This window comes from Mesorhizobium sp. SP-1A (assembly GCF_032460275.1).
Taxonomy (GTDB): domain Bacteria; phylum Pseudomonadota; class Alphaproteobacteria; order Rhizobiales; family Rhizobiaceae; genus Mesorhizobium.
Genome location: NZ_JAVXZD010000008.1, coordinates 1 through 114511, shown reverse-complemented (window position 1 = coordinate 114511; position 114511 = coordinate 1). Strand labels below are relative to the sequence as shown.

Sequence of the window (114511 nt, the reverse complement as noted above, 5' to 3'; positions counted from 1 at the left end):
TGATCAGTCCCAGCGCCGATCCGTCATTTCCCTCCGACCACGCGACCGCGACTTTCGCCATCGCGGCGGCGTTTTTGCTGCACGGGATGCGGCGCATGGGACGGTGGCTCTTCGCGGCGGCGGTTCTGGTGGCAGTCTCCCGCGTCTATATCGGGACGCACTATGTGAGCGACGTTCTCGGAGGAGCCGCGACAGGTATCGTCGCCGCCATATTGGTCCGCGCGCTCTACCGGGAGGGGACACGCCTCGATCGGTTCGTCACCTCCGTTCTTTAGAGGAGCGCGGGATGGTGGCGTCTTTCTTCTCCGCCGTCACCGCGTTCATCGCGGCGCATCCGCATTTGGCTTATGCGACGGTGCTTCTGTTGGCGCTGTCGGAATCCATACCCGTCATCGGAGTTTTTATTCCAGGCACTGCCGCAATCCTGGCAATCAGCGCACTGGTACCCAGCGGCATTGTAAAACTCTGGCCGCTGCTCGGCGCGGCCTCCGCCGGGGCAATCATCGGCGACGGCCTCTCGTTCTGGATCGGCCATCGCTATCACCGCGAGATCCTTGAACGATGGCCGCTCAACCGACACCCGGACCTCATCACGCGCAGCGAGGCATTTTTCGCAAAGCACGGCGACAAAAGCGTCTTTATCGCCCGCTTCACACCGGGCGTGCGAGCCTTCGTCCCCCTGATCGCCGGCATGTTAGGGCTCTCGGTGCGGCGGTTCTACGTTGCCAACATCCTGTCCGCGCTGGTGTGGGCGCCGTCGCATGTTCTGCCCGCTGTGTTCGTCGGCGCTGCTTTCAGCATGTTCGGCGCGGCCGCCAAATCCCTCGCTATTCTGGTTGTTCTCATCGTTGTCTTCATCTGGGTGCTACTCCGTCTCGCCCGGTTCGCCCTGCGCCACGGTCCGGCGCTTGCATCGGCTCTGTCGGGTTGGCTTCGGCAACGCACGGCCATGAACCACTCCCGTTGGGGTCGCTTCGCGCTCGATCTTCTCGATCCGTCGCGTCCCGACGCCCGAGGGCTTGCGTTTCTGGCTTTGCTGTTGGTCGGCTCCGCCTGGCTGTTCTTCGGCATTCTCGAAGATGTCGTCAGTGGCGACCCTCTCGTACGCGCCGATAACGCGATCTACCAGGCACTCCAGGATCTGCGAACCGTTCCGGGCGATTCCGTAATGCTGATAACCACCGAGCTTGGCGATACGGTGGTCGTGATGACGGTAACGATCGCAGTGTTTCTATGGCTTGCCTGGAGACGGGCATGGCGTCCAGCAGCCTACTGGCTGGCGGCAGTTGGCGGTGCATCCGTGCTCAACACGGTCATAAAAGTCACGCTCCATCGCGCCCGGCCGACCGAGTTGTTCTACACGGGCTGGAGCGCATTTTCCTTTCCCAGCGGCCATAGCACAGTCAATCTCGCCGTCTACGGCTTTCTCGCTTTCCTGATCGGACGTGAACTTCGTCCGATGTGGCGCCTTCCGGTCGCTTTGACCGCTCTATCCTTTGCACTGCTGATAGCGTTCTCGCGCGTCTATCTGGGCGCTCACTGGTTCTCGGACGCGGTCGGGGGGCTTGCCTTCGGTACGGCCTGGCTGGCAGTGCTCGGATTCTTCTACATGCGAAAGCCGGCAAAATCAGTCGGCGCGACGTCATTGATGGTGATCGCCGGCGCGGCACTCGCGCTAGCCGGGGGGTTGAACGTCTATCGACATCACTCTCTCGATGTCGAACGCTATGCCGTAAACCGAGCGACCCCCACGATGATGGCCAACGACTGGTGGACGTCAGGTTGGCAACGGCTGCCGCCCAGGCGGATCGATCTGACCGGCGAGATCGAAGAGCCCTTCACGATCCAGTGGGCGGGAGACCTTTCTGCAATTCGACAGGATTTGCTGAGCAAGGGATGGCGTCTGCCCGCGCCATGGGCGTCATCCAGGATACTGGGTTGGCTCTCCGCGAAGACAACTCCTGTCGAATTGCCGGTTACCCCTCATCTCGCCAGCGGAAGGCTGCCGAGCTTGACGCTCGTCCTGCAAAACGGAGCTGCACCGAACAACACTCGGTTCGTGCTCCGGCTTTGGGATGCAGATCTCAACCTCATGGGAGAAAAACTCGCACCGGTCTGGATCGGTTCGGTCGTGCAGGGACAGATCGAGCGGCCGCTGTCGCTATCCTCTGCTGTCTCAACCCAGGCCGATGCCAACACGCCGCGCGACATTCTGGCACAAATGCTTGGATCAGGGCGTATTGCGGTACGCCCCGACGCTGAAGCGAACACGAATTGGGACGGAGGGGTTCTGCTGCTGCGAACAGGATTTTAACGCCGAGGCGCTTAAGGGAGTGGCGGCCCCAAGCTAAGCCAAGAACCCACCATCGACCGCACATCCATTTCCCCATGACCATGGTCTACACGGGAACTCAGAGGTCAAGGAAAGCGTGTCCTCAGATTGGCCTAAGCTTTCGCTGGCATGCCCAGGTCAGTGCTCCGAAGCCGAGACAGACGTACAAGGACAACCATAGCCACCATTCAAGTACAGGCTGATAATCGGGCAAGGAACCTTCTTGCCATTCGATCAGTGCCAGATTGGGAGCCAAACCGCACACCGCCATAATCGTCGCGGCAATCACCACCCCGACGATTGTTGGTGCGCTCGCCCGCATGACGGCGCCATCGATGCTGCGAGCCTTCAAAGGTGTGCCGATCATTTTTGCAGCCAGGCGATGGCGGGGCGGGTCCATCGACGCCTCGCGCTCGCTCAAGGGAAAGCCAAATCGCGCAAAAACAATCTGGATAATCGGAACGACAACGACGGCGATCATTGAGGACGCCATCACGTCACTGATGTAGTGCGAAGTCGTGATGAAGCGCGTGCATGCCAGAATGGCTGCGCCAGCAAGCGCCAGGCTGCGGTAACGCGGAAAGATCAGGGCCAAAGCGACGCCCGCTGCCATCGCACAGGCGGTGTGTCCCGACGGGAATGAATTATATTCGTGCCCGAATCTGAAAAAAAAGAACTGAAAAATATCCTGATTGAACAACAATTCTGGCCGAGCGCGACCAAATACGACTTTGAGAATATCGACGACAATGCCGGTCGATGCCACGCTCGTTAAAACGAAAAGTGACCTGGAAGCATAAAGTGGATTCTTCCACATGAACCGGAACAGTATGAACAGAGCGGCAGCCGGGACGATGAACCAGTAGGCTTTGCCGAAGTCTGTCAAAAATCGCGCAATATGCACCAGTGTCGCGTCACGCTGACTTGCAAAGAACAACGCAACAGGACGATCAACCAGCTCCTCCAGCGCATGGAGCTGGACTACCGTTGCCAGAAGAGCTGATAAGGCTGCGCCGGCCAATACCCATTTTTCTAGAGTTCGGGAAAGTGCTTGTGCTGCCGCCTGCATTCGGACTGTCCTCGGCGATATTGGTGTTGAAGCTGGCAGACGATCACTCAAGGCCGGGCGGCTCCTCAAAGTCCTTCCTCGGCAATAGCAAGCTTCTCGCCTTTGCCGGGGGCTGCCATCTTTTGATCCTCATCAACGTCAGCGAGTTCCTCGCCCTCGTGCCGAACGCTCATGAAGATGACGATTGCAACAATTGCGGCGAGGAAGATCGCGCTGGTGATGATCGTGCCGAGGCCGAAACCGCCATACTGCGCGGGCTGGGACATCAGGTCGCCGAAGGAGGCGCCGAGAGGCCGGGTCAGGATATAGACCAGCCAGAAGCCGAGGATCGCGTCGAGGCCGAGGAAAAAATAGCCGATGCTGAGCGAGAGGATGATCATCCCGAACAGGACGCCGGTCGCCAGATAGCCCAGCGCGAATTTTTCGGCCACCAGATCGCCGGCGGCCGTCCCAAGCGCGAAGGTGAACAGGATGGCCAGCCAGTAGAAGGCCTCACGCCGCCCGGTGTAGATGGAGTGGATCGAAAGCGTCCCTTCGGCTCTGAACCAGAGCAGGAACGTCAGCGCCAGGGCGACCGAGAACGCAATCGTCGTATCCAGCAGCGGAACATGGAAATTGTCGACCAGATTGTCGGTGATCAACGTGCCAACGATGCTGATCAGCACCACGGACAGCCAGTAGGCGGCGGGAACATATTTCTTCTGCGCAAACTGCCAGACCAGGGCGAGCGCCAGAACTGCGGACATGATCAGTGACGTCGAGGTCAAGCCGAGGCCCATCTGTACGTTGAGATAATCGGCCGCCGTTTCCCCCATGGTGACGGCCATCAGTTTTATGAGCCAGAAGTCGGTTGTGACGCGGGGAACGCGATTGTAAACAGCAGCTTTGGTGGCCGGTGCAGACATTGTGGGTATCCTTGAAAGGGCGTCGAAGTTTCGGGCGGCGGTTTGCAGAGTGACGGTGTTTGTCGCCCGCCTACTGAGCAGGCTGTGCCGGATTGTTGAGAACCGCCATCAGGGCGGCGAGTGTTTTGTTGACCTTGTCCGCCGACGGGCTCGATTGACGAAGGGCCTTCAATGCAGCGTCAGAGGCCGCGTCGATGTTGTTCCAATCGTTCTGGTTCAGTGGACGGATCGCGGTCTCGGCCTGGTCCCATGCCGTTTCATAATCGGTGATGCGCTTGGCAGCGCCGGGGAGATCGCCCTTGGAAGCGAGGGTCTGGACGTCAGCAATGATGGCCTTGAACGACGACAGATCGCCGAGGCTCGCTGTTTTGGCTGGTGCAGTACTGGCGTAGAGCTCAAAGCCGGTGAAAGCCGCTACCGGAGCGGTAATGAGTGCGATGGCAAGAAAAATCTGTTTCATCAGTTAATTTCCCTGAATTGTGGCACTGCAAGGTATGCTTGGCTTCCGCATCGCTCCTCGAAGGTTGAATGGCACTCCTGCAGCGATAGCTCGATACGCCCACCGCTCTACTTGGCGCGCTCGGTCGGCCCACTGTGACTACGCAGGTTCAATTAGCTGAGAATTAGAACGGGTGTCGGCCTGGCGCCGGACATGGTCGACGGCTGCCAATCGCGTGCGAAAGCAGCGGCCGGCAATGACGCCGGCCGCTGCAATTTTCATTTCTGCGGAACCAGATGGGAGACAACCGCCTTACCGCCCTTGTCCGCATAGGTTAGCTGGACCTTTTCGCCGACACGGAGTTTGGTGTCTTCGATCCCTTCGGGCAGGGCGTAAGTCTTGCCGTCCGACAGCGTGATCGTATCGGCATTCTTGCTGATTGCGGTGATCGTGCCGGATGTCTGGGCAGCGAATGCGGCGCTGATCGGCGCCAGCACCAGCATCGCGGCCATGATCATTTGCGGTTTCATTTGCTTTATCCTTTCAAGGTCTCGGCCGCCGATCTCTATCCTTTCCCGCAATGGCGGCCTGGATTGCGAGAAAACAGGTTCTCACTCGCCTCTGAGCTTCTCCGTGACGTGTTTCCGGCTGCGCATTGCTTCACCTGTCGCGGCTACCAGAGCGGCGCCCGCCGCCGTGACGATGAGAGCAACGAGGTAGAGCCACGGCACCGAAAGCACCTCAGGTGGCGGGTCGAACACTCCGGTCAGCAGCTTGACGAGCACATAGGCAATCAGCGTGCCTGCCCCGAGACCCAGGACCATGCCGCTGCCGGTAACCAATGCCGCTTCGCTCCAGACGAAGGCGCCGAGCTGTCGTGGTCGGGCTCCCAGAGCCACGAGAACCGCGAAGGAGCGCTCGCGGTCGGCAAAGCCAAGGCCAAGGACCAGTCCGCCCGACGCAGCAAGCATGACAAGCGCGAAAACGAGTTCCAGCCGCGTTAGACCGGCGAGATCAATTGCGGTGAGGCTCGACCCTATCAGGGCTACGGTATCGCCGATCTGGCTGACCTTGACTCCGGGGAGGCCCGCAGTCGCATTTCGGGCGGACAAAGCGACGCGGGCGGGATCACCGTTCGATCGAATGAGAACAATCTCGTTTGCCGCGGAACCGGTTTGCCGGGCGATGTAAGCCGCGTTGGCGACCAAGAACGAATCCTTGGGGGCGGTCGGGAATTCGCGCACCACACCCACGATGTGAAAGGGCACGACATGATATTGGTGATCGGCCGCGTTTTGCAGGCGAAGGTTGATGCTGTCGCCGCGGCGGAGCTGATAGTCGTTCACGGTTTCCTGAGAGACCAGCACACCATCGGGCGTTTGCGCGAGGTCGGCGAGTGTCGCCCTCGCATCGCCATTGGCAAAATAAGCGTCGGACATGGCCGTGGCTGTCCCGATGCGTGCCGGATCGATGCCGTAGAGATCCTGAAGGTCGGTTCCGACATACGCGTATCGGTGTTGCATCGGCTGGGCCGCCGCGACGCCCGGTAGCCTGGAAAGGGTGTCGAGCGCCTGAGACGCAGGTGCGGCGGATGTGCCCGTGACGGTGACGTCGGCGCCGTTGGTGAGTTCAGCGTCGACCCGCGCCTGGGCCTCATAGGTTGCGTTGAAAATCGCGGTAGACGATGCAAAGGCGAAAGCAAGCGCAGCCAGGCCGATGCCAGCAGTCAATCGGCGGCCTTGGCGCCCAAATGTTGCCGCCACAACATCCGCCAGACGCCCGGCGACAGGTCGCAAGCCCTTGGCAATCAGCGGTCGGCCTTGCCGCAGCCCGGCCCCGACGAGCCGCATGGCCAACAGTGCCAGACCGGTCCATAGCATCATAGGCGCAAGGAAGGCGGTGTAGTCGACGGCCGCGGCCGTCACACCCTCCGGCGCGAGAACGACCTGATATCCGCTCGCTGCCGAACGCCAGTAGAACGCCGCAGCGAGCGCAAGCAGCACAAGGTCCAGATAACCGCGAGCCCACAAGGGTGTCCAATGCTCGCCGATCGGTCGCCGGCCCGCCGCAATGGTAGAGCTGCGAGCGTCTCGCCAAGCGGGAAGCAGGATCGCGACGAGCGACAGCGCGAGCCCAGCCACAGTACTGAGCAAAGGAACCGCCGTGCTGCGCAAGAGTGCCGCCCCGAGAACGAAATGCGCGGCGAGAGCACCGAGGAGAATACCAAGGATCGCACCGCCGACCCCCGCGACGATCGCTTCAGCCGCGGCCAGACGAAGGACGGCATCGACTGTTGCTCCCCGCAAACGCAGCAACGCCTGCTCGCGACGGCGTTTGTCCCGCCCAGCTCCTGCAACGGCAAGCGTCAGCAGAATGGCCAGGATCGTTCCTGGGGCGCCGAGGAACAGAAAAACCAGTCGGGCGTAGAGGGCATCCTCGCGCACCGCTCCCAGTCGAGCCGCCAGATTGTTGGCAAGCAGCGCGGTTCCAGCAACGCGTGCCTCGAAATTGTGACCTTGCTCAGTCGCCCAGATGCTCGCAGCGACCGGATCGGCGGATAGACCGCGGTGATCGAGCTTGACGTGGAACTCAGTCTTGACGGTATCGGGCCGGCTTGCGCCCTGCTGTGCGAATACTTGCTGCCACTGGGACATCGGCAACAACAGGACGTTGTCGGGCGGGGCTTGTGGTGCAACGCCGGGGGCGACGCCGATCGCCTGAAACATCGCGTCAGCGTTGGGCAAATCGACGATGCCGGCAATCGTCACTTTGAAGTCGGGCGCCTGGAAGCGGTGGATGACAACCTGATCCCCAACCGTGACATGCAGGTTGGCGGCAGTCTGCTGTGCTATCAGGACGCCATCGACCGACCCGACCAGCCGTCGAACTTGCCCCGGGAACTGGTCGAAATAGTCCGGTCCAATGCCAAGCACCGTGCCGCCACCCGTGGTCTGCACCGTGCCTCCAATGTTCGCCTCAAAGCCAGGAACATCGGCATAGTTGATTGGTTGCAGGCCGGTCACCGGCGCAGCGGAGCGGATCGCAGCCTCGACCGCACCATGATCTGCCCCCGGCAGCGACTGGACCTGCCAATCGACGGGCACCTGGGCGATCGACCGCGCCGTCATCTCAGCCGCGCTGGATTGCAAGAACGCACCCAGGCACGCAATAAAGGCGACTGTCAGCGCCACACCGCCGATGGTGCCGCCCAGGCGGCCGGGACGGGTTCGGATAAGTCCGATCAACCAGCGCCCGTACATGCGAACCTCTCAATCATGCTCTCGATTCTGCCGTGACGCATCCGCCAGTCTTGGTTCATCTTTGCCGCCACACGCTCATCATGCGTGGCGATGACGATGGCGCTTCCGGTCTGCCGCCCCCAGGCGAGGAGCCGGTCTACCAGCACCGCAGCGCCGGCTTGATCGAGTTGGCCCGTCGGCTCATCGGCAACAATCAATTCCGGATCCGTCACTATGGCTCGAGCTACGGCGATCCGTTCAGCCTGGCCGCCGGAAAGCTGCTCGGGAAGCTTCTGAGCCAGGGAATCGACCCCGAAGGTGGCAAGCGCTGTCAGAGCACGAGCGTTGGCTTCGGAACCGTTACCGAGAAGGATCGGCAGCTCGACGTTTTCGAGCGCGGTGAGTGCAGGAATCAAATTCGCCGATTGGAAGACGACGCCGATCCGCTCGGGGCGCAACGTGTCGGGCGAACCAGACCCGGGCCGTTCCAGCTGCCCCGAGCTTGGCATGTCCAATCCCGCGATCAGATTCAGAAGCGTCGTCTTTCCGCACCCCGAAGGTCCCATGATGGCGATGGTTTCGCCGGCGCTAATCCTGAAAGAGCAGCCTTGAACGGCCGCCACGACGCCTCGCTCGCGCTGGAAGCTGCGCCAAAGGTCGGCGGCTAAAAGCAAGGTTTTAGCCATGCACGATGCCTCCATCACGGATGTCGATAATGCGATCGGCCCGTGCTGCGAGTGCGGGGCTGTGCGTGACGATCAGGAGGGCGGCACCGCCGCGGCAAGTTTCGATGAGACGGTCGATGACGAGTTGCTCCGTCGCTGCATCGACCTCGGCGGTCGGCTCATCGCAGAGCAGGATCGATGGTTTTGCCGCGAGCGCCACGGCCAGGCCGGCACGCGCCGCCTCGCCGCCTGAAAGGTGAGCGGGCAAGACACTTGCCAGGCCATCAAGGCCCAGGTTGTCGAGAAGGAGATCGATCTCATCCGATCGGCCCTGGCCGGAGATCTCCATCTGCAGACGGATGTTGTCTCGTACCGTCAGGTGATCGAAAAGATTTCCGGACTGCATGAGCATTCCGAAATGGCGGGCCCTAAGCCGAGCCCGCACCGGCTCGGGGCGTCGGGTCATGCGCTCTCCCAGAACCGACACCACGCCACCGTCCGGCTCATCAATCCCGGCAAGGCAGGCAAGCAGCGTCGATTTCCCGCTGCCGGAGGGGCCCCTCAATGCGGTGAATTCCTTCGCATTGAGGGTGAGGGCAACGCCACGTAAGGCGACGACTTCGTCGTCGCCGGCATGAAAGAAGCGGTAAAGTTCGGTCGCCTCGAGTGCGGGCATAAACTCACCTCCAATGCAACGAATTGGAGATCAGCTGCCATTGGTCGACGTTGTCCGCGCCGGCCGGAGCGGCAAGATCAAGGGTCAGCGTCCTGCCATCCTTGAACAGTATGAAGCGCTCGTGTTCGAGGCGGATCTGCTTGTTCGTGACCGGATTTGGCGCGGAGTTCGACAGATAGCTGATGCGGACGGCCGGCCCGGCTGCGAGCTTTACATTCTTGACCGCAGTGATTTTGACTGCATGTCCGGCTGCCTTGAGGTCCGGGATTTCGTTGGCCTTGGCTGAGGAAGCCGTTGGAGCAGCGCTCGCAGTGCCAACGGTGGCATCCAGCTCATCATATTTATCGAAGAACCGAACGCCATGGTCGATCGAAGTCCGTGACCATCCCTCTGGCACCTTCAGATCAAATCCGTCGGGGGAGGTGTAGGTGATGAAGACCTGATTATCAGGAATGTCACCCGGCGGGTTCGTCTCAGGCGCAACGAGCTTTTCCTGTGCCAGAGCGGGAGGAAACGCTCCGGGTGACATCAACAACAGCACGGCCAATGCGGCGGATATTCGATAGCGGACAGGCATGATTAATGCTCCTCTGCGGGACGGGAGAGGGCATGTGACGCCAGCAGAATTAGGAGGGTCTTAGATTACCCAATGGAGTGCAGCTGGCCCGCACCAAAATCTGTGCAGGTGGCCGCGTTTCAGATACTTTGAAGCATGCGTGTTCTTGTGATCGAAGATGATGTCATGCTCGGTCGGGCCCTCGTGCAAGCCCTGGACGATGCCGGCATGTCGGTAGACTGGGTACGTGACGGGCAGCTCGGGGACGAGGCCGTCGCCCTTGGCGGTCACGGTTTGGTGTTGCTCGACCTAGGCTTGCCCGGCCGTTCGGGCCTGGAAATCCTGCGCTCGCTTCGGACGGCCGGCGACAAGAGGCCGATCCTGGTGATCACCGCCCGTGACGAGCTCGACGATCGCGTCGTGGGGCTCGACCTCGGGGCCGACGACTATTTGGTGAAGCCGTTCGAGGTCAAAGAACTGCTCGCGCGCATGCGCGCGGTTCTGCGCCGGCACGGCGGCCAGGCGGTTTCGGTCCTTGTCACGAGCGAGATCGAGCTCGATCTATCAAGTCATGAGGTAAAATATCGCGGGTGCAGCGAAATGTTGCCGGCGCGAGAATTCGCGCTGCTCCAGGCGTTGCTGGAGCGCCCCGGCACAATCCTATCCCGCAGCCAGCTTGAGGAAAAACTCTATGGCTGGGGCGAAGAGGTGGAAAGCAACGCAATCGACGTCCTCATCCACTATGTCCGACGCAAGTTCGACAAGGACATCATACGTAACATCCGGGGGGCCGGCTGGATGGTCCCCAAGTGAAAGGCGCGATTTCGATCCGACGTACGGCTTTCATATGGCTTGCCGGGTTAATGGCGGCCATCGGCGTCTGCGCGGCCATAACATCATTCTTCCTCGTCAGGAACGAAGCATCCGACTTCCTCGACAATCAGCTGCGGCAGATCGCGCTTTATGTCGGGGACGCGCCTTCCGTGCCAGCCGGACGGGTTGGCGATGTGCCGCATGACCCCGAGGACGACTTCGTCATCCAGGTCTGGAATGTGGCCGGCAAGCCGTTGCGACTTTCGCACCCAGCCGTTGATATTCCCCGCCAATCAGCGACCGGGTTTGCCGACATTTCGACCGGCAATGACAATTGGCACGTCTACACACTGGCAGTGCCGGACCGAACTGTTCAGATTTCCCAGGATACGAGGGTCCGACAGGAACTGGCGACCAATGCGGCGCTCCAGGCGGCGCTTCCGATCATCGTTCTGATTCCAATGTCATTGCTGACACTGAGCTGGATCATCGATCGGATTATGGCGCGGCTCAATCGCCTGGCCGTCACGGTCGGTTCCCGAGACGCCGGGGCGGACGACCCCGTTCCGATCGACGACGTGCCCGCCGAAGTCGTTCCCTTTGTGAGCTCAATCAACCTGATGCTCGCGCGGCTTCGCGCACTGCTGGAGCGTCAGCGGCGGTTTATCTCAGATGCAGCCCATGAATTGCGCACACCGCTTTCGGCGCTGCAAATTCAAATCGACAACCTTCGGCACCATGACCGGGACGGTCGGTTTTCGCAGCGTTTGACTGAGCTCGAAGCTGGAATCGGCAGGGCCACCAGCCTTGTGAACAAGCTCTTGCGCCTGGCGCGCTACGACGCCCAAGAGCCTGCGCCCGCTACGCAGTCGATCGACCTCGTCCAACTTGCATTTGACATCGTTGCGCGTCTGACCCCACTCGCGGAGAGCCGCCAGATTGACTTGGGCATCACGCGCCAGGACAAGGCGACTGTGGTCGGTTCGCTTAGCGATTTCGAGATCATCCTCGGCAATCTGATGGAAAACGCTGTACGGTACACACCATTGGGCGGAACCGTCGACGTCGCGGTGGCCGTCTGCGGGCAAGAGGCGCGCGTAGACGTCCGCGATACCGGCCCAGGCATTGATGAAGAAGAGATGCCACGAGTCTTTGAGCGGTTCTTCAGGGCGAGCCCTCAAGACAGCGAGGGAAGTGGCCTGGGGCTGGCGATCGCAAAGGCGGCAGCCGAAAGGCAAGGAGTGGGACTCACGCTCGCCATGCGAGAGGACGGGCCTGGCCTTGTCGCAAGTCTCGTTGTACGAGCGGCCTTACTGAGAGCTTAAGCTTTTGTTCCCGCTTAACGACGTCGAGGGGTGAAGCTCGGCCGAAAGGTGTAGCTGCCCGACTGAGCGAGGGCGTTGCACGGGTGAGCCTATCGTGGCTGACCTTGAGCGAGCTGACAATCCTTTCTGCTGGGCGGACTTCGCCTCAACACGCTGCTCAGCGGGCTCTTGCTTAGCGTAGGATTTCGCCCCCTTCCGCAAACGACCCCATCTTTCGGATTCCGGCGCGCCGGACCCCACCGATGCGGGCGACACAAGGCGCTTGCTGAGATTGGCGCTCGTCATGCTGCGAACTGGTTCATCGTGTTGTGGGCGCCGCCGGCCTTGAGTGCCGCTTCACCGGCAAAATACTCCTTGTGATCGTCGCCGAGATCGGAGCCGGCCATGTTCTGGTGCTTCACGCAAGCAATGCCTTGGCGGATTTCCCTGCGCTGGACGTTGGCCACGTAACCCAGCATCCCCTGTTCGCCGAAATATTCCTTGGCGAGATTGTCGGTTGACAATGCTGCGGTGTGATAGGTCGGCAAGGTGATGAGATGATGGAAGATGCCAGCCCGCGCGGCTGCGTCGCGCTGGAACGTACGGATTCTTTCGTCCGCCTCGAGAGCGAGCTCCGAGCTGTCGTACTCGGCGCTCATGAGCTTTGCCCGATTGTAGCTGGTGACATCCTTGTCCTCAGCCAGCCATGCGTCGAAGACCTGCTGGCGGAAGTTCAGTGTCCAGTTGAAGGATGGCGAGTTGTTGTAGACCAGCTTTGCGTTGGGGACGATCTCGCGAATGCGATCGACCATGCCTGCGATCTGCTCGATATGAGGCTTTTCGGTTTCGATCCAAAGCAGATCCGCGCCGTTCTGCAGGGCGTTGATGCAGTCCAGAACACACCTGTCCTCGCCTGTGCCTGGCCGGAACTGGAAAAGGTTTGAACGAAGTCGCTTCGGCCGCAGAACCTTCGAGTCCCGCGTAATGAAGACATCCCCGTTTTCGATTTTCCCGGGCGAAACTTCTTCGCAATCGAGGAAGGAGTTGTAGAGGTCTCCGATATCGCCTGCCTCGGCGCTGAAGGCTATCTGCTTGGTGAGGCCAGCGCCCAGAGAGTCGGTGCGCGCAACAATGATGCCATTGTCGACGCCGAGCTCGAGGAAGGCGTATCGGCATGCCCTGATCTTGGCCACGAAGTCCTCGTGCGGGACCGTGACCTTCCCGTCCTGGTGACCGCATTGCTTCTCGTCTGAGACCTGGTTCTCGATCTGGAGCGCGCATGCACCGGCTTCGATCATCTTCTTGGCAAGGAGATAGGTTGCCTCGGCGTTGCCGAAGCCCGCGTCGATGTCAGCGATGATCGGAACGACGTGAGTCTGATAATTGTCTATCGAAGCCAGAATCTGGCGTTGCAGCGGAGCGTCACCTGCCTCTCTTGCCGTGTCCAGTTCGCGGAAGATCATGCCGAGCTCGCGAGCGTCAGCCTGCCGCAAGAAGGTGTAAAGCTCCTCGATGAGCGCCGGCACGCTGGTCTTTTCGTGCATGGACTGGTCCGGCAACGGACCGAATTCAGAGCGCAGGGCTGCGACCATCCAGCCCGAGAGATAGAGATAGCGGCGCTCGGTCGAGCCGAAATGCTTCTTTATGGAAATGACCTTTTGCTGCCCGATGAACCCATGCCAGCAGCCAAGGGACTGGGTATACTTGCCCGGATCCTGATCGTAGGCGGCCATGTCCTTGCGCATGATGTCGGCCGTATACCTGGCAATGTCGAGGCCCGTGCGGAAGCGGTTCTGCAAGCGCATGCGCGCGACGGCTTCATCCGAAATGCCCTGCCAGTTCTTGTTGCCACTGATTTCGGTGGCTGCTTGCTCGATGGCGCTGACGTAGGTCATTGCTGGAATCCCGGACGGTTTGATTTAGTCGGACAGTTGATCCCTCCTCTACATCGCCATGGCAACCGGACCGATGCCCAAACTTGTCAGCCTGTAATACTTTACAAAGATTTGGTGTAAGGATGTAAACTAATGTAAGGTCGGTGGCATTCGGTTCGGCTGGCGAAGCCACTATGCCCTAGCAATTGCTGGATGCAAAACTTTACAGAGCCAACATGTAATGTTGTAAATGCGCGATGGAGAAAAGCGGCGTTTATCTCGGACCGCGATTGCGGCGCCTTCGCAAGGATCTGGGCCTTACCCAAGCGGGGATGGCTTCGGATATCGGAATCTCGTCGTCCTACATCGCGCTGATGGAGAGAAATCAGCGGCCGGTGACGGCCGAGGTGCTGATCCGCCTGGCCAAGGCCTATGCAATCGACCTGTCGGCGCTCACGGAAGACGCCGGGCCTGGTTTGATGAATAGACTGAAAGCCGCGATGAAGGATTCGATATTCGCTGATATCGAGATCTCGCCGGTTGAGCTGAGCGATGTTCTCAGCAATTTTCCAGGCTTCACCGAGGCGATGCTTCGGCTTTACACCGCCTACAAGAGCGAGCAGTTCGCTTTGGCGGACCAGCAACAGGCGGCTGCTGGCTCAGGCGGAGCCGATGCTGCCGGTGATCCGGTGACTGCGGTTCGGGTTTTCCTGGCGGCGCGTCGGAATTGCTTTCCCCATCTCGATGCCGCAGCCGAAAGCATGGCAGCTGACGTCAATCACGTGGGTGGTTTGCAGGCGTTCTTCAAACAGCGGCACGGATTGAACGTCCGACGTTTGCCGCAAGATGTGATGATGGGCTCGGTTCGCAGACTTGATCGGCACCGGAGGGAGATCTTGATCGACGACGGCTTGGACCTCGCCAGCCAGAACTTCCAGCTCGCCCAACAGCTTGCCTATCTGGAAGTGGACGAGGAAATCCACAAGCTCGTCGGCTCAGGTCACCTCTCGTCTGACAACGCGAACCAGCTCGCGCACCGCGCCCTGGCCGGATATTTCGCCGCAGCACTGCTTATGCCTTACGCACAGTTCGCCAAGGCCGCCGAGGCCAAACGTTATGACGTGGAGGCCATTTCCCGTCAGTTCAATACAAGTTTCGAGCAGACTGCCCACCGGCTGACGACGCTGCAAAAGCCCGGTCAGGAATGCGTGCCCTTCTTCTTCATTCGCGTCGACACTGCAGGAAACGTTTCGAAGAGACTGGACAGCGCGAACTTTCCATTCGCACGGCACGGGGGTGGCTGCCCGTTGTGGAGCCTTCATCAGGTCTTCACTTCGCCACGAACCGTGGTGACCCAATGGTTGGAACTGCCGGACGGGCAGAGATTTTTCTCGATCGCGCGCACGGTGAGCTCGGGAGGCGGCACCTATTCCTCCGCTCGGGTCACCCGGGCGGTAGCCTTGGTCTGCGAGGCGCATCATGCCGAGAGGATGGTCTATTGCGATCACGCCGGTACCCCGGCCTATACCCCGATCGGCATATCTTGCAGGCTCTGTCACAGGCCGACCTGCATGTCGCGTTCGGAGCCGCCGATTGGCCGCAGCATTTTGGCGGATGGCTACAGACGCACCGAAGCCCCGTTCGGCTTCTCGGACTAATGCTTCAAGATGGTATTGATCCGACGGCAGGCCCGCGGATTCATCTTTCTGTCGGCACCGCGTCCGGCCTTGGCGAACGCTCGGCGATGTAGCCTGGTCGGCCTGCTAGCCATCCATTGACGGCCATGGCTGCACCCACGAAGGCAAAGAGCACCGAACACCAGGCAAAGGTTCCGGTGCCGGCGCGTATCCAACCAACAAAAAGCGGCCCGATGGCTGCCAAGAGATATCCCACGAACTGCGCGAGCGCTGACAAGTGCGATGCGACAACCGCATTGGGGGAGCGCAGGACGATGATCGTCAAAGCGAGCGCAATAAGCGCGCCTTGCCCCAAGCCTAACAGAACGGCCCAGACCTCGATTGTCGCGAGAGGCGCAAACAGCATCGCCTCGAGCGAGGCCACCGAGATCACACAGCAAAAGACAGCGATGACCTTTTGATCGCGTAGCCGCACTGCAAAATGCGGTGCGACCAGGCAAGCGAAGCCCTGCGCTATGACAGAAAGCGCCACGACAGACCCGGCGCTCACCGCCTCAACGCCGCGTTCGCGCAATATCGGGACGAGCCATCCGAAAACACAATAGGCGAGCGCCGACTGCAGCCCCATGAAAAGGGTGATCTGCCAGGCACGCGGGTCTCTCCAAACAGTGCCGGTTTGCCCGTCCTCGGCGCTGCCTGCATCCGTCCGCGTGATTGCCTGGGGAAGCCATGCTGCAGCGGCGAAGAGAGCAGGGATTGCCCAGGATGCCAAGGCGGCCTCCACCGAACCCTGCAGCGCGCGCTCGATGGGCAGGGTAAGCCCGGCCGCGCAAGCGGCACCCAGGCAAAGCGACATCGAATAGCCACCGGTCAGCGCCGCGACACGCTGGGGAAAGTGCTGCTTCACCAGGCTCGGCAAAAGCACGTTACCGACGGCAATAGCGGCACCTGCAAAAGCTGTCCCAGCGAAGAGCGTCCATGACGAGGGAAGCCCGCGCAAACCTAGTCCAAGAGCCAGAACTAGGGTGACCACCAAAAGGGACCGCTCCAGGCCAAAAGCTCGCGACATAAGCGGTCCGCAGGGCGAAAACGCTCCAAGACAGATCACCGGCAATGTCGTGAGCGCCCCAACCGCGAACGGGTCGAGCCCGTAGCTTTCAACAATCTCCGGCAGCACCGCGGATGCGCTTGAAAAGACGGTGCGGAGATTAAAGGCGATGATCACAACGCTGAGGCCGAAGATCAACTGCGAGAGACCGGGTCGAGCTGAATTGCCTGCCAAATGTGAACTCCGAATTTCGTGCAAATACTGTCCGACATGTGGAGCGCAAGCACTCATGTCCGGTTGCGATGAGATTCCTCGATCCGCGGAAGGAACCAGGTCAGCAGGCCTACAAGAGGCAGCAACGAACAGAGCTGATAGACGTTCTCGACCCCGATGCTGTCGGCAAGACCACCAAGAATGGCCGCCGCGACGCCACCCAACCCGAAATTCAAGCCATAGAAAAGGCCGCCAATCAGCCCCAGCCGGTTCGGCATCAGTTCAATCGCATAAATCAGGATCGAGGCGAAGGCGCTGGCCATGATCAGGTTGATCAGGACTGTGAGTACCCCGGTCCAGAACAGGTCCGCGTAGGGCAGTATCAGGGTCAGCGGCAGCGGGCCCAGGACAGAAATCCAGATCATGCGGTAGCGCCCGATCTTGTCGCCGACGATTCCCCCGATCAACGCACCGGCTGCGGAGGCCACCAGGAACAGGAATAGCATTAGCTGCGATGCCTGGATGGACAATCCGAACCTGTCGATCAGGTAGAAGGTGTAGAATGACCTGAAGCTTTCGCCGTAGGCGTTTTTGGAGAACATCAATAGGGTCAGGACAATCAGGCCCCTCATGACGGCGGCGGGCGCTATTGCAGGCAGACCGCTGCCGGCGGCTGAGACCGTCGCGTGCAGCGCCGCGACCTTGTTTCTGATCAATGTGTGACTGTTCGCGGTCCATAACATGAGCACGATAGCCAGGACCGCAGCACCCGAAAACCAGGCAAGGCTGGTCTGTCCCTTCGGGACGATTATCAAGGCCGCCAGCAACGGACCGAGCGCGCCACCCGTCTGTCCTCCAACCTGGAAGAGACCCTGTGCCAGCCCTTGTCGGCTTCCCGCCGCGTAGCGGGCCATACGGGTTGCCTCAGGTGAAATATCGAAGAGCCGATCCCAATAGTAGCAGCCGAGACCAGTATGAGGGGGTAGCTCGATGCAAAAGCCAAGCCTACCAAGCCCGCCAGCGTAAACCCCATCCCGACGATCGTGGAGTAAGGCATGGGATGTCTGTCGGTGTAGAACCCGACAACGGGTTGCAAGAGGGATCCGGCAATCTGGAATGTGAGAGTGATCGCTCCGATCTGGACGAAATCGAGTGAATACGCGTCTTTGATGATCGGGTAAATCGCCGGGATCAGGGACTGGATGAGATCATTCAACAGATGTGTGAGGCTGAGGGTGAGAAGCACAAACAAATGTGTTTGAGCCTTCGTCGCAATTGAACTTTCCATCCTCGGCACTTCTCGTTTCTTGGCCTTTAACAGGTACAGTGCCGGTTCTTTCCAGCCAAGCGCCAAGCTATGATCCAAACCTGTCTTGATCGCGACGCGGGCGCTAGCCTTGCCCGCGCCGGCGGTACGGCGGCGAAGAATTGGCGTGTGCGCATCCGGGACCACGCAAGAAGTACTCGTCAGGAACCAGCCTTGAGTCGGAGGACTGATCCGGCGCTACCGAGAGGGCCGGCTTTCCGGGTAGAGCGCCGCTTTGATATGTTGAATTGACGACGCATTGACCGCTGTTGAGCTGGACGCCGTCGGCGTCTTTCGGCTTTGGTTTGTCGTCGGGCTTGGCTTGATCCGCGACTGAGGCAGTTCTGCCAATGCATTTATTGACAGTGACCGTCTTATGGATCGGCGGATAATCGCGCAATACACGCGGGTCTCCCGTCACAGCGAACCTGTACAAAGCGTTCAGCCGGGCAAAGCGTTCGCTATCGGTCACGGTCTCAAACCCGTAGCTCTGGTTCCAAGAATTGCTGCCACCAAGGGTGGCGCCGGCGGCCGAACGCGTGCGCGTCACGGAACCAGACAGCGAACCGCCCTGTGCGGAGCTGAATGCATTAGCCACAGCCGACGCGGGTGAAATCGGGATCGATACGCTAGGGTTCACTGAATAAGGTGTCGTCGATGCCCCGGAATCGATATTGATTTGAGCCGGAACTGCAATCGGATTGGTGATGTAATTGCTGAGGTTATGCACGATCTGCGTTGTCAGCAAATCGTCTGAATTTTTGGCAATATCCATTGTATTGTAATTTAACTGCTGCGAAGCGCACCCTATCACGGACAATACCGCGAGCAGGGCAACAGGGACAAGTCGCCGCATGTAATTCCCCCTCAGGACGTAAATAAGGATCACGCCCAAAACATGGGACTGTCAATGTTGCGGCGGAAGACTCGATGAAAAACCCGGACCGTGTCTTGATCACATGTTGGTGAAGGCATCGCGGCACGCCTCGCCGGGGGCGGTCTGTCCCGCGTCCCGCCTACGGCGGCGCTATGCTGACACTCCTTAGGCCGCCCTGTTGAGCCGGTCTCGGCGTCACGAACCGGCTCGCCGATGAAATGGCAATGCCCGACTAAAGGACATTTCATCGGCTGCGCTTTGTGCGCCCTCTTTTTGTGTGGGCCGCTGTCGCGGCACGGCTGATGCCGGTATGGATTTACCTGCCGGCTAGCTTGTCTCTGGTTGGTTGGCAAATGCGCTGGCCTCTCCCAGGAAGCCAGCGCCTGCCGCCGGTCAAGCGAATGCTCTTTCGGCTGAGAATGAGCAGCTAAGAAATGCCGCGAATTCAGCGAAATTCTCAGTGTCCTCAGCTGTTCATCGCTTGGTTATCGATTACGCCGGCAGCGCGCCGGACTTCTTTGCCGTCCAGGTGGCGATATAGTCCATCAGGCCGGGGCTGAGGCAGTCATAGGGTTCGAGCCCGACCGACTTCAGCTGGCCGCGGATGCCGCCCATGCGGTCGGGGTCGACACCGGATTCGATGATCGAGGAGACGAAGGCGGCAAAGCCCGGCGGCGACCAGCCGTCCTCCTCGAAGCGCTCGGGATGGATGAAGGACAGGCCCTTGAACGGATGGTCGCGCTCGACCGGGCCGTACATGTGCACGCCGCAGCCGGTGCAGGCATGGCGCTGGATGAGTGCTGCCGGATCGACTACCTTCAGCTTGTCGCCGTTCTCCGTCACGCTGACGTCGCCGGTGCCGGCAACGGCCACGACCGAGAACACAGCGCCGTCCGGCTTCCAGCACTTGGTGCAGCCGCAGGCGTGGTTGTGGGCGATCTGGCCCTTGACCTTCACCTTAACCGGCTTCGAGGTGCACAGGCATACCAGCGTGCCGCCGGCGAAGGATGCGCTTTCCTTCGGCAAGCCATTGTCGATCGAGTGATGCAATTTTTCCGCCATTCCTACTTCCCTCCTTTGTTGACCACAGTGGTGCGGGATTTCCGGCCCGCCTGATGGCTTTGCTTCAGTAAACCACGACGCTAGTAGACCACGACGCTGCGGATCGACTTGCCCTCATGCATGAGGTCGAAGCCCTTGTTGATCTCCTCCAACTTCAGCGTATGGGTGATCATCGGGTCGATCTGGATCTTGCCCTCCATGTACCAATCGACGATGCGCGGCACGTCGGTGCGGCCGCGCGCGCCGCCGAAGGCGGTGCCCATCCAGGTGCGGCCGGTGACCAGCTGGAACGGACGCGTCGCAATCTCCTGGCCGGCGCCGGCAACGCCGATGACGACCGATTTGCCCCAGCCGCGATGCGAGGCCTCCAGCGCCTGGCGCATCACCTTGGTGCTGCCGGTGCAGTCGAAGGTGTAGTCGGCACCGCCGATCTGGTCGGCGCCGCGCTTGGTCATGTTGACCAGGTAAGGCACGACGTCGCCGTCGATCTCCTTCGGATTGACGAAATGCGTCATGCCGAACTTCTCGCCCCAGGCCTTCTTGTCGTTGTTCAGGTCGACGCCGATGATCATGTCGGCGCCGGCGAGACGAAGCCCCTGGATGACGTTCAAGCCGATGCCGCCGAGGCCGAAGACGACCGCTGTCGCCCCTTGCTCGACCTTGGCGGTGTTGATGACCGCGCCGATGCCGGTGGTCACGCCGCAGCCGATGTAGCAGATCTTGTCGAAGGGGGCGTCCGGGTTGACCTTGGCCAGAGCGATCTCCGGCAGCACGGTGAAGTTGGAGAAGGTCGAGCAGCCCATATAGTGGAACAGCTTCTCGCCGCCGACCGAGAAGCGCGACGAGCCGTCGGGCATCAACCCTTGCCCCTGCGTGGCGCGGATGGCGGTGCACAGATTGGTCTTGCGCGACAGGCACGACGGGCACTGCCGGCATTCGGGCGTGTAGAGCGGGATGACGTGGTCGCCCTTCCTGACCGAGGTGACGCCCTTGCCGACATCGACGACGATGCCGGCGCCCTCATGGCCCAGGATCGCCGGAAACAGCCCTTCCGGATCGGCGCCAGACAGCGTGAACTCGTCGGTGTGGCAGATGCCGGTGGCCTTGACCTCGACCAGCACCTCGCCCTCGCGCGGCCCTTCGAGGTCCACCTCCATGATCTCCAGCGGCTTTCCGGCGGCAACGGCTACGGCGGCACGCGTTTTCATCGTTCTTGGCCCTCTTAAATAGCAAGTTATTCGAAAGATAACGTCGAAGCCGTGACAGCTACGAAGTGACGATGGCGGAGCACGAGTCACGCAAACATAGCTGGATTGATATTTAATGGCATTAAAAATTTTCGTTGGCAAGCCGCAGAGAGCGGCTCGGTCGGCGAGCCAGAAGACGACTGCAGCGAGGTTGGCCCGCAGACAAACCAAACAAGGGTGGCAACGCAAAGCGCGCGCCCAATTGCCGCATCGAAAGTTTATAAAATTCAAGTATATATCAATTCAATCAAAATCGACATGCCTGAAATGAGCCGGGCCTTGATCTTCGAGCTGAGCTTTAAATGAAAGTGATTTGCGAGGCAAAGGCACATCGCGGCGTCCAAGGCATATACCCGCACCCATCGATCGAATCTGCGTGCGAATGACGTTTGCAGTGTTCACGCCGGATAGTGCGAAGGCTGCCTCAGTCCCGGTACTTTGATTCTTTCGGGTCTGACCTGCACCCATGCAAATGTCATGGACAAAGGTGAATACCGGCGCCTGGCGTTGGAACTCGGGCTAGAGATCAACACGAAACCGAGTAGGTAGCCCTTGGAAAGGTCATTCATTTTTTACATGCTTCCGGCCTTCTCTCTTCAATCATTTTCCTCGGCAGTTGAAGTATTAATGTTGGCGAACGAGGTGACTGGGCGAGAGGAATACGGCTGGAGAGTTGTATCGGCCGACGGGAAACCCGTACCATCGAGCTGCAAACTGCCGGTAGCCGCTGATACCACGCTGTTACATGAGCGCTCGGCGACTACTCTGGTATCCAGTGTAGAAACGACCGTCATAGTGTGCGGGGATCATAGATGTCCCGTCCATAACAAGTCTCTCGAAGCTTGGCTCAGAGAATGTCGCAACCGCCGTACGACTCTGGTTGGGATTGGTGGCGGCTCCATAGTGCTGGCGCGGGCAGGACTGGCGGAAGGTCGTCGCTGCGCGATCCACTGGGAGCTGTTTCCCGCCTTTTCCGAGCTTTTTCCCGGCGTAAGACCTACCCAATGTGCGTTCGAGTGCGACCGAGATTTGTATACCTGCTCAGGAGGTGTTGCAGCCTTTGACATGTTCCTACGCTTGGTTGAACGCGATCAGGGAACGTCCGTCGCTAATCGGATATGCGAGAAGGCTATTGCCTGGCGCGCTCGCTCCGCTGGTGATCGACAGCGCTCGCCGCGACATTCTCAAGTGAAGGTGAACCATGAAGCGGTGATAAAGATCATAGAGCAGATGGAGGCAAACCTTGGCGACCCCTTAGGAGTCGATTCGCTGGCTGTTTCAACGGGTCTTTCTCGCCGCCAAATTGAAAGGCTCTTCGAGCGCGAACTGGGACGTTCGCCTGCGCGCTACTACCTAGCAGGCTGTTGAAGAAGTCAGGCGCGCTCGCAGACGAAACCTGAATCGTCGGCATTGTGGATGTAGAAGTGGCCGACGAGGCGACCCGCAGTGCCGATCATCGCCCATCCGCGACCGCAAGCGGGATCGCTTTCGTCGTGACCCTCCCACGAGAATTCCGCGCAGGGCGAGCCGTCTCGCACGCCGTAGCGGACATCAAGGAAGCCTTTGAGGGCACCGAAGCCGATCTCGCCGTCCGTCGCGCCTTTGAATGTCAGATGCGCCTCTTCGACGAGATCGAGGAAATCGTTGTCCCAGACATCCATTTCGACGATACGCCAGTGACCGGCAAAGGCCTTGGCGATGGCTGGAACCTTGGCCATGTCAGTTGGTCCCAGCGATGAGCTTCGGCAGCCGCACCAGATTGTAGGCGGCGGCAGCGAAGGTGAAGCCCCATCCGACGCGGTCCCGGCCGCGGAACTTGGTTTGGCGCTGACCGGCGACCGTCTTGATCCAGCCGAACGCCTCTTCAATGCGCTTGCGAATACGCTGACTGACAGCATAGCCGCTATGCCGGGTGGTGCGCCCGTCGATGGCCGAACTACGGCCGCTCGTGTTTTGCGCTACATGCGGCGTCACCCCCATCGAGCGCAGCTCATTGACGAAGTCTTCCGCATCGTAGGCCTTGTCGGCGCCGAGCGTGATCGCCTGTGGCCGCTCCGCTCGAGGTTCGATCATGTGCAGTGCGGCCACCCGCTCAGCATGTCCGTCGGCCAGTGTCAGGCAGGCGTCGACCAGCAGGCCGTGGCGGTTCTCCATCAAGCCATGTCCCATAAAGCATAGCTTGGCCTCCTTGCCCTGTCCCTTGCGGTAGAGCTTGGCGTCGGGATCGGTGGTCGAGGCATGTGTGTCGTTCGAGCGCCTGTGGCCATGGAAGTCCGCTTCGGCGTTTCGCCCACCCCCTTCAGCCGGCGGCTCGCCCGAGCCGTCCTTCGGTTTGACGCTCTTCATCGACGCCCACGCCTCGATCAGCGTGCCGTCGACCGAGAAGTGATCCGTCGACAGAAGCTTCTTCACCTTGGGTTGCGCCAGCACCGCCGCCAGGAACTTTGCAGCGATGTCGCCCTCCAGCAACCGGTCGCGGTTCTTGGAGAACACCGAATGATCCCATGCCGCATCGTCAACGCCAATCCCGACGAACCAGCGGAACAGAAGGTCGTATTCCAGCCGCTCCATCAACAGCCGCTCCGAGCGGATCGAATAGAACGCCTGCAACAGCATCGCCCGCAGCAGCTTCTCCGGCGGGATCGACGGCCGTCCGATCGGCGAATACAGCGCCGCGAAGTCCCGCTCCAGCGCCGACAGCGCCTCGCTCACGATCAACCGGATCGCCCGCAACGGATGATTGCGCCGCACCCGCGCCTCAAGGTCAACATAGCTGAACAGTTCGCCAGTTCGATCGTCGCCGCCGCGCACTCGTCACCTCCGAATCCCTTCGGAACCAGTGAATCACCGCTGCGGTCTGGTGGCGAGTGCCTTTTTCAACAGCCTGCTAGAGCTTCGTCTTGAGCACGCGCATCTACTTATTGCCAGCTCCCGCCTGCCTATTGTGGAAATTGCTGTTGCGTGTGGCTTCGCCTCGGCGTCGCACTTTTCCAAGGTCTATCGCGAAGCTTACGGATGTGCTCCGCATCGAACGCGACTGACCGTTCGCATAGATAAACAGGAGCTTCCCGCTGATTGTCTGTTACCAACCGCAGTCGAGACTACAGCGCGCTGTTGACGAAAAGCGCAGGCGGCATTGCGCGCAAACCATCCGGCAACAATGCGCTTGGACCTCGTTACTGGTTTCGCTCGTGGACTGGAATGTTGTCTCGCTCCGCGGAGCCGATATAGAGCTGGCGCTAAGGCCGATGCTCTGTTGGGGATCCTCGCTCGCGGGGAAATCCAGCGCCTTCAGCTTGATGCCGGAATAGACGACTTTCCTCGCAAGGTACGGCGATAATGGTGGCTGTCCTCGGAGGGCTCGATAACCGCAGCGAAGGCACAATTTATGGCTCAGGGGAGTCGACCACGTTGACGTCCGACGAGTTTGATAGTATTAAATGGGTTTTATTTTGGTTGACATGTCGCTGTGTGAGGTTGAGGAAACGCTTGGGGTGATTGTGTTGCCTAGCCAGGAAGACCTAAGGGTCGAAGATATTCACAAGGCATACGGTGGATCGGAGGTTCTCCGCAGCGTTTCGCTTTGCGCACGGAATAGCGAGGCAATTTCGATTATTGGGGCCTAGCGTGAAGGCCGTCCCGACGCTTCCATTGCTTGAACGAATATGCCTGCGCTGGTCGTTATGTGGCAGGAGTATCATCGAAATATCTGCCATCGAAGGAATGTCTGTGGAAGACGTTCAGATTGCCTTGGCCAACGCAACTGCGGCTATGGGAGAATCGTCAAAAAGTAAGGTAGTGGCAAAGGCGAAAAATTTGGGAATTATATAGAACAATTTTTTGTAATTACGACATAAGACCGCCATGTCGGCAATTTTTGATGTAAAAACGGCAGTAAATCATAATGGCTCATAAAGCGATGAACTCGGGTCGGCGTTGCGTGCGGAGCTTCGTATCTCGGAAATCGAGCATTTACGAGATATCTCGTCCATGAACTTGGAACTGCGAAACATCGCCGAGGCGCAGCGTTTTTTCTTAGTCGCATATTTTTCGGGTATAACCTACCTCGAAATCAATGACGCGATGCGTGGCTCGCAGCCCCTACGGCCAGCTCGTCGTGAAACACGTGGGCGGGGATGAGCGTTCGCAATGATTGGGATGCCTCCAAGCTACTGCTGAAGCCCTACCCCGGCTCTGAAATCGGTTGCAGTCGGATTCTTTGATGCCGAGTTGTTGGCGTTGTCGGCACTGAGTACCGCGTCTTCGCCTCCGGCAGCACCCATTCGATGACGATCGGTGCCCCGCAGGCCGTGCCGGCTGCCGCTTGCGAGCGGTCGCCCGCAAGGGAAGCTTCGCCGCGGCTGGGTAGTCCTTCTGCAAATTTCGTCAGTTGCCACCCGCGCCCTTGCTGGCGTCTCTCTTCGCGGCAGATCGGATTGGCTGCGGAATGTGCGGAGAGGAAAGCAAAGGAGGGACCGATTGCCGGTCAAACGGGAAGATTATGCAGCGAAAAATTATCGAAGAACTACGGGAGAAAGTCTCCTGCGCCGCCGCGCTCGAACGCGCGGGCTTTGCCGTCGACGAGAAAGAAAGCACGCGGCGCGCCGTCAAGTTCCGGCGCGGCGGCGAAATCATCATTGTGACCCATGAGGGAAAAGGCTGGTTCGATCCGCTTGGCGACGGCAAGGGTGACATCTTCTCGTTGGTGAAGCGCCTTGACCACCTGGGATTTGCCGAGGGCGTCGAGCGTGTTGCGGCACTCGTTGGATTCCAGACTAGCGCGCCCCTCTGGCGGGACGGTCCCGCAAGGCGATCGCCAGCACTCAGCCCGGCCGATCGCTGGCGAACTCGCCGCAAACCCTGGCTCGGATCGGCGACCTGGCGCTATCTGTGTCACGAGCGTTTCCTTTCTGATGCCGTTCTGCGCATCGCGGTCAGGCAGGATCGGCTGCGCGAAGGTCCCCACAGCAGCATGTGGGCCGCCCATGTCGACGCCGACGGCTTCGTCACCGGTTGGGAGGAGCGCGGCCCCGAATGGCGCGGCTTCTCGACAGGAGGCGCGAAGGTGCTGTTCCGGCTTGGTGCGCCCGATGGGCTTCGCCTCTGCGTCACCGAGGCCGCGATCGACGCCATGAGCCTCGCATCGTTCGAAGGTTTGCGCGAGGGGAGCCTCTATCTCAGCACCGGCGGCGGATGGTCGCCGACGACAGAGGCCGCGTTGCGGCTCCTTGCAATGCGTCCTGGCGCGCAGCTCATTGCGGCGACCGACGCCAATACCCAGGGTGAGGCCTTCGCTGGTCGGATTCGAGCGCTCGCGGAAGAGGCCGACTGCGATTGGCTTCGGCTCGCGCCGCCGGCCGAGGATTGGAACGACGTCCTGAAGATGAAAAGGAGGGAGGAGATGGAAAGAACGGACAGGGGAGGAGGCCTGCCGCATGCCCGCCGGCAGCGTCAAGGGTGAAGCTTCGCCCGGCTACGCCGGCCCTTGACCCGGCCGGACGGAGAGGCGGCCGCGGGAGGGGGCCATGAAGGGCTGAAGAGAGGATGGTGATCTCCGCGACGGGGAGCCGCGCTTAAGCCCGAAGGCGTGACAAGGAGCTCACCCATGAACCTCTCTCCGATCCGCAAGATCTACCAGGGCGTTGCCGACCGGCGCCAGATGTTTCGCATGTTCGACCGCCACGCGCAGCGCCCGAACCGCTGGGAGGGCGACGACAGCGCGCTCTATCGCGGCGAATGGTTCGAGCTCGGCCAGGTCGGGCATGACTATATGTTCGAGGTGCTGCCCCCGCTCTGGATGCGCGGCGACATGTTCGCCATGCGCGAATTCCTTACCGGCTCGATCACTAGCATCTTCTTCAATCTCTCGATCGATGGCCGGGTCCGGTATTTCCACGGCTATTGCGATCTGTCGGACAGGGCCTCGCCGGCTCAAATGCGTGACGCGATCGTCGAGCGGGAATCGCGGCCGGTCCGGTCGATGACGCGGGAAGAGCGCATAGAGCACATCTGGTCCAGCACTCATGACGACTATCGCGGCTATGCGGACTGGCACTTTCCACAAGCAGAGCGCGGCAAGCACATCGTGATGATGTGCGCCCCCTGGCAAGGCCGGGATTTCAAGCTACTCGACCAGCTCTCCGATGCAGAGATCTCGGCTAAGCTGCCGGTTCATCTGCGCTTCCTGCCCGACGTGATTGCGGCTTGAGGGAGCGGCACGATGCTGACATTCTCCATCGCCGCCGTCCGCGATGTCATCGCTCGCGGCGTGGCGGACGCGGAAGCCAATGGTGGCTACCGCGACCCACACCCAGGATTTTCCGGCGCCGACAAGCTCAAGCCAGGCCTCTGGCTCGTCGGAGATCACGGCGTCTATCTGTGCTCCAACGGCTCGCTCGTTGACGGAGCGAGGCCGCTGGTTGCCTATGCCGAGGAATGCGATCCGGCCGGGAATGGCGACTGGTTCGAGGTCAAGCGCCGAACCTTCGGCGGTGACGATGGCGTGGACTTCCTCGACGCCGAAAGTCTCGAGGCCCTGATCGCCGCCAGCCCCGGATGCACGCATGTGCGGATCGCGTTCGCGGAGGACGCGATGCAACTGTACGTGATCGAGAAATCTTAGTCGCTGTCGGCGTTGGTCGGCAGCTTCCTCACCCATCCCCAACACTCGCGCAAGGTTCGGCCGGCTGGAGCCATCCGGTAGGACGATGGCGCGCGCCTTCATCACAGGAGAACCTTCCATGGCGCACGACGATCCCTTCACGATCGACCTTTTTGGCAATACCGCCCCTTCATCGGGGCTTGGCTTAGGCGTGACTGCCTTTGCCGGCGACTTCACGGTCGAGACCGGTGATGGCGACGATCCCGAGTCGCCGGCGCCGGCGCCCGTTGTTGCGGGCTTGGCCGTTGGACGCGCCGCTTCTTCCGTGCGCCGAATGCCGGGTGCAAATTTCCATCTGGTCGGCGATCGTCTCCTGGCAAAGGGCTGGAGGGATCGCGCGCGCGATAACATCGAGGCTATTCGACTGGCGGCCGAGATCGAGGCCGCGGATCGGCCGGCCACTATCGAGGAACAGACGCGCCTCGTCCGCTTCACCGGCTTCGGCGCTTCCGATCTCGCCAACGGTGTCTTTCGCCGGCTCGGCGAGATCGAATTCCGCAGGAGCTGGGAAAAGATCGGCGCTGATCTGCAGGACGCCGTCAGTGAGGACGACTACGCTTCGCTCGCCCGCTGCACGCAATATGCCCATTTCACACCTGAGTTCATCGTCCGCGCGATGTGGGCGGGGCTTCAGCGTCTCGGCTGGCGCGGCGGCCGAGTGCTGGAGCCCGGCATCGGCACGGCCCTGTTTCCGGCGCTGATGCCGGAAGCTTTGCGCGACATCTCCCATGTGTCGGGGGTCGAGCTCGATCCGTCCACGGCGCGCATCGCCCGACTGCTCCAGCCCCGGGCGCGGATCATTGCCGGCGACTTCGCCCGCACCGACCTGCCGGCGAATTTCGATCTCGCCATCGGCAATCCGCCCTTCTCCGATCGCACGGTGCGTTCGGACCGCGCCTATCGTTCGCTCAGCTTGCGCCTGCACGACTATTTCCTGGCGCGGTCTGTCGACCTTTTGAAACCTGGCGCGCTCGCCGCTTTCGTGACGAGCTCGGGCACTCTCGATAAGGCCGATGCCACGGCGCGCGAGCACATCGCGAAGTCGGCCGATTTGATCGCGGCTATTCGCCTGCCCAAGGGCAGTTTCCGGGCTGACGCCGGCACTGATGTCGTCGTCGACATTCTCTTCTTTCGCAAGCGCAAGGTTGCCGAGCCGGAAGGCGATCTCGCCTGGCTCGACCTCGATGAAGCGCCGGTCGCGACTGAGGAGGAGGGCGCCATTCGCATCAATCGATGGTTGGCGCGGCATCCGGATTTCGTGCTCGGAACGCATGCGCTGACCTCCGGACCCTTCGGCGAAACCTATACATGCCTGCCGCGCGCCGGCGTGGATCTCACCGCAGCACTCAATGCCGCCGTCCATTTCCTTCCGGAAGCCCTCTATGACGGCGAGCCCGGTGAAATCGACTTCGATCGTGATGAAGCCAACGATCTGGACGATGCCGATCTTCCCGCGGGGCCGCATGTCCGGGAGGGGAGCTTCTTCGTCCAAAATGCCTGCGGCCTGATGCAAGTCATCGATGGCGCGCCCGTCTCTGTCCACGTGCGCAAGGGACGCGGCGCCGAGGGCATCCCAGAAAAACACGCCCGCATCATCCGCAAGCTAATCCCGATCCGGGACGCGGTGCGCGAGGTGCTGAAATGCCAGGAACTTGATCGACCCTGGAAGAATGCGCAGGTTCGCCTGCGGATCGCCTGGTCGAGCTTCGTGCGCGACTTCGGCCCGATCAATCACACGACAGTCTCGGTCACGGACGACCAGGAGGCCGGCGAGGTCCGCGACACGCATCGCCGCCCGAACATCCAGCCCTTCCTCGACGATCCGGACTGCTGGCTCGTCGCCTCGATAGAGAACTACGATCTCGACACTGACACGGCGAAGCCCGGACCGATTTTTTCCGAGCGCGTGATCGCGCCCCCAGCAACACCCGTCATCACCTCGGCCGCCGATGCGCTTGCCGTAGTGCTCAACGAACGCGGCCGCGTCGATCTCGAACACGTTGCCGAGCTGCTTCATCACGATGTTACAGGCATCATTGCCGAACTAGGTGATGCCATCTTCCTGGACCCGGGCAACGGGTCATGGCAGACGGCGGATGCTTATCTCTCGGGTCCCGTGCGAGACAAGCTGAAGGTGGCGGAAGCTGCCGCTGCGCTTGATGCAACGTTCGTGCGCAATGTCCGCGCGCTCTCTGAGGTACAGCCGACCGATCTCGGTCCCTCCGAAATCACGGCACGGCTCGGCGCGCCGTGGATCCCGGCCGCCGATGTCGTCGCCTTCGTCAACGAGACAATGGGTGCCGAAATCCGCATCCATCATATGCCCGAACTCGCCTCATGGACGGTGGAGGGGCGTCAGCTCGGCTGGACGGCCGCCGGCACGTCGGAGTGGGGCACGGATCGACGCCATGCCGGGGAGTTGCTCGCCGATGCGCTGAACAGTCGTGTGCCCCAGATCTTCGATACCGTGAAGGACGGCCAAGCCGAGCGCCGTGTGCTCAACGTCGTCGACACCGAGGCGGCCAAGGAGAAGCTGCACAAGATCAAGGCCGCGTTTCAAGGCTGGGTCTGGTCGGATCCTGATCGCACCGATCGTCTGGCACGGGTCTACAACGACCGCTTCAACAATATCGCGCCGCGAAAATTCGACGGCTCCCATCTGAAACTTCCGGGCGCCTCAGGCGCCTTCGTTCTTTATGACCACCAGAAGCGGGGCATCTGGCGCATCATCGCGGCCGGCACGACCTATCTCGCGCACGCCGTTGGTGCCGGCAAGACGATGACGGTTGCCGCCGCCATCATGGAGCAGCGCCGGCTCGGTCTGATCGCCAAGGCGATGCTCGTCGTTCCCGGCCACTGCCTGGCGCAGGCGGCGCGCGAGTTCCTGGCGCTCTATCCATCCGCCCGCATCCTCGTTGCCGACGAGACCAACTTTACGAAGGAGAAACGGGCACGCTTCCTGTCGCGCGCCGCGACGGCCACCTGGGATGCCATCATCATCACGCATTCGGCGTTCCGCTTCATTGGCGTGCCGTCCGCCTTCGAACAGCAGATGGTTCATGACGAGCTCGAGCTGTTCGAGACCCTGCTCACCAAGGTCGAAAGCGAGGATCGCGTCTCACGCAAGCGCCTCGAACGCCTGAAGGAAGGTCTCAAGGAGCGGCTGGAGGCGCTCGCGACGCGCAAGGACGATCTGCTCACCATCGCCGAGATCGGCGTCGACCAGATCATCGTCGACGAGGCGCAGGAGTTCAGGAAGCTCTCTTTCGCAACCAACATGTCGACGCTAAAGGGTGTCGATCCGAATGGCTCGCAGCGTGCCTGGGACCTCTATGTGAAGTCGCGCTTTATCGAGACCAAGAACCCGGGCCGTGCGCTCGTGCTGGCTTCCGGCACACCGATCACCAACACACTCGGCGAAATGTTCTCGGTGCAGCGTCTCATGGACCATGAGGCCCTGATGCAACGCGGTCTCCATGAGTTCGACGCTTGGGCATCGACCTTTGGCGACACCACGACCGAGCTCGAACTGCAACCTTCGGGCAGATACAAGCCGGTCAGCCGCTTTGCCAGCTTCGTCAACGTGCCTGAGCTGATTGCGATGTTCAGGTCTTTCGCCGACGTCGTGTTGCCGGAAGACCTGCGCCAACATGTGAAGGTGCCGGCGCTCTCGACCGGCCGGCGCCAGATCGTCACAGCCAAGCCGACCGCCGCCTTCAAACGCTATCAGCTTCAGCTCGACGTCCGCATCAAGGCGATCGAGGAGCGAAATCGTCCAGCGGAGTCCGGTGACGACATCCTGCTGTCCGTCATCACCGATGGCCGCCATGCAGCGATCGATCTGCGCTTGGTTGATGCGGACAACGACAATGAGCCCGACAACAAGCTCAACATGTTGATCGACACCGCCTTCCGCGTCTGGCGCGAGACGGCGGCGCAAAATTATGCCCAGCCGGACGGCAAGCCCTACGAGCTGCCCGGCGCCGCGCAGATGATCTTTTCCGATCTGGGCACAATCAGCGTCGAGAAGACCAGGGGCTTTTCCGCCTATCGCTGGATCAGGGATGAGCTCGTCCGGCGCGGCGTGCCGTCCTGCGAAATCGCCTTCATGCAGGACTACAAAAAGTCGGATGCGAAGCAACGCCTGTTCGGCGATGTTCGCGCTGGCAGGATTCGATTCCTGCTTGGCTCATCCGAGACCATGGGTACCGGCGTCAACGCGCAGCTTCGCCTGAAGGCGCTCCATCATCTCGATGTGCCGTGGCTTCCATCGCAGATCGAGCAGCGCGAGGGCCGGATCGTGCGCCAGGGCAACCAGCATGACGAGGTCGACATCTACGCCTACGCGACCGAGGGTTCGCTCGACGCCACGATGTGGCAGAACAACGAGCGCAAGGCTCGCTTCATCGCGGCCGCGCTTTCCGGGGACACCTCGATCCGGCGACTCGAAGATCTCGGCGAGGGACAAGCGAACCAGTTTGCCATGGCGAAGGCCATTGCATCGGGCGACCAGCGGCTGATGCAGAAGGCGGGCCTCGAAGCTGACATCGCGCGGCTCGAGCGCCTGTGCGCTGCCCATATCGACGATCAGCATGCGGTGCGTCGCCAGATCCGCGATGCGGAGCGCGACATCGACATCTCGACGCGTCGCATCGCGGAAATCGGCCAGGACATCGAACGCCTTGTTCCTACTACCGGCGATGCCTTTGCGATGAGCGTCACTGACATAGCCTATGCCGGGCGCAAGGAGGCAGGCAGGGCTCTGATGAAGGGAATCCTCACCCTCGTTCAGTTGCAGCAGGAAGGAGGGGTGCGTCTCGCATCCATCGGCGGTTTCGATCTCGAGTATTCCGGCGAGCGCTTCGGCGAGGATGGGTATCGCTACCAGACGCTGCTCAAGCGCACCGGCGCCGGTTATGAGATCGACCTTCCTGTAACGGTTACGCCGCTTGGGGCTGTGTCCCGCGTAGAGCATGCCCTGGGCGATTTCGAGGGCGAACGTCTACGCCATCGCCGCCGGCTGGAGGAAGCTCGTCGGCGGCTCGCATCCTACCGCTCGCACGAGGCTGGAACCTTCTCCTTTGCTGACGAACTTGCCGAAAAGCGCCAACAGCTGCGCGAGGTCGGGGAAGCGCTCGCCGCCGAGGCGCTCGAGGTTGCGAAAGCACCTTGACCCAAGCCGCCTTCACCACCGAGATTATCCGAGACGTTCCCACCTATGGGCCGCCCCTTCGCGGCCCATTTTTGTTTCGGGAAAATCATGCAGCCGCAAGATCGTCAATGATCTGCTGGATCACGGCGCGAATCTGCGGCGTGGTCATGCCGTCGTGAAGTCCGGAGTAGGTTCGCGACGAACCATTCCAAATGCTTCCCTTGGTCACGAGCATGATCTGGCCATTCAGCAATCGCAAAACCGGGCGTGCGTCTTCCGGCAGTTCCCGCTCATATCCGCGATCATCGACGAAATAGCCGTCTTCATAGGCGGCACGCCCGACATACTTCCCTCGACCGACTTCGATTGCTTCCTCCTGACGCCGCAGCGTGCTTCTTTCGCGATCTTTCTGGTTCGAGCCCGAGGGCTCCAGATCGTCCAACTCGAGCATCAGGAAGGATTCCGCGGGATCGGATGCAATGCGCTCCAGAACCAGCCGGCGCGGTTTGACTACGACGGTGGTCCCAGTGAAGATGCCGAATTCGATGCAGCCCGGTTCCCTTCCATGCGAGACGGAAAGGAAGTCGAAACCGCCGCCTTTTGGCAGGTGTGCATGATTTTTGTTCGATCCCATGAATGGGTCGAGCCTGCTCACGATATCGTCGACGTGCTGCCATGACAGCGTGGCGTCTCCGCTATGCGTGATCTGGTCGACTTTCGAGATCCACTCCGATCGCGAGCGCTTATGGAAATCTGATTTGGGCATTGGCGATTGCGTCCTTGTGTTGGAGGCAGGCGCCTTCGACCGCTGCGTTGGGCCTTGCGGCGAGAGCGCATGCTTTGCGTGGGTGAAATTCTGGTAGCCGGCAAGGACCGCAGCCTCATTGAGCGCTACCGTGTGCTTGACTGACTTCTCGGACGCAATCTTCTTGGCGAGGCGCTTGATGCCTTCGATTGACGAAGGCCTGACCGACCTGGTCGACATGCCGATTCTCCGGCTCTTCGCGAAGTGTCGCCCGCTCCACTCCCGAGCCCGAACCAGACATGGCCGGGTGGGTTTTGTTGGCCAGTGCTGCTTGCAGCTTTGCGATGTCGGGCGTCAGGCTCCTGGCGAGTGCCAGCAACCAATTTGGACGCTCGAAAATGCTCTGGCAAGGGGACGGCGCAAGGATTTTTGGATCGCCAGCCCGGCGAAGAAGAGGAGAAGAGCGAAAAGCAGGAAAGCAAAAATCGCTCGCAGATCGGGCAGGCCGCTGACGCTAGCGCTCAACCGCGCCGCTCGCGATCCCGGCCCGTCGTCCTGCGCAGGGCTGTTAGCCCCGCTGGGCCGGTCCAGGCAGGGATGCTCGGCCGCAGTTGCTCCGACCCGCCCGCTCCGCGGGCCCGGGGAATGTCTTCGGGACAGAAGACGAAAAAGGACCGGTGAAAGGCCGTGTCCGCAATCCCAAAGGAGCATCTCGATGGAAATCAAGCTGATCGATCCGCGCGCCCTCGTCGACAACCCCGACAAGGCCCGGCGTACCAAATCCAGTCCCCAGTCCGACGCGCTGCTGCTGGCCACTATCCGGGCCGTCGGCATCGTGCAGCCGCCGCTCGTTGCGCCGCAGATCGATGGCGGCAATGGCTTCGTCATCCAGCACGGCCATCGGCGTGTGAAGCAGGCCATCACCGCCGGCCTCGAGCAAATAGCCGTGCTCGTCGGTGAGGCGGAAGCCGACGGTGGCGCCATGCGTTCGATGGTCGAAAACATCGCCCGCGAAAATCTCAACCCGGTCGACCAGTGGCGTGCCATCGAGAGGCTCGTCGCGCTCGGCTGGACCGAGGAGGCGATCGCGGTCGCGCTGACGCTACCCGTGCGCCAGATCAAGAAGCTGCGATTGCTTGCCAATGTATTGCCGGCGATGCTGGATCACATGGCCAAGGGCGACATGCCCGACGAGAGGCAGCTCCGAACCATCGCGGCCGCCTCGCTCGAGGATCAGAAGGAGGTCTGGAAGGCGCACAAGCCAACCAAGGGCGATCCGCAGGTCTCCTGGTGGACCGTCGCCAACGGCCTCGCTAAGACCCGCATGTATGCCCGCGACGCCAGCTTCGGCGACGAGCTCGCCCAGGCGTATGGCATTGCCTGGGTTGAGGACCTGTTCGCCCCGGCCGACCAGGACAGCCGCTACACTACCGATGTGGAGGCTTTCCTCGGCGCTCAGCAGGAATGGATGACCCAGAACTTGCCCAAGAAGGGCGCCGTCGCCGAGGCGAACAGCTGGGGCGAGGTCAAGCTCCCGCCTAAGGCGGAGCGGGTCTACGGCACGCCCAAGAAGTCGGACCACACCGCGATGTATCTCGATCGCGAGGGCAAGGTGAGGACGGTCCACTTCCGCATGCCCGAAGCGAAGAAGGTCAAGGGCACGGATGGCGCTGGTGGCGATGACGAGGCGCTCGTCGTCTCGAAGCCGCGTCCCGACGTGACACGCAAGGGCATCGAGATGATCGGCGACCTGCGCACCGATGCCCTGCATGAGGCCCTGTCTCGCGCGCCCATCGAGGACGACACCCTGCTCGCACTGCTTGTCCTCGCCATGGCAGGCCAGAATGTGCGTGTTGATTCCGGCGCCGGCGGCGATTTCCGCTTCGGTGGACGCTTCGGTCGCCATGCAGCAAGCCTGTTCGACGCCGAAAGCAGGTTCGCCTTCGACATCGACACGCTGCGCATCGCCGCCCGCGGTGTGCTGATCGACGTGCTGTCCTGCCGCGAAAATGTCAGCAAATCAGGCATCGTGGCGCTCGTCGCCGGCTCGGCCGTCGGCGCCGACAGCTTCCTCGCCAATATGGGCACGGAGGATTTCTTGTCCTGCCTGTCGCGTCCGGCGCTCGAAGCCTCGTGTGTCGACACGCCGGTGCTGCCGCGAGCGCGGGTGAAGGATACCCGCGCCTCACTCGTCGAGCACTTCAAGGAAGGTCACTTCGTCCATCCCGCGGCCCACTTCTCGCCGGCGCAACCCGCGCTCGTCGAGTGGCTGGCAAGGAGCGCTGTCACCGAGGCCGACGACGATGCGCCTGACGACGGCGACGTGACCGCCGAGGAACAGGAGGCCGGTGGCAACGCCAGCGATGCGGTCGACGAAGCCTATCGCGAGGCGGCCGAGTAGGGCGCCGCTTTTCGCACGCTTTGCCGCCGCCGGTCATACCGGCGGCGGTTTCGTTTAAGCTTGATCCGACGAGGATATCATGTCAGCGCACACCATCTTCGAACATGCTCCCATCGGAGCCATCGTCGCCTGGTCCAACGGAACGCAGCGTCCGCCGGAACGGCGTTCCAGGAAGCTGGCCGCCTGGAAGAACGACAACAGCCAGGGTCGCCTGATCAGCAAACAGGGCGGTCACGACATCGGTAAGCTGGGCGGCGGCAGCTTCACCATGCACGAGGCGGATTTCGGTGGCGGCGTCGTCGTTGCCATACGCGTCCACCGGACGTTTTCCGTGGGTTCCCGCCTGTGCTTCGCGATCGTAGAGAGGCCGCCAATCGGCTCGGTTCGCGTCTTGGACGGTGCCGGTGACCATGCCGAGCTCGTCCATCTCGCACCGCACCGCGCTGCAGCCGAACAATGGCTGTCGCAGCATGGCCATCCAAAGGCCGTGCTGGACGAAGTCACGGCTGACGAAGCGGCCGCCGACGCTATTGAGGGGAGGACGGCGGCATGATCCGGATGCTCTCCTCCTCGTCTTCGCGACCCGCAATCTCGGGTTCGTCCGGACCTTCGTTCGGCTGCAGCGCCGACGGAATGTCGGTCGCCCTTGTCGGCGAAACCGCCTATGCGATGGCCCCGGGCCGCAACGGTCGGCACTATCTCGTCAGCGGCTGGCGCATCGCCCGCCCGATGGCCGAATGGACCCGTGAGGATTTCTACGGCCACGCCGGAGAGCTTGCGGACCAGGAGGCTTTCCGAGCGCAGGTCCTCGATCAAGCCGAGCACCAACGTCAGAAGCGCGAGCTGTGCCGGCTCGAGATTGGCGGCAGTGTTAATACGCCCTGGGGCGTGTCGCAGGGCGGAACCCTCTATGCCGAGGGCATCACAGCATATTCGACCGCGGGGCATGGCGGCTTCAGGCTCTCGGCCGGGCGGAACCGCAAGGTGCATCCAATGCTGCGTTCCGCAGGCGGATGTTACGAAGAGGATGCCGAATGGGCGATCGTCGCCATCACCTTCCCGCATTTGTTCACTGCGTTCGAGAGCCGCGGCGCCGAGCAGACTGTCAGGTATAGCTGGCCGGACGCGTGGGAGGCGATTTTCGGCACCATTCTCGAGCCCAGCGAATCTCGAGAGAAGGACCGCCGCGCCTTCGAGGCCAAACATGCGAACGACTGGGTCGTGATTTCGGCAATCACGTCCGACCATGAGAAGGGGTACGTGGAATGCATCGCGACCCCGGGTGGCAAGCGCGGCGCCGGCACCGAAGAGCGGCGTTTCCTTGTCCCGGTCGAGGAATACGAAATCGGCCGGTTCGGCTTCGTGATCGATCCCGAGCGCCATAGAATCTATGCCGGACCGTCCAATTTCGTCGGCTGGCAGGGAAGGTGTTCGCCATGATAATCCCGCCAGAGTTCCGCCGGCAACTCACCCGCATGGACGAGGCACGGCGGCAGACGCAGCGGCAGCTGGATATGATCGACCGACAGATCACGCGCCGCATGACGGCGCTGATCCCCGACCTGCTGCCGCGTCGTAGGCACTATCGTGGCGGGAAGGCGTCCGATCCCGGCGCGTTCATCGAGCGCTATCGCTCCCAACTTGCGGCACTGACCGCTGAGCGACAGCCGGAGATCGACGCCCTTTCGCGCAGGCTGGCGCGGGAGGATCGCGCGATCGCCAGCTTCCTCGAAAGGCACAGCAACGATGCCGCTGTCAGCGAGCAAGCCTCATGATGTCGGCGGTCAAGTCGAGAGCGGCCGATGCTGTCGATGTCGCTGCAGACGGCGCGGTATAGAGCGGCCATTGTTCTGACGCTGATCGAGGGGAATTCTAGCGGTCTGGTGCATCGATGGTCAGTTGGTCACGGCCACCCGTCATTCCGGTTCCGTGTCTGAAGTCAGGCCCTTGCCGGTCCTCTCTCGGGCTTCATGCGGTCCTGAACCGGCGGCCGTTCGCTTCAAGGCCGCGTTCCGCGCCGCGGGCGGCCGGATCGCTCCGGTCTCGCAATGGCAGGCCCGCGTCCCGCGCGAGGGCTGAAAAGGCCCTGCTTGGCCGCAAGCCTGCCATGCTCGCCTCGGTCCGCCCGGACCCTGAAGCGCCCGTCATTCCGCCGGTTCTTATTGGTCCGCGCCCAAGGGAGGGCCGGCACGGGGCCGGTCCGAGCTTCGGACCGAAAGAAAGGACAAGCCATGACCAAGAAAGCTGCCAATTCCCGCTCCGGCGCCCGCGTAGTCCCACTCCGCAAGGGGACCAACCTGCAAATGGTCCGGCTCGCCTGCCCGGATGCCGCCCAGTGCTCCCTCATTTCCGAGAGCTTCGGCCTGCCAGTCCTTGACAGCGATGGCATCCGCGACCTGCACGAAAAGCTCATCGTCAACACAGCCGCAGCCCTCGACGAGGGGTTGGGCGAACGTGCCATGCAGATCCACCTGCAGCGCATCGTCGGATCCTTTGTCGGTTCGGCCTACGGGGCCGGCCAATTCTACAGCCGGACAGTCTCGGAGGCCCGCGACGCTACGGCCAAGGCCGCCTGCGATGACCGCAACGAGGACATTGACGGACCCGTAGGCTTCGACAGCGCCGCGCAGCGCAAGCGCGAGTTCGCCGCTGACATGGCGCTCCAGGCGCACGCACTCAGCATGGCCGCCGAGGGAGCCGTCGCCGCCTACGAGCACGTCGTCGGCGAGGCCTGGAAGCCATTCGAGCGCGCAGTCGAGAATCCCGGCCAGAACGTCGACCGTAAAGCGGCCGAGCTGCAGATAGCGGCGCTCGGATAGGGCTCAGAGGGCGGAGCTTCAGCTCCGCCCTCCTTCATCGCCAGCGTGACTGTTCGCGATCGGTCGCGAGGACTGTGCGGGCCTATCCCATCTTCATGGGGCCGAACATGCCGCTTTCCACCATCGCCATGTAGATCTTTTTCATGGCGAGGGCCGCGTGCTGGCTGACGAAGAGGGATGACCTGCTGCCATGCGGCGCTCCCAGCAGATAGGGCCGCATCGTCTCCCAGTTCTCGGCCCGTGACGACCACCTCCAGACGGGGAGTTCCTGCTCCAGCATCAAGGGGACGGCGAGCGACTTCGGCACCATCTTCCCTGGCTCCAGGGGAGTGGACCATTCGCAACGGACCAGCACCGGCTGGGTCCCGGTGTTGTAGAAGGGCACATCGATCAGCTCGGCCGTGATCGACGCGCGCGGATGGTGCGGTAACTGGTCGGCCGAGTTGATAACCTCTTGTCCATTAACATAGGGGCAGGTGAGAAACCCATGCGCGAAACAAACCGTATGGTCGAGACCGCGATAGCCGCAGCGATCGCTGGGATAGGTCTCGGGATTCCGGTCGTCGTGATTCGACACCAGCGGATGCCAGCTTGGATAGCCTTCGACGACCGGTCCGCATTCCTCGATCAATTCGAGCAGCGCCGCCTCGCTTCTGGCGCGTTCGGCGGGGGTGAAGTTCCTTGAGACCAGGTAGCTTCTGGCGCGTTCGTATCCGTTCGCCGCAGCCTCGTCCGCCCTGAATGCCATGTCGTTTGTACTCCCAGTCTCTCACACGATATATAGGTATCGCGCATGAAATGTCAATTTCATGCGGAACGCATCAAGGTCATGCGATGTTTCAGGGTGACCGCAGCTTTTCGTGACAGGGGACCGACGATGCGGCAGCCTGGTTTCGCTTACCTAGCCGATCCGGACATTGGCTCCCGGCGCGGTCCAATCCCGCTCTCTCGTGATGGCTTTCCTGGCGCGGCCGCGGATCTTCCACGATCAACCCGCAAGGGGGTCCGCTAGCAAGCTGCGGCCGCTTGGCTGACGCCTGCGCGGTGATCGCGCCCGCCGCCGCACACTGACGGAGCCATCGAGCGGGAATTGGCCCGCTCCAAGATGGAGCCCCCAGATGTCTCACGATCTCACCCTCGCCCAGAAGGCCGCCTGGAACCTCGCCCTAACCCTCATGGCTCCGGTGATCCTCTTCCAAGTCGACGACGAATTCGGCGTTATCCCCGCCGATGAGCTCGACGACGCCGATGTCGAAATCCTCTTCGAATACGATCCCTACAGCGGCGGTCGGTCGGTTCATTGAACCGGCCTTCTCCCACCGCATCGAGGCGGCGCTTCCGCGCCGCCTTCTCTCTTTCTAGCGTCCGCTCGCGTCCCCGTCCTGCCCGTGGTCCTGGCGGAGCCAGGCAATCAGCGCAACGGCTTCGCCGTCCTCCGCTGCCGCTACGGCCCATGATCACCCCATCGTGTAGGCACGACGGTGGCCCCGATCGGGTGCGCTGCCCGCCTTCCTACTCCGCCATGGCGGACCCCGTGACGGGGCCGCGATCGGCGCGGCCTCCAGCATCGGAGGTTCATAAAATGAGCAGGAAAGAAAATGGATCGCGCACAGACATCTATGCGCGCATCACAGACCGCATCGTGGCCGAGCTGGAAAAGGGCGTCCGCCCCTGGATGCAGCCGTGGCATTCCACCAATGCCATTGGTCGGGTAACCCGGCCGCTAAGACACAACGGCCAGCCCTATAGTGGCATGAACGTGCTGCTCTTGTGGTCGGAAGCGATCGCGCGCGGCTATACCGCTCCGATCTGGATGACATTCAAGCAGGCGCTGGAAGTCGGCGGCGCCGTGCGCAAGGGCGAGACCGGCTCCATGGTCGTTTTCGCCAGCCGCTTCACCAAAACCGAAACCGATGCTCGCGGTGAGGAGTTCGACCGCGAAATCCCGTTCCTGAAAGCCTACACCGCTTTCAACGTCGCGCAGATCGATGGTTTGCCGGATCACTATTACGCCCGGGCCGAGCCGGTCCGCGATCCGGTCGAGCGGATCGCGCGCGCCGACCGGTTCTTCGCCAACACCGGCGCCGTGATCCGGCATGGAGGCGACAAGGCTTTCTTCAGTCCCGGAGGAGATTTCATTCAGATGCCGCCCTTCGCGACTTTTCGCGATGCGGCGTCTTACGTCGCGGTCTTGAGCCATGAAGCGACGCACTGGACAGCTGCTCCCCATCGCGTAAACCGTGATCTTTCGCGATACGGCAAAGATCGAAGCGAGCGAGCACGCGAGGAATTGATCGCTGAGCTCGGAAGCTGCTTCCTCTGTGCGGATCTTTGTATCGTTCCCGAACTTGAGCCCCGGCCAGATCATGCGTCCTACCTCGACTCCTGGCTATCGGTGCTTGCCGGCGACAAGCGGGCGATCTTTCAGGCCGCCGCGCACGCGCAGCGGGCCGTTGCCTATCTGCATGATCTTCAGCCGGCGACCGCCGACGAGCGGGAGGCGGCGTGATGGCCATTCTCTCCTCCCCCTGGACGCTGGGCTTGCTTTTCGCGGTAGGGTAGAGGCCGACCGAGGTCCATCCTGCGACCGCATTGGTCCGAATATACGGCTGGTCATATTGACAGCCACATAGGTGGGCACAGGGTCATGTCGCTCAGATGTACGTGGGCCTTTCGTTTCGGGGGCAGTTCATCCGGCCTGAGCCTGGACGCAGACCGCGAGGTTGGCGTGGCGGGCTCTTTGTTCCCTAGAACCCGCCAGCCAGTCAGCCCGCCGGGCTCGGGAGGCGGTTGGGGTTCCCGACCCGGCGGGTATTGCTTCTGGAATGAGCTGCGTCACGGCGGCAAAGTCGAGCGCCCGGGGGCAAGTGCCGGACCGGACCGACCGTTTGCTGATCATGCCCGCTCGGCGATCAAGCGTGACGGTTCGGCCCCCATGCCGTCGATCGAGCACCTTGACAGTCCTTTGTAGCAATCGCTCAACCGAAGAGCCGAAAGGATGATCGACGAGCCTATCGTCCCTCAGCATGGACCTTCGCGGTACGCGGCGACGAAACGAACCATATCGCGAATTCGAACCGAGGCGCGGCGGTTGCTCGTTGCGCGCCGAGCAGCGGAGCGGACCCTTCCGCTCTCCAAGAAACCATCTCGATTGCCGTTCCATAGGCTGATCGATAACCCTGCGCGAAGCGGCAGGCGCGACGGGAAGCCAGATCGCGCCGTCATCCATCGTCAGGCGGCTGTGAAGGTATCGATGGGCGAGGTGCTCGTTGTGGTACCCTACCTCCTGGCACAGGCCGACCCTTCCGCGGGCTCGATGTGGCATGTCTGACCAGAGTGCGGCTACGCCTCGATCGGTCTTCCACAACGGCAGCCACCGATTTTCTTACCCCTGCCGGCTGCGCCGCCATTCCTCGCCAACTAACAAAAACGGCAGTTGCCGTCCTGCATTGCATTTCGGCCCTTACGGGTGCGGTCCGATCGCCTCCGGTCTTGTCGACAGCCATCGAGGCCGCGAAGGGCGCGGCTCGAAACAGGAAAGGAACTACACAATGGCTACCATCGGCACCTTCACCTCCACCGCCAACGGCTTCACCGGTGCGATCAAGACCCTCACCCTCAACGTCAAGGCTCGCCTCGAGCGCGTCGAAAACCCCTCGGACAAGGGCCCACACTTCCGCATCTTCTCGGGCGCCGTGGAACTGGGCGCCGCCTGGCAGAAGCACTCCGATCAGAGCGGCCGCGACTACCTCTCGGTCAAACTCGATGACCCGAGCTTCCCGGCCCCGATCTACGCCACACTGGTCGAAGTGGAGGGCGAGGAAGGCCTGCAGCTGATCTGGTCCCGGCCGAACCGGGACTGAAGTCCGGCCCAAAACGGCTCCGCCAACCGGCGGGGCCGTTCTCGCGTTTTGGTTTGACAGACATGACGGAGATCACGATGTCGATTTCAATCGAGCAGCAAATCGAGGAACTAAGGGCCGAGCGCATTAACGCGGTGGAGCGCGCCGGGCGTCGGCAGATCGAGGCCGAACTGGCGGCGGCAATTGCGGAACGTGATGCGCGGCTGTCAGGCGAGACCGACGAGCCTCCCCATTGAGGGAGGCTCTCAACCGGTTGAAGCACTGGCCTAACGCGATCGACCGGCACATCAAGCGACAGCCATGTGTCGCCTGCGACCCGAGACCGGGCGCATCAGCTTGCCAATAGATTGGCGGCCTCCATTCGACCGTTGGATGGCGAAAGGGGTTCGCCCCTGACTCCGGCTGGGTTTTTCCTGGAAAACAAACGTGACGCTGATAAAGAATCACGGAATGCTGATAGCTGTGTATGCTAGCCGCATGGCCTCAGAACGCTACGATATTGAAGGTGATAGCGACGGTACCTGGTCGGTGATCGACACCATGACCGGGCTTCCTTATGAGATCGGCGCTCTCGCCTTGGAAAGCATGCCTTTCTGGCTGGCACTCGACCTGGTCGGTTTTCTAAATGAGATGGATCGTCAGAGGAAGCGGCCCCACTAACATCTTAGGGAAGTGCCGGCATGTGCGCGCCTAAAGGTGGTCAGGGCACGTGCTCGCTGATCTCGGCAGTCGACGGCGATGTCTTCGGCCCCATCAACCAGGCGGGGCCGTTTCAGTGTGCCGAGAGTCAGACCTCGGCCGATAGCCGCGCATCTTCTTGGCGCGCAGCAGCTCGAGGAAAAGGTCTACCGCCTCGCCCTCATCGTCGAAGGAGTGTTGCACGATACGACCACGGGTCCCGATCCGACCCCATCTGCGGACGAGACAGGCCTTTCCAAACAGGGTCCCTTCGATCGACATTGCATAAAACCTGGCCATGTTACGGTGTGGATCCCGGCGTTCGACATAGAGCTTATATGGCTGCACGATCATGCCAGGCAGAATCGCGCACGCCCGCCTCAGCGTCCAATGAGAGATTTGAATCGCCGGCCTGGGATCGATTCATTCCGATGATGGGTCGTTCGCGGCCGTCGCCTGTTCCTGGCGATGGAAGCGGTTCTTGCCCATCACCGCCTTCATATCGGCACGACGAAACCAGATTGCACGGCCGCAGCGAAGCGGCGCGTTGCCGGCGGTGAAAACGATCTGGTCGTCGACGCGCATGCGCAGAACCTCGTGCGGCTGGATCAGCGCACGGGCGGCCAGCTGCTTCGAGCGTGTTCGCGACGTTCCCTTGGATTGGAAACTGCGGCTGACCTGGTCGATCTCGACCGTGGTCGTGCCGCAGCGTTTCGAGATGTAATCTGCCGTCTCGGGATCGTTGATGGCAGCGAACGAGATCCAGCTCGCGCTCTCGAACCATTTGCTCGTCGCATCGCGGCCGCCATAGGTTTCGCGCATCTGGCCGATCGACTGATAGATCATGGTGAGCGTGACGCCGTATTTGCGGCCGGCGTCGCGCGCCGTCTCCAGAATCCGCATGTAGCCGAGACGCGCGACCTCATCGAGCAGGAAGAGCGCCCTGCCCTCCACCCTGCCATCGCGATTGTAGATCGCGTTGAGGAAAGAGCCGATGATAACGCGCGCCAGACCAGAATGTGTCTCAAGCGTCTTCAGGTCGATGTTGATGAAGACGTCGACCGCACCAGTGGCCAGATCGTCGGTCGAGAAACTCGACCCCGAGACCAGCGCGGCGTAATTGGGGTAGGACAGCCAGTGCGTCTCCTTCACCGCATTGGCGTACACACCGGAAAATGTTTCCGGCGTCATGTTGACGAAGGCCGCGACGTTCTCCTTGACGAAGTCCGACTGCGAATTCGCATGGATCGTCTGCAGACGCTCGCGCAGTTTCGGTTCGGGCTCGGCGAGGTTTTTTCGGACCTGCCGCAACGTTTGATCTTTTCCTTCCGTGTGACCGGAGAGGCAGACATCGGCGATCAGCGCGGTGAGCAGCTGCAATCCGGATGCCCGGAAGAAGTCGTCGCGCACACCGCTGGCTCGCCCGCTGTCGCTCATGATCCACGACGCCACCGCGGCAATGTCCTCTTCCCTGGTTCCGCCGAAGCGGCCGATCCAGTCGAGGACATTGATGCCGGTCTCTGGGTGCTTCGGATCGAGGATATGCACGTCACGGCCCGCCCTGGCGCGATGCTCGAGCACCATCGGAGCGACCTCGTTCGAGGGATCGAGTACGACGAGCGTGCTCCCCCATTTGAGCGCGGTCGGGATCGTGACCGACGTCGTCTTGAAGCCGCCAGAGCCGGCGAAAACGATGCCGTGGGAGGAGCCGAGCGAGCCGTCGAAGCAGAGCAGCGGAGACTTACCGCCGGCCCCCCAGGTTGCGGTTTCATCGGCCCGAAACGACTGTGCGGCGACGTTGTCCTTGTCCACCCGATAGCGCTCGCCGATGACGATGCCGCCGGCGTCGGGAAACAGCTTTGCTGCATCGGTCAGTGTCATCCACTCCGCTTCGCCATGCAGCGCACGTTTGCCGCGAACACGCCGCGGCTCGGCCGTTGCGAGCGCCGCGTTGCCTTTCAGGGCGACACGCAATCCGAAGGCCGCCGTCATTGCCGCAGCACCTGCCCCCAACATCGTCGCGGGATCGAGATAGGAGAACAGCGGTGTACCATTGTCGATCTGGCCAGAGATCGCCATCAGGCGCTGTGCCTCGCGCGACATGGCGATCGCTATCGTCATGCCGCTCCCCGTCGTGACGCCCGCTCCGGCGAACTGGATGTTCGCCGATCCGGCGCAGGCGAACAGGAAGATGAGGCCGACCGCCGCCGCCGCGATGTAGGGCAGTGCTATGCCTGCGCGTCCGAGCGTTAGGTGTCCCGTCTCCGTCTTGCCGAACGTCGCAAGCCAATGCTCGATCCCCGTCATGCCGAAGACGATGACGCTCATCAGAGCGACGGGCACGACGACAAACGCCAGCCTATTCGCCGTCATGGCCAAAGGCCTCCACACCTTTTGCCGTGAGGCGCGACCGCTCGTCCGCGTCGCCCTTCAATCGCTGGCTGAGTTCGATCAGCGCGCCCAGAAGCAACGCGCGTTTCTCGTAGCGCAGCCCGGCTTTGACGATCAGCCCGCCAAGCTCGATCTTCTCCCGCGTATCCTTCTTGCGGGCATCGGAAGCGTTTGTGCGGTTCATCCGCTCAAGCCTCGCCAGCACCGCCCGCAGCCGCGCCAGACGCGACCGTCGGCGGCAAGCCGCCATCCCTCTTCTTTCCGGTCGTAACTCCCTGCCTGCCGCGAAACCGTTTCAGCAGGTCCTCGAAACCGGCCTGAAGGTCGACCTCGTCGATGTCGATCTCGCCCAACCCCGCCTTGAGCGCGATCCGTCCGATGCGCTCGGCCTCGCGCGTTTCGGCATGTTTTAGCTGCTCCTGGAGTCTGGCGATCTCTTCGCGGATTTTGGAGGAAGGCTTCTTCATTCCGATCGGTCCTCTCATGTCGTTCACGTGGTGGACGATCATGAAACTCCCTGAGATCGGCGTGCCGATCCACTAACAGAAATGCGAGTTGGCCTGGCCAAGGCCGCTGAGCATCATCCCGGCCGCTCGACGAGAGCGGCTTCCAAGGGCGCAATTATACGTCGCTGACGCGACGCCTTGCTTTCGGCCCGCCCTGGCCGCCGCTCCCGACGAACGCATTGGTCTCGTTGCAACCGGGAGTGATCTTCGCAGTGGTTGTTCCTCATTTCTCCGTCAGCATCGTCGCGCGCGGCTCGGGCCGCAGCGCCGTGCTGTCCGCGGCTTACCGCCACTGCGCGAAGATGAACTTCGAGCGCGAGGCCCGCTCGATCGACTATTCGCGCAAGCAAGGGCTTCTCCATGAGGAGTTCGTCATCCCAGCCGATGCGGCTGAATGGCTGCGGGAGATGATCGCCGATCGTTCGGTGGCGGGCGCCTCGGAGACTTTCTGGAACAGGGTCGAGGCGTTCGAGAATCGCGCCGATGCGCAGCTCGCCAAGGACGTGACCATCGCGCTTCCGATCGAGCTAACTGCTGAACAGAACATCGCCCTGATGCGGGACTTCGTGGCGCAGCACATCACCGCGAAGGGGATGGTCGCGGACTGGGTCTATCACGACGCGCCTGGCAATCCGCACGTGCATCTGATGACCACATTGCGGCCGCTCACCGAAAATGGCTTTGGCGCGAAGAAGATCGCGCTGGTCGGTCCGGACGGCAAGCCGATGCGCAACGATGTCGGCAAGATCGTGTATGAGCTGTGGGCCGGAGGCGCCGCCGACTTCAACGCCTTTCGTGACGGATGGTTCGCCTGCCAGAACAGGCATCTCGCGCTCGCCGGGCTCGACGTCCGTATCGATGGACGTTCCTACGAAAAGCAGGGGATCGTCCTCGAGCCGACGATCCATCTTGGCGTCGGCGCCAAGGCGATCGAGCGAAAATCATCTATTGGCGCCAAGCCCATCGCGCTGGAGCGGGTCGACCTGCAGGAAGAGCGCCGAGCAACAAACGAGCGTCGCATCCAGCGCTGCCCTGAAATCGTCCTGGAAATGATCACGCGCGAAAAGAGCGTGTTCGACGAACGCGATGTGGCGAAGATCCTGCATCGCTATGTCGACGATGCGGCACTGTTCCAGCAGCTGTTAGCGCGCATCCTGCAAAACCCGGAAACGCTGCGCCTCGATCGGGAGCGCATCGACTTTGTCACCGGCATCCGTGCGCCAGCGAAATACACGACGCGGGCGATGATCCGGCTCGAGGCCGAGATGGTCAGCCGCGCCGTCTGGCTGTCCGGCCGGGCCTCGCACGGCGTTCGGGAAACGGTGCTGGAGGCGACGTTCGCGCGGCATTCTCGGCTATCGGACGAGCAGAGAACGGCCATCAGCCACATTGCCGGTTGCGAGCGGATCGCCGCGGTCGTCGGCCGCGCCGGCGCGGGCAAGACCACGATGATGAAGGCCGCGCGCGAAATGTGGGAGACCGCGGGTTATCGCGTGGTCGGCGCGGCGCTTGCCGGCAAGGCGGCGGAGGGACTGGAGAAGGAAGCCGGCATCGCGTCGCGCACGCTGTCGTCATGGGAGCTTCGCTGGAGCGAGGACCGCAACCAGCTCGATGACAAGACGATCTTCGTTCTCGACGAGGCCGGCATGGTGTCGTCGCGCCAGCTCGCACTGTTCGTTGAGGCGGTGACGAAGGCTGGCGCCAAACTGGTCCTGGTCGGCGATCCCCAGCAGCTCCAGCCGATCGAGGCGGGTGCTGCTTTCCGGGCGATCGTTGATCGCATCGGCTATGCCGAGCTCGAAACAATCTATCGCCAGAACGAGCAATGGATGCGCGACGCCTCGCTTGGTCTGGCACGTGGCAAGGTTGGCGAGGCGATCGATGCCTATCGCGCCCACGGCCGGATGATGGGCAGCGAGCTGAAGGCGCAAGCGGTCGAAAGCCTCATCGCCGACTGGGATCGGGATTACGATCCGGCCAAGACCAGTCTGATCCTCGCGCACCTGCGCCGCGACGTGCGGATGCTGAACAGCATGGCCCGCGTGAAGCTGGCCGAACGTGGCCTCGTCGCCGAGGGTTTCGCCTTCAAGACCGAGGACGGGCCACGCAACTTCGCCGCCGGCGACAGGATAGTGTTCCTCAAGAACGAAGGTAGCCTCGGCGTCAAGAACGGCATGCTGGCCAAGGTCGTCGAAGCCACGACCGGCCGCATCATCGCCGAGATCGGTGAGGGTGAGCAACGCCGGCAGGTCGTCGTCGAGCAGCGCCTCTACGACAATGTCGACCACGGCTATGCGACGACGATCCACAAAGCCCAGGGCGCCACCGTCGATCGGGTGAAAGTGCTCGCTTCACTGTCTCTCGACCGGCACCTGACCTATGTCGCCATGACCCGCCACCGCGAGGATCTCGCCATCTACTACGGGCGCCGATCCTTCGCCAAGGCGGGCGGCCTCGTGTCCCTGCTGTCGCGCAGGAACGCCAAGGAGACGACGCTCGACTACGAGAGATCGCCTTTCTATCGCCAGGCGCTGCGCTTCGCCGAGGCCCGCGGTCTGCACCTCATGAAGGTCGCGCGCACGATTGCTCGCGACCGGCTGCAATGGACGATCCGGCAGAAGGGGAAGCTGACCGGTTTGGCCGCGCGCCTTGCGGCGATCGGCATCGCACTCGGCCCGGCGCGCAGCGGCAAGCAATCTGTTTCGAACACCATCAAGGGAGCAAAACCCATGGTTGCCGGCATCACGACTTTCGCCAAATCCGTCGAGCAGAGCGTGGAGGATAAGCTCGCCGCCGATCCCGGCCTAAAGAAGCAGTGGCAAGACGTCTCAGCCCGTTTTCAACTCGTCTATGCGCAGCCGGAAGCCGCGTTCGTCGCCGTCAATGTCGATGCGATGCTGAAGGACCGGAAGGTCGCCACTGCGACCATGGCGAAGATCGCGGCCGAGCCGGAAAGCTTCGGTGTGCTGAAGGGCAAGGCTGGCATCTTCGCCAGCAGCGCTGACAGGCAGGAACGTGATACCGCTCTCGTCAATGCGCCGGCGCTCGCCCGCAATCTCGAGCGCTATCTTCGCTCGCGCGCTGAAGCGGAGCGCAAGCACGAGACCGAGGAGCGCGCCGCCCGGCTGAAAATCTCGGTCGACATCCCTGCCCTCTCGCCAAGCGCAAAGCAGACGCTCGAACGGGGGCGTGATGCGATCGACCGCAACGATCTGCCGTCAGGCCTGGAACATGCGCTCGCCGACAAAATGGTGAAGGCCGAGCTCGAAGGATTTGCAAGGGCGGTCAGCGAACGTTTTGGCGAGCGCACCTTCCTTGGGGTTGCGGCGAAGGACGCGAACGGGCAGGCGTTCAGATCGGTCACGGTCGGCATGACTGATGGACAAAAGACCGAAGTCCAGACCGCGTGGAATTCGATGCGGGCTGCTCAGCAACTCTCGGCACATGAGCGCGCCGCCGAGGGGACCAAACAGGCCGAGGCCATGCGCCAGACGCAGGCGAAGGGGCTGTCCCTCAAATGACGGTTGCCGCCTCCAGCTCCGATTCGATTGCCCGCCAACAACGCGGGACCATTATTGCGATTGTCGCCGGACTGTCCCTGTCGCTCGGTATTTTTGCGGCAGGCGCCACGGCCGGCTTTCGCATCAACATGACGGCCAGCGAACCGCTGGGTCTCTGGCGCATTCGCCCGCTCGGTCGCCCGGTCTCGGTAGGCGATCTCGTCTTCATCTGTCCGCCGGTGACGCCGCAATTCGTCGAGGCGCTGGCGCGCGGCTATCTGCGACGTGGCTCGTGCCCGTCAGGCATTGCGCCGCTGATCAAGACCGTCGTCGCCATCGACGGACAGCGCGTCGAGATCGATAAGGATGTGCGCGTCGACGGCCGCCCCATCCCGAAATCCCGCGTCGAGAGAACGGACGGAAATGGGCGTGTGCTGCGCGCGTATTCGGGCGGGATCGTGCCAGCAGGCAATGTGTTTTTGCATTCTCCCTACACAGCGTCATGGGACTCCCGCTACTTCGGTCCGATCCCCGCGTCTGGTATCCTGGGCCAGGCGCAAGAGATGCTGACCTATGCGCCGTGATCTGGTCCGCTCGGTGCCGCTCGCCGCCGCGGCGGTCGCTGCCGGCTGGATCGGCTGGAGCGGCCATGTCCTGCTCCTGCCCGTCGCCCTCGCCTTCCCTTTTCTCTGGTCTCTGGCGCCGAGCCGGCCGACTGCGGCATTTATCGCGGCGGGTTACTTCCTGGCTGCATCGCGGGGACTGCCGCAGGGTGTCGCGGCCTTCTACGCGGCCGATTTCTGGCCCGGCCTGCTCCTTTGGTTTGCTGCATCGGCGAGCTTCGTCGCCGTTCACACCGCATTGTGTTCGCGGGAGAAAACCTGGCGCCCGGCGCGCTATCTCGCTGCCGCCATTCTCATGGCGCTTCCACCCTTCGGCATCACTGGGTGGGCGCATCCGATCACCACGGCGGGCGTGCTGTTCCCGGGATGGGGATGGCTCGGTCTTGCCGCCACGACAGCCGGCCTCATGGGCCTCGTTTCCCGATTGGGACCGGCTGTCATGGTTGTCCTGGCAGGTTTTTGGCTCTGGTCCGCCGCGTCATGGACAGAACCCAAACTACCCAAGACATGGCGTGGCGTCGACCTGGCAATGGGGGTTTCGCTCGGTCGGGAGGCAGGACTGCAGCGCCAGCGTGACCTGATTGCCACGGTGGGCAGCGCCGTGTCCGACGGTATCCCGACAATTGTCCTGCCGGAAAGCGCGCTCGGATTCTGGACGCCGACGGTCGAACGCCTCTGGGTCGGTGGCCTCGGCGACAGCAATGCCACAGTCATCGCGGGGGCCTCGCTGGTCGATGCCGACGGCTATGACAATATCCTTGTCGCGATCGACAAGGATGGCGGCCAGATACTCTATCGCGAGCGCATGCCGGTGCCCGGCGCGATGTGGCAGCCGTGGCGGTCCTGGCGGGGTGGCAGCGGCGGCGCCCGCGCGCATTTTTTCGCCAATCCGGTGGTCCAGATCGGATCAGCCAGGATCGCGCCGCTGATCTGCTACGAGCAGCTCATCGTCTGGCCTGTCCTGCAGTCGATGCTCGGAAAGCCCGACATCGTCGTCGCTGTCGGTAACGGCTGGTGGACGGCAGGCACATCCGTTGTCGCCATCCAGCGCGCGAGCGCGATTGCCTGGGCGAAGCTGTTCGACAAGCCTCTTGTCCTTTCCTTCAACACCTGAATCCGGAGCCGCCATGCTGGATGCCGCCCTGATCGAAAAATGCGCCGATCCCTCGCTCTCCCCGGCCATCGTCGAGCAGTTTGTGGAAGCGGCCGGCTCACCCGATCCTCTCGCCATCACGGTGAAATCAGGCGGGCGGCTGATCCTCGTCCCGAAGCCGAAAACGCCCGACGAGGCCATGGAAATTGTCCGGGAGAACGTTGGCCGCGCCATCGTGCGCGTCGGGCTGACGCAGTTCCCGGCCGGCGTCGGCGTCAAGGATCCCTCGGCACTGAAGCCGGATCTTGTCGATCCATGTGAGAACCTAAAGATGGGCACGAAAATGTTCGCCAAGATCATGCGCATCGTCGCGAAATGGTATGGCAATCCGACTGAAAACGAGGTCCAGCCGCGGATATTCGAGGACGCCGTCCATGCGTGGAAGACTGGGGAATTCGAGGGGAGGGAGGTGTTTCGGGCTGAGGATCCGGGAACGGATTGGCAGGTGCCGGACGTGGCGCGCAAAACTGAAGATGCGGAGCCGGCCGACGGCGTTGCGGGAGCGCGGGACGAACGGCCGGCCGAGACGGACACTGCAAGCGCCGGAATACGCATCGATCTTTCGCGGATCAACGGAAAATAAGGTGCTGATCAAGCCTCCGGCAACGCATAGCGCGTCAACACCGCCGCGCCCTCGCTGACAGTCACTTCGAGGACCTCGTTTACGATCTCACCATCATTGCCAAGTTCGTCCAGGACAACCGCAAACAGTTCCCGCTGCTGTGCGGGAAGCACCTGCGGCACGATGATGATGAGGCCAGCGTGGAGTTCCTCGTTGGCGTAGAGTTTTCGGAAGTCGCGAGCGTTGTTGGTGACGAACGTGAAATTCTCTTCGACAATCCGGGGCATCAGGTCCCAATCGGTTTCGCCGCTCAGGCCCAGCCAATTGACGTGAAAACACTCGTGTCCGCGTTGTTGCGCCACCGCCACGAGGGATGTGTGGAGACATTCGTCGATGAGGAATTTCACGCCGGCTTATCCGGACCCTTTGGTACGCCATCGCGTGAAAGAGGAAAGCGCTTGGCTGATTTGACGCTCAGCCCTTGATCCTCAAGCCGTTTGGGACGTCCTCGAGCGGGGTGGGCAGCAGCCCAAATCTCCGCCAGCTCGACCAGCCGGGTCGTGAGCGATGGATATCCCTCGACGATCTCCTCGGTTGTTGCCCCTTGAACCTTCATAGCGGCAATCATCCGCACAGGGACGCGCGTGCCCTTGAACACCGGCTCGCCGCCGAGCACGCCCTTGGATTTTTGAACGACGCTTTCGGCTTCGCTAAGCGCATCGGCACGGGCCGCGAGTTGTTCCCTGGCGCGCGCGACGTCCACGATCAGGTAGTCGTCGGCTCTGACGGTGTCGGCGCCAGGATTTTCGTCGATGGTCTCGAAGAGGCGTTTTCGGCGCTCGGCCGACAGAATCGAACCGACGCCGTACCAAAGCTTCAGGCGAAGCAGATCGTCATCGGTGATCGCGCGATACCTATGACCAGCCAAGCGGCTTCCGATGATCCGTTTGTCGATAGCGTTGTGGACCGACTTTATGCCGATACCGCTCACCGCGGCCGCCTCGGTGGGCGTGTACTCGCGAAGTGCTGCAGCCATAATCATTCTCCTTGTGGAGAATATATATGCGATATGGGCACAAATCGCAATGCGGCTGGCTAGACATCCGAACTGCGGATTTTGTACGATTTTGAGACTGCATGCGCCTTGGATTGGGGAAAGGCGCCCAAAACGATAGGCCCGCGACACTTGAATTGTTAAACCTATTGGGCTATTTAACGACCGTGACCTGTCAGGCCGTGTGTCGGGCAGGAGCAGTGGTGACCCGGGCCTCACAAAAGGACCGGTTGCTAGCCACACAAGGAGCCGCCTTCGGGCGGCTTTCTTTTTACAAGACCTCGATCTTGTAGGCCTCCCGCAATCCCTTGGCATTGACCTCGCCATTGTTGATCCAGGCGCGAGAGTGCGCGATGACGTCGGCCAGCTGGAGCATTCTTGCAACCGCGGAGTCGATCGCGACAACCCGGGTCACTGACTTGAACAGACCGTCCTGTTCACGAGCTCGCGCAATGTGTTCCGCGAACCTCGGATGGCTGTTTTGCTCATTGATGTCGATCAGCACCTCGACGTTGTTGATCTGCTGGCCAACACGATTGCCACTGCGAAACCGCTTCACGGCGACTTTTACCGTTTCGACAAGCGTCTTTGCGTAAATCTCGGGCCTGTCGCCGACGAACACGCCGCTCGATTTGTTCAGCATCCGGATGCTCGACGGCATTTCGGTCTGTGCGAAACGGCTCAGAATGCTTTGCAGCTGCGGCTTGCTCCAATTGGCAGCATGGACCTCATTCACGGATGCCGGCAGCAGGTCGCTGAACGCCTTGTCCGCCTTCCCGCATTCGTGGGCCCAAAGGATTGCACATCCGAGCGAAAAACCGTCATCACCGGCGGTGCCATATTCATCGACGAAGCATAGGATCTTCTTGTTAAGGCGGGGCACGTGTTATCCCTTGTCGGCCGAACGACGGGCATTCCGTCGCGCATTGGGGATTTCGGTCTTGGTTCGCGCCTTCCGCCTCTCGTCCCGTTCCTCATCGAAATCCGGCACCAGTTCCTTGATCTTCGCCACCAGGCCATCGAGCCGATAGATGTTCGAGCCATAGTCTCCGGCGGCCGTCTTTTGCTGGATACGCGAGATGTAACCCTTGTCCTCAAGAGCCTTGATGTTGATGCGCAGCGTCTGCTGAGTGATCGACATGCGCTGGGCCAGCTCCCGCTTTGGCGGAAAGGGAGGCCGGGTCGGGTCGATCCAATAGCTGAGCAGCTGGACTATGATGTTGAACTGGGTCGTGCTGATGCCGAGGCGTGATTGAGCCCGCACCAGGATGTTCGGCACGCCCGTGAAGCCGTGAGAGATCACCTCGGCGCCGAAAATCCGTTCTGTCGAAGATTTTCCCCGCTTTTCCGCAGCGGCCTGGTTTTCTTGGGTTGTTTCGTTGGTCATGGTGCTTGTCCTTTGCACCGTGACTTACGCATCCACCTTTCTGTCGACAAGGCGGCCAACCGGCTTAGCGCTGGCCGGTTTCTCACCATACCCGCATATCGGTATTCCGCTATTCCGGCTTCACGGTGATTGCGTTGCGATGCTTAGCTGCCTGAATTTCGCCCATAGGTATGTCAGAAAACAAACCATACCGTATGGCGGAAAATAGCGCAACGGCGTCTGGAAAATCATACGGCAACGGAGAGACGTCACCTTAGTATCACATCCGCAGATGATGGGATGAAATTTTGGCAATGCCCGCCGCCTTCATGGAACTTCCGCGATCTGTGCTCGCTTTTCGGTGCAGCGTTTTCGCTGTGGATTGCATCCGCCGAATTCCCGCCTATCCTGTCTGTGCGCAAGTGAGCATAAGGTGGCGCCTGGCGCCTTGATCAGCCACCAAACTAAGAACCACCGTCGGGCTGGCGACCGACAGGCTGATGTCACAACGCCATTCCAAGAAGGAAGATCCTCTCATGGGTTCCAAAGCCATTATTACGTCCCTGCCAGTCGCCGGGGCCGACCGATCTGCGCTGATCGAAGTTGCTAACTCTGCGTTCGAGGCGGTCATTGAACGTATCGAGCCGAACAATGAGGCGCTAACCCGAAGTCTTTGGGATGCCGGGGACTACATCGACAACTGCCTCTTGGATCTGGTCACCCCCGACAAGTTGCCGATGCCTCGCGACGAGATTGCGTACCTCGTCGATGTATTCCTGGTGCATCATGTCATTGATCTGGCGGTTGCGGCGGACAGAGAGGCCGCCGAACCACGGCATTGACCGTCCATAGCAGCAACGAACTCCCCCTTTGCTCGCCGCGGCGGGGTCAACCTGCTGCGGCAGTGGTGGGGCCAGTGCCATCAAGTCTGTGACTTTTGCCGCCACCTCCTCAAGGGTGGCGGTAAGCCGGGTTACCTGCGAGGCCGTTGCCGCCAGTTCCGGGCCGTAGCGAGTAATGAGATATTCCCGGTTCTGACTGAGCGACTGAAGATGCGTTGCTGTTTTCGCGCGAAGGCGCAGCCCAACTTCCGGGGCGTGCTCCATCCGCGCTGAAGGTCGTGCTGCATTTTTCGGACCTGACTAGGATTGTGCCCACAGTGGAGCAAGAATGCGGTCAGATAGAGTTCGATCGCGTGGATGGCTGACAATCGGAACGGCGCTCGAGTATGCGGCTTGCCGGGTCGCCCAAGCTCGAGGAGCTTGATTGCCGCCTTGCGGTACTCTTCCGCCAACTCGTGGATCTGCCTCGGGGAGGCCAGTTCTCCCGGATATTTGTATTCTTGGATCGCCATTTAAGCAGAGTAAGATGCTACAGGGCAGATTTCGTAAAGGGGCGGGCGTAGAAGCGTCAGCATAGCGCCGCCGCCGGACGGACGCTGCGCCGACGACACCCGGCGTGGCGCGCCGCATGGGTACGGGCATCCGCGAAGCCGACCGTGCATATTTAAGTGTTAGTCACCCGATGCAGGCGGAACAGCTTGTCAAAGAAGTCTTGGATCACCACGTCGGCTCCATCGCCGACCATTTCGTTGGCGCCGAATCGGTAAACCTCGTAACCAGCTAGACGTAGCTCGCGGTCGGCCGACACCATCTCGCTGTAAATTTTCAAGGACGGCTTTTCATTTTCCGAGAAGTGATGCTTGCCATCGACCTCGATCACGATTCTCTGGCGACCAGGAAGCAGGAGCAGAAAATCCATGCGTTGGCGTGGTAGGGGAAGACGATGCCGCAGCGTTTTCACAACAGCCGGATCGTAGTGCAGATAAACCTGGGGAAGCAGCGCAGGCAGACCATCACCAAGGGTAGTTCGGTAGGCCTTGAAGTAGGTAGCGAATACCTTCCGCTCTGCTGCAGAGGCAAGAGACTCTTGCAGACGCTTCCCGAGACCGGCGGCGTCGCTGCCAACCGCCTGTTCCGACCACCACGTCACCAGGTCGGACCACAACAGGCCGTTCGCGCCGACAGCTCGGTCGTAGACAAGACAGCTTTCCTCGCCCGAGAGGATGACGATGTCGTTGTTGATGGCATCGGCAAAGCCAAGTTCCGGCTTGGGCCCGCGGGAGGCGAAAATCAAGTTCTTGGGGCGACCCTTTACACCTCGAACCGTGGGCCGGAACGCATAGATCGGGTGTCCCGACACATCGCCATCCACCGCTAGCTCGTAGCCATCACGTTCCAAAATCTCATTAAGCGCGGCTACCGTCTGTTGTTGCATCTCCCCCGAGCGGGCCAGCGGGTGTACGGCTTCCTCAAGCAAGGCGGCGAACCGGGCGCGCGAACACTCGAAGGCGCCGATCTCCCCGAAGAGAAACTCCACCGACCAGTCAGGATTTCGCACCATATGGCGGTCGATCTTGTCACGGAGGCTCTTGCCGGTGCCTCCAAACGCTTCCTCCCACGGGTCGACAATTTTGAAGTAGCGGCCGACCATCTCGATCAAGTCGGCTTCACCAGCCAGGTCATGTTCAAACACACGCGCAACATCACGACGTGTGATACGGGTCAACGGCGGCTCGTCAGCCTCCAGCACTTTGCGACCAGCCTCATCCAGGGCGATGTCACCTCGTTCCTGGGCGAGTTTCAGCGCGACCTGCGCCATCTCCTTTTCGGAGAGCCCGTCTAAGGCCGCATCGATGCGCTGACTTTTCGAAAGCCCGTCCCCGCGTGGAATATCCAGCCCTGCAATGCGAATAGGCTCTATGTCGAGCGCCGTATGGGACATCGGATGGAGAAAGCCGACGATCTTAGCGCGGAGATCTGTTGCCATGCTTAGAAAATGTCCGCCGGTAGCAAGACTCGGGTCGCGGTAAGGGTTTTGACGGCGTGGATCAGGACAAAGACCTGATGGCCGGTGGAGAAGGACTCCGCGACGCAATCATGGAGAACACCATTTGCGTCCATTAGGCCGAGCGACCTTTTGCCGGAGGCACGGCGCTTGCCGACAGGGATCATCGCGCCGATGTCATCATCGGGGGTATAGGTGTCCTTCCAAGGGTAGTTACCAAAAAGTTGGGTGAAGCGCTCAGACTGGATCGGCCGGCGCAGCGTCGCGTGAAAGCCGTCGCCCAGAACAAGCTCAGGCATGTTGAGGACGACGACCGCGCAGACGCGATCGTTCTTGGACACATATTGGCGAATAGCAGCGTAGTTTGAGGCATTGAACCTTGAAGCAAGACGGACCGGCGTCCAGATTTCGAAGGCTTCGCTGCTCGCCATTTCATGAAAAGTATCGAGCTGAAACAGCACCTCTGAGGCGAAGACGTTTGCCTCGCGGTCGAAGAGCTCGGCAGTAGCCCCGTCGAGGGCTTTCTCACAGTCTTCGACGAGCGCATACATTGGGCGCTGCCATGGCAAGAATCCGTGCGCGGCTTCGTGGAAGCCGACGAAGCGCTTCTTCACAGCCAGCATGGTCTGGTTGAGAAAGACCAGACCGTCGGATGCGTGAAAAAGTCCGAGCACCTTGGTCACGGCGCGTTTGACGGCGTGCCCGGCCTTGGCTCGGAGCTTCGCTAGGAAACCCGGGTTCAGGACGTCTTCTTTGACTTCCTCGATCCTGGCAACCGTCATGATGCGATCCGTCGGCGTCGGAAAAACGCCGAGCGCGCCCGCTTCGCGCAGCGCGCGCTCGGCCTCCTTGCGGACTCGAAGTCGCTGGCCGGGCGTCAAACTGCAATCGTCCGGCCGGCGCATGGCTATTTCCGTTTCGAGCGAATGTAGGTGAGATAGTCGAGCAACTCGGTCTCCTCATCGGCGGTGAGATTGTCGATCGAGAACGTGGCGGCGCGACCGTGCTTTTCACCGTCACCGCGGCTCGTTGCGGGCACGATATATCCCGCGCGCTCCATCAGCGTTTCATAGGCGACGCCCAGGGCTGTCGAGAGGGCGTACAAGACATGAGGCGACGGCTTCGTGACCTTGCCGCTCTCCAGTTGGCTAAGATACGCGTTCGAGATCTCCTTTCCCGTAGCGTCTTCGACTTCGCGCAACGACATCTGCATGTCCTGGCGTGCCTTCTTCAGAAATGGTCCGAGTTCAGGTTTGGCTTGCGTCTCCATTGGTTTGTCATCGGGCATCGATGCTCCTCTACGCATGGTTTCCGGACACAGACTCCGGCCAGATACATATGGATCAAAGCGCTTGATCTGTCAAGCGCGCGAAGTAAATGCTTGACATAATTAGCACGCTTGCCTATCTTAGCGATTAATCGGCGCTGGTGCCGAGAACCTAGGAGTTATCCCGATGGATATTGTTTCGGAGGCCGCGGCTGACCGCGGCCAGGACCACCACCACATCGAAATTGCCGACGCGACGCTCACCTTTCGCTCGGTGCCGATCGCGGATTTGACCCCGACCGGCATGCAGCTTGCGGCGGCGGCGGGTTCCAAGCCGGCGCAGCAGGTGAGCGTGCTGCAGCTCCTGTCGAACGGCGACCTGGAAGACATCCGGCCTGACGAGACCGTCGATCTGCGGCATGCCGAGGGCCGGTTCGTCATCGTCGAGAGCGATCGCAGCTACCGGTTCACGATCGACGGCCAGCGTTTCGACTGGCCTTGCCGTGTTGTGTCAGGCGGTCTTTTGAGCAAGCTGGGCCAGGTGCCGGCGGACAAGGGCATCTTTCTCGAGCAGGGTGAAACGGCCGACCGCGCCATCGATGCTCTTGACCTCGTCGATCTCGACGCGATCGGTGTCGAGTCGTTCGTCACGCGGATCAAGTTCTGGAAGCTCAACGTCCAGGGTGTCATCCTCGACGTCGATACGCCGACCATAGGTGTCCGCGATGCCATTGACCGCGCCGGGTTCAATCCCGACCAGGGCTGGCAGATCTTTCTCAAGATCGCGGGTCAGCCGAAGCGGCCCGTCACGCTCAACGATACGATCGATCTGCGCACACCGGGCATTGAGAAGCTCCGGCTGACGCCGAACGAGGTCAACAATGGCGAGGCGCCCTGGGCGCCTCGCCGGGATTTCGATTTGCTCGATGCCGATCACGCCCATCTCGCGCGCCTTGGGCTGCGCTGGGAAACGGTCGAACAGTCGGAGCGGCGCTGGCTCCTGATTCATGACTATCCGCTGCCGCACGGCTATAGCGTCACCCATAATTTGTTGGCCTTGGAAATCCCGCCGACCTATCCCGGCGCGCAGATCTACGGGTTTTATGCATATCCGCCGTTGGCGCTCGCGTCGGGGCGCGCGATCGACAACACGCAAATGCGCGGCACTATCGACGAGCGGGAGTTTCATGGCTGGTCGCGCAATCGCGGCAGCCTTGCCTGGAATCCGGCGACCGATAATGTCAGCACACAGCTCATGCTGGTCGAGGCAGCCCTTGCCAAGGAGGTTGGCGAATGAAACCCGCCACCACGCTCGCGCTTTCCGGCCTGATGCATGCGGCGCTCAGGCGGCACCTTTTTCCGGGTGACGGGCTTGAGGCCGCGGCTCTGCTAGTCTGTACGCGCGGCGTCGGAAAGCGTGATCGTCTCATTGCGCGAGACGTGATCCTCGTAGCGCACGATCGGTGCCGACGGGAAACCAACGCGATAACTTGGCCAGGCGCGTATCTCGAAGAAGCGATTGACTTGGCTGAGCACGAAGGACTCACGATCGTCCTGATGCACGCGCATCCTGGCGGACTGTATGCGTTTTCCGAGGTCGACGACGAGAGCGACCGGAACGTCCTGCCGTCGCTGTTTGCGGCGTGCGGAGACCGGCACGGATCAGCCATCATGACGCCGGACGGTGCCATCCGAGCGCGGCTCTACAACGCCGGCATGCGCATCGTCCCGATCGACCTTATAACCGTGGCTGGAGACGATGTGCAGTATTTCTGGAGCGCCGACGCCATGCTCTTGGGCGCGGCGCGCCGCCCGGTCGCGTTTACGAGTGACATGAGTCGCGAGCTCGGCGGCCTGACCGCCGGCGTGATCGGCGTGTCGGGCACGGGTTCAATCGTCGGCGAGCAGGTCGCGCGACTAGGCTTCGGGAAGATCGTGCCGATCGATTTCGATCATGTCGAGCGCCGCAACCTCAACCGGATCCTGAATTCGACGCTGGCCGATGCAGCCGTCAGACGTAACAAGGTCGAGATGTTCGCGACCGCCGTCGAGGCCTATCGCGGTCCCGGGGTGGTTGACCCGGTGGCTGGCTCGATCACAACACGAGAGGGCGTGATCGCCGCAGCCGGCTGCGATGTCCTGTTTTGCTGTGTCGACACGTTGGAGGCGCGTCAAATCGTTGACCTAATCGGCGCTGCGTTCCTCATCCCGATCTTGGATGTCGGCGTGACGATCCCGGCACGCAAAACCGCGGTCGGCATCGCGATCGGCGATGTCTGCGGTCGCATCGACTATGTGCAGCCCGGTGGCGCAACGCTCGGCGACCGCGGCATCTACACGCCCGAAAGCCTTCGGGCTGAATATCTGCGCCGGGTGGCGCCGGACGCACACCGGCAGGAGCTCGAGGCGGGTTATATCAAGGGCGCGATCGAGGAAGCGCCGGCGGTCATCACACTCAATATGCGCGCGGCCTCGGCCTGCGTGAACGAGTTTGTTGCGCGGGCCTTTCCGTTCCGGCTCGATGCCAATAGGCTCTATGCGCGGACCACGTTCAGCCTCGCGGCATGCGAGGAGGACTATGTCTCCGAAGACGGCTTCACATCGAGCCCGCAGACCGTGCTTGGCCGAGGTGAGCTCGAGCCGCTGCTCGGGCTGCCGATGTTCAGCCCTCGCCGCGCGAAATCACGGCTATGACTTTGCGGCGATGGTGGCGAGGATTGTGGGAGCGGCTTGCTCCCGCGCGGCGTCTCCGCGTCGTTGAGGGCGATAGCCTTCCGCAGGCGTTACCGTGGCGCGATCTTGTCGTGGCACGCGACGGGGACGAGGATTGGTGCGTTGGACTTCGTTGCCCTTGCGGATGTCGATCAACGATCGAACTTCTGGTCATCCCCGAAGCGAAGCCGCGGTGGGATCTTGCCGTTGACGCAAAGGGTCGGCCAAGCCTTTCGCCCTCGGTCTGGCGCAAGACCGGATGTCGCTCGCATTTCTGGTTGCGCTCCGGACGCGTCCATTGGTGTGATTGAGCCGAATAGAGTCAGGGAGCCTCGATCCCGGTGAGCGTAAAGGTTTCCCGGACGACCGCGTCGTTGCGACGGACGCGCTTTACACGTACGCGGGCGCGAGCGTCGACATTGACCCAGTCGCGATTGTAGCGCGAGAGTTCTTCAGCGCTCAGTGCACGATCGATCCGCCCACGGATCGTGCCCTGCGGCGGGTCGATACGGAATTCGAACTGATGCGCATCCGGCAGGACGCCCCCGAGCTGTCCGCTCAATATCTCTTCGCTGTCGTGCACTGTCGTCGAGGTTGCCCGTTCGGCGGCCCGCTCGACGGCCTCGGTGCCGAAGCTTCTGTCGGTTTCACCTGAGACGAGACGAAGCGTCGCCCCATTCGAGCACATGATGTCGAAGAAGTCGCGCGCCGTCGCCAGAAGTCGATCGTCGATGGTCTCGATCGCTGTCCGAAACTCCTCTTCGTCGGGCTCTCCAAAGGCATCGAGTAGCCGTGTCGCTTCGTCGACAGCGGCGCGAAGGGGGGTTTCGACCATCTGCTGTTGCGGTCCGGCTTCCTCAAGCAGGAATCCGAAAGAGCCACGAACGATATTTGTGATGTGGAGCGTGGAAGCCGCCTTGTTGGCGACGACACCGCGCTGGCCCAGACCGTTGGTCTCGTGAGCTAGAACCTTGGCGACGATGTCCTGGAATTTGGTGATGATCGTACCGGCAAATTCGCTCTCGATGCCACGCTGACCGAGCACAGGGCGACCGCCAAAGAAGAGCGCGGCCGATGCCGTAGGCTCGTCGCCCACGGCGTCGAGGCGCGCTATTTCCTCTTGCAAATCCGCAAGTCGCGCCTCGAGGCCGAAGCGCGCCATGATGTCTTCGTCACCGAGCTGCGCAAGGAGACCGGCCACTGCGGCGGCATCGGCATGGGCGAAGTCCCGTTCGAGTTTACGCAGGCTGGTCATGGCGTTCCTCCATTGTCGGGTTCGGCATTGGCTGGATCGAGCAAGGCGAGCGCCGCCCTGTCGTCAGCTTCGTCTTCGAGCCGAACCTGCAGCATGCCCTTCCAAAGGCTGTCCTGGCGGCGATGCGAAAACAAGCCGAGCCAGTAGCGGGTCAGATTGACCAGCGCTTCAGGCGTGCCGTTGAGGTCGACCGGAAAGAAGTCGAGGCTGTAGGTGGCCTTGACTTGCGGGCGGCCAAAAAGGCCGATGTTGCCCTGCATAAGTCGTGCGAGCATATTGCCGTCACGGATTCCGGGTGGCCGATAGAAAAACGCGACGATGTCGAGGTCCTGGGGCTCCTTGTTCTCGACGAAGCTACCGTCGAGCCATTGAAAGCCGCGGTCAAAGCCAATCGCTCTGAGGGATGCCCGATGATCGAGCCAGCCCTGCAGAATTGTGCGGCGCCTTGGGGTCGTCGCAAGCGTCGTCACCACTTCGGCTGCGGTGGTTGGGTAAGGCGAAAGATCTTCGGGCGCCCCGCCCGGTCCATTGGGGCCGACGAAGGGCGGTAAAACGCCGTCGATAGTGAATGATGGTATCGGCATCGATCGGCGCTACCCATTCCCACCCGATGGAGCGATCAGGCGCTGCGGCTCCGTCTCGAGAGCGACCGCGAGGAAATACAGATTGTCCACGCTGACGTTACGCAGGCCACGTTCGATGGCTGACACGTTCGTGCGATGCATGTCGGCGCGGAAAGCGAGCTCGTCCTGGCTGATACCCAGATGCTCGCGCTGCGCGCGGATGTTGCGCGCGAGCGTCTGTCGCAAAGGAGATGGCCGGTCTCGTTTCACGAGCGGCAATCTCGACAAGTTCACTCTTTATGGCGACAGAGTTTATGGCTACATTGAAGCCTGAATCCGGGACTGATCTCGGGGTTTCGTGGAGGATTCGATTGACGGCGTTGCAAGCACGCTTTCGGGGGCCAGGTGGTGGATTGTTCGAACTCGGGTATCGACTTTGAGCGCTGACTGGGAAAGATGGCGCACAAACACAGACGAGTGTGACAGGCGAGCTTGAGGAATCGTGTCGGAAAACAAACTAGTCCTGCGACCGCTCATAGGTCTCATGAACGGCCTGGAGCCGAAGGAGATCGAGCGGTTCGTCGTCGAGGAGATCGAAAAGCATCGTCGTCTGCGTGATGAAGCCATAAGGCTGGAGGCAATGCAGGACTCTAAGGCCGCCGGCGACGCGAAGTCAGAAGCGAGCAGGGCTTATGTTTCGGCGATGATCGCGGTGCATGCGCAACAGACGGTCGTGTCGACCCTTCTGGACATTCTGGGCTACATTCCCGGGGTACCGACGAAAAAGCCGCACTGAAGGTTCAGATCAGGCCAAGCTCCTTGGCAAGCGCAGTGGCCTGCGGAAGCGTCGATACGCCGAGCGCTGCCTTGGCGTTGCGGATGAAGAAGGCGACGTTGGAATAGGTCGTGTTCTCGATGACCGCGATGTCCCGCATGGACTTCCCTTCGGCGGACCATCTGAGACACGTCAGCTCGTCTGGTTTCATCCGTATGTCGGTCTTCCATGTCGGCCGCATCCGCATGGCCTCCATGCGGCAATGCACCTGACCAAACGACGCAGCGGCGATGACAGGGTCGAGGTCACATTCATCGGCAAAACTCGCCTTGCTCGATGCCAGGGTCAGCATCGCCATCCGACCGAACCCAGTCTTGATCGGGATAGAGATGCCTGAGCGAATTCCGAATTCCGCAGCCTCACCGTAAAATGCACGCCGTTCCTTGCTCAGGCGAGGCGTCGCCACGTTGGACCAGGCAAACGCCTCGGCACGCGTTTTCGCGTTAAGTACGACCGGATCGAGGAGAGCGTAGCTCTTTTCGAAGTACCGGCCTTGCCATTCTTCCGGGTAGCTGGAAATGGCGGTTTGAGTCTCTGCCTGCAAATTGAGATAGGCAAAAAAGCAGAATCCCGCCTCGCAAGTCAGCCTTTGAAGTGTCGAGTTGACCGCGGCGTCGTCCCGCGCGAGCGCCATTTGTTCAGTGAGCCGCTCGAACCATTGGTTCAAATTCAAACCTCCAATTCCGAGGAAATGAACGCAACAAGATTCTGCACAATATTCGTAAATCGACAAATCTACGCCGGAATGACAAGTTCCGGTGAGATTGCCCTAGGTCAGGCCAGAATATGACAATTCGATGACAGCAGTATCAAGTCACGAATGACGCGACAAAATCACTTAAAGTGAGATAGATAATTCCACGATTGCTAATATACAACGTAAGAAGATGGGAAGATGATGTCCTGATCGACGAGAACATTGAACTTGTAGCCGGGGCGGATGCGGACCGTGGGCTGCACGTTCAGGTTCTTCGATATCGTCTGCTCGGCCACCCGCCCGAACGACTCGGCAAAGTTGCGTCGCGCCGCATCGGAGGCGGTGGACTGCGTCGCCAGGGTCGAGCTTTGCGGCATCGCCATATCGATACCGGTTCCGATAATCGCGACCAGGGCTGCCGAGCCGAATGTCCGCAAAAGGTGGCGGTCGACCTTGTCCTTGAAGCCGCCATACCCTTCCGCATCTGTACCGGCCATGCCGCCGATCTGAAGGGTCGCGCCGTCCGGGAAGATCAGGTCCGTCCACACGACGAGCACGCGTTCCTGGCCGAATGAAACCTTGGAATCGTAACGGCCGAACAGCTTGGCGCCCTGCGGTATGAGCAGTCGGTAGCCGGTCGCGCTGTCATAGACGTTCTGGCTCACCTGCGCGGTAATGCGGCCCGGCAGGTCTGAGTTAAGCCCGGTGATCAACGTTGCCGGTATCACCGAGCCGCGTTTCAGTTCGTAAGGGGAAAACTGCGGCACGACCTGGTTCGGCAGGTAGCCGAGATCCTTGATGTCCTGGTTGAAGAAATCCTCCTTCCAGGTCTGCCCGTTCGGATCGGCGTTCTGGCCGAGCAGTCCGGACCGCATCGCGGCCGCATAGAGATCGGATGCGCCTCCCGTGCCGGTGGTCGGGTTCCCGCCCTGGTTCTGCCGGCCTGCGTCAGCTGAGTTCGAGGCCGCGCGCTGCAGATCGGAGATGTCCACCTTCAGCGGCGAATCCAGCGCGCCGGCGCGCGCCTGCAGGCGCGCCATTCGCTGCCGCTGGCGTTCGCGAATATACTGCTCGTCCTGTTCCCGCTGCAGTCGGGCCAGCCATTCCCCTTCGGATTCGAGCCGCGGCCGTCGGTCTTCTCGCGCGGTCTGCCTTGGCGCTTCAACCGGCGCCTCTTTTTCTTGTGGCTGTTGCTGGATGACAGGTGTCGGCTGGAAGACCTCGCGCGGGTCCGGCTCGCCGATGATCCCGTCCGACACACCCTGCTTGAGCTTGTCGCCAAAACTCGACGCCGGCGCGTTCGAAGCGCCCCCGATGTCGTTGCCTCGACCGAACGGCAGTCCGCGCCACGAAAGGCCAATCACGACAACGCCAAGGAACAGGACAACAAGCACGATCGCTACGATGATCGGCAGCCGATTGAGGCGCCGCGTGTCCTTTTGATCACCGGATCGAGCGGCCGTACCGAGCTGGACCATGTTTGCCTCCGTCAATTCCGCTGCATGATGGAAAGCGGGCTCGCCGGCGTGGCGCCGCCCGGTGTCGCCGTGTAGGCGCGGCCGAGCGCGATCGACGGCGTGGAGAGTTGGGCAAGGATCTGGCCGCCAACACTGTCGACCGAATAGGAAAGCTCGACGGGTTTGACGCCTTTGCCGACTTTCCCGTCCGTCACTATCGCGTAGCCCCAGCCTTTGAGGGCAGCCTCGAGTGCGACCGCGAACTCCGACGTGCCCTTGTCCATTTTGATCGTCGTGCTGCCCGCTTGTCCGATCTGCTCGGCAAGACGGCTCGCCATGTCGCCGGCAATCGCGCTTGCCGCCGAGCCGGAGATGGCGATGGGCGCCGATCCGGTGGCGAGGGTGTCGTCCGCTGTTTGGCAACCAGCCAGGAGGGTGGCAGCGAGAAGAAAAGTGAGGAGCTGTCGCATCGATCATCTTCCCCGCGAGATGGTGACCTTCTGCTGCCGCCAGCCGACGCCCGACACGAGGATTGCCTTGTCGATGGCGTAGTCGACGATCATCATGTCGTTCTTCATCCGATAGTTGACGATGCGATTTTGCCCGCCGCTGACGACGAATAGTACCGGCGCATCCTGCCCGGCGATTGATCGGGGAAACTGGATGTATGTCTTTACCCCGTCCGAATAGACCCGCTTCGGTTTCCAGTTTGCGCGACCGCTTGTCGAATAGGAGAAGTTCAGCCTGTCTGGCGCCGAACCGGGGATGCCGCCAGTCTCCAGGCGGGCATTGACGTCGGCGAGCTTCGTCGAAACGTCTTCCGGATACTCGAAGCCTATTCGCGCCATGTACTGGGTCGGATGAGATTTGAGCTGGATATGGTAGGTGCGCCGCGAGGTCGTGACGACCATCGAGGTCACAAGACCGGCTTCGGCGGGTTTTACAATCAGGTGGATGGCCTGGCCGCCGGTGGCGCCGGAGGTAGCAGGCTCGACCTTCCAGCGCACCGTGTCGCCGACGAGCACGTCGCGGACGATCTCGCCGCCCTGAAGCTCGATGTCGCATACCTGAAGCGGTGAGCAGACCACGGAGGGCTGGGTTTCGCCGAACAGGAATATCACCTTGCCGTCCGGGCCCCTGGTGACGAGGCCGGGCGAGCCGCGCCATTTGCCCGAGATGTTGGTGCCCTTGACCTCGTTCGTGGTCATGTTCTGCGCGAATGCGCCGGTCGCGAAGATGAGCCCGGCCAGGCAGCCCGCAGCCGCGATCGATCCTGAATTCCGCATCTGCTTTTCCCTCAAGCCTAGAGCTGTGCCGTCCAGTCGAAATCGCGCACATAGAGGCCGATCGGGTTGAGACGGATGGTGGCTTCGTCCTGCGGCGTGGTCAGCGCGACCGTGGCGATCCCTCGGAAGCGCCGCGTTCCGGTTTCCTTGCCCTTCCGGTCCCGCTCGTATTCGGTCCAGTCGACCTGATAGGTCTGGTTGGAAAGCGCGACGATGTTGTTGACCTCGATGGCAACCGTTGAGCTCTTGGCTTTCTCGAAGGGCGAGTTCCCTCGAAACCAGGCATTGATCTTCTGGGTCGAGGGATCGGACGTTCTGAGCAGCGCATAGGTTCGGTCGATATATTGCTTCTGGACAACGGCATCCGGTGAGATCGACCGAAAGCTCGTCACGAAGTTGCCGAGGGTGGCGCGCACCACGCGGGCATCGGCATATTCGATCTGTTCGGGGAAGCCGACCGTGACTGAGGTGCCGAGCTTGTCGACCTCGACGATGTAAGGCACCAGCTTGACCTGGGTGCTGAGATATAGGGCGTAGCTGAAGCCGATCACCGCCATCGCCAAACCCAGAATTCCAACGATACGCCACGCCCGCGCCGACTGGACATAGGAGCCGTAGCGTTCAGACCATTCCTGGCGCGCGGCGAGATAAGGGTTTTCGGGGACCCGGTCTGCGGCCATCGATCAATCTCTTCCTATTATGCTTGGTCGTTGCGTTCGGGGAGCGGTCTGGCGTGGCTCTTGCCGCTGCGCTTTTCGTCGAGCTTGGCGTTGGCCAGGCCGAGGATCGAACCGGCATAGGCACCCGGGGAGCCGATCGCCTTTTCCTTCGCCGCCGAGCCGGCGGCTCTGGCGCCGGCGCTCAAGCCTGAGCCGATCCCGCGCACCGCAGCGCCCGCCGACGATGAGCCGGCCGCGCGCGCTGCCTGGGCGGTAGCGGCCCCCGCGCTCGCGGCGCCCGCGGCAAGGAATGCAGCGCCTGTGGCAAAGGATCCGCCCTGCCCGCCGTGCCGGATGGCCTCCATGCCGCCGGAGACCGAGGCGGCCTGGACGACGCCTTGCATGATGTTCGGGACATACATGGCGATAAGGAAGACGACGACCGCGATGCCAGCGATGGCAAGCGCCGTCTGGAACTCGTCGCCGACGTCCGGCCGGTTCGCCAGACCGATCAGAACCTCCGAGCCGATGCGCGAGATCATGACGAGCGCCATAAGCTTCATGCCGACGCTGAAGGCATAGATCAGGTAACGGATCGCGAAGTCTTTGGTGTAGGACGAGCCACCGAGCCCGAGCATGATCATGCCGGCGAGCAGGCCGATATACATTTCGACCATGACGCTGACGAAGATGGCCGCGACCAGCGAGAAGCAAATCACAGTGACGACCATCGCGAAGGCGGCCGAGATGGCGAGCGCATTATCCTCGAAAAGACCGAACTGGACCTTTTCAGACATCTTGCTGGCGACCGTCAGCCCGGCATTAAAGACGTCGGCCGGCGAGGCCGTTCCGCCTTCGGCGCCGAGCTGGAACAGGCTGTCGACGACCGCCTTCGCGAAGGTCGGCCCCTGGGCGAGGACGAACGCGAAGAAGCCGATGAACATGATCCGACGGACCAGCTCGGCAAACCAGCTGTCGAGCGAGGCAGCCTGCAGCGCGAGCCACACCGCGGCGATGCCGACCTCGATCGTCGCGAGGATCCAGAACAGGGATCGCGCTGCGTCCATGACGGTGGTTTCCCACCCTTTCGCCGCCGTGCTGATCTCGTTCTGGAGCGCGGTCAGGACCGAACCCTCTTGTGCGAGCGCCGGCTGCGCGGCCGCGACGATCGCCGAGACGATCAGCAAGGCAACGCGAAGGCGCTGGCGTGCGAAGATCGGCATCGACGTCACCATTCCGGCTTCATTTTTTGCCCGCCGGTGGTCGGGAACTCCTTGGTCGATCCGAAGAACTCCTGCCTGCGCTCCTGGGCAGCCCGCTTTTCGGACACGAGTAACCAGGCACCGGCGCTGCCGGCGACAAGGATGGTTGCGATGGCGATCACGATTACCTTGGTCCTCACCACTCGACCCTCATCTTCTCGCCGCCGGAGGTGGAGGGCGCGGTTGCACCGAAGAATTTCTCGCGCCTTGCCTGGGCCAAATCCTTGTCCGTCTGTTCGGTCTGAAGCCAAGTGCCCATCATCGTCATCTGCTGCGAGACCAGCCCGCGTAGCTTCTGCATTTGCGCGACCTGCTGCGCGGCGATCTGGTGGCCGACCTGCAAGGCCTTCATCTGGCCGTCGGCGCTCTCCGACATGCCGCGCAGCTTCTCCATCGTGCTCTCTTCGGTGTCGAACTGGTCAGCCGTGAGGCTGGCGGCGCCGAGCGTGCTGGCGATCGTATCGCGGTTGGTGTCGGACCAGCTCTGGTAAGCCGACGAGAAGCTTTCCTTGTTCGGCAGGTTTTCCTTGAGATCGGCGTAGCTCTTGAACCGCTGCTGCAGCACGTCGTCGGCGTTGCCCATCGAAAACGCGATGCCCTGCCCCTGATTGACGACGTCACGGAGCCTTTCGAGATCGCCCTCGACCTGGCCCCAGATGTGGTCGGGAAGCTGCGCGGTGTTTTGCAGCATGTTCTGGTACATGTTGAGCTGGTTCTGGATCTGCTCGGCGAGCTGGCCGATCTGGGTCAGCTGATTGTCGACCTGCACGCCGGAACTCTCGAGCAGCTTGATCAGCTCACCGTTGTTCGCGAGCTGCGTCCACTCGGTGGCGCCGCCGGTCGCCGTTCCGGCATGGGTTTGCAGCGAGACAGCGGTGCTCGCCACCAGTGCAGTGGCGAAGAACCATCTATTCATTGTCGAGCAGCGACGAGGCATTGGATACTCCTCTCGATTGAAGCCAATGGACCGGCCAGGCCCGGCCGTGTTCGGATTTGAGCGCCGCGATGCGCTTCAGATCCTCCTTGCCGGATGCACCGACGAAGCTCAGCGCAACCGGGCCTAGCGACATGTCGAAGAGCCGCCGGCCCTGTGGCGTTGCGATATAGTATTCGCGCTTCGGAATGGCAGTTGCGACGATCTCGATCTGGCGATCGTTGAAGCCGATGCGCTCGTAGAATTCGCGCGTTCCGGGCTCGCGCGCTGCGCCGTTCGGAAGGCAGATCTTGGTCGGGCAGGATTCCTTCAGGACGTCGATGATGCCGGAACGTTCGGCATCCGAGATCGACTGAGTGGCGAGGACGACCGCACAGTTCGCCTTGCGAAGCACCTTCAGCCATTCGCGGATCTTGTCGCGGAAGACGGGATGGCCGAGCATCAGCCACGCTTCGTCGAGGACGATAAGACTGGGTGCACCGTCGAGGCGCTTTTCGATCCGGCGAAACAGGTAGGTGAGAACGGGAACCAGATTCCGCTCGCCCATGTTCATCAGTTGCTCGATCTCGAAGCACTGGAAGGCGCCAAGCGACAGGCTGTCCCGTTCGGCATCGAGAAGCTGGCCCATCGGACCGTCGACCGTGTAATGGTGCAGCGCGTCCTTGATCTCCCGCATCTGCACGCCCGAAACGAAATCGGAGAGCGAGCGGCCCGGCGCACTGGCCATTAGGCCGATTTGGCGGGAAATCGCATTGCGATGATCGGGCGTTATCGTCACGCCCTGCATCGCCACCAGCATCTCGATCCATCCGCTCGCCCAGGCCCGGTCGCTATCCGTCGAAAGCTCGGCGAGCGGGCAGAAAGCGAGCGCCCTCCCCTGCTCATCTCGATCGCCGCCAATCTCGTAGTGGTCGCCGCCGGCCGCCTGCATCAGCGGATAGAGCGAATTGCCCTTGTCGAAGGCGAAGACCTGGGCGCTGTCGTAGCGACGGAACTGCGCCGCGATCAGCGCCAGCAATGTGGATTTACCCGAGCCGGTCGGGCCGAAAATCAGGGTGTGACCGACGTCGTCGACATGCAGGTTCAACCGGAATGGCGTAGAGCCGCTGGCGACCTGCATCAGCGGTGGAGAGTCTGGCGGATAGAAGGGGCACGGCGCGACAGGGTTGCCCGACCAGACCGAGTTCAGCGGAATTAGATCGGAGAGATTGCTGGTGTTGATCAGCGGCTCGCGGACATTTGAGTACCAGTTACCTGGCAGGCTGCCGAGATATGCATCGGTGGCGTTCAGCGTCTCGATGCGCGCCCCGAAACCCTCCGCCTGCGCCAGCCGCCGGACCGCTTCGGCCTTCTCCTGAAGCGCTTCGCGATCCTCGTCGAACAGGGTGACGACCGGCGTGTAGTAGCCATAGGCCACGAGCTGCGACGACGCCTGAGCGATCGCGTCCTCCGTCTCGGCCACCATCGTCATTGCATCCTGGTCGACCGACCGGCTCTGCGTCTGGAACAGCTGGTCAAAGAACGGCCGCACCTTCTGCTGCCATTTCTTGCGGGTGCGCTCCAGCTTCTGCCGCGCCTCTTCTGCGTCGAGAAAGATGAACCGCGACGACCAGCGATAGGTGAGCGGCATCAGGTCGAGGCCGTTGAGGATGCCGGGCCAGCTCTCGGCCGGCAGGCCGTCGATGGCAACGACGCCGAGGAACCTGTCCTCGACCTTCGGCGTCAGGCCGTGCTGGAGCTCCGCCGTTGCCACCCAGTCGAGATACATGGGCATGTCGGGCAAACGGACCGGATGGTTCTCCCCGGTGATGCAGAAGCGCACGAACTGGAGTAGCTCGTCATATCGGGCAATGCGCTCCCCGCCCCGCTCGGCCGTCTCGCGCGTCTCCATGCGGCGGATGGAGAGCGCGTTGCCAAGATACTGCTCGATCTCGTGGATGGAGTTGTTGAAGATGAAGAGCACGGTGTCTGCGTAGGACTTCTTGCGGCTTTCCGCGTCCGAATAGATGTATTTGCTGAGCGCCGTCTTCTTGGCTTCCACCGGCCTGTAGGTCACGATGAGTGCATGCCTGCTCTCGAAGTGTCCGTGCTCCCGTTCGAAGTGTGTCCTGCGCTCGGCATCGATCGCGCGCGTGACAGGATCGGGGAAGAAGCAGCGGTCTTCGGATGGGTAATCGACTGTCGGGATGCGGACAGCCTCGACCTGGATCATCCAACCGCTACCAAGCCGCGACAGGATCGCGTTGATCTGGCGAGACAGTTCGTTGCGTTCAAGGTGCGTGGCACTTTCAGCGTCCGGACCTGCGAAGTACCAGCCAGCCATGAGGCTGCCGTCCTTGAGCAGCATGACTCCGTTGTCGACGAGGCCGGCATAGGGGACCAGGTCGGCGAAAGATGGGCCGGCGGCGCGGAAACGGCTGAGAGCGACCATCGGCGCCTCCTCAGTACCGACGCCAGGGCGAGGTCGTCGCCTTGTAGTACGGCCTGTAGGAGATGTGCCGGACATAGACCTTGCGCATCAGCGGATCGGATTTGGCCATCATGCGCAGCGCGCCGACGATCGTAATCCAGACGGCAATCCCGAAGAGCGCCGAATAGATGGTCAGCACAACAAAGATCAGGATGACAGCGCCAAGGCCGGTCACCAGAACCAGTTCCCGGTCGGCGCCCATCAATAGGTTCGGCCGTGAAAGAGCTCGGTGGATCCGGTTGCGGTTCAGGCCGGCAAGAGACTCAGCCACGAGCCACCTCCCCTTCCGAAACGATCGGCGTCGCACCTGATTGCGTCTCGATCGTTCCGATCGAGGCGCCGGTTGCGCCGAACAGACCGACGATCTGCGTAGCGCCAAGAAGAATCCCGGCGACGAGGACCACGTACACGAGGCGTCGCGCGAAATCGTTCAGCTCGCCGCCGAAAATCAGCATGCCGCCGGCGATCGCGACAGCTGCCAGCGCGATGTATCCGGCGACCGGCCCGGTGATAGACTCCTGGATCTGCTGCAGCGGCGCTTCCCACGGCAGGCCGCCGCCGCCGGAGCCCGCCAGCGCCGGCGACGCGACGACGATCGCGCCGGCTGCGACCAGGCGGCTAAGGTTGGAGATCTTCCGGTCACGCGGCATCGCGTTCTTCCTCTGCATAGGGCTCGATGTGGTACTGGCCGCCCGCAAAGCGGCTGACATGAAGGATCTCGCTCACCCGCCGTCCCTGCGGCATGCGCTCGATGAAAACGATGAGATCGACGGCATCGCCGATCACCGCCTGCATCGGCTGCTGGCTGACTTCGGCCGTCAGCTGCTCAAGGCGCTGGAGCGCTGATCGCGCAGAATTCGAGTGAATGGTCGCAACTCCCCCGGGGTGGCCGGTGTTCCAGGCCTTGAGAAGCGTCAGCGCCGCACCATCGCGCACCTCACCGACGATGATGCGATCGGGCCGCAATCGCATCGTGCTCTTCAACAGACGGGACATATCGACGGTGTCGCTGGTGTGGAGGCACACGGCATTGTCTGCGGCGCACTGGATTTCCGCGGTGTCCTCCAGAATGACCAGCCGGTCCGCCGGCGCGTGCGTGACGATCTCGGAAAGGATAGCGTTCGTAAGCGTCGTCTTTCCCGACCCAGTGCCTCCGGCGACGACGATGTTCAATTTCGCCGCGACTGCGTTGCGTATGACCGACGCTTGGTTCCGCGTCATGCATTTGGTGCCGACATAGTCGTCGAGCGGAATCAGCCGGGATGCGCGGCGTCGGATCGTGAAGGATGGCCCCGCGACCACCGGCGGCAACAGCCCTTCGAAGCGGTGCCCGCCAATCGGCAACTCACCGGAGACGATGGGCTGCTCCTCGTCGACCTCGGAGTTGAGGACATGCGCGACGCTGCCGATCACGGTCTCGGCGGCCGAGCGGGTCATCTCACCGGCTGTTGTGATCCCGTGCCCTAGCCGCTCGATGAAAAGCTTGCCGTCGGGGTTGAGCATGATCTCGACGACGCTGGGGTCCTCGAGCGCGACGCAAAGATGATCCCCGAGCGCGTTCTGCAACTTGCTGACGAGACGCGGCAAGGAGCGATGTTGAGACATCATGGTTCAGGCCGCCCTTTGCCGCAGGGCAGGTATCGCTGAACAATATCCGTCTGGGCGTAGGCAGTTGAAGCTTGCCGCGTCCGCCGGGAGGATTCCGGCGACGCTGCGCGTTTCGTTGATCAGGACGGGCTCGCCGAGGCGCCGCATCGGCCAGCCGGCGCGTTTCAGGATGCGCTCGAACCGCACATCCGTCGCGGTGGCGATCTCGGTGTACCCGTTTGCCATGCACCACTCGACGATGCCGGCGAACATGGTGAGAGTGGCGGCGTGCAACTGACCTTGTGCCCTCCCCTCCTCACATGCGGTGTCGACACAGAAGCGGGAGCTCTCAACCATATGCCGATGCGCTGGGAGCCGGCCGTCGCGAAGGAGGTGCGGAAACACCGCGCCAAGCATCGTCTTGCCGTCGGCCGGAAGCAGCCGCGCGCAGCCGATTACGGTGCCTCTGTCCGCGAGCGTGACGATGTAGGTTGGCACTAGATCGTCGAATTCGTCATATTCGCGGCCGGCAACACAGCGCACGTTCCACGAGAGGCGACCCTGGAAAATGCGCGCCCGCAGGCGGTGCATTTCGTCGATGATCTTCCTTTCCGCGACAGTTCGGGGCTTCGCAATGGCGATAACTCGCATCGGACAAATCTCCCTGGCATTGGTGACGCAGGGGGTTTGCCGGCTACCCGCCGGGCGATCTACTCGCAAAAGTGTTAGTGGTGATTCTACCCGCTGCCTCTGTCGCGGCAGCCGGCGAACGGTCATCTGCGATGGTTTTTACTAACAAAAGTGTTAGTGGCGTGTCGCGTTGCAGAATTCTCACAAGCCACTAAGTGTCGAAATTAATTGAGAAATATTGGGATACGACGAATTCATATGCCAGCGACGTTAAGGTTCCGTTAACCATTAAAATCTTGCAAGTGAAGGCATGGCTGGTATCGTCACGGAAAAAGTCGTGTTCCGCCTAAAAATCCGTGATGAAGGTTTTCAACGTGAGTGTAGCTTTAGAACATTCGCGAAAGCCCGCTGCCGATGTCGACGAGACAATCGGAGCGCAGGCTGAGCTTCTTAGTGCCCAACTGCATGCAATGAGTGAGGCGCTGTTCCCTCCTTCATCCAGGAAGACGTTGCGCAGGTTCACGTCGGGCGAAGCGGCTCGTCTCATGGGTATCTCGGATTCGACTCTACGCAAGATGACGCTGGCGGGCGAAGGTCCGGTACCTGATGTCGCTAGCAATGGACGCCGACTCTATACGCTGGGCCAGATCAACGAAATCCGACAGATGCTCGCCAGTTCGGCTCGAGGACGCGGCAGTATCGAGTTCGTGCCGCATCGCCGGCCGGGCGAACACCTGCAGGTGTTGGCCGTAACGAACTTTAAGGGCGGATCCGGCAAGACCACCACATCGGCACATTTGGCCCAGTATCTGGCTCTGCAGGGGTATCGGGTACTCGCGGTCGACCTCGACCCGCAGGCAAGCCTTTCTGCGCTCTTGGGGGTTCTTCCTGAAACCGATGTCCCAGCGAACGAGACGCTGTACGCCGCGATCAGATACGACGAGCAGCAGCGACCGTTGAGAGAAGTCGTCCGTCAGACCTATTTCGATGGGCTAGACCTTGTCCCGGGCAATCTTGAGCTCATGGAGTTTGAGCATACGACGCCGAAGGCACTAACATCTGGGGAGCGATCTAGAGACGGGCTGTTCTTCACACGAGTTGCCTCAGCATTTGACGATGTGGCTGACCGCTATGACGTCGTCGTCATTGATTGCCCGCCGCAGCTTGGATTTCTGACACTCAGCGGACTTTGTGCGGCGACCGCTATGATCGTGACGGTGCATCCGCAGATGCTGGATGTTGCCTCCATGAGCCAGTTCTTGCTCATGACAAGGGATTTGCTTGGAGTGGTGCGCGATGCTGGCGGCGAGTTGAAGTACGATTTCATTCGGTACCTTTTTACGCGGTATGAGCCACAGGACGCGCCACAGACAAAGGTAGCCGCGCTGCTCCGGAACCTCTTCGACGACTATGTGCTGACAAATCCGATGGTGAAATCCGCTGCGGTATCAGATGCGGGACTTTCAAAGCAGACGCTTTACGAAATCGGTAGAGAGAACCTAACGCGTTCGACTTTCGATCGAGCCATCGAGGCACTCGACGCAGTCAACGGTGAGATCGAGGGCCTTGTAAAAGCCTCCTGGGGGCGGACATGAATGCCCACGAAGAGGCGTGTGAGTTCGGGAAGGCGTTAACATTGCAGTTGTTGTTGGGAGCTCCCAACACGAGACGCGATATCACTTGGGCGAAGCGCGTCGGTCCGGTCAGCCGGATTGTTGGGAGCTCCCAACAACTGACTGAAAAACCCACGAGGGCATACTCATGAGCCGGAAGGATGCCATCAATTCACTTTTCCTAACGAAGCCTGAGCCCCCTACCCTATCCCCGGCCAAATCGCCAGACCGTGTGCGAACAGGCGCGATTGGCGCCATGGGCGCGTCGCTCCAGCAAATGTCAGAGACCGCCAAAGCGGCCGAGAAATTGAAGCAGCAACTTGTCGCCGGCGAAGCGGTTGTGTCTCTCGATCCTAGCTTGATCGAAGGGACTGCGATTGCCGACAGAATTCCCATCGAGATCGACCCGGGGTTCGAGCAGCTTGTTGCGAGCATTGAAGAGAATGGGCAACAGGTTCCCATCCTCGTGCGGCCCCATCCGACGTCTGCTGGTCGCTTCCAGATTGGTTATGGCCGGCGACGTCTGCGCGCGGCGGAACGACTTGGCTGCCAGGTCAAGGCGATAGTCAGAGAATTGAGTGACGCCCAACTCGTCATTGCACAAGGGCGAGAGAACCTCGATCGGCAAGATCTCTCGTTCATCGAGAAGGCGTTGTTTGCGAAGCGCCTTGAGGATGGTGGTTACGACAGGGGCACAATCATCGCTGCCCTTTCAACCGATAAGGCAGATCTAAGTCGCTACATTGCGATCGCAAGACGCATCCCGGAAGCCCTGATTAGGCAAATTGGACCCGCTCCAAAATCTGGGCGTTCGAGGTGGGTTGCGCTCGCAGAGCGAATCGATGAGCCCAAGGTCATCGCCGCGATCGAAGCTGCGCTTGCCGGGCCCGGAGTGCAATCGATGGAAAGCGACGCGCGCTTTTCGGCCATATGGCAGGTGATTGAAAAGCCGCGCCGCCACGTTACGGTCCGGACGGAGACGTGGTCCACACCGCAAGGTAAACGGGCAGGCCAGATTCAGCGCGGCAACGGCAAGACGACGATCGTCTTCAACGAGAAGGTTGTGCCTGCGTTCGCGACGTTCGTTTCGTCGCGCCTTGACACGCTATTGAGCGAGTTTCTTGAACAGGAGGGTAATGGAGCAAAGCGAAGCTGAGTGCCTTCCGTAAGCGCTCATTGAGGCGCGGCGGAGGTGACGAAACAATCGGCAAAAAGAAAAAGGCCCCCGAAACGGCGTTCCGAAAGCCCTTCTCGTCTGTGTGGTAGCTGCGAGAATCGCATTTCCCGGAATCTCCGTCAAGAGCCCTGATTGGGGTTCACGCCATTTCGGCGAGCAGATTTCTTTTGCCTAACGACAGGTGAAGGAAAATGCAGACGCATATTGCAACGACGCCCTTTGGGCGGCGGCCGGTTTCGCTTGGCCAGATATCAAGCCAGGCGAAGGCCAGGACGATGCCCAAGGAGGCAAGCGTCCAGAAATGGCAGGTGTTCCAGTACATTCGTGAGGCGCGAGACCTCATCGGCGCCACAGACAGGGCGCTAGCCATTCTGAACGCCCTACTATCATTCCATCCGGAAACAACGCTTGCCGGCGACGGAGAGCTCGTTGTGTGGCCGTCCAACGAGCAGCTGATGGCACGCGCCAACGGCATGCCAGCGACGACGCTGCGCCGCCATCTGGCTGTGCTGGTCGACTGCGGCCTGATCATTCGCCGCGATAGCCCTAACGGCAAGCGCTTCGCGCGCAAGGCCAGGGGAGGGGAGATCGAGCAGGCCTACGGTTTCGATCTGGCGCCGATCGTGGCGCGCGCGGAAGAGTTCAGAGACCTCGCAGATGCGGTCCAGGCCGAAAGGAAGGCGTTTCGCGTCGCCAGGGAGCGCCTTACGCTGCTGCGTCGCGACATAGTCAAGATGATCGACGCCGGTGTCGAAGAGAAGGTGCCCGGCAATTGGGGCCGTGTGCTGCAGACCTACCAGGCAATTATAGGTCGGCTGCCACGCAGCGCCTCCCGGCAGCTCCTTGAGAGCGTAGGCGACGAGCTAGAGGAGCTTTGGGCCGAAATCCGTGACACACTGGAATCATTCACGAAAACACCGAAACCGGACGCCAATGAGTCCCATTTCGGCTGCCACATACAGAATTCAAATCCAGACTCCCATTTTGACTCTGAAAGTGGCTTAGGAGGAAATGAAGAAGCTGCCACCGCAGCGGAAACCGAGAACGTGCGCAGCCTGCCTAAACGGGATTTGCCACTGGGTATCGTGCTGGATGCCTGCCCGAACTTGAGGGAGCTGGCCCCAGGGGGCAAAAACGGCGGGCAAATTCGCCATTGGCGCGATTTTCTGGCCGCCGCGGAGGCTGCCCGGCCCATGCTTGGCGTCAGCCCGAGCGCCTGGAAGGATGCGCTCGACGTGCTGGGCGAGCAGCAGGCCGCGATTACGCTCGCCGCGATATACCAGCGGAGTTCGCAGATCAACAACGCCGGCGGTTATTTGCGCAGCCTGACCGATCGCGCCAGGGAAGGAAAGTTCTCGACCTGGCCGATGGTGATGGCGCTGCTCAGAGCCAAACTCGATGCCGACAAGCAGGAGGAAGCGCCCAGGAAGGGGCGGGGCGATCAGGATGAAGGGCGGCCGCAAGGTGGTGGGCAGCTTCAGGTATCCGATGCGCTGCGCCGCAGCTTGGAGAAGCCGAGATGGTGACGGTGCGGGCTATGCGGAGTTCGCTAGGTGATCAGCCGCGCAGCACGACCCAACTGCCGCTCGGCGTCGTTGTAGTAGCGCGAAGCTTGCTGGACGGAACGGTGTTGTGATTGCTGCATGGCCTCCGGCAGGGGAATGCCACGGCGAGCAGACTCGGTCAGATAGCCGGCACGCAGGCCGTGGGCGGAAAACGCCTTCGGATCGAAGCCGGCCTCGGCAATGCGCCGCTTCAGGACGAGGTTTACGGATTGCGGCGTCAGAGCGCGACGTTCCAGATGCCCCCAGCGATCGATGCCGCGGAACACTGCGCCCTCGGAAATCCCCGCACGCTCCAGCCACTCAGTGAGGGCGATCGCGGGGCGCCCGATCAAAAGCACGGAAGCGTCGTCGTTGGCCTCCGTCGTTTTTGTGCGGCCAAGGTGGATGATCGTGCAGGGCAGGGTCGGTCCATCCGGGTCTTTCGGGTCAAGCGGCACCGGATCCTGCTCCGTGAGTTGCTCGACACGCAGGGAGGCCACTTCACTGCGGCGCCGGCCGCCAGAGGCGAACGCCATGAGCAACAGGGCGCGATCGCGAACGTCAACAAGGCGATCGCCGGCACAGACCTTCAGAAGTGCGGCTACCACATCGGCCGTCACGGCCTTCGCGCTTTTCCGGACGCGCGGACGGGCGCTGGCGCGGCTCGCGAGTTTCAGCGCGCTGCGCAGTCCCGGCGCATTGAACTTACCCTTCAGCCCGCGCCATTGGGTCAGCGTCGACCAGCTGGACAGTCGCCGGCGCACGGTGCTCGGCGCATGAGGCCCGTCCGCCCGCAGCAGTTCGGCGTCCCGGAGCGTGGTCGCGACTTCCGGCGGCATGCCATGCGTCACATCGGTTTCATGCTTGGCGGGATCCCACAGATGGTGTGCAACGAATTTGATCAGCAGCGCTTCCGGCGCAGGCCAGGGCAGGGGCTCGCCGCTAACCGCCTGACACCAGGCCTCGAGATAGGCAAGGTCGGAGGCCAGCGCCCGCAGGGAGTTGTCGCCGATCCCTTCTTTCGCCAAATGACGAAGGGTTTCGACATCATCGTCTGAAAGGATTTCGGCCAGGAAATCTCTGCGGTCAAACGGTAACACCGAATCCAGTGCGTCAAGCGCCTCGGCGCGTGCGATGGCCGAACCCGTCATCGCTCACTCCTCGAAAGCGTCCGAAGAAGTGCGCGCAGGCCGCGGGGCTGCGGCATAACCTTGCGAAATTCCTCAGCGTAGAAGTCTTCCATCCCCTTGAGCGGATCCTCGCCCTTGTCCGCCCGCCGGGCGAGTTCGTTCAACACGGCCAGGTTCACGCGTGGCCCGGGGTACCGGGTATCGATCAGTTCGTCGACCGGCAGCATGGCGTGCGCGTGCATGTGTTCGCCGACCCAGGAATAGAGCTCGCGATAGGGTTCCTCTCCGACATGTTGCAGGACATCAGCCGTCGCGCCGGCGAGCACATCAGCGATCTGGAGGGTGGGATTGTCGGCCGACGAGCCGAACCGCAGTGGGTTGGCTAGATGAGCCTTGATTTTTGCCTCCTGGCGCCCGTTGGACAGATCGGCTTCGATGGTCTTGCCGACCATGCCGTCGAATACATGTGCCATCGCCTTCAACGGTTTGGAATCATCGCACAGAATGTCGAGGCGATCGTGCCGATGTCCCCAGCCGTGCAAGATCAGGCTGAACAGGCAGGTCGTCGTCAGGTCGAGCGTCCACTTGGCGCTCTGGTTGTTGTCGGCCTGCAGGTGTTCGCTCTGGCTGGCGATCGTGGGGGCGTAGCCGCGGGCAAAACGCAGCACGCAGTCAAGGACCTCGCTCGTTTCCTTCTCGCCGGCGGCCGCGGCGAACAGGGTCGGGGCGTCAGCCGGATCGAAGGATTTCATAAACGCCTGCAGCTCGTGCGCGAGCTGGGGAACGGGCTTGCCGGCGATAAAGAAGACACGATAGAGGGCGTTCATCACGAAGCGATGCAGGTCGTAGTGGTAGAACAGGCCGCTCTTGGCCTGCAGCACCGGCTCGAACAGATATTCGAACGCCTTGCCACCGAGGTTGAGGCGTTTGTCGGCGGCGATGACGAGAGCCCGACCGTCGACCCTTTGGGCGACCTCGAGCGCGATGGTCGGCCAGTTGTCACGCTTGCGCAAAAGCTTGGACTTCAGCTCCGGCGCCTGGATCCGGTATTTTGCCTTGATCTCGTCGACAAGCGCCGAGGCCTTGTCGGCCGACAGGTCGATTGCCGCGTAGGCGAAGATCGGCTGGTTGTCGTCGAGCAGTTTCGGGCCGGTGAAGCCGGCCTCGTCGCAGGAGATCAGGGTGGGGGGCAGGTCGGCGTGCGGTTCGGCCATTTTGAACGGATTCCCTGGCCGATGCGGCCGTGATTTGCACTGATTCTAGCGATTTCCGGCTGCGTAATCCATAACTATCGATAAGAGATCATTATCGATAGTGATAAACTCGCCAGATCGAGCCCCCTACAAGTCAACTTAAATACGCTATAGCTGGACTATGGCGAATCGGGTTAAGATAAATCAATGGTTTACGACTTCGCCGCATTGCCTCTGGAGACATTGATCGGGCCGGTTGCTCGTGCCACGGAGACCTTGGCGCGTCTCGACGAGCGCCTGTCTCGTTCTCCGGTTCGCGAGGGCTGGACCGAGCGCCAGAATTTTGCCGATGCGGTTGCCGCACTCTGGCTCGAGGGCGAGCTCGTCCACATCGAGGACCTTGTCTTGCACGATGCCCATATGGATATCCGCACGCCGACCCACGAGCTTACACGCGCGCACGCGGTCCTCCGCGTCCGACGCCAAATCATAGCCCGACCGGCAGACTGGGCGCTTGGACGCGAAGGACTGCGTCATCTCACATGCCGCGGCGCGGCGGCGCCGGCGGAACTTGACCGGGACGGGCAGGGGAGCTCTGGGCAGCAACCCTATCGAGGCGAAGAGATTGAAGTGGATGAGCCTGATCCGCTGACCGAAGAGTTCGCTGCAATCGACGCCGTTCTCAACAGGACCACGAAGGTGCTGGAGGGCGGAGCGGTTCAAGTTCGCCCAGCACGGGCGTCGCAGCCCGATCGACCAGCCCTCGTCTACGACCTCGATTGGGATGAGGATGCGCGCCTAGGCGAATGGCAGGAAGTGGTCACAAGCACGCGCGATCTGCCGTCTGTCCTGCGCGCGGCCATCCTGCTGGAGGCGTGGTCCACGATTGAGGTGCTTCAGCACGGCGCCTGGCTCGGCCCACTGCTCGTTGCCTCGCTGCTAAGGCGGGAAGGCATCGCTGCAGGTCACCTTGCCAGCCTACATGTCGGCGCCAAGAGCATCCCGAGAGAGCGCCGGCGGGCACGAAGCAGCGGTGAGCGGGTGTTGGCGTTTGTCGAGGCCATCCAGGAAACGGCCCTTATTGGATTGAGGGAGCATGATCGCCTGGTGATGGCGAAAACCCAGACAGAGCGCCGCCTGCGGGATCGCCGTTCGAATTCGAAACTGCCCGAGCTGGTCGAGCTCGTTCTGTCGCGGCCGCTCGTTTCTACGGGCATGGTCGAAGACAGACTGAAAGTATCGAAGCAGGGCGCGCTCAATCTCATTGGAGAGCTCGGACTTCGCGAGATGACGGGCAGGGGGCGGTTTCGTGCGTGGGGGATAACTTAGTTCGAAGCCTAAGCTCGGGCGATGGGCCGAGCTGCAAGTCAAGGCCGGTCCCTCAAAAGCCGCGTCATTTCGGGGACGATTTGGCGGAAGCCTCGTTAGGCCATACAAGCCGGTCCCCAAGCAGCAATCGATAGCGCTCGTTGAGGCTTGGGATGATCACCAGCGCCTCACGCGACGTATCGAAGACGGCGATTGGAACGTTTTTTTCCGTCTTCTTCGATGCGCTCCAGGCGGTAGGATTCCTTTTTAGGTCCATTTTTGTCCACAAAACGTTCCTTCTTGAGATCAGCTATTTAGCAATCGATCACAAACCGTTCATGAGATTGGAGCGGCAAATCGTCAGTCGCCAAATCCAAGGAAAGCCGGGCAAGAGAGCTGGAGGTCTTTAGTCGGCCACGAAATCTCGAAATCCATTCCTGTAAGCCAAGGTTGCGCCTTTGGCGCCGGACAGGCGCAAGCCGGTCACCGCCCCAACCAGGATGACTGTGCTCCCCTCTTCAATGGTTTGCTTCAGAGTGCAGTCGAACACCGCCGCCGCTTGTCGCAGGATCGGAGCGCCTGTCACAAGCCGGTCCCATTCGGCCAGAGCGAACCTGGCCGCCATGTCTCCACTGCGACCGAAGGCCTGCGCCAGCGGCTGACCTCCAGCCGCCAGAACGCTTACGGCAAAGTTTTGCGACTCCAGGATTGCCTTCAGAGCAGTCGTCATCTTGCTGGCCGACACCAGTACGGTCGGCGGCGCGGAGCTGACATGCGCGAAAGACAGGGCCAGAAATCCCATCGGGCCGTTTGATCCCTGGGATGTGACTACCGTCGCACCAATCGGCCGCTTGCCAACAGCCGTCCAGAAGATTGTTGGTTCGATGTCGCTGCCCATTACGTCAACTATCGAGTTTGGCTCGGCTTGCGATGTCAGTCCGTGGGCGTTTTTCGATTTCACGTGGCACCTCGCGGGTTGTCGGAAAAATGCAACCTCCCTGCCAGCGTTTGCCCCAATCGGCCCGAAACCAATCGCCGGCCCGGGGTGAGCGCAGTGCGCTTTATCCCACCCGGTCAGTCCTGCTACTCCGAAGGCAAGCAAGATAGTATCTTTAATGCTGATAAAATAAATTTGACAAGAGCAAATTTCCCCTTGCCGATGTAGCTGTCCTCATTGTCGGCTGTTGTCGATCAATTCGGTAAGTTGGCTGGATTGGCCGAGGCATCACGCGGGCCACTAAGGGGCTTTGGCGGCCGCCCTGTAGGTGCCTCCCGTGCGATAGATGCGCAGCGCCAGAGCCACCGCCAGGCGCGTGTCGTCGTCCGTCAGATCCAGATGAAAAAGCTGCTCGATGCGAGCAAGTCGGTAGCGCAAGGTGCTCACATGCAGGTCCAGGCTCCTGGCCGCGATGGGCAGCCGGAAACTCGCAGCGGCGAGCGCCGATATAGTCTCAAGATAGTTGCTCGATTTCTGATTGTCCCGGCGAATGATGTCTCCGAGCGTCCGGGTCACAAAAGCATCGATGGTTTCTCCATCCAGTTCCAGCAGGAGAAAGGAAAAGGGTCCGAAATCGGCCAGCGAAACTATGCCGCTTCGAGCCGACTTTTGTGCAAGCGACACAGTGCGCAGACACTGTTGATAGGCGCTGGCATAGCGGCTGGCGTCATCGATCGGATCCGACACGGCAAGGATCGGGGCGGCCTCCCCGCCAAGCTTGAGCGCTCGTTCGATCCTGGAGGCCAGCGAGTTGAAGGCCTTCTGCGAAGGCTCGGGCCCGCGCAAGTGAACAATCACATTGCCATCGACCTCGACCGCGGTCCCCTGGATGCTGGATTCACCGATGACACGGGTTAGTTGCTTCACAAGCTCGCCCGGATTCTCGAACGTCGAGCCGGCTTCGGCTCTCGCTATGGCCACCAGCTTTGACGGCAGACCCCATGCAATGCCGGCCTGCTTGGCGATGTAGGGTATCCTTCCCGGGTCGCGCACGCTGCCGTCGAACAGCTTGGCAAAGAACCTGCTGTTTTCCAGCATCTGGTTCTTGAGCGCGAGATGGGAGCGCAACAGGTAAGAACTGAGCGCGAATATCGCCTGTTGAGCATTCACCTTCTCGATCTCGCTGTCGGCGAGCAGTCCGTTGGAAGGAAAGACGATAAGCGAGCCGACCAAGGCGTTATCCAGCCGCAACGGATGCAGATCCACCGTTAGCGGCAAACCCGGCAGAGGCGGCCTGAAGGAGTAGGGGGCGTGACGCAGGCCGGTCGCGGAACTCGCCGTGGTCAGGTCCGAGAAATCCTGGAAGACCTCGTCCTTTGCCAGCAGAGCGCGCCAATCCTCGTCGGATACGCTGGCGAATGGCGATCGGTTGGCCCATAGGCTGCCTTCCGAAAGATCAACCACAACCAAGGGGGCCGACAGGATCATTTCGAGGCGATCCATCACCCTTTCAGGTGAGCTGGCCTCCAAAGCTGCGGCCATGAGATTGCCGCCGGCCGCGGCAGAGCGCGACAGCCTTTGAGACTGCAGCCTCTCCTTTCGGATCAATTGGGCGCGGTTCACCGCTATGGCGGCCAGGTGGCAGATGGTCTGGAGCAACTCGATCTCAGCCGGCCGAACCTTGAGCATCTGGGCCGAATGGACAGAAAGCACCAGATCGCGGCCCTCCTCATCGAGGCAGTTGAGAGGCAGGAAGGCGATGGTCTTGAACCGATCGGCGAACTGAGGATCCGAGTACATCGGATAGCTGCAGGTGCGGGTGTCGGGAATTACGAGCGGTTCCCTGCTCTCGATTACGCTCAGTATGGGACTTGTCGAAAGCTTCCAGACTCTTTGGACGGCGAATGGTTCGCCGCCCTCCTTGATGCTTTCGACCGCAATGATCGAACGACCGGATGCAGGCTCGGCGGCGATAATGACGCTCCGATCCCAGCTGGTGTATTTGCAGACAGCATCGACAATGTTCTGGATGATCGCCGACATGTCGGCGGTCGCGTTGACCAGGCTGACGATCTCCCTGATCGTTGTCAGATAGGTCCGTTCAACACTGTCGCGCTGCATTCAAACTCAGCCGATACCAGTCGATGGCGCTCTCACCGAGCGATTGCGTGCGCCTGCTCACCCGGCGCCGGACGCGAAAGGCCGAAGAGCTCGCGCAAGGTGGTCCCTTCGTACTCACGCCGGAATAAGCCCCTTTCCTGCAGGATCGGAACAACCAGGTCAACGAAATCGTCCAAGCCGCCGGGGAAATAAGGAGGCATGACGTTGAACCCGTCGGCCGCGCCCTGCTCGAACCACTGCTGCAACGTGTCGGCGATGAATTCCGGATCCCCGCAAAGAACCCAGTGGCCACGGGCGGCGCCGGCGAGATTGCTCAGTTCGCGAAGGGTCATTCCTTCGCGGCGAGCCTTTGACAACATCACGCTGACGAAGCTGTGGTAGCCGTCGGCGATCTGGATGTCCGCGATAGGGCCGTCGGGATCGTATTTCGACATGTCCTGGCCAAGACGCTCGCTCAGCATCTCCATTGCGTTGCTTGTCGCAACGAAGCTTTGCAGGGTGTTGAGCTTGTCCATCGCCTCGCGCGTTGTCTTGCCGACAACCGGCATGACGCCAGGCAAAATGATGAGGTCATCCTTGCCGCGGCCGAACTCCGCGAGCCGGCCCTTCAGGCCCGCATAGGCGGCCTTGGCCTCGTCCAGGTCCTGCACCACGGAAAACACGACGTCAGCGGTGCGCGCGGCGAGCGCTTGGCCGGCGCCCGACCCGCCCGCCTGCAAGATCAGCGGCCGACCTTGCGGGCTGCGAGAAATGTTGAGGGGACCGCGGACCTTGTAGTAGTGCCCGTCGTGGTCGACGGTCCTGACTTTCTTGGGGTCGATGTAGAGCCCGCTCTCACGGTCCTTGACCACGGCGTCGTCATCCCAACAATCCCAGAGCCCGAAAACGACGTCGACGAACTCGCCGGCAATCTCATAGCGCTCGGCATGGTTGGGGTGGATCTTTCCGAAGTTCTCGGCCGCGGCGGTACCGGCCGTGGTGACAACGTTCCAAGCCGCCCGACCGTTGCTGATGTGGTCGAGGGACGCAAACACCCGGGCAACGCTGAACGGATCGCCGTAAGTGGTCGAGGACGTGGCGCCAAGGCCGATGTGGCTTGTACTTTGCGCAAGCGCCGAAAGCATGGTCAGCGGCTCGTAGCGCAAAGTGTAGGAAGGATGCGCCGTCGGGTCGCCAACAAGGTTGTCTCCGATAAAGATCGTGTCGAACCTGCCGCGCTCGGCGGTGGCGGCGATCTTCTTCAGCGCCTCGAGGTCGAGGAACGTGTCAAGCGCTCCAGGATAGCGCCATCCGGCGATGTGACTGCCCGTCGCAAGAAGGAACAGGCCAAGATGCATTTGCCGACTCACGGGACAACCTCCTTGTTTGTCATGCTTGTTTGAGTGCCTCGGATCTTACGCTCAGCGCTGCCGGAAGCTTCCATCAGAGCGTGGAAGATTCTGCGATTTCTTCCTTAATCCCAGCAGATCCCGCGACGGGGGCGGCGAGCCTTTCGAGCGGCTCGCCCCCGTTGCTTTCCCGCAGTTTTGCTCAGCGCGAAAGGATGCTGGCAAGAACCGACCGGGCCCGCGCGATGTCTTCGCTCGAGATGCCTTTCAGCTCTTCTTCCTCGAAGCTCTGCCAACGGGCCGCCATGACCTCGCGTCGGGCAATGCCGGCCGGCGTGAGCTGGAACGTTCCGTCGCTTTCGCGAGCGATGTAGCCACGCTCCTCAAGACCGGCGATCGCATCTTCCGCTACGAGCCGCGTCAGGAAGGAACGCTCGACCAGGCTCTCGATGGTGCAGCCGGGATTGTCGAAGACCGACATCAACACGCGCGTTTCGGAAGCATTGAAACCTTCCTGCTCGCGGGGCTTGTCGAACCGCCGCGACATCCGATGCTGCGCCAGGAACATCAGACGCCAGAACGACGTGACGTCCTCGTTCTTGCCACCCTTGGCCTGGGCGGCCAGGTCGGCCGGGGTCTTCAACTTGGGATGCTCCATGGCCACTGCGTACCGACCCTGAGAGAACAACAGCGCGTCACCGGGATTGCGCTCGAAATGAAGGACACGACCCACGATGATGATGTGATCGCCGCCCTCGTGCCTGGTCTCGATCTTGCATTCCAGGGTGCCGATCGACCCGGCAATCAAGGGCATGCCGGTCTTGCCGGGTGACCAGTCGACGCCGGCGAACTTGTCATCCTCCTGGCTCGAGAAGGACTGGGAAATATCGATCTGGTTGGATCCGAGGATGTTGATGGCGAAGTGGTCCGCTGTCTGGAATGCTTCGAAGCTGCGCGAGGTGCGCTTGATCGACCACAGCACCAGCGGCGGATCCAGCGAGACGGCCGCAAAGGAATTGGCGGTGACGCCGAAGCGCCTGCCGCTGGTCTGCGTGGTGATGACGGTGACGCCTGTGCCGAACTGGCCCAGACAGTGTCTGAAGGCGCGTTGATCGAACTCATTTTGCGTATCCATGGCCGATCTCCTTGCTGTTGTCTGGCCTCGGCGGCCCGAGGCCCAGATCATTTGACCGATTGCCTTACCGCCGAGGCGAGCTTGAAGCCGCGCCTCTGCCCTGACGTTTGACGATCCACTGCCTGCACTTGCGAATGCGAGATTGGCTCTATCCACCCAACGATCGGAAAAGCGCGTAGCGCTGCTCGATCACCAGGCACATGATTGCCGTCATGATGATGGTAATCGCGCTGGCGGCGGCGACCGAGGGCTGCGCCAGCTGATCCATCCTGCCGAAGATGACGACGGGAAGCGTCGCGGCGCCTGTGGGCGAGATGAAGATGGACGTCACCACGTTGTTGAACGAAGTGAGGAATACAAAAAGCGCGCCGGAGACCAGCCCCGGCCTCATCAGCGGAAGGGTGACGTAACGGACCACCTGGAGGGGGCGGGCACCGAAGATCGAAGCTGCGCGCGGCAGCGACGCGTCGGTCAGCGACATGCTGGCCAGCACGGTGCGCAGGATGTAGGGAACGCAGATCACCGCGTGTCCGAGAGTAAGACCAACGGTGTTGACCAGATTGAGCTGAGTGAAGAACACCAGCAGGCCAAAACCGCTAAGCACCAGCGGCACGCTGAGCGGCGACAGAAAGCAGGAAATGAGGAAGCTCCTCCACTTGCCGCCAAGCCCCATGACGAAGATGGCTGCGCTCGCTCCGACGGGGACGCAGATCGCCACCGAGGTTAAGGCGACAAGCAGGCTAAGCCTGAGCCCTGCCATCATTTCGCTGTCGCCGAAAAAGGCGGCATACCATCTGAACGATAGCCCGTTGGGCGGGAACTGCAGGTAGTCGCCGGCGGTGAGCGACGCTCCAATCGTGACGACCACGGGAGCGAGCAGTATCGCGTAGAGCGCATAGACCAAGACACTGAGCAGCCGCGGCATGTCAGTTCTCCCACTTCATGATCCGTTGGGTTAGCGCCGCGATCAGCCAAGTCAGTCCCAGCGTCACCGCGAACAGGAGCACGCCCAAGGCGGCAGCGCCCGGCCAGTTGAAGATCTGCAGCGTGTATCTGAAGATCATGAGCGGAACGATCATCACCTGGCCACCGCCAATGATGAAGGGAACGACGAACCCGGACATGGACAGGGCAAAGACAATGAGCCCGCCGGAAACCACTCCGGGCATGCTGAGCGGGAGTGTCACTCTCCAAAACGCTGTCGCCGGCGTTGCACCATGGATGCGCGCCGCGCGGGCAAAGGACGGGTTGATGTTCTGCAATGACGCGAAAATCGGCAGGATCGCAAAAGCGATGTAGCTGTAGGTGTTGACGATGACGACGCCGGAGATCGTGTTGAGGATCGGGATCGCGTCGCCGATAATGCCGAGTGAGAGCAATGCCCGATTGATCAACCCGTTGTTGCCGAGCAGCAGTATCCAGGCGAATGACGTGACGACAAAGCTCGTCATCAAAGGCAACAGGACAATGAGAACCAAAGCCAGCCGAAGAAGCTTTGAGCGTACATTGTTCAGGTGCCAGGCGAGCGGATACCCGAACAACAGCGAGAAAAATGCCGTCAGCGCCGATATGAGGAGAGTCCTGCCGAGATCTGCATAAAAGTAGGAATCGGTGAGGGCCTTCACGAAGTTCGACAGCGTCCAGCCGCTTCCGACGATCGTGGTCTCATCGAAGGGCCGGAAAGCCATCAGCAGCGCCATGAAAAGGGGCACTGCGAAGAAGAATCCCACCAACACAGTCATTGGCGCGGCCAGGACAGCTTGAAAGGTCACGCTGCGTTTCATGACACAGCACTTTCGACACGTATCCAGTCGCCCGGCTCGACACAGATTTCAACGCTTTCGCCGGTCTGGATCCCAAGCGGACGATGGGCCGCGCAGTGCGCCTGCAGGATCAGGCCACCAGGCAACTCGATCTCGCATCGCACGATCGCGCCGACGAAAGTCTGGGATTTGAGCACGCCCCTGAAGGAGGTCGCGCCGTGCGCCGGCGACAGCATCAGTCGATCCGGACGTATGGCCAGCCTCACGGAATCGCCCTCGCGGCCGAGCGCGGCGTCAGGCGGTAGGCTGACGTTGCCTCCATGGTTGAGCTCGACCAGACCGGCTGCTGCATCTTTCAGTGTGCCCGAGAGGAAGGTTGCATGACCGACGAAGCCGGCAACGAACTCGGTCCTGGGGTTGTTGTAGATTTCGATCGGGCTGCCGGCCTGTTCGATGCAGCCACGGTTCATGACCACGATCCGATCGGACATGGTCAATGCCTCTTCCTGGTCGTGGGTGACATAGATGGCGGTGATGTCGACGGCCTTGACGATGCGGCGGATCTCGCGAGCCATGTCTCGACGCAACTGAGCATCAAGACTGCTCAGCGGCTCATCGAGCAGGATGATCTTGGGCTCGGCGGTTAGCGCGCGCGCTAGTCCGACACGCTGTTGCTGGCCACCGGAAAGCTCGCGCGGATAGCGGCTTGCATATCCCTCGAGCCTTATGAGCTCGAGGGATTTTGACACCAGTCCCTTGATCTCCTGACGCGACCGCTTCTGCATGATCAGAGGAAACGCGACATTCTCGGCGACCGTCATGTGCGGGAAGAGCGCATGACTCTGGAACACCATTCCCAGGCCCCTTAGATGAGGCGGCAGGCGGGTGATCTTGTCCTGCCCGAGAACTACCTCTCCCCTGTCCGGCAGCTCGAAGCCGGCGATGATGTTGAGGGTTGTCGTTTTTCCGCACCCGGAGGGACCAAGCAGCGATACAAACTCTCCAGGAGCGACGGACAAGTCCATGCCCTTGAGGACAGACAGGGCGCCGAAGGCCTTTTCCAGGCCAGCTAGTTCAAGACGGACTGACATCGTTGTTGCTACGCCAGCTTACGACTGGACTTCGCGCTGCCAGCGCTCGGCCAGGTCGATCCGGTTCTTGATATAGATGTTCCAGTCAGCCTGAATCGCATTCTCGATGGCTTGCTTGTTAAGCGGGAATGTCGCCGCGAAGGCCGGATCTAGTTCGGTCTTGGAATTGATCGGTCCCCAACCGCCGCGCTGGGCCAGGTCTTTTTGAAATTCAGCCGAAAGCATCATGTCGACAAGCTTGTTGGTGCCGTCGATATCCGGGGCGTTTTCAGGTACCGCCATGTAGTGCGACATGGCAACCGAGCCCTCTTTCGGCAACTTCCAACCGATGGGCAACCCCGCCGCAGTGGCCTGCTTGGCAAGGTTCTGCGGAGCATATGTGAGCCAGATCTCCCGCTGCTGGAGCAATTGCAGGATCTGGCCGGCGCCTCCGGTGAAGGCCCGGATGTTCGGTCGCAATTCCTTTAGCTTGGCAAAAGCTGCGTCGAACGAACTGTCCTTGGCTCCAAGCAGCGTCTGCGTCTGGGACAGAATGGCAAAGGCGAACGTGCTGGAGAATTGAGGGATCGATATGCGGTTCTTGAATTCAGGTCGCCACAGGTCGAAGAACGAGTTGAGTTCGGCGATCTTGTTAGCCTTGATCGCCTCTTCGTCATAGAGCAGGCCGAGCATGTAGACCAGGACCGACGTGCCGCCGCCATCGGCGTCGCGATAGCTTGGATAGACATTGGCGAGGTTCGGGATTTTGCTCTCGTCAAGCTTTTGCCAGACGCCAGCGGCCTTGCCCTGGGCCCACGGACCCTGATCCAGCGTGAAAAGGCTGATGGTGGGGTTCTGCTTCTGCGCAATGGCCCGGGCGAGAGCTTCGGCGCTCAGGAAGATCGAGGGTTCGACGTCAATTCCATGCACCTCCTTCATACGCGGCATGATGAAACTGCGAAACGACTGCTCGAAGCCTGCCGAGATCACCACATTCAGTTGCCGGGCCTGCGAGAAGGCCTTGCGCATGGTAAGCGCCACGCCGGCGGAACCCAGAAACATGCCGAACTGACGCCGCGAAATTTTGCCGGAAGTCTGAAAATTTTTCATTTTGTTCCCTTTCGTGCTCTGATCTTATTTTTGAAAAGCCTGCGCACAGCACCTCGGCGCAGATTGATCGCCATCAATGGAGGCCGGCCGGACGGCTCAATCCACGACGATCTGGTTATCAACGATAGCGACGCTCGATACCGGGAGCTTCCACCGTTCCGCGTAGAAAATGACGCGACTTTTCCGCTAGATGCACAGAGCCGCGTTAGCCGGGTTCCACGTTTCGCGCCAACAAAATGCCCTCCTTGGCCAATCTCGTCGCACAACGAGGAATCGCATGGCCGCCGTTTGACTCAAGGCTACGAGATTTAATAAGATTAAAAGCTGTTTTTGAGTGATTCAAACCATTCAACCGCAGGTGGCATGGACCTTCGGCAACTGAGATATTTTGTGTCTATCGCCGAGCTTGGCAGCTTCTCAAAGGCGGCCGAGGTGCTGCGCATTGCCCAGCCGTCCATCTCGCAACACATGCAGAACCTGGAAGATGAGTTGGGAGTGCAGCTCTTCTCGCGCCACGCGCGAGGGGCGACGATGACGGGGCCGGCGCGCGAACTCTACGACCATGCAAGGCGCATTCTGAGCAGTGTCGAACATGCCAAGGACGCCATTCAGCGCGAGGCAACAAGGCCCATCGAACGCGTTTCGCTAGGTCTGTCGACCTCGGTGGCACGAAACGTCGCTTTGCCATTGTTCCAGCACCTGTCATCGCACGAGGCAAAGGTCGCCCTGCACATCGTGGAAGCGATGCCTGGCTACCTCGGCGAACTGTTGGAGGCCGGTCGCCTCGACGTTGCGGTACTGCCAGATCACAGGCCGACCGAATTCACGACTGAAGAGCCCTTGCTCGACGAGGATTTCGTCGTTCTGGTGCGTCCGCAACATCCCTTCGCCAAGCGCCAGGAAGTGGTGTTTTCAGAAATATTCGATCGTCCCGTCGTGTTGCCGGGACGTCATCACACGCTGCGTATCGGTTTGGAGAACCTGGCAGCCAGGAACAACGTCACCATTCGCGCGGTCGACTGCGACAGTGTCACCGCAATGGCGAAGATCGTACAGAACGACGAGTACGCGACCGTCATGCCGCAAGTGGCGTTCCTGGACGAGATTGCCAGACGAGAGATTGTGTCTGTGCCGATCGTGTCGCCGACGCCATCATGGCGGCTCTCGATCGTGCGTTCGGAGAGGAGCGACAACCCAAGAGGATCGACGCTGGTGTCGGAAGCGCTGGCAGTCGTGATAGACGCGCTGGTGCGAGAGGGGCGATGGCACGCTCGCCGGCCGCGCGCTGCGAGCCAGCCCGAAAATTAGCGTTCTGGAGCGACGGACGTTCGGCTTGCGCGACCGCCAGCAAGGACGGGAAAGCGCTGGGGCAGAGCCTTGCTGACTCGGCCCCGCAAGCCAGCTCAGGCGTACTGGCGCGTTTCGGCCAGAAATTGCGCGCTGGTCATGACCTTGCCCAGCATGTCGGCGACAATCCCAAGCGCCGCGGAAGACGATTCCGGCGTCATCCCGACTTGGCAGTCTGAAATCGCGATAACCTTGTAGTGGAGATCGATTGCCCCGAACGCGGTCGCGAGGCAGCAGCAGTCGGTCGCGATCCCGGTGATGACGACAGTGTGGCGATGCAGGCGCTTGAGATAGATTTCAAGATCGGTGTGCGCGAAGCAATTGTATGTTCTCTTACTCTCGATGACGTAGTCGCCCTTTTCCGGCTTGAGCACGAACTCGGTTGTCGGCGAGCCTTCAAGGCAATGTGCATCCGACCACCTTTCGATCCAGGCCGGGTGATCGTTGTGGATACCCTTGACTGCCTCAAACCGCACATGGACGATGGGAACGTTGCGCTTGCGGGCTTCGCCCAGGAAATTGCTCAGCTTCGGAACCATCACGTCCAGTTCGGATGCCGGTGCCGGAATTGTCGCGACCGGGCCGATATGACCCTTATGCATGTCGATGACGACCACCAGGCAATCGTCGAGTTCGGTGCTTGTCATTGCTCATTTCTCCGTTGTTGTGCCGAAACCAAAAATCACTCGCTTCTGAACCATCTGGCACTCACATCATCAGCGCTTCGAGGGCGTTTGCGTCACGAAGAACGCTTTGATCGACCTCGGCTTCCAACCTGCCTCGATTGAGGATCTTGATCCGTTTGGCGAGCGAGGCCAGGAACTCCAAGTTCTGCTCGACCAGGATTATGGTGATACCTCGCTCCTCGTTGACCGCCTTCAGGATATCGATCATCTCATCGACGATAGACGGCTGGACGCCTTCGGTCGGTTCGTCGAGCAGGATCACCTGCGGTTCGCCGCATAAGCATCTCGCGAGTGCAAGGATCTGCTGCTCGCCGCCAGAGAGCGTGCCTCCGACGCGGTCGAGGAGCGGGGCCAGGCGCGGGAATAATTGCAGCATCGGCTCGAAATCGGCGCTCTTGCCACGTTGACCGAGCATCAGGTTCTCGCGCACGGAAAGGGCCGGAAAGATCTGCCTGCCTTGCGGCACGTAGCCGACACCCGCCGCGACGCGCCTGTAAGTCGGCTCGCGGTTTATTTCACGGTCTCTGAGCACGATGCGGCCCGACGTAACGGGCACCGCGCCCACGATGGTTTTGAGCAAAGTGCTCTTGCCGGCGCCGTTGTGGCCAAGGATGCCGACGAAATCGCCGCCGGCAACAGAAAGGTTCAGATCCCGCAAGATGGCGATGCGATCATAACCGCTGCAGAGCGCACTGATCTCAAGCATCATGTTTATACCGCTTGCCGAGGTAGATATCGCGCACAGCCGGATCTCCCAGCACGGTGTTGACATCACCTTCGAGGAATTTCTGACCCTGGTGCAGGACCGTTACTCGATCCGCCACCATGCGGATGAATCGCATGTTGTGTTCGACAACCAGAATGCTGGGGGCGCGGCGCATACCGCGCAAGAGCTCGGCCGTTCGTTCTACTTCCGCATCGCTCATGCCGGCGGTGGGCTCATCGAGCAGCATGAGGAGCGGATCGCCGGCAAGGACGCCGCCGATCTCCACCCATTGTCTTTGACCGTGCGCCAAACGACTGACCGGCCGCTTTGCGATCGAGGTGAGGTTGAGCTCTTCGAGGAGCTCCTCGACAAAGCGACCGGCCGCATGAGCCTGCAAGCGATGCCGCGCCGCGATCCAGAGATTTTCGCGCACGTCCAGATCCTCGAAGAGCTTGGGGACCTGGGTCTTGATGCCGATGCCGAGTCTGGCCACTTCGAAAGGACGCAGTCCCGTGACGACGGCATCGCGAAATGCGACGCTCCCCGCGGTCGGCAGCAACTGGCCGGTAATCAACTTGAAGAACGTACTCTTGCCGGCGCCGTTGGGACCGATCATGCAGTGAATGGCTCCTGCCTGCATTGCGAAGTCGAGGTTGCGCACCGCAAACACCCCCCCGAAACGCCGCTCGAGACCGCGGCTTGTGAGAAGGGTCATTGAACTGTCTCCTCGCGCGAACCGGGGACGGGCATAGTCGCTTCATGATCTGCGGAACTGTTTGCCGCCCTGATGACCAGGCGCTTGATGAACGGTACGGCGCCCTCGGGCACCACGACAACGAAGACCATCAGAATGATGCCGAACACCAGGCTGGTGTCGATCGAGCCGGCCGTGCCGAGGCGGGTCGTCAGATACTGCATCGCGACGGCGCCCAGGATTGGGCCGATAAACGTCTCGCGCCCGCCGACGATGATCCAGATGATGATTTGCGCGGTCGTGCCCAGCGAAAAGACCGTGGGCGAGATGAAGGCATTCCAGTTTGTGAAAAGGCAACCGGCGTAGCCTGCGATAGCGGCTCCGAGGACGAAGATGCCGAGCTTGAAAGCAGCGCTGTTGTAGCCGATCAGTTCGGCTCGATCCTCGTTCTGTTTCACCGCCACGACGATCCTGCCGAAGGTCGAGACGGAGACGATCTTGCACAGCAGATAGACGATGATCAACGACGCCATCGCCAGGTAGAACATCGCGTTGGGGTCTAGAACGGCATTAGGGAAACCCGGAACGTTGATCATCGGCACCGATGACATGCCGGTATAGCCATTCAATTTCGCAGCCCCGATGACATAGTCGGGGCCGGCGGCACTGTTGAAGAAATTGAACAGGATCAGCGATACCGAAAGCGTGATCACGCCGACGTAGAGTTCACCCAGACGAGCCATGAACATGAAGTAGCCGAGCGCCAGGGCGAACAGTGCCGGCACGGCGATCGAAAGCAGAACCGGAACCGTGCTGTCTCCCATGTTCTCCACCGCGACAGCGTAGCTGTAGCCGCCGAGACCGAAGAATGCGGCCTGCCCGAGACAAAGGATTCCGCCAAACCCCCAAGACAACGCCAGGCTGAGCGCGAGGATCGCCATCACCACAAAGACGGTGATCTGCAAAACATTGTAAAGGTCGAGCGTGGCTGGAACACCGGCCAGGATCAGAAGGCCGATCCCGGCTGTGACGTAGGTGCTTGCGCCGAGGCGCTGAAGAAGCCCCATCAGACTCCCCTCCTGAAGAAGCGACCGGAGATGCCCTCGGGCAGAATGCGCAGCAGCACGATAGCGGCGACCAGAAGTGCTGCTTCGCCGATGCCTGGCGTGAACGCGTAGCTGACCACCTGGTTGATGGTGCCAAAGAAAATCGAGGCCGAGCCGGTCCCCACGATGATGGCACTGCCGCCGGAGATCACGGTAATGAAGGCTTTGGCGACGAAGGCTGCCCCCATCGTCGGGATCACTCCCGTCACCGGCGCCAGCAGGCCGCCAGCCAAGCCCGAAACCGCCGCGCCGACGGCGAATGTAACAGCGTAGATGCGATGTGGATTGTAGCCCAGCGCGGCGACCATGTCGGGGTTCTGCATCGTGCCGCGCGCCAGCACACCCCAACGGGTGAACCGCAGCACCGCGTAGATGGCCACGAGAACCGATAGGGCCGCGACAATAAGGGCGAGGTTGTATGCTCCAAGTCCGTAGCCGCCGATGTTGATGGTTCCAAGCGGCGTCGGCATCCCCTCGGTGGTATTGCCATAGATCGTCGTAACCAGACCGGTAAGAAACAGGCTCAGGCCCCAGGTCGCGAGCATCGACTCGACCAGCCGCCCGTAAAGGCGGCTGATCAAGACCTGTTCGATGACCAGTCCTATGAGACCCACGACGGCCGGCGCCACCAGCAGCATGCCAACCCATGGATTGACGCCCAGTTGGTTGCTTTTGACTGCCGCATATCCCCCCAGCATGATGAACTCGCCATGGGCAAGATTGATCACCCGCATCATGCCGAAGACGATCGCCAGCCCGACGCTGAACAGGAAGATCGTCGCGATCGAGGTCAAAACCTGGAGGAAAAGGACGGTGGTAAGCGCCATCGTCGGACCCTCAGATGGGCGTGAACTGGTTGTTGGTGTCCGGATTCTTCAGAAGGTCGCATTTGCCTTCAGCATCCGCCGGAAATTGCTGGTCCCATTTCGTGAGAATCTTGAATGCACCGCCCTCGCAGCGTCCGAGATAGATGTCCCTGGCGCAATGGTGAAGCGGGCCGAGCACGGTGAGGACCCCGGCTGGCCCGGTGTAACTCGCACCGCCCTCCATCGCCTCGATCACGGCTTGGCGTTCGGCAGACCCTGCCTTCTTGACGGCCGCCGCCCACAGCATGGTGCCCTCGTATCCGCCCATCGAGATGCAATTCTGGGGAAGAGCGTTGGCGCCGAACTTCTTCTTATAGCGCTCAACCCAGGCCTTGTTTTCGGGGGAGTCGATTTCCATGAAATAGGTGAAGGGAGCAACGATCCCCTCGCTGTCAGAGGGCGGCAGCATCTGCTGCTCGTTACCGGACCCGAAGCTGTAGCCGAGGATCGGGATCTTGTTCAGCATGCCCGCAGCCGCCCACTGCCGGTAAAATCCCAAATGGGCTGCGCCGATCAGGCAGCAGGCTATAAAATCCGGCTTCTCGACTTGAATGCGCGTGATGATAGGACCGAACTCAGTCACGGAAAGCGGAAAGAATTCATTCGCAGTCATCGTTGCGCCATTCTCGGCGGCGTAGCGTTTGGTCCATTCGGCACGGATGCGTGGAGAGTTGTAGTCGGCGCCGATCGAGAAGATCTTCTTCCCGTATTCCTTGATCGCCCATTTGAGTGGCTCCTTCTCGTCCATGGCCGGGGTCGAGCCTGTGCAGAAGGTATTCCTGTCGCATACACCGCCTTCGTAGGTGGTCGAATAGACATAGAGGGTCTTGAAGCGGTTCAGGATTGGACGGATGACCTCGCGCGAAGCGCTGGTGAGCCCGCCGTGAACGACATGTACCTTGTCCTGAAGCGCAGCCTGTTGTGCGTATTGCGCGTAAAGCTGATTGTTGGACTGCGTGTCGTAGGTGATCAGCTTGAGCTTCTTGCCCAAGAGGCCTCCTGCGTCATTGATCTCGTCGACGGCCATTTGCATGCTCATCTGCGTCGGCTTTCCGTAGATATCGAGTCCTCCGGAAAGGTCGAGGATGGACGCAATGCGGATTTCGTCGTCCGCGACCGCGCGGCCGATAATCGCGGGCGATGCGATCGCCGCCAGGACGGCGCCTTTCGAGAATGTTCTGCGGTTGATCATCGAATTCCCCTTCGTTTTGTTTTTGGGGCATCGCGTGCTCGCGATGCGTCGCGGCGCTTGTCGCTGCCAACAGGCGTCTGCCCGGGCAGAGACTGCTTTTCGACGGGGAATTGTTATTCAGCTTAGGCGGCGTGCAGAAATATGAAATGCTGAAGCCGATCCATAGCCTGATCTTATGGAAGCCCGTGACTTCGGAACGGCTGGCGGTAGGCCGGCAGATCGGGCAACTGCGAGGATGCAAATCGCGGTCCCGTGTGACCGGGCATCGGTCCAATGGGCTTGGTGATCGCGGTCGCCTGCAATGTCAGGGATTGTTCGAATATATCGCCCTCAGGCTTGCCAGGGCCTGTTTGACGCCTTGCCTGATCGGAAATTCGAAGGTCCGTTGCGGGAACTCGCCATAGACGAACTTGCGCACGTAGAAATAGAAAAGACCGCCATGCAGTATCCACATGACATCAAGTTCATCCTGCGTAATTTGATCTGAATTGCGGGTCAAACCGGCCTCGGCTCCAACCTCTAGACATATTAATGTCATCAGCGGATTGCCCACCCTTTGGATATGCCAGACGTTCAGGCTTCCGTCCGATAAACCGGCAAACGTATAGAGGCGTATCCATTCGTAAGTGTAAGTGTATTCGGAATAGGCCGAGAAGAAAGACACCATCCTTGCCTCGATTGGCTTGGCCCTGTCTTTCAGCAGGATGTCCCAATGTGCATCCCGCTGCCTCTTCGCCAATCGATCGAACACGGCCTGTATCAATTCGGCTTTCGAAGAGAAGTGCTTGTACAAAAGTGGCTGCGTGACGCCTATCTTCTTCGCCAGCTCGCGCGTTCCGCCGGCAAATCCGTGGTCCGCGAAATAGACCATGGCCTTTGAAACAATGTCCTCGCGCCGATCTTCCCCCGAGAGTCGCGTCGACCTCGGTTGCTGGGAATATTGTGGTGCGTTGTCTTGTGCTCGGTCTTCCATGCAGGGACCTTTCAGATTCATATGCCACGGCTTCTCCGCATCAGTGCGGTGGCAAAAAAACCAGCCGCACTGCAATTCGCTGCCGAGTTAGATGGATAAACGGGACCCATACCTACTTCGACAAAAGCCTTCAAACGATAGCTGCGGTTCGCCGGCCGCATGGAGGTCCCCACCTGAACCAACTTTATTTCTGTCAAAGTGAATTTTGTCCAGATTCACTCTTGCCGACCTGGCTGAAATCGGTTATCGATCGATAACTTCCACGAAACGGCCCGCTACGCAAGTAGGATCCGGCGTCCGTACAGAAGTTTTTTGCAAGGGAGATTGAAATGGGGGATACATTCCCAAAGCTTCGCCTCGCCGCAGTCCAGGCGGCTCCCGTTTTCCTTGACAGGGAAGCGTCGGTTGAGAAGGCTGTCAGGCTTATCAAGGAAGCCGGGGCCAACGGCGCCGACTTCGTCGGCTTTCCCGAGAATTTCATCCCAGGTCATCCGCTTTGGTATTATTTCGACCCGGCCAACGGGAAGAAGGCCATGCGCCTGGCGACCGAGCTCTATAAAAACGCGGTCGTGATTGATAGCGAGGAGGTCCGCGAGATCTGCAAGGCGGCGGCCGAGGCGAACGTCTACGTGGTCATGGGCCTGACGGAGAAGCAGGCCAATCAAACCGGCGGTATGTTCAATACACAGCTCTATATCGACCGAAATGGGCGCATCATCGGCAAACATCAAAAGATGGCCCCGACCATCGGCGAGAAGATGGTTCATATGGGGGGAAGCGCCCGATACCTGCGCTCGGTACCCACCGAATTCGGTCCGGTCAGCGGCATGATCTGCGGCGAGAATACCAATCCGATGGCTGTCATGGCCATGTCTGCTGAATATACGAGGATCCACGTCGCGGCTTGGCCCAACCATTTCATGCCCGACCATTGGGCATCGATGCATCAATCGATCCTGATCGCCAGCCGCAATGTTGCTTACGCATGCAAGTGTTTCGTGATCGCAGCTGCCGGCACTGTGAGTCCCGAAATGGTGGATCTGCTGGCTCACACCGACGAAGATCGAGCCTTCCTGACCGACCCCAAGAAGACGGGGGGCTCGGCGATCATCGATCCGACAGGCAACATCATCGCAGGTCCGCTCGACGGCGATAAGGAAGGCATCCTTTATGCCGATGTCGATCTCGAGCACTGCGTCACTGACCGGTTCGTCCACGATTTTGGCGGCGGCTACAACCGGCCGGATCAACTTCAGCTGCTGATAAACGACCATGACAATGTGCTCGTTCACCGCACCTCTTTCGGCGGCGCAAATTCCTGGTCACAAGCCGCCGAAAACACCCTCGGCTTGGAGAACGCCGGGCAAGAAAGAATACCTGCGCGAAGCGACCGGCTTCTGGACGCGGAATTGAACTGAAACACCATCATCGTCCGCGCGCTCCGGCGCGCGGGCCCTCCATGGATAGACCCGGAAAAGGGCGTGCCTAAGCTGCAGGGGAATAGGATGGCCAGAATTTGTTCGCATGGGCTTTTCAAGCCAAGGAGTCGCTTCCCTAGCTCTTTTGAAGAGAGCCGGCTCGTCGGTTGTGCTGCCGCATAGGGAAGTTCAACGCCTTTGACACGTTTCTGGACGTCACCGCGGAGATCGGTCGACGGTGCCAGGTGCCAGGTGAATGCTTCGATCGTCATGGTGTCCATGACGTCATTGCATTGCTGCAGTACCTGGAACGGCCTGACGATCTACTTGAGGAGCGTTCAAGCGAGGCAAGCATAATGTCGCTTGGGTTCAGTTCACTGCAAAGAGATAACTCCCGAAGCAACAACGCCCAATTTGCGGCATTGCTGCATACAATATCCCCCGGCTTTCTCGCGATCGTCGTACTTCTCCTGGCGTGGGAGGTAGGAAGCCAGACCGGCGTCATCAATCCTCACTTCTTCCCGTCGATGTCGGCGACCTTCCTGGAGCTGGCCCGCCTGATGCAGACGGGCGATTTCTGGAAGGCTCTGTTCGATACCCTGCGCGGCTGGGCGGCGGGACTGGCCATCGCGGCGGCGCTTGCGATCCCTCTGGGCATCGTCCTCGGTTGGAGCGAAGTTCTGTATCGTGCTTTTCGCATTCCAATCGAGTTCATGCGTCCCATTCCCTCGGTTTCGCTTGTTCCGGTCGCTTTGCTGATTTTTGGCGTAGGCATTGAGAGCAAGACGTTCCTGGCCGCGTTCGCCGCCTTCTGGCCTCTTCTCGTCCAGACGATCTACGGGGTGAAGGACACCAATCCTGTTGCCCTGGACACCGCGCGCTGTTTTGGCCTGTCCAGTTTGCAACGCATGATCCATGTCATGCTTCCGTCGGCGCTTCCCTACATCGTCACGGGCATCCGGATCAGCTCCTCAGTCTCGCTGATCCTGGCGGTCACGGCTGAAGTGGTCATTGGCGCACCGGGTCTTGGCCGCGAGATCAATGTGGCCCGATCGTCGGGTGACACCACGGGTATGTACGCGTTCATCATTGCCATTGGCTTGACCGGCTGGTTGCTGAACACACTGACGATCTGGTTCGAACGCCGCGCCCTGCATTGGCACGCATCGCAACGCCGAGGTGAAGCATGACCAGGTCAAAGCAGATCCTCGCCTCGTCACTCGAAATCGCAGTGCCGATCGGGATTGTTATCGTATGGGCCGCGACTACCGCCACGGCGCACTCCTTTGTCTTCCCCTCCCTGATCGTGATCCTGCAGCGATTTGAGGAATTGTGGATCTTCGCCAGGATTCCCACTGACGTGCTGCCCAGTCTTGCTCGCCTGGCTGCTGGCTACGGCATCGCAATGGTGCTGGCGATCGCAATCGGCGTGCCGCTAGGTTTGTCGAGGACGGCACAGCGCGCCGCGGCCCCGATCGTCGAGTTCTTTCGTTCAATACCTTCTCCAGCACTGATCCCATTCGCAATCACGGTCTTTGGCGTCGGCTCAGGCATGAAGGTCTTCATCATTGCCTTCGTGTGCATCTGGCCAACCTTGTTGAACACGATCGACGGGGTGCGCAGCCTCGATCCGACGATGGGCGAAACGGCGCGCATGTATCGCATCTCCGGCTGGCTGAAACTGCGCCACATCGTTTTGCCCAACGCCTTGCCGCAGATTTTCGCGGGTATGCGTAGCAGCTTGTCGCTCGCATTGATCCTGATGGTGATCTCCGAGATGGTCGCTTCGTCCGAGGGCATCGGCTTCTTCATTCTTCAATCGCAACGTTCCTTCGCAATTGCGGACATGTGGGCCGGTATTCTTCTGCTCGGCCTGCTTGGCTACGCGCTGAATGCGATCTTCTCCCTGATCGAATCCCGGGTCCTAGACTGGCACAAGAAGTCCCGCGCGAGCGGCTGAACATAGGAGCAGTGTCGTGCTTGATATCAGGAACGTCAGCAAATCATACGGCAACATCCAGGCGCTGAAGGACGTCAGTTTCAGCGTGCACGCCTCCGAATTTGTCTGCGTCGTCGGGCCGTCTGGCTGCGGAAAGACGACGCTGTTGAAATGCATGTCGGGGCTTCTGGCCCCAACCACCGGCAGAGTGTCGATCAACGGAAAGCCTGTCAGCTCGCCGCCGCCGGAAATGGGCATGGTCTTTCAGGATTATCGCGCCTCGCTCTATCCATGGAGCAACGTCCAGGACAACGTGATGCTGCCACTGCGGCACATGAAGATACCGAAGTCGGAGCGCGAGGATCGCGTAACGCGAGCCCTGAAAGATGTCAGGCTCGAAGGGTTTCGTCGCCACTATCCCTGGCAGCTCTCGGGCGGGATGCAACAGCGTGTCGCGATCGCGCGCGCGCTTGCCTATCAACCGCAGATCCTGCTCATGGACGAACCTTTTGCTTCGGTGGACGCCCAGACACGCGCGGAACTCGAAGACTTGATCCTCGAGGTGAAGCACAAGATCGGCAAGACCGTCTTGCTTGTCACTCACGACATCGACGAGTCGGTCTATCTTTCCGACCGGATTGTCGTGCTGACGCGTTCGCCAACGTTGGTGAGGGAGATCATCAGCACGAACCTGCCTCACCCGCGGCATCAGATCACTACCAAGGAACTGCCTGAGTTCGGGCATCTCCGGGCCCACGTCTACAGGTTGATCAACGAGACGGCCCATTCGCTGGCGGCCTGAAGCAACAGACCTTGATTGAGCGCCGCCTGTCGAATGACGACCGCAGGCGAACCCAAACGCATGCACAAAGCCGAAAGGGGAACTGAAATGTCACCGTTCAGAATTATCTCGTTCGCAATCGCGACAATGGTCCTTGCTTTGTCTCCCGCGGCAGCAAAAGACCTCACGCATCTCAAAGTCGGCATGCTGCCAAGCGTGAACTCGGCTGCCATAATTCTGGGCATCGAGAAGGGCTTCTTTAAAGAAGAAGGCCTGGATATCGAACCCATCTTCATGGGCGGAGGCAGCGAACTGACGGTCGCACTCATGTCGGGCGCGACCCAGATCAGTCACATCGGCAGCGTCAATTCGGTGATTGCTCGTTCGAGGGGGCTGCCGATCAAAGTCCTGACCGCGTACTTGAAGGAGCATAGCAACCCCGACGAGGCGTACATGCAAATTGTTGTGCGACCGGACAGCGGCATCAAGACGATCCACGACCTCGAGGGCAAGACCATAGCGGTCAATGAGGTGCGAGCCTATGGAGAGACTGTGGTGAAGGCGGCTTTTGAATTGGCTGGTATGGATCCCAATTCCGTCAAGCTGGTCGAGGTCCCTTTTCCCGACATGGCCAACGCTCTGGAAAGCAAGCAAGTCGATGCGATCTGGACACTCGAGCCGTTCCTGACGCGGTCGCTCGATGCTGGCGACGTTCAGATCGACGCACCGGCGATTGCACTGGGGGGCAAGAAGAATTTCTTCGACGGCGCCTGGATGTCGACTGAAACCTACATCGCCGAAAACCCGCAAGTGATCGACTCCTTCGTTCGCGCCATGAACCGCTCTACTGAATACGCTGCCCAGCATCCAGATGAGATCCGAAACATCATTCCGACCTATACGAAAGTGAAGGCCGACCTTGCCAGTCGAGTCCGGCTCCCGGTTTTCGACTCGTCGCTCGACCCTGAAATGGTGGACGTCATTTCGCAGCATCTCATCAAATACGGCATCACCGACAAGGCTGTTTCAGCCGCAGACCTTTTCCGCTGATTGAAGGAAACGTCCCTTCAAGCGGACTGAGCAGCTACTTCCTGCTGCACCAGAGTCGTCCGCCAGCAGGGAGAAGCCGCTATCGCTCCAACTTACTGAAATAAGACCATTACGGGAGAAATTGCATGTTCTACGCACCCGCAGCCGTGCCGGACTATTCTGCATTGAAGAAGTGTTGGCACCCCGTGAAGTATGCTCACCAATTGCAGGAGAGGCCGACCCGGGTTCGGCTGCTCGGGCACATCCTGGTTATCTGGCGCAGTTCGGACGGCAAACCGCATGCCATGGAGGACATGTGCATCCATCGTGGCGCCGCCCTGTCTCAAGGGACCGTCGACGGCGACGAAATCCTGTGTCCGTATCACGGCTGGCGCTACGGCAAAAACGGCGTTTGCACGGCAATTCCCCAGCTTGAGGATCCCACGGTTGTTCCGTCGAAAGCCAAGGTTCCATCCTACTTCTGCCAGGAACGATATGGGATTATCTGGGTTAGCCTGGAAGAGCCCCGGTGGCCATTGCCTGAAATCCCCGAATTGGAAGCCGATGATCGGAGCCTGATCTTTACAGGTCCGTACCCCTGGCAGGCGGATTCGTCGCGGCAGCTTGAGAACTTCACCGACTTTGCCCATTTTCCGTGGGTGCATCCGGGGCTCCTGGGCGATCCCAAGAAGACCATCGTGCCCCGCTACTCCGTGGAGACGGACGACCGCGTGCTTCGATATGAGATCACGCGCCCCGAGGCGCCGCGGAACGAAGAATTTCCGGTGTTCTTCAACGAACAACAAAGTGGCGAACGCCACTCACAATATCAACTCTATCTGCCCTATACTATCGTGATGCGCCAGGACTGGGGCGGTAGCGAGCAGATGATCCATCTGTTCTGTTCGCAGCCGGTGGATAACAACATGTCGATCGGCTACTCGGTGATTGGTCGCAACTACTATCATGACCAAGACCCGGAGATCATGAAACGTTTCGAGGACACGGCCTTCAACCAGGACAAGGAGATCGTGGAATTGCAGCGCCCGGAGTTCGTGCCGTTTGACCTTGCCGATGAGCTTCACATGCGCTTCGACGCCGTCGCGGTCAGCTATCGCAAGGCAATGCGCGACCAAGGCCTCGCGAAGCGCGTCGACGCCCAGCCCGTGGCGGGTTGATCCGGCTAAGCTGATTGCCGTGTTCAAACCAGAGACGATGCCCTGGCGGTCTTGGTATCGCCCGGGGCTGGGCGATCGACCTTTATCAATCGAGGTGGTGCGATGACCAGTGCCAATTCCGAAGCCGCTCGCAAGATCGGGCAGGCCCGGCCGCTGTGGACGGGTGTTTCCCGGCTGGATCGAATTATTGGACGTCGTCGTGTCCTGCTCCACGCCGGCCCGCCTTTCGAAAATCGCGCCGACATTCCTCCATTGCTTCGCAATTCGCTGGCATTTGCTTGCGTTTATGAGGGTTGGGCAAAAACCTGGGAAGAGGCTGACGCTCTCGTTTTGTCCAATGATATCGAGCTCGGCGCCGGTCAGGACTTTGCGGTGCTTCTGCCTCTTGCCGGCGTCGCCTCACCATCGATGGCTTTGATCGAAGTCTCCAGTTCCACGGCACCGGCGATCAGCGCCTGGTCGGTCTTGAACGAAGGCGGTTCCTGTGCGTCTCGCCTGGGGCTGCGCAATATGGAGTTGCCCGCGCACCATGCTTGGCTGAACGGGCCGTTTGCTGACTGGCTCGCGGCGCTCTTCACCGAGCCGATGGAGCTTTATCCGCTGCTCACGGAGGCTATTCGAAATGGAGACGATGGCCATGCCGCCGTCTCCGCAGGCTCCATGGCGATGGTCGAGGCCCTATCGCGCCGCACCGACAGGCCGATTCCATCGGCCATCAGCACATTCGTGAACACCAACACCAGCTTTGCCATCAATATTTGGATGGCAATGGCGGCGGCCGTCCTCGGCCAGGCCGCCGGGACAGTCGATTCGACCGTCGTAGTCCAGGCCGGAGGCAATGGATTCCAGTATGGATTGAAGCTCGCGAGAAGCCCGAAGCGTTGGTTCAAGATGGAGGGGCCTCGCCCGACGGGCAACCTTGATCCGGGCCGCCAAGAGCGCTTGCCAGCCCGGGGTATCGGGGACAGCGCGGTTATCGATTTTCTTGGCCTTGGTGGTCAGTTGATCGGCGAAAAGTCGCCGATCTTTCAAGGCTTACGTCATGTCCTGCCGCACCGGCATATCGAGCGGCGCCATTTGTTCAAGTGCGCCACGCTATCTGGGCTCGGCGATCTTACAGGGGGAGTCGATGCTCAAGCGGTTGTTTCGTCTGGGCAAGGACCCGTGGTGCTTCTGGGCATGCTCGACCCTGAGGGCAGGGATGGCAGGATCGGCGGCGGAATGATCGAGGTTCCCGTAGCCTTGTTTGCAAGGGCCCTGGATGACGCGGTTGATCAAACAAACGACGCGGAGAACGTGCCATGAAAGCGACCCTCGGCAAGCTGGAAATATCCGCGATTGGCCTCGGCTGCATGGGAATGTCAGGCATCTATGGGGCAGTGAATGACACGGAATCGATCAAGACGATTCAACGTGCCGTCGACCTCGGCGTAACCTTTCTTGACACCGCGGAGATGTACGGCCCCTACACCAACGAAGAACTCGTCGGTCGCGCGATACAGGGGCGACGCGATCAGGTTGTCATAGCGACCAAGTTCGGGATCGGAATCGAAAAGACGGCGCAGGGCACGTTGACGCGGGTGCTCGACAGTTCGCCTAAGCGTATCAGGCAATCTATTGAAGGATCGCTTCGGCGACTCGGTATCGATTGCATCGATCTCTACTACCAACATCGCGTCGATCCAAACGTGCCAATCGAAGACACCGTCGGTGCGATGGCCGACCTGATCCAGGAAGGAAAGATCAAGCATATCGGCTTGTCGGAGGCGAGCGCCCGTACCCTTCGACGCGCCCATGCGGTACATCCCGTCGCTGCGGTCCAAAGCGAATATTCGCTTTGGACACGCGACGTCGAAGCGGAGTTGCTGCCGGCGTGTCGAGAACTCGGTGTCGGCTTCGTGGCCTATGCACCTTTGGGCCGAGGTTTTCTCACCGGAGATATCCAGAAGACAGAGGCCCTTGGTCCGCACGACTTGCGGCGTCATGGGCCGCGGTTTCAGGGCGCCAATTTCGAGCAGAACCTCAAACTGGTGTCAAAGGTGCGCGAACTTGCCGGTGAGAAGGAATGCACCCCAGCGCAATTTGCAATTGCTTGGGTTCTTTCGCAAAACGTTGCAACGATTCCCGGCTGCGAGAAACGCATTCACCTCGAAGAGAACCTCAAAGCCATCTATGTCACCCTTACGCCCGAGGATCTTTCGCGCATTGCCGTCGAACTACCCCTGCCGGTAGGGGATCGGATGGACGCCACCGGAATGCAGGCCGTGGACGTCTAGCTGCTTTTGTCGAATGGACGCCGCGCCCGCGCTGCATGACCTTGAAGAACGTTGCGGGAATATGAATCAACGTCGCTGTCCCAGCGACCACTCTCGATGAGGAGAACCCTGTTGGCCGGGTTCTCGAAAAGTCGGGCAGCCAGAACGGAGCCAGCCGAACCACCGCCGACGACAATGAAATCGAACTCGTCCACGCAGTTCCTCTACGATAGAAATGCGAAAGCGTGCAGCCAGACGGCGGCGCCGGCATTTTTCGTGTGGGCTCGGCAGGGTTCCGGATTGCAAGTCTGGAGATCAGACGCGGGTGTCGGGGAAGACAGGCTAAATCGGTGGCGGACGACTGCTGCTGCGCCCACCACCGATGCAGCCCCTGCCGAAGCTTACTTCGGAAGGAATTCAGCCGGCAGCGGGCCCGGCCAGGAGTCGTCAGGCAGGTCGTTACGGACGATTTTGTCCTCGTCGGCCGGCGAATAGTATTCGATCGGGATCAATTCGCCGCGCGGAACCGGTTCGCCCTTCAGGATCTTGATCGCCAGGTCGAATGCAACCTTGCCGACGATTGGCGAGTAGGGAACGCTGCCGCCCTTTTTGTTGGCGACGACCCACTTCGCCCAGCCGTTCAACTCGTCTGCCGGTCCGACCGTGAAGTCGGCCAGCCGTCCCGCCTCGTCGATCGCCTCGACAACGCCGAGCGCCTGGTTGCCTGAGGTACAGAAGACGCCGTTCATGTCGGGATAGGCCTGGAGTAGGTTCTCGGCGACCTGCTTTGCCTTCGCACGGTTGAAGTCCGCGTAGGAGACATTGAGGAGTTCGATGCCGGGATTCTGGGCAAGCACGCTCTTGAGCGCGTCGAGCTGATCGCTGGCCGAGGCACTGCCGGCAACCGTCATGATGGCTGCGATTTTGCCCTTGCCATTGAGGTCCTTGGCGAAAGCCTTGGCTGCCGTCTCGGCGAGCGTCCACTGGTCGACGACCGCGTTGGAGACGGTGCCCGGCTTGTCCACGAAACTGCCGAAGGCATTGACCGTCACGATGCCCGCTTTGACCGCGCGATCAAGCACCTCTTCGAGCGCCTTGTCGTCCGCGGCCCAGTAAAGGATCGCATCGACGTTCTGACGCATCAGATCCTCGATGTCCGAGATCTGCTTGGCCGGGTTGAAAGCTGCGTCCGTGAAGACCACGGACTTCACATCGGCCTTATGCTGGTCTGCTGCCCAGAGGATATACTGCTTGGCATAGACGACCCAGGAAATCGAAAGCCAGCCGCACGCCACCCCGATCTTGTAGGGGCCGGCCTTCTTGAATTTGGACGTATCAACCGGCTTAGCAGCCTGCGCTGTGAGTTCGGCTCCGGTTGCGGCGAAAAGCTTGCTTGGCGACACCGCCGCCAGCGATGCCATGAGCACCGAGAATTGTCTGCGTGACAGATGCATTTCATTCCCCTTCGTTGTTGTCGTTCAAATTGCAAGGCATTGATCTTGGGCTACCCGCCCACACTAGGATGCGCTCAAGCCGCATAGGTAGCGGTGAGCCGCTCGGCTGCATGCAAAAACTCCACCGACGCCTTTTCGGTTTCTCCCAGGATGCACGGAAATTGTTTTCCGAAATTTTGCTGTTGTCAATCTAATTTTAGTGTCATCAAACAAATGCTGCTCGGCCAGCGCCGTGGGCCCGCACCCTATGCGTATCCTTCCTGGCTGCAGCCAAACGCACACCTCATACAAGGAGCCCATCTTGTCGTTGCAAAACCCGATCTTCATACCCGGTCCGACCAACATTCCCGATGAATTGCGCCGCGCCGTGGACTACCCGTCGATTGATCATCGATCCGACATTTTTGCGGAAATGTTTCAACCCATCGCTGCCGGCGTCAGGCGGATCTTGAAATCGCAAGATGCCGAAGTTGTGCTTTTCCCATCGACAGGCACAGGCGCCTGGGAGGCGGTGATCACGAACAGCTTGTCGCCGGGCGACAAGGTGCTGGCGGCTCGCTATGGCATGTTTTCCGAGCGTTGGATCGCCCTGTGCCGCCGGCATGGAATCGAGGTGTCGGTTATCGAAACGCCATGGGGCGAGGGCGCTCCCGCTGCGGCGTTCGAGGATGTTCTGGCAAAGGACACCGACAAGCGCATACGAGCGGTGCTTGTCTGCCACAACGAAACGGCAACGGGTGTCAAAAGCGACGTGGCAGCCGTGCGCCGCGCGATCGACGCCGCGAGCCACCCGGCGATGCTTTTTGTCGATGGCGTGTCGAGCATTGCATCAATGGATTTCGCCATGGACGAATGGCGCGTCGATGCCGCGATTACTGGATCGCAAAAAGGCTTCATGTTGCCCGCTGGTCTGGCGATCCTAGCCTTGAGTGCAAAGGCGATCGAGGCCATGGATGGGGCGCGCTGCGCGCGCTGTTTCTTCGATGTTCGCGACATGCTGAAAAGCAACTCTGCCGGTGGCTTTCCTTACACGCCCCCTGTGAATCTCATTCGGGGCCTGGGCGCTGCGATAGAGTTGTTGGAGAAGGAAGGCATGGAAAATGTCTTTGCCCGGCATCGCAGGATTGCAACCGGTGTGCGCAAGGCGGTTGCATGCTGGGGACTTTCGCTTTGCGCTCGCTCACCATCACTATATTCGGATACTGTTTCGGCGGTTCTGGTCCCATCGGGTTTCGATGGAACGAAGGTGGTTACGCACGCAGCCCAAAAATATGGTGTGGCCTTTGGCGTCGGTCTGGGCGATGTCGCAGGCAAGGTTTTCCGTATCGGTCACCTTGGAGCCATGACCGATGTCATGATGCTTTCAGGTCTTGCCGCCATCGAAATGGTCATGGCGGACCTTGGATTTTCGATCGAGCTCGGCAGCGGTGTTTCAGCTGCGCAAGCCTACTATCGCGGCCACCCGGATGCCTGAGGCGAACCCTGGGTGATTGAAACTGGGACGTTTCAACCACGTATCGGCGCGCAGGCGGTAGCGCTCCGCCTCGCGCCCTACGAGGCCGATAGATATCTGCCGGGCGGCTTTCCCATGGATTTCTTGAACATGGTCGAAAAAGCGCTGACTGACTCGTAGCCGAGGCTTTCCGAGATCACCTTTATCGGTATGCCGGCTTTGAGATCCCTTAGCGCCATTGCGAGATGGAACTGCTGGCGCCATCTCCCGAATGTCACGCCGGTCTCTCGCTCGATTTGCCGCCGAAGGCTTCTTTCGCTCATTGCGATGGCGGCCGCCCAATCGGCCAAGGTTCGCCTGTCGCCAGGTGATTCCAGCAATGAAGTCGCGATACGTCGCAGACGTGCATCCGTGGGCATGCTGATATAGAGCCGGTCAACCGCTGTCTCGCCAAGCTCCGCCAGCAGCACGTTTGCAATTCGCGCGTGGCGGCTTTGCGAGGCCTCCACACAATCGAGACGCGCAAGATGAAGGACCATCTCCCGGACCAACGGCGTCATCTGTCAGTTTCGCTGAAGGATCGGTCGCGCGCTGCGTTGTATATGAACAAATACATCGAGCAGCAAGGGAGCCAATCATGACTGCCACGGCAAACGCCTCTCTCACAACCATGCGCCGAAGCGGGCCGATCACCGAGCAATATGGCTGCCAGGATCCGGTGCTTCTGAACGATTGGCATGTGATCGGCTACACTGGCGATTTCGAAGAGGGCAAGCTCAGCCCCGTGCGGCTGTTGGGACGCGACCTGGTTGCCTGGCGCGACAGCAAAGGCACACTGCACGTCTGGGAAGATCTGTGCAACATCGCGGCGCGCGGCTATCCAAAGGAAGCATTTGCGACGACCAGGTCATCTGCCCTTACCACGGCTGGCGCTATGACAACACAGCCGCCTGCACGCAGATCCCGGCGGCGCCGGGAGAAAAGCCGATGGCCAAGGCGCGTGCATTCCCGCATCAGGTCGTTGAACGATATGGATTCGCCTGGGCCTGCATTGGCGAACCTCAAAACGACGTTCCGATCTATGACGAATGGAACGACGACAGCTATTTGAAAGTCCATGCCGGCCCGTTCGTCTTCCATGCCAACGGTTTTCGGTCTTTGGAGAACTTCCTGGATATCACCCACTTCCCGTTCGTGCATGGTGATGTCAACGGCATCGCGACCGAGCCGGACACCATCAAGCCCTACACGGTAGAAGAAATCGACGGAGGCGGCCTTGCGACCAGCCCCATCAGCGTCCTGCAGCCCGGAGGCGACGCGCGTGGCGTGCTTGTCAGGTCGGACTATGTCTACAAGGCCCTTCGACCCCTCGTCGGCCGCTTCCGCAAAGATATCCAGGACATTGGTTCCGACAACCAGCCGATTGAGGGGGCGGTGAGCCATTTCGCCACCTTCTGTACGGTTCAGATGGTGGAGGAGAACCATAGCATTGTCAGAATAAGCGGCGCCCTTGATATCAAACCCGCTCCTTCGGTGTCCTCGATCGTCGAACGCTACAACGTCATCTTTACGCAGGACAGGGATATCATCGAGACCCAGCGCCCCGAGCGAATTCCGGCGGACCTACGCTATGAACTGCATCATCGCACCGACCTCATGGGACAGCGCTATCGCGCGTGGCTGCGGTCGATGAACATCACCTACGGAGTGATCTGATGGCTAGCGGTTTGGAGCGACTGGCACGGCTAAAGTCGGTCGAGTATGGAGCGCGCAACGTCAACCTTTACCATCTCGTGGCTGCCGACGGAGAGCCATTGCCGCCGGCCGAACCCGGGGCGCATATCGACATCGAGATTAGCAGCAATTTCCGCCGCTCATACTCATTGATCAACTCAGACAACAGCCCGCACGAGTATGTCATCGGCGTGCTTGCCAACGCGAAAGGGCGCGGCGGCTCTCAGGCCTGGCATCGCGAAAGCGTTGTCGGAAACGTCTATTCGATCTCGAAGCCGCGCAACAACTTCGCATTGCCTCAAGTCGATGAGGCTTGGCTGTTCGCGGGCGGCATCGGCATTACGCCCATCATCAACATGTACAGGTCTTTGAAGCAGCAGAAGAAGGTCGCAAGACTGTTTTACTGGGTCAGATCGTCCGAAGACATTCTGTTTGCCGATGAGCTCGCCGACGATCCCGAAGTCAAGATTTTGATCACCGGCGAAGAGCACTTGGACGGGCCCAAGATCAGTGAGCTGGTCGAAATCGCTCCAACCCATGCTCATCTGTTTTGCTGTGGCCCGTCGGGCATGCTTGACGAATACGAGACTGCGAGCGCATCCAGACCTCGCGACATGGTGCATCGCGAGCGCTTTGCAGGAGTCGAGAAGCCTGCGCTCCGAACAGGCTTTACGGTGTACCTGGCCCGTCAAGGGATCTCGCTTTCCGTTGAGCCGGGCCAGACAATCCTCGGCGCATGCCTGCAGGCCGGCGTCGATGTGCCATATTCATGCGAGGAGGGTATGTGCGGCGCTTGCGAGGCATCGGTAGTTGATGGGGAAGTCGACCACCGCGATACTTTCCGCGTCGCCGAAGATCATGACCGCCTGCGGACCATGATGATCTGTTGTTCGGTTGCGAGAAATCGCGAACTGAAGCTCGATCTCTAGGCCTCTTTGATCAAGATGCAGAGCGGTGCTGGCGAGGCGCGTGGCCGGTCGGTGTCTTGGCGTCTGGCTCGTCGAACCGAAAGGTCGGTGCGAGGTCAGGAAAGGCCGCGAGGATTTGATCGAGGGGAATTTGACGAGGCGCTTC

The 114511-nt window shown here is 60.8% G+C and carries 110 protein-coding genes and 4 pseudogenes (1 of these 114 cut by a window edge); 49 read left to right on the top strand and 65 right to left on the bottom strand.

The window, feature by feature from the left end; genetic code table 11:
- Positions 1–275: the end of a phosphatase PAP2 family protein gene (locus QU595_RS26245; protein WP_315927536.1), read on the top strand. 283 nt of this gene lie to the left of the window's left edge; the window shows 275 of its 558 coding nt (coding positions 284–558); its start codon lies beyond the left edge, outside the window; the stop codon is at positions 273–275.
- An 11-nt stretch (positions 276–286) separates the two neighbouring features.
- Positions 287–2314, top strand: a complete 2028-nt coding sequence (locus QU595_RS26240) for a bifunctional DedA family/phosphatase PAP2 family protein (protein ID WP_315927534.1) — start codon at positions 287–289, stop codon at positions 2312–2314.
- Positions 2315–2435: 121 nt separating this feature from the next.
- On the opposite strand, the gene QU595_RS26235 is transcribed toward QU595_RS26240, so the two are convergent.
- From QU595_RS26235 to QU595_RS26200, 8 genes are all read right to left on the bottom strand, one after another.
- The gene (locus QU595_RS26235; RefSeq protein ID WP_315927532.1) at positions 2436–3401 is read right to left on the bottom strand and encodes a phosphatase PAP2 family protein; all 966 of its coding nucleotides are present in this window, start codon (positions 3399–3401) and stop codon (positions 2436–2438) included.
- Positions 3402–3466: 65 nt separating this feature from the next.
- The gene (locus tag QU595_RS26230) at positions 3467–4306 is read right to left on the bottom strand and encodes a hypothetical protein (RefSeq protein ID WP_315927530.1); all 840 of its coding nucleotides are present in this window, start codon (positions 4304–4306) and stop codon (positions 3467–3469) included.
- A 70-nt stretch (positions 4307–4376) separates the two neighbouring features.
- The gene (locus QU595_RS26225) at positions 4377–4766 is read right to left on the bottom strand and encodes a hypothetical protein (RefSeq protein WP_112590822.1); all 390 of its coding nucleotides are present in this window, start codon (positions 4764–4766) and stop codon (positions 4377–4379) included.
- Between the two features lie 257 nt (positions 4767–5023).
- A complete protein-coding gene (locus tag QU595_RS26220) occupies positions 5024–5275 on the bottom strand; it encodes a DUF1344 domain-containing protein (protein WP_094574532.1) in 252 nt (83 codons plus the stop codon).
- 81 nt (positions 5276–5356) lie between these two features.
- Positions 5357–8005, bottom strand: coding sequence for an ABC transporter permease (locus tag QU595_RS26215; RefSeq protein ID WP_315927526.1), 2649 nt, complete (start codon positions 8003–8005; stop codon positions 5357–5359).
- Positions 7987–8670, bottom strand: coding sequence for an ABC transporter ATP-binding protein (locus tag QU595_RS26210; RefSeq protein ID WP_315927524.1), 684 nt, complete (start codon positions 8668–8670; stop codon positions 7987–7989). The genes QU595_RS26215 and QU595_RS26210 overlap by 19 nt, the downstream gene beginning before the upstream one ends.
- On the bottom strand, positions 8663–9325 hold the full coding sequence (locus QU595_RS26205) for an ABC transporter ATP-binding protein (RefSeq protein ID WP_112590827.1): 663 nt from the start codon (positions 9323–9325) through the stop codon (positions 8663–8665). The genes QU595_RS26210 and QU595_RS26205 overlap by 8 nt, the downstream gene beginning before the upstream one ends.
- 4 nt (positions 9326–9329) lie before the next feature.
- Positions 9330–9902, bottom strand: coding sequence for a hypothetical protein (locus QU595_RS26200; protein WP_315927520.1), 573 nt, complete (start codon positions 9900–9902; stop codon positions 9330–9332).
- Positions 9903–10037: 135 nt separating this feature from the next.
- On the opposite strand from QU595_RS26200, the gene QU595_RS26195 reads away from it, so the two are divergent.
- Both QU595_RS26195 and QU595_RS26190 read left to right on the top strand, forming a co-directional pair.
- Positions 10038–10694, top strand: a complete 657-nt coding sequence (locus QU595_RS26195) for a response regulator transcription factor (RefSeq protein WP_094574542.1) — start codon at positions 10038–10040, stop codon at positions 10692–10694.
- The gene (locus QU595_RS26190) at positions 10691–12019 is read left to right on the top strand and encodes an ATP-binding protein (protein WP_315927516.1); all 1329 of its coding nucleotides are present in this window, start codon (positions 10691–10693) and stop codon (positions 12017–12019) included. The genes QU595_RS26195 and QU595_RS26190 overlap by 4 nt, the downstream gene beginning before the upstream one ends.
- Positions 12020–12300: 281 nt before the next feature.
- Here the strand turns inward: QU595_RS26190 and QU595_RS26185 are convergent, their stop codons facing one another.
- On the bottom strand, positions 12301–13893 hold the full coding sequence (locus tag QU595_RS26185) for an isocitrate lyase (protein WP_315927515.1): 1593 nt from the start codon (positions 13891–13893) through the stop codon (positions 12301–12303).
- Between the two features lie 236 nt (positions 13894–14129).
- On the opposite strand from QU595_RS26185, the gene QU595_RS26180 reads away from it, so the two are divergent.
- Positions 14130–15530 (top strand): short-chain fatty acyl-CoA regulator family protein, encoded by a 1401-nt coding sequence (locus QU595_RS26180; protein WP_315927513.1) that lies wholly within the window; start codon positions 14130–14132, stop codon positions 15528–15530.
- A gap of 40 nt (positions 15531–15570) precedes the next feature.
- On the opposite strand, the gene QU595_RS26175 is transcribed toward QU595_RS26180, so the two are convergent.
- The 5 genes and pseudogenes from QU595_RS26175 to QU595_RS26155 form a co-directional block, all read right to left on the bottom strand.
- A complete protein-coding gene (locus QU595_RS26175; protein ID WP_315927511.1) occupies positions 15571–16791 on the bottom strand; it encodes an MFS transporter in 1221 nt (406 codons plus the stop codon).
- Positions 16792–16844: 53 nt separating this feature from the next.
- Positions 16845–18058: pseudogene (locus QU595_RS26170) on the bottom strand (MFS transporter).
- 103 nt (positions 18059–18161) lie between these two features.
- Positions 18162–18932, bottom strand: a complete 771-nt coding sequence (locus tag QU595_RS26165) for a hypothetical protein (RefSeq protein ID WP_315927509.1) — start codon at positions 18930–18932, stop codon at positions 18162–18164.
- 513 nt (positions 18933–19445) lie between these two features.
- On the bottom strand, positions 19446–20015 hold the full coding sequence (gfa, locus tag QU595_RS26160; protein WP_315927507.1) for an S-(hydroxymethyl)glutathione synthase: 570 nt from the start codon (positions 20013–20015) through the stop codon (positions 19446–19448).
- Positions 20016–20095: 80 nt separating this feature from the next.
- The gene (locus QU595_RS26155) at positions 20096–21223 is read right to left on the bottom strand and encodes an S-(hydroxymethyl)glutathione dehydrogenase/class III alcohol dehydrogenase (RefSeq protein ID WP_315927504.1); all 1128 of its coding nucleotides are present in this window, start codon (positions 21221–21223) and stop codon (positions 20096–20098) included.
- Positions 21224–21564: 341 nt separating this feature from the next.
- Between QU595_RS26155 and QU595_RS26150 the strand changes: the two are divergent.
- Positions 21565–21790: pseudogene (locus QU595_RS26150) on the top strand (S-formylglutathione hydrolase); the annotation flags it as partial.
- Positions 21791–21838: 48 nt separating this feature from the next.
- A complete protein-coding gene (locus QU595_RS26145) occupies positions 21839–22630 on the top strand; it encodes a GlxA family transcriptional regulator (protein ID WP_315927637.1) in 792 nt (263 codons plus the stop codon).
- Between the two features lie 5 nt (positions 22631–22635).
- Here QU595_RS26145 and QU595_RS26140 read toward each other — a convergent pair whose 3' ends face one another.
- The gene (locus QU595_RS26140) at positions 22636–22980 is read right to left on the bottom strand and encodes a hypothetical protein (RefSeq protein WP_315927502.1); all 345 of its coding nucleotides are present in this window, start codon (positions 22978–22980) and stop codon (positions 22636–22638) included.
- 1 nt (position 22981) lies between these two features.
- Positions 22982–24073, bottom strand: coding sequence for an IS5 family transposase (locus QU595_RS26135; protein ID WP_315927500.1), 1092 nt, complete (start codon positions 24071–24073; stop codon positions 22982–22984).
- Between the two features lie 76 nt (positions 24074–24149).
- On the opposite strand from QU595_RS26135, the pseudogene QU595_RS26130 reads away from it, so the two are divergent.
- The 5 genes and pseudogenes from QU595_RS26130 to QU595_RS26110 all read left to right on the top strand — a co-directional run.
- Positions 24150–24380 (top strand): annotated as a pseudogene (locus QU595_RS26130) (helix-turn-helix transcriptional regulator); the annotation flags it as partial.
- Positions 24381–25763: 1383 nt separating this feature from the next.
- The gene (locus QU595_RS26125; RefSeq protein ID WP_315927498.1) at positions 25764–26723 is read left to right on the top strand and encodes a DUF3991 and toprim domain-containing protein; all 960 of its coding nucleotides are present in this window, start codon (positions 25764–25766) and stop codon (positions 26721–26723) included.
- A gap of 144 nt (positions 26724–26867) precedes the next feature.
- Entirely contained in the window at positions 26868–27470 is a 603-nt protein-coding gene (locus QU595_RS26120) for a DUF1419 domain-containing protein (protein WP_315927496.1), read from the top strand.
- A 12-nt stretch (positions 27471–27482) separates the two neighbouring features.
- Entirely contained in the window at positions 27483–27884 is a 402-nt protein-coding gene (locus QU595_RS26115) for a DUF3085 domain-containing protein (protein ID WP_315927494.1), read from the top strand.
- A gap of 118 nt (positions 27885–28002) precedes the next feature.
- On the top strand, positions 28003–33096 hold the full coding sequence (locus QU595_RS26110; RefSeq protein ID WP_315927492.1) for a DEAD/DEAH box helicase family protein: 5094 nt from the start codon (positions 28003–28005) through the stop codon (positions 33094–33096).
- Between the two features lie 85 nt (positions 33097–33181).
- Here the strand turns inward: QU595_RS26110 and QU595_RS26105 are convergent, their stop codons facing one another.
- The gene (locus QU595_RS26105) at positions 33182–33841 is read right to left on the bottom strand and encodes a hypothetical protein (protein WP_315927490.1); all 660 of its coding nucleotides are present in this window, start codon (positions 33839–33841) and stop codon (positions 33182–33184) included.
- 694 nt (positions 33842–34535) lie between these two features.
- On the opposite strand from QU595_RS26105, the gene QU595_RS26100 reads away from it, so the two are divergent.
- The 5 genes from QU595_RS26100 (at position 34536) to QU595_RS26080 (ending at position 39040) form a co-directional block, all read left to right on the top strand.
- Positions 34536–36221 (top strand): ParB N-terminal domain-containing protein, encoded by a 1686-nt coding sequence (locus QU595_RS26100; RefSeq protein ID WP_315927489.1) that lies wholly within the window; start codon positions 34536–34538, stop codon positions 36219–36221.
- A gap of 79 nt (positions 36222–36300) precedes the next feature.
- Positions 36301–36774, top strand: coding sequence for a hypothetical protein (locus QU595_RS26095; protein ID WP_315927487.1), 474 nt, complete (start codon positions 36301–36303; stop codon positions 36772–36774).
- Positions 36775–36779: 5 nt separating this feature from the next.
- Positions 36780–37661, top strand: a complete 882-nt coding sequence (locus QU595_RS26090; protein WP_315927635.1) for a DUF7007 domain-containing protein — start codon at positions 36780–36782, stop codon at positions 37659–37661.
- Complete coding sequence (locus QU595_RS26085; protein WP_315927485.1) at positions 37658–37996, top strand: hypothetical protein; 339 nt, start codon at positions 37658–37660, stop codon at positions 37994–37996. Before QU595_RS26090 ends, QU595_RS26085 begins: the two co-directional genes overlap by 4 nt.
- 456 nt (positions 37997–38452) lie before the next feature.
- Positions 38453–39040: a hypothetical protein gene (locus tag QU595_RS26080; RefSeq protein WP_315927483.1), complete on the top strand. Its 588-nt coding sequence runs from the start codon at positions 38453–38455 to the stop codon at positions 39038–39040.
- Between the two features lie 82 nt (positions 39041–39122).
- Here the strand turns inward: QU595_RS26080 and QU595_RS26075 are convergent, their stop codons facing one another.
- The gene (locus QU595_RS26075; protein WP_315927481.1) at positions 39123–39788 is read right to left on the bottom strand and encodes a hypothetical protein; all 666 of its coding nucleotides are present in this window, start codon (positions 39786–39788) and stop codon (positions 39123–39125) included.
- Positions 39789–40158: 370 nt separating this feature from the next.
- On the opposite strand from QU595_RS26075, the gene QU595_RS26070 reads away from it, so the two are divergent.
- The 5 genes from QU595_RS26070 (at position 40159) to QU595_RS26050 (ending at position 43563) form a co-directional block, all read left to right on the top strand.
- A complete protein-coding gene (locus QU595_RS26070; RefSeq protein WP_315927479.1) occupies positions 40159–40344 on the top strand; it encodes a hypothetical protein in 186 nt (61 codons plus the stop codon).
- 278 nt (positions 40345–40622) lie between these two features.
- Positions 40623–41549 carry an ArdC family protein gene (locus tag QU595_RS26065; RefSeq protein WP_315927477.1) on the top strand — a complete coding sequence of 309 codons (927 nt, stop codon included), beginning with the start codon at positions 40623–40625 and terminating at the stop codon, positions 41547–41549.
- 1042 nt (positions 41550–42591) lie between these two features.
- Positions 42592–42903: a DUF736 domain-containing protein gene (locus tag QU595_RS26060; RefSeq protein WP_315927475.1), complete on the top strand. Its 312-nt coding sequence runs from the start codon at positions 42592–42594 to the stop codon at positions 42901–42903.
- A 77-nt stretch (positions 42904–42980) separates the two neighbouring features.
- Positions 42981–43139, top strand: coding sequence for a hypothetical protein (locus QU595_RS26055; protein WP_315927473.1), 159 nt, complete (start codon positions 42981–42983; stop codon positions 43137–43139).
- 190 nt (positions 43140–43329) lie between these two features.
- Positions 43330–43563, top strand: a complete 234-nt coding sequence (locus tag QU595_RS26050; RefSeq protein WP_315927471.1) for a hypothetical protein — start codon at positions 43330–43332, stop codon at positions 43561–43563.
- A gap of 93 nt (positions 43564–43656) precedes the next feature.
- Here QU595_RS26050 and QU595_RS26045 read toward each other — a convergent pair whose 3' ends face one another.
- From QU595_RS26045 to traC, 4 genes are all read right to left on the bottom strand, one after another.
- On the bottom strand, positions 43657–43935 hold the full coding sequence (locus tag QU595_RS26045) for a WGR domain-containing protein (protein ID WP_315927469.1): 279 nt from the start codon (positions 43933–43935) through the stop codon (positions 43657–43659).
- A gap of 69 nt (positions 43936–44004) precedes the next feature.
- Positions 44005–45954: a Ti-type conjugative transfer system protein TraG gene (gene traG / locus QU595_RS26040; protein WP_315927467.1), complete on the bottom strand. Its 1950-nt coding sequence runs from the start codon at positions 45952–45954 to the stop codon at positions 44005–44007.
- Positions 45941–46156, bottom strand: a complete 216-nt coding sequence (gene traD, locus QU595_RS26035) for a type IV conjugative transfer system coupling protein TraD (protein ID WP_315927465.1) — start codon at positions 46154–46156, stop codon at positions 45941–45943. Before traD ends, traG begins: the two co-directional genes overlap by 14 nt.
- A gap of 4 nt (positions 46157–46160) precedes the next feature.
- Positions 46161–46439 carry a conjugal transfer protein TraC gene (gene traC, locus QU595_RS26030; protein WP_315927463.1) on the bottom strand — a complete coding sequence of 93 codons (279 nt, stop codon included), beginning with the start codon at positions 46437–46439 and terminating at the stop codon, positions 46161–46163.
- Positions 46440–46690: 251 nt separating this feature from the next.
- Between traC and traA the strand changes: the two genes are divergently transcribed.
- The 4 genes from traA to QU595_RS26010 are packed head-to-tail and all read left to right on the top strand — an operon-like array spanning position 46691 to position 52337.
- Positions 46691–49999 carry a Ti-type conjugative transfer relaxase TraA gene (traA, locus tag QU595_RS26025; protein WP_315927462.1) on the top strand — a complete coding sequence of 1103 codons (3309 nt, stop codon included), beginning with the start codon at positions 46691–46693 and terminating at the stop codon, positions 49997–49999.
- On the top strand, positions 49996–50562 hold the full coding sequence (gene traF / locus QU595_RS26020) for a conjugative transfer signal peptidase TraF (RefSeq protein WP_315927460.1): 567 nt from the start codon (positions 49996–49998) through the stop codon (positions 50560–50562). Before traA ends, traF begins: the two co-directional genes overlap by 4 nt.
- Positions 50552–51715: a conjugal transfer protein TraB gene (locus tag QU595_RS26015; RefSeq protein WP_315927458.1), complete on the top strand. Its 1164-nt coding sequence runs from the start codon at positions 50552–50554 to the stop codon at positions 51713–51715. The genes traF and QU595_RS26015 overlap by 11 nt, the downstream gene beginning before the upstream one ends.
- Before the next feature lie 13 nt (positions 51716–51728).
- Positions 51729–52337: a TraH family protein gene (locus QU595_RS26010; RefSeq protein WP_315927456.1), complete on the top strand. Its 609-nt coding sequence runs from the start codon at positions 51729–51731 to the stop codon at positions 52335–52337.
- Between the two features lie 8 nt (positions 52338–52345).
- Here QU595_RS26010 and QU595_RS26005 read toward each other — a convergent pair whose 3' ends face one another.
- From QU595_RS26005 to QU595_RS25990, 4 genes are all read right to left on the bottom strand, one after another.
- Positions 52346–52723, bottom strand: a complete 378-nt coding sequence (locus tag QU595_RS26005) for a DUF5615 family PIN-like protein (RefSeq protein ID WP_315927454.1) — start codon at positions 52721–52723, stop codon at positions 52346–52348.
- The gene (locus tag QU595_RS26000) at positions 52720–53352 is read right to left on the bottom strand and encodes a DUF433 domain-containing protein (protein WP_315927451.1); all 633 of its coding nucleotides are present in this window, start codon (positions 53350–53352) and stop codon (positions 52720–52722) included. The genes QU595_RS26005 and QU595_RS26000 overlap by 4 nt, the downstream gene beginning before the upstream one ends.
- Before the next feature lie 289 nt (positions 53353–53641).
- Positions 53642–54253 carry a DUF3800 domain-containing protein gene (locus tag QU595_RS25995; protein WP_315927448.1) on the bottom strand — a complete coding sequence of 204 codons (612 nt, stop codon included), beginning with the start codon at positions 54251–54253 and terminating at the stop codon, positions 53642–53644.
- A 3-nt stretch (positions 54254–54256) separates the two neighbouring features.
- A complete protein-coding gene (locus QU595_RS25990; RefSeq protein WP_315927446.1) occupies positions 54257–54757 on the bottom strand; it encodes a helix-turn-helix domain-containing protein in 501 nt (166 codons plus the stop codon).
- 515 nt (positions 54758–55272) lie between these two features.
- Between QU595_RS25990 and QU595_RS25985 the strand changes: the two genes are divergently transcribed.
- Entirely contained in the window at positions 55273–55578 is a 306-nt protein-coding gene (locus QU595_RS25985) for a hypothetical protein (RefSeq protein ID WP_315927444.1), read from the top strand.
- Between the two features lie 664 nt (positions 55579–56242).
- Here the strand turns inward: QU595_RS25985 and QU595_RS25980 are convergent.
- Genes QU595_RS25980 through QU595_RS25970 form a run of 3 tightly spaced genes read right to left on the bottom strand, consistent with a single transcriptional unit; the run spans position 56243 to position 58871 of the window.
- A complete protein-coding gene (locus QU595_RS25980; protein WP_315927442.1) occupies positions 56243–57565 on the bottom strand; it encodes a hypothetical protein in 1323 nt (440 codons plus the stop codon).
- Between the two features lie 2 nt (positions 57566–57567).
- Positions 57568–58488, bottom strand: a complete 921-nt coding sequence (locus QU595_RS25975; RefSeq protein ID WP_315927440.1) for an ImmA/IrrE family metallo-endopeptidase — start codon at positions 58486–58488, stop codon at positions 57568–57570.
- Between the two features lie 2 nt (positions 58489–58490).
- Positions 58491–58871, bottom strand: a complete 381-nt coding sequence (locus QU595_RS25970; RefSeq protein WP_315927438.1) for a helix-turn-helix transcriptional regulator — start codon at positions 58869–58871, stop codon at positions 58491–58493.
- Positions 58872–59037: 166 nt separating this feature from the next.
- Here QU595_RS25970 and QU595_RS25965 point away from each other — a divergent pair, with 166 nt between their 5' ends.
- The 3 genes from QU595_RS25965 to QU595_RS25955 are packed head-to-tail and all read left to right on the top strand — an operon-like array spanning position 59038 to position 61873.
- Positions 59038–60147, top strand: a complete 1110-nt coding sequence (locus QU595_RS25965) for a multiubiquitin domain-containing protein (RefSeq protein WP_315927436.1) — start codon at positions 59038–59040, stop codon at positions 60145–60147.
- The gene (locus tag QU595_RS25960; RefSeq protein WP_315927434.1) at positions 60144–61544 is read left to right on the top strand and encodes a ThiF family adenylyltransferase; all 1401 of its coding nucleotides are present in this window, start codon (positions 60144–60146) and stop codon (positions 61542–61544) included. The genes QU595_RS25965 and QU595_RS25960 overlap by 4 nt, the downstream gene beginning before the upstream one ends.
- Positions 61541–61873 carry a DUF6527 family protein gene (locus tag QU595_RS25955; RefSeq protein WP_315927432.1) on the top strand — a complete coding sequence of 111 codons (333 nt, stop codon included), beginning with the start codon at positions 61541–61543 and terminating at the stop codon, positions 61871–61873. The genes QU595_RS25960 and QU595_RS25955 overlap by 4 nt, the downstream gene beginning before the upstream one ends.
- 11 nt (positions 61874–61884) lie before the next feature.
- Here QU595_RS25955 and QU595_RS25950 read toward each other — a convergent pair whose 3' ends face one another.
- From QU595_RS25950 to QU595_RS25940, 3 genes are read right to left on the bottom strand one after another with little or no spacing between them, the layout of a single operon-like run.
- Complete coding sequence (locus QU595_RS25950; protein WP_315927430.1) at positions 61885–62817, bottom strand: hypothetical protein; 933 nt, start codon at positions 62815–62817, stop codon at positions 61885–61887.
- Positions 62814–63401, bottom strand: coding sequence for a DUF6932 family protein (locus tag QU595_RS25945; RefSeq protein ID WP_410000572.1), 588 nt, complete (start codon positions 63399–63401; stop codon positions 62814–62816). Before QU595_RS25945 ends, QU595_RS25950 begins: the two co-directional genes overlap by 4 nt.
- Before the next feature lie 9 nt (positions 63402–63410).
- Positions 63411–63626 carry a helix-turn-helix transcriptional regulator gene (locus QU595_RS25940; protein WP_315927426.1) on the bottom strand — a complete coding sequence of 72 codons (216 nt, stop codon included), beginning with the start codon at positions 63624–63626 and terminating at the stop codon, positions 63411–63413.
- Between the two features lie 256 nt (positions 63627–63882).
- On the opposite strand from QU595_RS25940, the gene QU595_RS25935 reads away from it, so the two are divergent.
- A complete protein-coding gene (locus QU595_RS25935) occupies positions 63883–64176 on the top strand; it encodes a transcriptional repressor TraM (protein ID WP_315927424.1) in 294 nt (97 codons plus the stop codon).
- Between the two features lie 4 nt (positions 64177–64180).
- On the opposite strand, the gene QU595_RS25930 is transcribed toward QU595_RS25935, so the two are convergent.
- From QU595_RS25930 to traI, 13 genes are all read right to left on the bottom strand, one after another.
- Entirely contained in the window at positions 64181–64882 is a 702-nt protein-coding gene (locus QU595_RS25930; protein WP_315927422.1) for an autoinducer binding domain-containing protein, read from the bottom strand.
- Between the two features lie 200 nt (positions 64883–65082).
- The gene (trbI, locus tag QU595_RS25925) at positions 65083–66390 is read right to left on the bottom strand and encodes an IncP-type conjugal transfer protein TrbI (protein ID WP_315927420.1); all 1308 of its coding nucleotides are present in this window, start codon (positions 66388–66390) and stop codon (positions 65083–65085) included.
- Positions 66391–66401: 11 nt separating this feature from the next.
- Positions 66402–66839, bottom strand: coding sequence for a conjugal transfer protein TrbH (gene trbH / locus QU595_RS25920; protein WP_315927418.1), 438 nt, complete (start codon positions 66837–66839; stop codon positions 66402–66404).
- 3 nt (positions 66840–66842) lie between these two features.
- On the bottom strand, positions 66843–67655 hold the full coding sequence (gene trbG / locus QU595_RS25915) for a P-type conjugative transfer protein TrbG (protein WP_315927416.1): 813 nt from the start codon (positions 67653–67655) through the stop codon (positions 66843–66845).
- 17 nt (positions 67656–67672) lie between these two features.
- Complete coding sequence (locus tag QU595_RS25910) at positions 67673–68335, bottom strand: conjugal transfer protein TrbF (protein WP_315927414.1); 663 nt, start codon at positions 68333–68335, stop codon at positions 67673–67675.
- Positions 68336–68352: 17 nt separating this feature from the next.
- Complete coding sequence (gene trbL, locus QU595_RS25905; RefSeq protein ID WP_315927412.1) at positions 68353–69537, bottom strand: P-type conjugative transfer protein TrbL; 1185 nt, start codon at positions 69535–69537, stop codon at positions 68353–68355.
- A gap of 5 nt (positions 69538–69542) precedes the next feature.
- Positions 69543–69716, bottom strand: a complete 174-nt coding sequence (trbK, locus tag QU595_RS25900) for an entry exclusion protein TrbK (RefSeq protein WP_315927410.1) — start codon at positions 69714–69716, stop codon at positions 69543–69545.
- Positions 69713–70513, bottom strand: a complete 801-nt coding sequence (gene trbJ / locus QU595_RS25895) for a P-type conjugative transfer protein TrbJ (protein ID WP_315927408.1) — start codon at positions 70511–70513, stop codon at positions 69713–69715. Before trbJ ends, trbK begins: the two co-directional genes overlap by 4 nt.
- Positions 70485–72941 (bottom strand): conjugal transfer protein TrbE, encoded by a 2457-nt coding sequence (locus tag QU595_RS25890; RefSeq protein ID WP_315927406.1) that lies wholly within the window; start codon positions 72939–72941, stop codon positions 70485–70487. The genes trbJ and QU595_RS25890 overlap by 29 nt, the downstream gene beginning before the upstream one ends.
- A 10-nt stretch (positions 72942–72951) precedes the next feature.
- The gene (locus tag QU595_RS25885) at positions 72952–73251 is read right to left on the bottom strand and encodes a conjugal transfer protein TrbD (protein WP_315927404.1); all 300 of its coding nucleotides are present in this window, start codon (positions 73249–73251) and stop codon (positions 72952–72954) included.
- On the bottom strand, positions 73244–73630 hold the full coding sequence (locus tag QU595_RS25880) for a TrbC/VirB2 family protein (protein WP_315927402.1): 387 nt from the start codon (positions 73628–73630) through the stop codon (positions 73244–73246). Before QU595_RS25880 ends, QU595_RS25885 begins: the two co-directional genes overlap by 8 nt.
- Positions 73620–74585, bottom strand: a complete 966-nt coding sequence (gene trbB / locus QU595_RS25875; RefSeq protein WP_315927400.1) for a P-type conjugative transfer ATPase TrbB — start codon at positions 74583–74585, stop codon at positions 73620–73622. The genes QU595_RS25880 and trbB overlap by 11 nt, the downstream gene beginning before the upstream one ends.
- 6 nt (positions 74586–74591) lie before the next feature.
- A complete protein-coding gene (traI, locus tag QU595_RS25870) occupies positions 74592–75218 on the bottom strand; it encodes an acyl-homoserine-lactone synthase TraI (protein ID WP_315927398.1) in 627 nt (208 codons plus the stop codon).
- 338 nt (positions 75219–75556) lie between these two features.
- On the opposite strand from traI, the gene repA reads away from it, so the two are divergent.
- The 3 genes from repA to repC all read left to right on the top strand — a co-directional run bounded on the left by repA (position 75557) and on the right by repC (position 79513).
- Positions 75557–76792: a plasmid partitioning protein RepA gene (gene repA / locus QU595_RS25865; RefSeq protein WP_315927396.1), complete on the top strand. Its 1236-nt coding sequence runs from the start codon at positions 75557–75559 to the stop codon at positions 76790–76792.
- A gap of 166 nt (positions 76793–76958) precedes the next feature.
- Positions 76959–77966, top strand: coding sequence for a plasmid partitioning protein RepB (repB, locus tag QU595_RS25860; RefSeq protein ID WP_315927394.1), 1008 nt, complete (start codon positions 76959–76961; stop codon positions 77964–77966).
- Positions 77967–78178: 212 nt separating this feature from the next.
- Entirely contained in the window at positions 78179–79513 is a 1335-nt protein-coding gene (gene repC, locus QU595_RS25855) for a plasmid replication protein RepC (protein ID WP_315927392.1), read from the top strand.
- Positions 79514–79536: 23 nt separating this feature from the next.
- Here the strand turns inward: repC and QU595_RS25850 are convergent, their stop codons facing one another.
- Both QU595_RS25850 and QU595_RS25845 read right to left on the bottom strand, forming a co-directional pair.
- The gene (locus QU595_RS25850; RefSeq protein ID WP_315927390.1) at positions 79537–80682 is read right to left on the bottom strand and encodes a site-specific integrase; all 1146 of its coding nucleotides are present in this window, start codon (positions 80680–80682) and stop codon (positions 79537–79539) included.
- Complete coding sequence (locus QU595_RS25845) at positions 80679–81875, bottom strand: DUF3800 domain-containing protein (RefSeq protein ID WP_315927388.1); 1197 nt, start codon at positions 81873–81875, stop codon at positions 80679–80681. The genes QU595_RS25850 and QU595_RS25845 overlap by 4 nt, the downstream gene beginning before the upstream one ends.
- 186 nt (positions 81876–82061) lie before the next feature.
- Between QU595_RS25845 and QU595_RS25840 the strand changes: the two genes are divergently transcribed.
- Together QU595_RS25840 and QU595_RS25835 are read left to right on the top strand one after the other, a co-directional pair.
- Positions 82062–83183: an RHE_PE00001 family protein gene (locus tag QU595_RS25840; RefSeq protein WP_315927386.1), complete on the top strand. Its 1122-nt coding sequence runs from the start codon at positions 82062–82064 to the stop codon at positions 83181–83183.
- A gap of 152 nt (positions 83184–83335) precedes the next feature.
- The gene (locus QU595_RS25835) at positions 83336–83572 is read left to right on the top strand and encodes a hypothetical protein (protein WP_315927384.1); all 237 of its coding nucleotides are present in this window, start codon (positions 83336–83338) and stop codon (positions 83570–83572) included.
- Here QU595_RS25835 and QU595_RS25830 read toward each other — a convergent pair.
- The 8 genes from QU595_RS25830 to QU595_RS25795 form a co-directional block, all read right to left on the bottom strand.
- A complete protein-coding gene (locus QU595_RS25830; RefSeq protein ID WP_315927382.1) occupies positions 83569–84060 on the bottom strand; it encodes a flavin reductase family protein in 492 nt (163 codons plus the stop codon). The genes QU595_RS25835 and QU595_RS25830 overlap by 4 nt on opposite strands.
- A gap of 339 nt (positions 84061–84399) precedes the next feature.
- Complete coding sequence (locus tag QU595_RS25825; protein WP_315927380.1) at positions 84400–86220, bottom strand: helix-turn-helix domain-containing protein; 1821 nt, start codon at positions 86218–86220, stop codon at positions 84400–84402.
- Between the two features lie 32 nt (positions 86221–86252).
- Positions 86253–87557: an LLM class flavin-dependent oxidoreductase gene (locus tag QU595_RS25820; protein ID WP_315927378.1), complete on the bottom strand. Its 1305-nt coding sequence runs from the start codon at positions 87555–87557 to the stop codon at positions 86253–86255.
- A gap of 193 nt (positions 87558–87750) precedes the next feature.
- On the bottom strand, positions 87751–88683 hold the full coding sequence (locus QU595_RS25815; protein WP_315927376.1) for a flavin reductase: 933 nt from the start codon (positions 88681–88683) through the stop codon (positions 87751–87753).
- A gap of 148 nt (positions 88684–88831) precedes the next feature.
- Positions 88832–89608, bottom strand: coding sequence for an ABC transporter permease (locus QU595_RS25810; RefSeq protein WP_315927374.1), 777 nt, complete (start codon positions 89606–89608; stop codon positions 88832–88834).
- A gap of 1 nt (position 89609) precedes the next feature.
- Complete coding sequence (locus QU595_RS25805) at positions 89610–90467, bottom strand: ABC transporter permease (RefSeq protein ID WP_315927372.1); 858 nt, start codon at positions 90465–90467, stop codon at positions 89610–89612.
- On the bottom strand, positions 90464–91537 hold the full coding sequence (locus QU595_RS25800) for an ABC transporter ATP-binding protein (protein ID WP_315927370.1): 1074 nt from the start codon (positions 91535–91537) through the stop codon (positions 90464–90466). The genes QU595_RS25805 and QU595_RS25800 overlap by 4 nt, the downstream gene beginning before the upstream one ends.
- Positions 91538–91555: 18 nt before the next feature.
- The gene (locus QU595_RS25795; protein WP_315927368.1) at positions 91556–92545 is read right to left on the bottom strand and encodes an extracellular solute-binding protein; all 990 of its coding nucleotides are present in this window, start codon (positions 92543–92545) and stop codon (positions 91556–91558) included.
- A gap of 444 nt (positions 92546–92989) precedes the next feature.
- Here QU595_RS25795 and QU595_RS25790 point away from each other — a divergent pair, with 444 nt between their 5' ends.
- The gene (locus QU595_RS25790) at positions 92990–93934 is read left to right on the top strand and encodes a LysR family transcriptional regulator (RefSeq protein ID WP_315927366.1); all 945 of its coding nucleotides are present in this window, start codon (positions 92990–92992) and stop codon (positions 93932–93934) included.
- A 95-nt stretch (positions 93935–94029) separates the two neighbouring features.
- Here the strand turns inward: QU595_RS25790 and QU595_RS25785 are convergent, their stop codons facing one another.
- The 7 genes from QU595_RS25785 to QU595_RS25755 form a co-directional block, all read right to left on the bottom strand.
- Positions 94030–94620, bottom strand: coding sequence for an isochorismatase family cysteine hydrolase (locus QU595_RS25785; protein ID WP_315927364.1), 591 nt, complete (start codon positions 94618–94620; stop codon positions 94030–94032).
- Between the two features lie 61 nt (positions 94621–94681).
- A complete protein-coding gene (locus QU595_RS25780) occupies positions 94682–95365 on the bottom strand; it encodes an ABC transporter ATP-binding protein (RefSeq protein ID WP_315927361.1) in 684 nt (227 codons plus the stop codon).
- Positions 95358–96080, bottom strand: coding sequence for an ATP-binding cassette domain-containing protein (locus QU595_RS25775; protein ID WP_315927359.1), 723 nt, complete (start codon positions 96078–96080; stop codon positions 95358–95360). Before QU595_RS25775 ends, QU595_RS25780 begins: the two co-directional genes overlap by 8 nt.
- Positions 96077–97126, bottom strand: coding sequence for a branched-chain amino acid ABC transporter permease (locus tag QU595_RS25770; protein ID WP_315927357.1), 1050 nt, complete (start codon positions 97124–97126; stop codon positions 96077–96079). The genes QU595_RS25775 and QU595_RS25770 overlap by 4 nt, the downstream gene beginning before the upstream one ends.
- Positions 97126–97992: an ABC transporter permease subunit gene (locus QU595_RS25765; RefSeq protein WP_315927355.1), complete on the bottom strand. Its 867-nt coding sequence runs from the start codon at positions 97990–97992 to the stop codon at positions 97126–97128. The genes QU595_RS25770 and QU595_RS25765 overlap by 1 nt, the downstream gene beginning before the upstream one ends.
- Before the next feature lie 10 nt (positions 97993–98002).
- Positions 98003–99223: an ABC transporter substrate-binding protein gene (locus QU595_RS25760; protein ID WP_315927353.1), complete on the bottom strand. Its 1221-nt coding sequence runs from the start codon at positions 99221–99223 to the stop codon at positions 98003–98005.
- Positions 99224–99527: 304 nt separating this feature from the next.
- Positions 99528–100217 carry a TetR/AcrR family transcriptional regulator gene (locus QU595_RS25755; RefSeq protein ID WP_315927351.1) on the bottom strand — a complete coding sequence of 230 codons (690 nt, stop codon included), beginning with the start codon at positions 100215–100217 and terminating at the stop codon, positions 99528–99530.
- A gap of 308 nt (positions 100218–100525) precedes the next feature.
- On the opposite strand from QU595_RS25755, the gene QU595_RS25750 reads away from it, so the two are divergent.
- From QU595_RS25750 to QU595_RS25715, 8 genes are all read left to right on the top strand, one after another.
- Positions 100526–101614 carry a carbon-nitrogen hydrolase family protein gene (locus tag QU595_RS25750; protein WP_315927350.1) on the top strand — a complete coding sequence of 363 codons (1089 nt, stop codon included), beginning with the start codon at positions 100526–100528 and terminating at the stop codon, positions 101612–101614.
- Positions 101615–101970: 356 nt separating this feature from the next.
- Positions 101971–102804: an ABC transporter permease gene (locus QU595_RS25745; protein WP_315927348.1), complete on the top strand. Its 834-nt coding sequence runs from the start codon at positions 101971–101973 to the stop codon at positions 102802–102804.
- Positions 102801–103574: an ABC transporter permease gene (locus QU595_RS25740; protein WP_315927346.1), complete on the top strand. Its 774-nt coding sequence runs from the start codon at positions 102801–102803 to the stop codon at positions 103572–103574. Before QU595_RS25745 ends, QU595_RS25740 begins: the two co-directional genes overlap by 4 nt.
- Before the next feature lie 16 nt (positions 103575–103590).
- The gene (locus QU595_RS25735; protein ID WP_315927344.1) at positions 103591–104355 is read left to right on the top strand and encodes an ABC transporter ATP-binding protein; all 765 of its coding nucleotides are present in this window, start codon (positions 103591–103593) and stop codon (positions 104353–104355) included.
- Positions 104356–104442: 87 nt separating this feature from the next.
- The gene (locus QU595_RS25730; RefSeq protein WP_315927342.1) at positions 104443–105384 is read left to right on the top strand and encodes an ABC transporter substrate-binding protein; all 942 of its coding nucleotides are present in this window, start codon (positions 104443–104445) and stop codon (positions 105382–105384) included.
- 125 nt (positions 105385–105509) lie between these two features.
- Positions 105510–106541 (top strand): aromatic ring-hydroxylating dioxygenase subunit alpha, encoded by a 1032-nt coding sequence (locus QU595_RS25725; RefSeq protein WP_315927340.1) that lies wholly within the window; start codon positions 105510–105512, stop codon positions 106539–106541.
- Between the two features lie 102 nt (positions 106542–106643).
- Complete coding sequence (locus QU595_RS25720; RefSeq protein WP_315927338.1) at positions 106644–107846, top strand: DUF1116 domain-containing protein; 1203 nt, start codon at positions 106644–106646, stop codon at positions 107844–107846.
- Positions 107843–108817 (top strand): aldo/keto reductase, encoded by a 975-nt coding sequence (locus QU595_RS25715; protein WP_315927336.1) that lies wholly within the window; start codon positions 107843–107845, stop codon positions 108815–108817. Before QU595_RS25720 ends, QU595_RS25715 begins: the two co-directional genes overlap by 4 nt.
- On the opposite strand, the gene QU595_RS25710 is transcribed toward QU595_RS25715, so the two are convergent.
- Both QU595_RS25710 and QU595_RS25705 read right to left on the bottom strand, forming a co-directional pair.
- Complete coding sequence (locus QU595_RS25710; RefSeq protein WP_410000571.1) at positions 108814–109011, bottom strand: hypothetical protein; 198 nt, start codon at positions 109009–109011, stop codon at positions 108814–108816. The two genes, QU595_RS25715 and QU595_RS25710, sit on opposite strands and share 4 nt — an antisense overlap.
- Before the next feature lie 186 nt (positions 109012–109197).
- Complete coding sequence (locus tag QU595_RS25705) at positions 109198–110250, bottom strand: substrate-binding domain-containing protein (RefSeq protein ID WP_315927334.1); 1053 nt, start codon at positions 110248–110250, stop codon at positions 109198–109200.
- Positions 110251–110551: 301 nt separating this feature from the next.
- Here QU595_RS25705 and bhcA point away from each other — a divergent pair, with 301 nt between their 5' ends.
- Positions 110552–111724 (top strand): L-aspartate--glyoxylate aminotransferase BhcA, encoded by a 1173-nt coding sequence (gene bhcA / locus QU595_RS25700; RefSeq protein WP_315927332.1) that lies wholly within the window; start codon positions 110552–110554, stop codon positions 111722–111724.
- Between the two features lie 77 nt (positions 111725–111801).
- Here the strand turns inward: bhcA and QU595_RS25695 are convergent, their stop codons facing one another.
- Complete coding sequence (locus QU595_RS25695) at positions 111802–112263, bottom strand: AraC family transcriptional regulator (RefSeq protein ID WP_315927330.1); 462 nt, start codon at positions 112261–112263, stop codon at positions 111802–111804.
- 77 nt (positions 112264–112340) lie between these two features.
- Here QU595_RS25695 and QU595_RS30245 point away from each other — a divergent pair.
- The 3 genes and pseudogenes from QU595_RS30245 to QU595_RS25685 form a co-directional block, all read left to right on the top strand.
- Positions 112341–112618 (top strand): annotated as a pseudogene (locus QU595_RS30245) (Rieske 2Fe-2S domain-containing protein); the annotation flags it as partial.
- A 72-nt stretch (positions 112619–112690) separates the two neighbouring features.
- Complete coding sequence (locus QU595_RS25690; protein WP_410000573.1) at positions 112691–113419, top strand: hypothetical protein; 729 nt, start codon at positions 112691–112693, stop codon at positions 113417–113419.
- On the top strand, positions 113419–114366 hold the full coding sequence (locus tag QU595_RS25685; protein WP_315927326.1) for a PDR/VanB family oxidoreductase: 948 nt from the start codon (positions 113419–113421) through the stop codon (positions 114364–114366). Before QU595_RS25690 ends, QU595_RS25685 begins: the two co-directional genes overlap by 1 nt.
- Positions 114367–114511 lie beyond the last annotated feature (145 nt).

Coding starts and splice junctions, on each gene's coding strand:
- QU595_RS26240 (WP_315927534.1), top strand. CDS start 287: ATGGTGGCGTCTTTCTTCTCCGCCGTCACCGCGTTCATCGCGGCGCAT.
- QU595_RS26235 (WP_315927532.1), bottom strand. CDS start 3,401: ATGCAGGCGGCAGCACAAGCACTTTCCCGAACTCTAGAAAAATGGGTA.
- QU595_RS26230 (WP_315927530.1), bottom strand. CDS start 4,306: ATGTCTGCACCGGCCACCAAAGCTGCTGTTTACAATCGCGTTCCCCGC.
- QU595_RS26225 (WP_112590822.1), bottom strand. CDS start 4,766: ATGAAACAGATTTTTCTTGCCATCGCACTCATTACCGCTCCGGTAGCG.
- QU595_RS26220 (WP_094574532.1), bottom strand. CDS start 5,275: ATGAAACCGCAAATGATCATGGCCGCGATGCTGGTGCTGGCGCCGATC.
- QU595_RS26215 (WP_315927526.1), bottom strand. CDS start 8,005: ATGTACGGGCGCTGGTTGATCGGACTTATCCGAACCCGTCCCGGCCGC.
- QU595_RS26210 (WP_315927524.1), bottom strand. CDS start 8,670: ATGGCTAAAACCTTGCTTTTAGCCGCCGACCTTTGGCGCAGCTTCCAG.
- QU595_RS26205 (WP_112590827.1), bottom strand. CDS start 9,325: ATGCCCGCACTCGAGGCGACCGAACTTTACCGCTTCTTTCATGCCGGC.
- QU595_RS26200 (WP_315927520.1), bottom strand. CDS start 9,902: ATGCCTGTCCGCTATCGAATATCCGCCGCATTGGCCGTGCTGTTGTTG.
- QU595_RS26195 (WP_094574542.1), top strand. CDS start 10,038: ATGCGTGTTCTTGTGATCGAAGATGATGTCATGCTCGGTCGGGCCCTC.
- QU595_RS26185 (WP_315927515.1), bottom strand. CDS start 13,893: ATGACCTACGTCAGCGCCATCGAGCAAGCAGCCACCGAAATCAGTGGC.
- QU595_RS26180 (WP_315927513.1), top strand. CDS start 14,130: ATGGAGAAAAGCGGCGTTTATCTCGGACCGCGATTGCGGCGCCTTCGC.
- QU595_RS26165 (WP_315927509.1), bottom strand. CDS start 18,932: ATGCGGCGACTTGTCCCTGTTGCCCTGCTCGCGGTATTGTCCGTGATA.
- gfa (WP_315927507.1), bottom strand. CDS start 20,015: ATGGCGGAAAAATTGCATCACTCGATCGACAATGGCTTGCCGAAGGAA.
- QU595_RS26155 (WP_315927504.1), bottom strand. CDS start 21,223: ATGAAAACGCGTGCCGCCGTAGCCGTTGCCGCCGGAAAGCCGCTGGAG.
- QU595_RS26145 (WP_315927637.1), top strand. CDS start 21,839: ATGCTTCCGGCCTTCTCTCTTCAATCATTTTCCTCGGCAGTTGAAGTA.
- QU595_RS26140 (WP_315927502.1), bottom strand. CDS start 22,980: ATGGCCAAGGTTCCAGCCATCGCCAAGGCCTTTGCCGGTCACTGGCGT.
- QU595_RS26125 (WP_315927498.1), top strand. CDS start 25,764: ATGCAGCGAAAAATTATCGAAGAACTACGGGAGAAAGTCTCCTGCGCC.
- QU595_RS26120 (WP_315927496.1), top strand. CDS start 26,868: ATGAACCTCTCTCCGATCCGCAAGATCTACCAGGGCGTTGCCGACCGG.
- QU595_RS26115 (WP_315927494.1), top strand. CDS start 27,483: ATGCTGACATTCTCCATCGCCGCCGTCCGCGATGTCATCGCTCGCGGC.
- QU595_RS26110 (WP_315927492.1), top strand. CDS start 28,003: ATGGCGCACGACGATCCCTTCACGATCGACCTTTTTGGCAATACCGCC.
- QU595_RS26105 (WP_315927490.1), bottom strand. CDS start 33,841: ATGCCCAAATCAGATTTCCATAAGCGCTCGCGATCGGAGTGGATCTCG.
- QU595_RS26100 (WP_315927489.1), top strand. CDS start 34,536: ATGGAAATCAAGCTGATCGATCCGCGCGCCCTCGTCGACAACCCCGAC.
- QU595_RS26095 (WP_315927487.1), top strand. CDS start 36,301: ATGTCAGCGCACACCATCTTCGAACATGCTCCCATCGGAGCCATCGTC.
- QU595_RS26090 (WP_315927635.1), top strand. CDS start 36,780: ATGCTCTCCTCCTCGTCTTCGCGACCCGCAATCTCGGGTTCGTCCGGA.
- QU595_RS26085 (WP_315927485.1), top strand. CDS start 37,658: ATGATAATCCCGCCAGAGTTCCGCCGGCAACTCACCCGCATGGACGAG.
- QU595_RS26080 (WP_315927483.1), top strand. CDS start 38,453: ATGACCAAGAAAGCTGCCAATTCCCGCTCCGGCGCCCGCGTAGTCCCA.
- QU595_RS26075 (WP_315927481.1), bottom strand. CDS start 39,788: ATGGCATTCAGGGCGGACGAGGCTGCGGCGAACGGATACGAACGCGCC.
- QU595_RS26070 (WP_315927479.1), top strand. CDS start 40,159: ATGTCTCACGATCTCACCCTCGCCCAGAAGGCCGCCTGGAACCTCGCC.
- QU595_RS26065 (WP_315927477.1), top strand. CDS start 40,623: ATGAGCAGGAAAGAAAATGGATCGCGCACAGACATCTATGCGCGCATC.
- QU595_RS26060 (WP_315927475.1), top strand. CDS start 42,592: ATGGCTACCATCGGCACCTTCACCTCCACCGCCAACGGCTTCACCGGT.
- QU595_RS26055 (WP_315927473.1), top strand. CDS start 42,981: ATGTCGATTTCAATCGAGCAGCAAATCGAGGAACTAAGGGCCGAGCGC.
- QU595_RS26045 (WP_315927469.1), bottom strand. CDS start 43,935: ATGATCGTGCAGCCATATAAGCTCTATGTCGAACGCCGGGATCCACAC.
- traG (WP_315927467.1), bottom strand. CDS start 45,954: ATGACGGCGAATAGGCTGGCGTTTGTCGTCGTGCCCGTCGCTCTGATG.
- traD (WP_315927465.1), bottom strand. CDS start 46,156: ATGAACCGCACAAACGCTTCCGATGCCCGCAAGAAGGATACGCGGGAG.
- traC (WP_315927463.1), bottom strand. CDS start 46,439: ATGAAGAAGCCTTCCTCCAAAATCCGCGAAGAGATCGCCAGACTCCAG.
- traF (WP_315927460.1), top strand. CDS start 49,996: ATGACGGTTGCCGCCTCCAGCTCCGATTCGATTGCCCGCCAACAACGC.
- QU595_RS26015 (WP_315927458.1), top strand. CDS start 50,552: ATGCGCCGTGATCTGGTCCGCTCGGTGCCGCTCGCCGCCGCGGCGGTC.
- QU595_RS26010 (WP_315927456.1), top strand. CDS start 51,729: ATGCTGGATGCCGCCCTGATCGAAAAATGCGCCGATCCCTCGCTCTCC.
- QU595_RS26000 (WP_315927451.1), bottom strand. CDS start 53,352: ATGGCTGCAGCACTTCGCGAGTACACGCCCACCGAGGCGGCCGCGGTG.
- QU595_RS25990 (WP_315927446.1), bottom strand. CDS start 54,757: ATGACCAACGAAACAACCCAAGAAAACCAGGCCGCTGCGGAAAAGCGG.
- QU595_RS25985 (WP_315927444.1), top strand. CDS start 55,273: ATGGGTTCCAAAGCCATTATTACGTCCCTGCCAGTCGCCGGGGCCGAC.
- QU595_RS25980 (WP_315927442.1), bottom strand. CDS start 57,565: ATGGCAACAGATCTCCGCGCTAAGATCGTCGGCTTTCTCCATCCGATG.
- QU595_RS25975 (WP_315927440.1), bottom strand. CDS start 58,488: ATGCGCCGGCCGGACGATTGCAGTTTGACGCCCGGCCAGCGACTTCGA.
- QU595_RS25970 (WP_315927438.1), bottom strand. CDS start 58,871: ATGCCCGATGACAAACCAATGGAGACGCAAGCCAAACCTGAACTCGGA.
- QU595_RS25965 (WP_315927436.1), top strand. CDS start 59,038: ATGGATATTGTTTCGGAGGCCGCGGCTGACCGCGGCCAGGACCACCAC.
- QU595_RS25960 (WP_315927434.1), top strand. CDS start 60,144: ATGAAACCCGCCACCACGCTCGCGCTTTCCGGCCTGATGCATGCGGCG.
- QU595_RS25955 (WP_315927432.1), top strand. CDS start 61,541: ATGACTTTGCGGCGATGGTGGCGAGGATTGTGGGAGCGGCTTGCTCCC.
- QU595_RS25950 (WP_315927430.1), bottom strand. CDS start 62,817: ATGACCAGCCTGCGTAAACTCGAACGGGACTTCGCCCATGCCGATGCC.
- QU595_RS25945 (WP_410000572.1), bottom strand. CDS start 63,401: ATGCCGATACCATCATTCACTATCGACGGCGTTTTACCGCCCTTCGTC.
- trbI (WP_315927420.1), bottom strand. CDS start 66,390: ATGGTCCAGCTCGGTACGGCCGCTCGATCCGGTGATCAAAAGGACACG.
- trbH (WP_315927418.1), bottom strand. CDS start 66,839: ATGCGACAGCTCCTCACTTTTCTTCTCGCTGCCACCCTCCTGGCTGGT.
- trbG (WP_315927416.1), bottom strand. CDS start 67,655: ATGCGGAATTCAGGATCGATCGCGGCTGCGGGCTGCCTGGCCGGGCTC.
- QU595_RS25910 (WP_315927414.1), bottom strand. CDS start 68,335: ATGGCCGCAGACCGGGTCCCCGAAAACCCTTATCTCGCCGCGCGCCAG.
- trbL (WP_315927412.1), bottom strand. CDS start 69,537: ATGCCGATCTTCGCACGCCAGCGCCTTCGCGTTGCCTTGCTGATCGTC.
- trbJ (WP_315927408.1), bottom strand. CDS start 70,513: ATGCCTCGTCGCTGCTCGACAATGAATAGATGGTTCTTCGCCACTGCA.
- QU595_RS25890 (WP_315927406.1), bottom strand. CDS start 72,941: ATGGTCGCTCTCAGCCGTTTCCGCGCCGCCGGCCCATCTTTCGCCGAC.
- QU595_RS25880 (WP_315927402.1), bottom strand. CDS start 73,630: ATGCCGCGTGACCGGAAGATCTCCAACCTTAGCCGCCTGGTCGCAGCC.
- trbB (WP_315927400.1), bottom strand. CDS start 74,585: ATGTCTCAACATCGCTCCTTGCCGCGTCTCGTCAGCAAGTTGCAGAAC.
- traI (WP_315927398.1), bottom strand. CDS start 75,218: ATGCGAGTTATCGCCATTGCGAAGCCCCGAACTGTCGCGGAAAGGAAG.
- repA (WP_315927396.1), top strand. CDS start 75,557: ATGAAGGTTTTCAACGTGAGTGTAGCTTTAGAACATTCGCGAAAGCCC.
- repB (WP_315927394.1), top strand. CDS start 76,959: ATGAGCCGGAAGGATGCCATCAATTCACTTTTCCTAACGAAGCCTGAG.
- repC (WP_315927392.1), top strand. CDS start 78,179: ATGCAGACGCATATTGCAACGACGCCCTTTGGGCGGCGGCCGGTTTCG.
- QU595_RS25850 (WP_315927390.1), bottom strand. CDS start 80,682: ATGACGGGTTCGGCCATCGCACGCGCCGAGGCGCTTGACGCACTGGAT.
- QU595_RS25845 (WP_315927388.1), bottom strand. CDS start 81,875: ATGGCCGAACCGCACGCCGACCTGCCCCCCACCCTGATCTCCTGCGAC.
- QU595_RS25840 (WP_315927386.1), top strand. CDS start 82,062: ATGGTTTACGACTTCGCCGCATTGCCTCTGGAGACATTGATCGGGCCG.
- QU595_RS25835 (WP_315927384.1), top strand. CDS start 83,336: ATGATCACCAGCGCCTCACGCGACGTATCGAAGACGGCGATTGGAACG.
- QU595_RS25830 (WP_315927382.1), bottom strand. CDS start 84,060: ATGGGCAGCGACATCGAACCAACAATCTTCTGGACGGCTGTTGGCAAG.
- QU595_RS25825 (WP_315927380.1), bottom strand. CDS start 86,220: ATGCAGCGCGACAGTGTTGAACGGACCTATCTGACAACGATCAGGGAG.
- QU595_RS25820 (WP_315927378.1), bottom strand. CDS start 87,557: ATGCATCTTGGCCTGTTCCTTCTTGCGACGGGCAGTCACATCGCCGGA.
- QU595_RS25815 (WP_315927376.1), bottom strand. CDS start 88,683: ATGGATACGCAAAATGAGTTCGATCAACGCGCCTTCAGACACTGTCTG.
- QU595_RS25810 (WP_315927374.1), bottom strand. CDS start 89,608: ATGCCGCGGCTGCTCAGTGTCTTGGTCTATGCGCTCTACGCGATACTG.
- QU595_RS25805 (WP_315927372.1), bottom strand. CDS start 90,467: ATGAAACGCAGCGTGACCTTTCAAGCTGTCCTGGCCGCGCCAATGACT.
- QU595_RS25800 (WP_315927370.1), bottom strand. CDS start 91,537: ATGTCAGTCCGTCTTGAACTAGCTGGCCTGGAAAAGGCCTTCGGCGCC.
- QU595_RS25795 (WP_315927368.1), bottom strand. CDS start 92,545: ATGCGCAAGGCCTTCTCGCAGGCCCGGCAACTGAATGTGGTGATCTCG.
- QU595_RS25790 (WP_315927366.1), top strand. CDS start 92,990: ATGGACCTTCGGCAACTGAGATATTTTGTGTCTATCGCCGAGCTTGGC.
- QU595_RS25785 (WP_315927364.1), bottom strand. CDS start 94,620: ATGACAAGCACCGAACTCGACGATTGCCTGGTGGTCGTCATCGACATG.
- QU595_RS25780 (WP_315927361.1), bottom strand. CDS start 95,365: ATGCTTGAGATCAGTGCGCTCTGCAGCGGTTATGATCGCATCGCCATC.
- QU595_RS25775 (WP_315927359.1), bottom strand. CDS start 96,080: ATGACCCTTCTCACAAGCCGCGGTCTCGAGCGGCGTTTCGGGGGGGTG.
- QU595_RS25770 (WP_315927357.1), bottom strand. CDS start 97,126: ATGGGGCTTCTTCAGCGCCTCGGCGCAAGCACCTACGTCACAGCCGGG.
- QU595_RS25765 (WP_315927355.1), bottom strand. CDS start 97,992: ATGGCGCTTACCACCGTCCTTTTCCTCCAGGTTTTGACCTCGATCGCG.
- QU595_RS25760 (WP_315927353.1), bottom strand. CDS start 99,223: ATGATCAACCGCAGAACATTCTCGAAAGGCGCCGTCCTGGCGGCGATC.
- QU595_RS25755 (WP_315927351.1), bottom strand. CDS start 100,217: ATGAATCTGAAAGGTCCCTGCATGGAAGACCGAGCACAAGACAACGCA.
- QU595_RS25750 (WP_315927350.1), top strand. CDS start 100,526: ATGGGGGATACATTCCCAAAGCTTCGCCTCGCCGCAGTCCAGGCGGCT.
- QU595_RS25745 (WP_315927348.1), top strand. CDS start 101,971: ATGTCGCTTGGGTTCAGTTCACTGCAAAGAGATAACTCCCGAAGCAAC.
- QU595_RS25740 (WP_315927346.1), top strand. CDS start 102,801: ATGACCAGGTCAAAGCAGATCCTCGCCTCGTCACTCGAAATCGCAGTG.
- QU595_RS25730 (WP_315927342.1), top strand. CDS start 104,443: ATGTCACCGTTCAGAATTATCTCGTTCGCAATCGCGACAATGGTCCTT.
- QU595_RS25725 (WP_315927340.1), top strand. CDS start 105,510: ATGTTCTACGCACCCGCAGCCGTGCCGGACTATTCTGCATTGAAGAAG.
- QU595_RS25720 (WP_315927338.1), top strand. CDS start 106,644: ATGACCAGTGCCAATTCCGAAGCCGCTCGCAAGATCGGGCAGGCCCGG.
- QU595_RS25715 (WP_315927336.1), top strand. CDS start 107,843: ATGAAAGCGACCCTCGGCAAGCTGGAAATATCCGCGATTGGCCTCGGC.
- QU595_RS25705 (WP_315927334.1), bottom strand. CDS start 110,250: ATGCATCTGTCACGCAGACAATTCTCGGTGCTCATGGCATCGCTGGCG.
- QU595_RS25695 (WP_315927330.1), bottom strand. CDS start 112,263: ATGACGCCGTTGGTCCGGGAGATGGTCCTTCATCTTGCGCGTCTCGAT.
- QU595_RS25690 (WP_410000573.1), top strand. CDS start 112,691: ATGGCCAAGGCGCGTGCATTCCCGCATCAGGTCGTTGAACGATATGGA.
- QU595_RS25685 (WP_315927326.1), top strand. CDS start 113,419: ATGGCTAGCGGTTTGGAGCGACTGGCACGGCTAAAGTCGGTCGAGTAT.